The organism is Myxococcus dinghuensis (genome assembly GCF_024198235.1).
Classification (GTDB): Bacteria; Myxococcota; Myxococcia; order Myxococcales; family Myxococcaceae; genus Myxococcus; species Myxococcus dinghuensis.
In genome coordinates, this window is record NZ_JAKCFB010000016.1 from 57,672 (window position 1) to 172,586 (window position 114,915).

95 protein-coding genes and 1 tRNA gene (2 of these 96 running past the window's edge) are annotated in these 114,915 nt (G+C 71.4%); 43 read left to right on the top strand and 53 right to left on the bottom strand.

All coding sequences use genetic code 11. From position 1 onward, the window contains the following. The 20 genes from LZ198_RS21390 to plsX all read right to left on the bottom strand — a co-directional run. Positions 1 to 831 carry the 5' portion of a CheR family methyltransferase gene (locus LZ198_RS21390; RefSeq protein ID WP_253973880.1) on the bottom strand. 51 nt of this gene lie to the left of the window's left edge, so only the first 831 of its 882 coding nucleotides appear in the window; it begins with the start codon at positions 829 to 831; its stop codon lies beyond the left edge, outside the window. Between the two features lie 15 nt (positions 832 to 846). Beyond that, a complete protein-coding gene (locus LZ198_RS21395) occupies positions 847 to 2,823 on the bottom strand; it encodes a HEAT repeat domain-containing protein (RefSeq protein ID WP_253973881.1) in 1,977 nt (658 codons plus the stop codon). Next, complete coding sequence (locus tag LZ198_RS21400) at positions 2,820 to 3,197, bottom strand: hypothetical protein (protein WP_253973882.1); 378 nt, start codon at positions 3,195 to 3,197, stop codon at positions 2,820 to 2,822. Before LZ198_RS21400 ends, LZ198_RS21395 begins: the two co-directional genes overlap by 4 nt. 19 nt (positions 3,198 to 3,216) lie before the next feature. Next, on the bottom strand, positions 3,217 to 3,741 hold the full coding sequence (locus LZ198_RS21405; protein WP_253973883.1) for a chemotaxis protein CheW: 525 nt from the start codon (positions 3,739 to 3,741) through the stop codon (positions 3,217 to 3,219). After that, positions 3,738 to 4,304, bottom strand: a complete 567-nt coding sequence (locus LZ198_RS21410; RefSeq protein ID WP_253973884.1) for a chemotaxis protein CheW — start codon at positions 4,302 to 4,304, stop codon at positions 3,738 to 3,740. The genes LZ198_RS21405 and LZ198_RS21410 overlap by 4 nt, the downstream gene beginning before the upstream one ends. 43 nt (positions 4,305 to 4,347) lie before the next feature. Beyond that, the gene (locus LZ198_RS21415; RefSeq protein ID WP_253973885.1) at positions 4,348 to 6,951 is read right to left on the bottom strand and encodes a chemotaxis protein CheA; all 2,604 of its coding nucleotides are present in this window, start codon (positions 6,949 to 6,951) and stop codon (positions 4,348 to 4,350) included. Then, a complete protein-coding gene (locus LZ198_RS21420) occupies positions 6,948 to 7,322 on the bottom strand; it encodes a response regulator (RefSeq protein WP_234070895.1) in 375 nt (124 codons plus the stop codon). The genes LZ198_RS21415 and LZ198_RS21420 overlap by 4 nt, the downstream gene beginning before the upstream one ends. Before the next feature lie 58 nt (positions 7,323 to 7,380). Continuing rightward, a complete protein-coding gene (locus LZ198_RS21425; protein ID WP_253973886.1) occupies positions 7,381 to 7,872 on the bottom strand; it encodes a M17 family peptidase N-terminal domain-containing protein in 492 nt (163 codons plus the stop codon). 26 nt (positions 7,873 to 7,898) lie between these two features. Further along, positions 7,899 to 8,321, bottom strand: a complete 423-nt coding sequence (nusB, locus tag LZ198_RS21430) for a transcription antitermination factor NusB (RefSeq protein ID WP_253973887.1) — start codon at positions 8,319 to 8,321, stop codon at positions 7,899 to 7,901. A gap of 2 nt (positions 8,322 to 8,323) precedes the next feature. After that, complete coding sequence (ribH, locus tag LZ198_RS21435) at positions 8,324 to 8,827, bottom strand: 6,7-dimethyl-8-ribityllumazine synthase (RefSeq protein ID WP_253973888.1); 504 nt, start codon at positions 8,825 to 8,827, stop codon at positions 8,324 to 8,326. 39 nt (positions 8,828 to 8,866) lie between these two features. Beyond that, on the bottom strand, positions 8,867 to 9,529 hold the full coding sequence (locus LZ198_RS21440; protein ID WP_253973889.1) for a riboflavin synthase: 663 nt from the start codon (positions 9,527 to 9,529) through the stop codon (positions 8,867 to 8,869). 66 nt (positions 9,530 to 9,595) lie between these two features. Further along, entirely contained in the window at positions 9,596 to 10,759 is a 1,164-nt protein-coding gene (gene ribD, locus LZ198_RS21445; RefSeq protein ID WP_253973890.1) for a bifunctional diaminohydroxyphosphoribosylaminopyrimidine deaminase/5-amino-6-(5-phosphoribosylamino)uracil reductase RibD, read from the bottom strand. Between the two features lie 11 nt (positions 10,760 to 10,770). Beyond that, a complete protein-coding gene (gene nrdR / locus LZ198_RS21450) occupies positions 10,771 to 11,274 on the bottom strand; it encodes a transcriptional regulator NrdR (protein WP_253973891.1) in 504 nt (167 codons plus the stop codon). Between the two features lie 32 nt (positions 11,275 to 11,306). Further along, positions 11,307 to 12,563 carry a serine hydroxymethyltransferase gene (locus LZ198_RS21455; RefSeq protein WP_253973892.1) on the bottom strand — a complete coding sequence of 419 codons (1,257 nt, stop codon included), beginning with the start codon at positions 12,561 to 12,563 and terminating at the stop codon, positions 11,307 to 11,309. 37 nt (positions 12,564 to 12,600) lie between these two features. Beyond that, a complete protein-coding gene (rpiB, locus tag LZ198_RS21460; protein ID WP_253973893.1) occupies positions 12,601 to 13,044 on the bottom strand; it encodes a ribose 5-phosphate isomerase B in 444 nt (147 codons plus the stop codon). Positions 13,045 to 13,063: 19 nt separating this feature from the next. Further along, positions 13,064 to 14,317, bottom strand: coding sequence for a beta-ketoacyl-ACP synthase II (fabF, locus tag LZ198_RS21465; protein ID WP_253973894.1), 1,254 nt, complete (start codon positions 14,315 to 14,317; stop codon positions 13,064 to 13,066). An 84-nt stretch (positions 14,318 to 14,401) separates the two neighbouring features. Further along, on the bottom strand, positions 14,402 to 14,644 hold the full coding sequence (gene acpP / locus LZ198_RS21470) for an acyl carrier protein (protein ID WP_253973995.1): 243 nt from the start codon (positions 14,642 to 14,644) through the stop codon (positions 14,402 to 14,404). A gap of 105 nt (positions 14,645 to 14,749) precedes the next feature. Beyond that, a complete protein-coding gene (gene fabG, locus LZ198_RS21475) occupies positions 14,750 to 15,496 on the bottom strand; it encodes a 3-oxoacyl-[acyl-carrier-protein] reductase (protein ID WP_253973895.1) in 747 nt (248 codons plus the stop codon). Between the two features lie 4 nt (positions 15,497 to 15,500). Further along, the gene (fabD, locus tag LZ198_RS21480) at positions 15,501 to 16,433 is read right to left on the bottom strand and encodes an ACP S-malonyltransferase (RefSeq protein ID WP_253973896.1); all 933 of its coding nucleotides are present in this window, start codon (positions 16,431 to 16,433) and stop codon (positions 15,501 to 15,503) included. 257 nt (positions 16,434 to 16,690) lie between these two features. Beyond that, positions 16,691 to 17,752 (bottom strand): phosphate acyltransferase PlsX, encoded by a 1,062-nt coding sequence (gene plsX / locus LZ198_RS21485; RefSeq protein WP_253973897.1) that lies wholly within the window; start codon positions 17,750 to 17,752, stop codon positions 16,691 to 16,693. A 452-nt stretch (positions 17,753 to 18,204) separates the two neighbouring features. On the opposite strand from plsX, the gene rpmF reads away from it, so the two are divergent. Next, positions 18,205 to 18,393 carry a 50S ribosomal protein L32 gene (gene rpmF, locus LZ198_RS21490; RefSeq protein ID WP_253973898.1) on the top strand — a complete coding sequence of 63 codons (189 nt, stop codon included), beginning with the start codon at positions 18,205 to 18,207 and terminating at the stop codon, positions 18,391 to 18,393. A 130-nt stretch (positions 18,394 to 18,523) separates the two neighbouring features. Here the strand turns inward: rpmF and LZ198_RS21495 are convergent, their stop codons facing one another. Then, positions 18,524 to 19,132 carry a YceD family protein gene (locus tag LZ198_RS21495; RefSeq protein WP_253973899.1) on the bottom strand — a complete coding sequence of 203 codons (609 nt, stop codon included), beginning with the start codon at positions 19,130 to 19,132 and terminating at the stop codon, positions 18,524 to 18,526. Positions 19,133 to 19,295: 163 nt separating this feature from the next. Here LZ198_RS21495 and LZ198_RS21500 point away from each other — a divergent pair, with 163 nt between their 5' ends. The 6 genes from LZ198_RS21500 to LZ198_RS21525 all read left to right on the top strand — a co-directional run bounded on the left by LZ198_RS21500 (position 19,296) and on the right by LZ198_RS21525 (position 24,416). Beyond that, positions 19,296 to 20,222 carry a tetratricopeptide repeat protein gene (locus LZ198_RS21500; RefSeq protein WP_253973900.1) on the top strand — a complete coding sequence of 309 codons (927 nt, stop codon included), beginning with the start codon at positions 19,296 to 19,298 and terminating at the stop codon, positions 20,220 to 20,222. Next, positions 20,219 to 20,728 carry a hypothetical protein gene (locus tag LZ198_RS21505; protein ID WP_253973901.1) on the top strand — a complete coding sequence of 170 codons (510 nt, stop codon included), beginning with the start codon at positions 20,219 to 20,221 and terminating at the stop codon, positions 20,726 to 20,728. Before LZ198_RS21500 ends, LZ198_RS21505 begins: the two co-directional genes overlap by 4 nt. Positions 20,729 to 20,822: 94 nt before the next feature. Continuing rightward, complete coding sequence (locus LZ198_RS21510; RefSeq protein ID WP_253973902.1) at positions 20,823 to 21,503, top strand: response regulator; 681 nt, start codon at positions 20,823 to 20,825, stop codon at positions 21,501 to 21,503. Between the two features lie 9 nt (positions 21,504 to 21,512). Further along, a complete protein-coding gene (locus LZ198_RS21515) occupies positions 21,513 to 22,877 on the top strand; it encodes a sensor histidine kinase (RefSeq protein WP_253973903.1) in 1,365 nt (454 codons plus the stop codon). A 12-nt stretch (positions 22,878 to 22,889) separates the two neighbouring features. Then, positions 22,890 to 23,834 (top strand): metallophosphoesterase family protein, encoded by a 945-nt coding sequence (locus tag LZ198_RS21520; RefSeq protein WP_253973904.1) that lies wholly within the window; start codon positions 22,890 to 22,892, stop codon positions 23,832 to 23,834. Between the two features lie 63 nt (positions 23,835 to 23,897). Further along, on the top strand, positions 23,898 to 24,416 hold the full coding sequence (locus tag LZ198_RS21525; RefSeq protein ID WP_253973905.1) for a SixA phosphatase family protein: 519 nt from the start codon (positions 23,898 to 23,900) through the stop codon (positions 24,414 to 24,416). On the opposite strand, the gene LZ198_RS21530 is transcribed toward LZ198_RS21525, so the two are convergent. The 6 genes from LZ198_RS21530 to LZ198_RS21555 all read right to left on the bottom strand — a co-directional run bounded on the left by LZ198_RS21530 (position 24,413) and on the right by LZ198_RS21555 (position 31,333). Continuing rightward, positions 24,413 to 24,844, bottom strand: a complete 432-nt coding sequence (locus LZ198_RS21530) for a DUF1634 domain-containing protein (protein WP_253973906.1) — start codon at positions 24,842 to 24,844, stop codon at positions 24,413 to 24,415. The genes LZ198_RS21525 and LZ198_RS21530 overlap by 4 nt on opposite strands. Continuing rightward, positions 24,841 to 25,683, bottom strand: coding sequence for a sulfite exporter TauE/SafE family protein (locus LZ198_RS21535; RefSeq protein ID WP_253973907.1), 843 nt, complete (start codon positions 25,681 to 25,683; stop codon positions 24,841 to 24,843). The genes LZ198_RS21530 and LZ198_RS21535 overlap by 4 nt, the downstream gene beginning before the upstream one ends. Positions 25,684 to 25,789: 106 nt before the next feature. Beyond that, a complete protein-coding gene (locus LZ198_RS21540; RefSeq protein ID WP_253973908.1) occupies positions 25,790 to 26,551 on the bottom strand; it encodes a carbonic anhydrase in 762 nt (253 codons plus the stop codon). After that, on the bottom strand, positions 26,548 to 28,089 hold the full coding sequence (locus tag LZ198_RS21545; protein WP_253973909.1) for a SulP family inorganic anion transporter: 1,542 nt from the start codon (positions 28,087 to 28,089) through the stop codon (positions 26,548 to 26,550). Before LZ198_RS21545 ends, LZ198_RS21540 begins: the two co-directional genes overlap by 4 nt. Positions 28,090 to 28,316: 227 nt before the next feature. After that, complete coding sequence (locus LZ198_RS21550; RefSeq protein WP_253973910.1) at positions 28,317 to 29,660, bottom strand: sigma-54-dependent transcriptional regulator; 1,344 nt, start codon at positions 29,658 to 29,660, stop codon at positions 28,317 to 28,319. Continuing rightward, the gene (locus LZ198_RS21555) at positions 29,657 to 31,333 is read right to left on the bottom strand and encodes a sensor histidine kinase (RefSeq protein ID WP_253973911.1); all 1,677 of its coding nucleotides are present in this window, start codon (positions 31,331 to 31,333) and stop codon (positions 29,657 to 29,659) included. The genes LZ198_RS21550 and LZ198_RS21555 overlap by 4 nt, the downstream gene beginning before the upstream one ends. 265 nt (positions 31,334 to 31,598) lie before the next feature. Here LZ198_RS21555 and LZ198_RS21560 point away from each other — a divergent pair, with 265 nt between their 5' ends. The 12 genes from LZ198_RS21560 (at position 31,599) to LZ198_RS21615 (ending at position 45,110) form a co-directional block, all read left to right on the top strand. Then, the gene (locus tag LZ198_RS21560) at positions 31,599 to 34,418 is read left to right on the top strand and encodes an FG-GAP-like repeat-containing protein (RefSeq protein ID WP_253973912.1); all 2,820 of its coding nucleotides are present in this window, start codon (positions 31,599 to 31,601) and stop codon (positions 34,416 to 34,418) included. A gap of 198 nt (positions 34,419 to 34,616) precedes the next feature. Further along, positions 34,617 to 35,318, top strand: coding sequence for a response regulator (locus LZ198_RS21565; protein WP_253973913.1), 702 nt, complete (start codon positions 34,617 to 34,619; stop codon positions 35,316 to 35,318). Between the two features lie 76 nt (positions 35,319 to 35,394). Beyond that, a complete protein-coding gene (locus tag LZ198_RS21570; RefSeq protein ID WP_253973914.1) occupies positions 35,395 to 36,696 on the top strand; it encodes a porin in 1,302 nt (433 codons plus the stop codon). A gap of 30 nt (positions 36,697 to 36,726) precedes the next feature. Continuing rightward, positions 36,727 to 37,548 (top strand): phosphate ABC transporter substrate-binding protein, encoded by an 822-nt coding sequence (locus tag LZ198_RS21575; protein WP_253973915.1) that lies wholly within the window; start codon positions 36,727 to 36,729, stop codon positions 37,546 to 37,548. Between the two features lie 60 nt (positions 37,549 to 37,608). After that, on the top strand, positions 37,609 to 38,598 hold the full coding sequence (gene pstC / locus LZ198_RS21580; RefSeq protein ID WP_253973916.1) for a phosphate ABC transporter permease subunit PstC: 990 nt from the start codon (positions 37,609 to 37,611) through the stop codon (positions 38,596 to 38,598). Further along, complete coding sequence (gene pstA / locus LZ198_RS21585) at positions 38,595 to 39,506, top strand: phosphate ABC transporter permease PstA (RefSeq protein WP_253973917.1); 912 nt, start codon at positions 38,595 to 38,597, stop codon at positions 39,504 to 39,506. The genes pstC and pstA overlap by 4 nt, the downstream gene beginning before the upstream one ends. A gap of 47 nt (positions 39,507 to 39,553) precedes the next feature. Beyond that, positions 39,554 to 40,297 carry a phosphate ABC transporter ATP-binding protein PstB gene (gene pstB, locus LZ198_RS21590; protein WP_253973996.1) on the top strand — a complete coding sequence of 248 codons (744 nt, stop codon included), beginning with the start codon at positions 39,554 to 39,556 and terminating at the stop codon, positions 40,295 to 40,297. 26 nt (positions 40,298 to 40,323) lie between these two features. Next, a complete protein-coding gene (gene phoU / locus LZ198_RS21595; RefSeq protein WP_253973918.1) occupies positions 40,324 to 41,010 on the top strand; it encodes a phosphate signaling complex protein PhoU in 687 nt (228 codons plus the stop codon). Positions 41,011 to 41,152: 142 nt separating this feature from the next. Beyond that, positions 41,153 to 42,358: a ceramide glucosyltransferase gene (locus tag LZ198_RS21600; RefSeq protein ID WP_253973919.1), complete on the top strand. Its 1,206-nt coding sequence runs from the start codon at positions 41,153 to 41,155 to the stop codon at positions 42,356 to 42,358. A gap of 63 nt (positions 42,359 to 42,421) precedes the next feature. Further along, positions 42,422 to 43,273 (top strand): metallophosphoesterase family protein, encoded by an 852-nt coding sequence (locus tag LZ198_RS21605; RefSeq protein ID WP_253973920.1) that lies wholly within the window; start codon positions 42,422 to 42,424, stop codon positions 43,271 to 43,273. Positions 43,274 to 43,370: 97 nt separating this feature from the next. After that, a complete protein-coding gene (locus tag LZ198_RS21610; RefSeq protein ID WP_253973921.1) occupies positions 43,371 to 43,751 on the top strand; it encodes a response regulator in 381 nt (126 codons plus the stop codon). A 78-nt stretch (positions 43,752 to 43,829) separates the two neighbouring features. Then, positions 43,830 to 45,110: a hemolysin family protein gene (locus LZ198_RS21615; RefSeq protein ID WP_253973997.1), complete on the top strand. Its 1,281-nt coding sequence runs from the start codon at positions 43,830 to 43,832 to the stop codon at positions 45,108 to 45,110. Between the two features lie 13 nt (positions 45,111 to 45,123). On the opposite strand, the gene LZ198_RS21620 is transcribed toward LZ198_RS21615, so the two are convergent. The 3 genes from LZ198_RS21620 to LZ198_RS21630 all read right to left on the bottom strand — a co-directional run bounded on the left by LZ198_RS21620 (position 45,124) and on the right by LZ198_RS21630 (position 48,176). Then, positions 45,124 to 46,479 carry a hypothetical protein gene (locus LZ198_RS21620; RefSeq protein ID WP_253973922.1) on the bottom strand — a complete coding sequence of 452 codons (1,356 nt, stop codon included), beginning with the start codon at positions 46,477 to 46,479 and terminating at the stop codon, positions 45,124 to 45,126. Positions 46,480 to 46,557: 78 nt separating this feature from the next. Then, positions 46,558 to 47,682 carry a hypothetical protein gene (locus LZ198_RS21625; RefSeq protein ID WP_253973923.1) on the bottom strand — a complete coding sequence of 375 codons (1,125 nt, stop codon included), beginning with the start codon at positions 47,680 to 47,682 and terminating at the stop codon, positions 46,558 to 46,560. 59 nt (positions 47,683 to 47,741) lie between these two features. Then, entirely contained in the window at positions 47,742 to 48,176 is a 435-nt protein-coding gene (locus LZ198_RS21630) for a hypothetical protein (protein ID WP_253973924.1), read from the bottom strand. 187 nt (positions 48,177 to 48,363) lie between these two features. Between LZ198_RS21630 and gvpU the strand changes: the two genes are divergently transcribed. The 4 genes from gvpU (at position 48,364) to LZ198_RS21650 (ending at position 50,631) form a co-directional block, all read left to right on the top strand. Next, positions 48,364 to 48,888 carry a gas vesicle accessory protein GvpU gene (gene gvpU / locus LZ198_RS21635; RefSeq protein ID WP_253973925.1) on the top strand — a complete coding sequence of 175 codons (525 nt, stop codon included), beginning with the start codon at positions 48,364 to 48,366 and terminating at the stop codon, positions 48,886 to 48,888. Between the two features lie 246 nt (positions 48,889 to 49,134). Beyond that, positions 49,135 to 49,563 carry a hypothetical protein gene (locus tag LZ198_RS21640; RefSeq protein ID WP_253973926.1) on the top strand — a complete coding sequence of 143 codons (429 nt, stop codon included), beginning with the start codon at positions 49,135 to 49,137 and terminating at the stop codon, positions 49,561 to 49,563. A 29-nt stretch (positions 49,564 to 49,592) separates the two neighbouring features. Continuing rightward, positions 49,593 to 49,886, top strand: a complete 294-nt coding sequence (locus tag LZ198_RS21645) for a hypothetical protein (protein WP_253973927.1) — start codon at positions 49,593 to 49,595, stop codon at positions 49,884 to 49,886. Positions 49,887 to 49,908: 22 nt separating this feature from the next. Next, positions 49,909 to 50,631, top strand: a complete 723-nt coding sequence (locus LZ198_RS21650; RefSeq protein ID WP_253973928.1) for a hypothetical protein — start codon at positions 49,909 to 49,911, stop codon at positions 50,629 to 50,631. Positions 50,632 to 50,659: 28 nt separating this feature from the next. On the opposite strand, the gene LZ198_RS21655 is transcribed toward LZ198_RS21650, so the two are convergent. Beyond that, positions 50,660 to 51,397 carry a class I SAM-dependent methyltransferase gene (locus tag LZ198_RS21655; RefSeq protein WP_253973929.1) on the bottom strand — a complete coding sequence of 246 codons (738 nt, stop codon included), beginning with the start codon at positions 51,395 to 51,397 and terminating at the stop codon, positions 50,660 to 50,662. 230 nt (positions 51,398 to 51,627) lie between these two features. Here LZ198_RS21655 and LZ198_RS21660 point away from each other — a divergent pair, with 230 nt between their 5' ends. Further along, on the top strand, positions 51,628 to 51,978 hold the full coding sequence (locus tag LZ198_RS21660) for a hypothetical protein (RefSeq protein ID WP_253973930.1): 351 nt from the start codon (positions 51,628 to 51,630) through the stop codon (positions 51,976 to 51,978). Positions 51,979 to 52,376: 398 nt separating this feature from the next. On the opposite strand, the gene LZ198_RS21665 is transcribed toward LZ198_RS21660, so the two are convergent. Beyond that, positions 52,377 to 53,165 carry a helix-turn-helix transcriptional regulator gene (locus LZ198_RS21665; protein ID WP_253973931.1) on the bottom strand — a complete coding sequence of 263 codons (789 nt, stop codon included), beginning with the start codon at positions 53,163 to 53,165 and terminating at the stop codon, positions 52,377 to 52,379. A 167-nt stretch (positions 53,166 to 53,332) separates the two neighbouring features. On the opposite strand from LZ198_RS21665, the gene LZ198_RS21670 reads away from it, so the two are divergent. Together LZ198_RS21670 and LZ198_RS21675 are read left to right on the top strand one after the other, a co-directional pair. After that, a complete protein-coding gene (locus LZ198_RS21670) occupies positions 53,333 to 53,944 on the top strand; it encodes a hypothetical protein (RefSeq protein ID WP_253973932.1) in 612 nt (203 codons plus the stop codon). Positions 53,945 to 54,077: 133 nt separating this feature from the next. After that, entirely contained in the window at positions 54,078 to 54,638 is a 561-nt protein-coding gene (locus tag LZ198_RS21675; RefSeq protein WP_253973933.1) for a hypothetical protein, read from the top strand. Between the two features lie 106 nt (positions 54,639 to 54,744). On the opposite strand, the gene LZ198_RS21680 is transcribed toward LZ198_RS21675, so the two are convergent. Both LZ198_RS21680 and LZ198_RS21685 read right to left on the bottom strand, forming a co-directional pair. Then, the gene (locus LZ198_RS21680) at positions 54,745 to 55,284 is read right to left on the bottom strand and encodes a hypothetical protein (RefSeq protein ID WP_253973934.1); all 540 of its coding nucleotides are present in this window, start codon (positions 55,282 to 55,284) and stop codon (positions 54,745 to 54,747) included. Positions 55,285 to 56,046: 762 nt separating this feature from the next. Next, positions 56,047 to 56,373: a hypothetical protein gene (locus LZ198_RS21685; RefSeq protein ID WP_253973935.1), complete on the bottom strand. Its 327-nt coding sequence runs from the start codon at positions 56,371 to 56,373 to the stop codon at positions 56,047 to 56,049. Positions 56,374 to 56,556: 183 nt separating this feature from the next. Here LZ198_RS21685 and LZ198_RS21690 point away from each other — a divergent pair, with 183 nt between their 5' ends. The 4 genes from LZ198_RS21690 to LZ198_RS21705 all read left to right on the top strand — a co-directional run bounded on the left by LZ198_RS21690 (position 56,557) and on the right by LZ198_RS21705 (position 58,463). Further along, positions 56,557 to 56,697 carry a hypothetical protein gene (locus LZ198_RS21690; protein ID WP_253973936.1) on the top strand — a complete coding sequence of 47 codons (141 nt, stop codon included), beginning with the start codon at positions 56,557 to 56,559 and terminating at the stop codon, positions 56,695 to 56,697. 346 nt (positions 56,698 to 57,043) lie between these two features. Then, positions 57,044 to 57,117 (top strand) — tRNA-Arg (locus LZ198_RS21695). Positions 57,118 to 57,439: 322 nt separating this feature from the next. Continuing rightward, positions 57,440 to 57,808 carry an HPF/RaiA family ribosome-associated protein gene (locus LZ198_RS21700; RefSeq protein WP_253973937.1) on the top strand — a complete coding sequence of 123 codons (369 nt, stop codon included), beginning with the start codon at positions 57,440 to 57,442 and terminating at the stop codon, positions 57,806 to 57,808. Between the two features lie 112 nt (positions 57,809 to 57,920). After that, positions 57,921 to 58,463, top strand: a complete 543-nt coding sequence (locus LZ198_RS21705; protein ID WP_253973938.1) for a TlpA disulfide reductase family protein — start codon at positions 57,921 to 57,923, stop codon at positions 58,461 to 58,463. A gap of 12 nt (positions 58,464 to 58,475) precedes the next feature. Here LZ198_RS21705 and LZ198_RS21710 read toward each other — a convergent pair whose 3' ends face one another. Both LZ198_RS21710 and LZ198_RS21715 read right to left on the bottom strand, forming a co-directional pair. Next, entirely contained in the window at positions 58,476 to 61,553 is a 3,078-nt protein-coding gene (locus tag LZ198_RS21710) for a sensor histidine kinase (protein ID WP_253973939.1), read from the bottom strand. A 108-nt stretch (positions 61,554 to 61,661) separates the two neighbouring features. Then, the gene (locus LZ198_RS21715) at positions 61,662 to 63,005 is read right to left on the bottom strand and encodes a glycoside hydrolase family 16 protein (RefSeq protein WP_253973940.1); all 1,344 of its coding nucleotides are present in this window, start codon (positions 63,003 to 63,005) and stop codon (positions 61,662 to 61,664) included. A 170-nt stretch (positions 63,006 to 63,175) separates the two neighbouring features. Here LZ198_RS21715 and LZ198_RS21720 point away from each other — a divergent pair, with 170 nt between their 5' ends. Continuing rightward, complete coding sequence (locus LZ198_RS21720) at positions 63,176 to 63,919, top strand: hypothetical protein (RefSeq protein ID WP_253973941.1); 744 nt, start codon at positions 63,176 to 63,178, stop codon at positions 63,917 to 63,919. A 13-nt stretch (positions 63,920 to 63,932) separates the two neighbouring features. Here LZ198_RS21720 and LZ198_RS21725 read toward each other — a convergent pair whose 3' ends face one another. Genes LZ198_RS21725 through LZ198_RS21745 form a run of 5 tightly spaced genes read right to left on the bottom strand, consistent with a single transcriptional unit; the run spans position 63,933 to position 69,033 of the window. Further along, positions 63,933 to 65,000: a sulfate/molybdate ABC transporter ATP-binding protein gene (locus tag LZ198_RS21725; RefSeq protein WP_253973942.1), complete on the bottom strand. Its 1,068-nt coding sequence runs from the start codon at positions 64,998 to 65,000 to the stop codon at positions 63,933 to 63,935. After that, a complete protein-coding gene (gene cysW, locus LZ198_RS21730; protein ID WP_253973943.1) occupies positions 64,997 to 65,848 on the bottom strand; it encodes a sulfate ABC transporter permease subunit CysW in 852 nt (283 codons plus the stop codon). Before cysW ends, LZ198_RS21725 begins: the two co-directional genes overlap by 4 nt. Before the next feature lie 5 nt (positions 65,849 to 65,853). Continuing rightward, on the bottom strand, positions 65,854 to 66,690 hold the full coding sequence (gene cysT / locus LZ198_RS21735; protein WP_253973944.1) for a sulfate ABC transporter permease subunit CysT: 837 nt from the start codon (positions 66,688 to 66,690) through the stop codon (positions 65,854 to 65,856). A gap of 7 nt (positions 66,691 to 66,697) precedes the next feature. Continuing rightward, on the bottom strand, positions 66,698 to 67,720 hold the full coding sequence (locus LZ198_RS21740; protein WP_253973945.1) for a sulfate ABC transporter substrate-binding protein: 1,023 nt from the start codon (positions 67,718 to 67,720) through the stop codon (positions 66,698 to 66,700). Between the two features lie 11 nt (positions 67,721 to 67,731). Beyond that, the gene (locus LZ198_RS21745; RefSeq protein ID WP_253973946.1) at positions 67,732 to 69,033 is read right to left on the bottom strand and encodes an OprO/OprP family phosphate-selective porin; all 1,302 of its coding nucleotides are present in this window, start codon (positions 69,031 to 69,033) and stop codon (positions 67,732 to 67,734) included. A gap of 359 nt (positions 69,034 to 69,392) precedes the next feature. On the opposite strand from LZ198_RS21745, the gene LZ198_RS21750 reads away from it, so the two are divergent. From LZ198_RS21750 to LZ198_RS21765, 4 genes are all read left to right on the top strand, one after another. Next, positions 69,393 to 71,987 carry a LamG domain-containing protein gene (locus tag LZ198_RS21750; protein WP_253973947.1) on the top strand — a complete coding sequence of 865 codons (2,595 nt, stop codon included), beginning with the start codon at positions 69,393 to 69,395 and terminating at the stop codon, positions 71,985 to 71,987. A gap of 90 nt (positions 71,988 to 72,077) precedes the next feature. After that, entirely contained in the window at positions 72,078 to 75,482 is a 3,405-nt protein-coding gene (locus LZ198_RS21755; protein WP_253973948.1) for an AAA family ATPase, read from the top strand. Between the two features lie 4 nt (positions 75,483 to 75,486). Continuing rightward, entirely contained in the window at positions 75,487 to 78,879 is a 3,393-nt protein-coding gene (locus tag LZ198_RS21760; protein ID WP_253973949.1) for an AAA family ATPase, read from the top strand. Position 78,880: 1 nt separating this feature from the next. Beyond that, positions 78,881 to 81,217, top strand: a complete 2,337-nt coding sequence (locus LZ198_RS21765; protein WP_253973950.1) for an AAA family ATPase — start codon at positions 78,881 to 78,883, stop codon at positions 81,215 to 81,217. Between the two features lie 30 nt (positions 81,218 to 81,247). Here LZ198_RS21765 and LZ198_RS21770 read toward each other — a convergent pair whose 3' ends face one another. The 4 genes from LZ198_RS21770 to LZ198_RS21785 form a co-directional block, all read right to left on the bottom strand. Further along, positions 81,248 to 82,546: an NAD(P)/FAD-dependent oxidoreductase gene (locus LZ198_RS21770; protein ID WP_253973951.1), complete on the bottom strand. Its 1,299-nt coding sequence runs from the start codon at positions 82,544 to 82,546 to the stop codon at positions 81,248 to 81,250. 155 nt (positions 82,547 to 82,701) lie between these two features. Continuing rightward, positions 82,702 to 84,132 (bottom strand): efflux transporter outer membrane subunit, encoded by a 1,431-nt coding sequence (locus tag LZ198_RS21775; protein WP_253973952.1) that lies wholly within the window; start codon positions 84,130 to 84,132, stop codon positions 82,702 to 82,704. After that, entirely contained in the window at positions 84,125 to 87,271 is a 3,147-nt protein-coding gene (locus tag LZ198_RS21780; RefSeq protein WP_253973953.1) for an efflux RND transporter permease subunit, read from the bottom strand. Before LZ198_RS21780 ends, LZ198_RS21775 begins: the two co-directional genes overlap by 8 nt. 33 nt (positions 87,272 to 87,304) lie before the next feature. After that, positions 87,305 to 88,525, bottom strand: coding sequence for an efflux RND transporter periplasmic adaptor subunit (locus tag LZ198_RS21785; RefSeq protein WP_323382848.1), 1,221 nt, complete (start codon positions 88,523 to 88,525; stop codon positions 87,305 to 87,307). Between the two features lie 197 nt (positions 88,526 to 88,722). Between LZ198_RS21785 and LZ198_RS21790 the strand changes: the two genes are divergently transcribed. Then, on the top strand, positions 88,723 to 89,340 hold the full coding sequence (locus LZ198_RS21790) for a TetR/AcrR family transcriptional regulator (protein ID WP_253973954.1): 618 nt from the start codon (positions 88,723 to 88,725) through the stop codon (positions 89,338 to 89,340). A gap of 10 nt (positions 89,341 to 89,350) precedes the next feature. Here LZ198_RS21790 and LZ198_RS21795 read toward each other — a convergent pair whose 3' ends face one another. After that, positions 89,351 to 90,304 carry a D-2-hydroxyacid dehydrogenase family protein gene (locus LZ198_RS21795; RefSeq protein ID WP_253973955.1) on the bottom strand — a complete coding sequence of 318 codons (954 nt, stop codon included), beginning with the start codon at positions 90,302 to 90,304 and terminating at the stop codon, positions 89,351 to 89,353. A 265-nt stretch (positions 90,305 to 90,569) separates the two neighbouring features. Between LZ198_RS21795 and LZ198_RS21800 the strand changes: the two genes are divergently transcribed. Next, the gene (locus LZ198_RS21800) at positions 90,570 to 93,596 is read left to right on the top strand and encodes a tetratricopeptide repeat protein (protein WP_253973956.1); all 3,027 of its coding nucleotides are present in this window, start codon (positions 90,570 to 90,572) and stop codon (positions 93,594 to 93,596) included. Positions 93,597 to 93,632: 36 nt separating this feature from the next. Here the strand turns inward: LZ198_RS21800 and LZ198_RS21805 are convergent, their stop codons facing one another. Further along, positions 93,633 to 95,672 (bottom strand): membrane dipeptidase, encoded by a 2,040-nt coding sequence (locus tag LZ198_RS21805; protein ID WP_253973957.1) that lies wholly within the window; start codon positions 95,670 to 95,672, stop codon positions 93,633 to 93,635. A gap of 141 nt (positions 95,673 to 95,813) precedes the next feature. After that, a complete protein-coding gene (locus tag LZ198_RS21810; RefSeq protein ID WP_253973958.1) occupies positions 95,814 to 97,343 on the bottom strand; it encodes a M28 family metallopeptidase in 1,530 nt (509 codons plus the stop codon). Between the two features lie 248 nt (positions 97,344 to 97,591). On the opposite strand from LZ198_RS21810, the gene LZ198_RS21815 reads away from it, so the two are divergent. Then, positions 97,592 to 100,783 (top strand): PAS domain-containing protein, encoded by a 3,192-nt coding sequence (locus LZ198_RS21815; RefSeq protein ID WP_253973959.1) that lies wholly within the window; start codon positions 97,592 to 97,594, stop codon positions 100,781 to 100,783. A gap of 128 nt (positions 100,784 to 100,911) precedes the next feature. Next, positions 100,912 to 102,531 carry a metallophosphoesterase gene (locus LZ198_RS21820; RefSeq protein WP_253973960.1) on the top strand — a complete coding sequence of 540 codons (1,620 nt, stop codon included), beginning with the start codon at positions 100,912 to 100,914 and terminating at the stop codon, positions 102,529 to 102,531. Here LZ198_RS21820 and LZ198_RS21825 read toward each other — a convergent pair. From LZ198_RS21825 to LZ198_RS21835, 3 genes are read right to left on the bottom strand one after another with little or no spacing between them, the layout of a single operon-like run. After that, positions 102,518 to 105,634, bottom strand: coding sequence for an efflux RND transporter permease subunit (locus LZ198_RS21825; RefSeq protein ID WP_253973961.1), 3,117 nt, complete (start codon positions 105,632 to 105,634; stop codon positions 102,518 to 102,520). The two genes, LZ198_RS21820 and LZ198_RS21825, sit on opposite strands and share 14 nt — an antisense overlap. An 18-nt stretch (positions 105,635 to 105,652) precedes the next feature. Beyond that, entirely contained in the window at positions 105,653 to 106,831 is a 1,179-nt protein-coding gene (locus LZ198_RS21830; protein WP_253973962.1) for an efflux RND transporter periplasmic adaptor subunit, read from the bottom strand. After that, a complete protein-coding gene (locus LZ198_RS21835) occupies positions 106,824 to 108,116 on the bottom strand; it encodes a TolC family protein (protein WP_253973963.1) in 1,293 nt (430 codons plus the stop codon). Before LZ198_RS21835 ends, LZ198_RS21830 begins: the two co-directional genes overlap by 8 nt. 178 nt (positions 108,117 to 108,294) lie before the next feature. On the opposite strand from LZ198_RS21835, the gene LZ198_RS21840 reads away from it, so the two are divergent. Genes LZ198_RS21840 through LZ198_RS21855 form a run of 4 tightly spaced genes read left to right on the top strand, consistent with a single transcriptional unit; the run spans position 108,295 to position 112,171 of the window. After that, positions 108,295 to 108,951 (top strand): response regulator transcription factor, encoded by a 657-nt coding sequence (locus tag LZ198_RS21840; RefSeq protein WP_253973964.1) that lies wholly within the window; start codon positions 108,295 to 108,297, stop codon positions 108,949 to 108,951. After that, the gene (locus LZ198_RS21845; protein ID WP_253973965.1) at positions 108,938 to 110,290 is read left to right on the top strand and encodes a sensor histidine kinase; all 1,353 of its coding nucleotides are present in this window, start codon (positions 108,938 to 108,940) and stop codon (positions 110,288 to 110,290) included. Before LZ198_RS21840 ends, LZ198_RS21845 begins: the two co-directional genes overlap by 14 nt. Before the next feature lie 55 nt (positions 110,291 to 110,345). After that, positions 110,346 to 111,020, top strand: a complete 675-nt coding sequence (locus tag LZ198_RS43460; protein ID WP_253973966.1) for a response regulator transcription factor — start codon at positions 110,346 to 110,348, stop codon at positions 111,018 to 111,020. Then, complete coding sequence (locus tag LZ198_RS21855) at positions 111,017 to 112,171, top strand: sensor histidine kinase (RefSeq protein ID WP_253973967.1); 1,155 nt, start codon at positions 111,017 to 111,019, stop codon at positions 112,169 to 112,171. The genes LZ198_RS43460 and LZ198_RS21855 overlap by 4 nt, the downstream gene beginning before the upstream one ends. Here the strand turns inward: LZ198_RS21855 and LZ198_RS21860 are convergent. Together LZ198_RS21860 and LZ198_RS21865 are read right to left on the bottom strand one after the other, a co-directional pair. After that, the gene (locus LZ198_RS21860) at positions 112,086 to 113,636 is read right to left on the bottom strand and encodes an ArnT family glycosyltransferase (RefSeq protein ID WP_253973968.1); all 1,551 of its coding nucleotides are present in this window, start codon (positions 113,634 to 113,636) and stop codon (positions 112,086 to 112,088) included. The genes LZ198_RS21855 and LZ198_RS21860 overlap by 86 nt on opposite strands. 283 nt (positions 113,637 to 113,919) lie before the next feature. Next, positions 113,920 to 114,915: the final stretch of a TonB-dependent receptor family protein gene (locus LZ198_RS21865; RefSeq protein ID WP_253973969.1), read on the bottom strand. 1,365 nt of this gene lie beyond the right edge of the window; only the last 996 of its 2,361 coding nucleotides appear in the window; its start codon lies beyond the right edge, outside the window — the gene reads right to left on this strand; its stop codon occupies positions 113,920 to 113,922.

Genomic DNA, 114,915 nt, shown 5'->3' on the forward strand with positions numbered 1-114,915 from the left:
CAGGTCGCCGCGCAGGTGGACCAGCTCGAAGTCCGCGCCCAGGTTCAACAGGTTCTCCGAGTGCCCCAAGAGCAGGTAGCCTCCCGGCACCAGCCGGTCGCGCAGGATTCGCAGCACGCGCCGCCGCGCCGCCTGGTCGAAGTAGATCATCACGTTGCGGCAGAAGACGGCGTCCATCTTCATCACCAACTGGCTGCCCGCCTCGTCCAGCAGGTTGTGGTGGCCGAAGGACACCATGGCGCGCACGTCGTCACGCACCCGCACCTTGTTGTTCGCCGCCGGCACGAAGAAGCGCTCCAGCAGGTCCGCGGAGGTGGCGCGCAGCGCGGACGGGCCGTACTCCGCGCGCCGCGCCATGGTCAGCACGCGCCGGGAGATGTCGCTGCCGTAGACCTCCACGTCCCAGCCCTCGAAGCGCCGGTCCTCGCGCAGGAGCATGGCCAGCGTGTAGGCCTCCTCGCCGGACGAGCACCCCGCGGACCACAGGCGCAGCCGGCGCGTACGGGCGTTGCGCCGCTCCAGCACGGGCAACAGCTCCTCGCGGAACGCCTTGAGCTGCGAGGGCTCGCGGAAGAAATACGTCTCGTGCGTGGTGAGCGACTCGATGGCCGCCTCCAGCTCCGTGTGCCGGTTCGCGTCGTAGCGCAGGTAGCGGTGGTAGGCGCCGAAGTCCGGGACGCCCAGCGCCTCCAGCCGGGGCCAGAGCCGGCGCTCCATGACGAACTTCATGTCCTCGTGCACGAGGATGCCGCAGTGCGAATAGACGTGGTCCCGGAGGAGGCGGAACTCCTCGGGCGTCATGTCCGGCCGGCTGTCGTCGAAGCGCGCCACCCGCGTTCCCTCCGCTCAACGCCGCGACAGCCGTGCCACCGCGTCCGTGAGCGCCTCCCGCGCCAGGGCATCCGACTCGGCCTCCAACGCGCGCCGCGCGCCCTCCAGGCACTCGGCGCCTCCCGAGTCCCCGAGCACGCGCGCCGCCGCCGCGCGCACGTCCCAGTGGGAGTGCTCCAGCAGCGACATCGCCAACGTCACCCCCTCCTGGGTCAGCGCGCCCGCGAGCAGCGCGGCCTTCACCACCTCCGCGTCGGGATGTCCGGCCGCGTCCCGCAGCACCCGAGGCCCCGCTCGCCCCAGCCGCGACAGCGTGCGCACCGCCGCCACCGCGAGCCCGCCGTCCGGGTGCGTGACGAGCCGCTCCACCTCCGCGACGCGGTCGCTCGCGCGACTCGCCCCCACCGCCTCCACCGCCACGCGCCGCACCGTGAGGTCCTCGTCCTGGAGCGCCGAGCGCAGCAGCGCCCCCGCCTCCGTCCCTCCCAGCCGCCCCGTGGCCCTCACGCCGGCGACACGCACGGCCACCGCCTCGTCGGCCAGCGCCGCCCGGGCCACCTCGCGCCCCACCTCACCATCCACCTCGCCCGCGACCTCCACCGCGGCCGCGCGCCACGCCGGGTCCGCGTCCCGCGCGAGCCTGCGCAGCATGGGCAACGCGGGCGCGCCGCCCACCCGGCCCAGCGCCATCACCGCGGCGGGCGTGGCCCGCGCCACGATCGCCTCCTCCAACAACGCCAGCACCTCGTCACGGCGGCTCCCCGCGAGCACGGCCAGGGCCCGCGTCGCGGCACCCGCCATGGAGGGTTCGCCCAGCAGGTCCACGAGCGGCCGAGCCGCCTCGGGCGAGCGCGTGCGCCCCAACGCGCGGACCACGCCAGCGCGCAGGTCGTCCTCCGCCCACTCCAGCAACACGCACAGCGACGTCACGGAGGACGCGTCCACCAGGTCCACCAGCGCCTCGGCGGCGGCGGAGCGCGCGGGCAGGGACAGGTCCGCCATGGACGCGAGCAGCACCCGCCCGCCCTCCGTGCCCAGCCGGCCCAGCGTGGCCAGCACCTCACGCAGCAGCCGGTCCTCCCGCGCCGTCTCGGCCACCCGCACCGCCAGGGAGACCTCCCCCAGCGCCGCCACCGCCAGGAGCGCCCCCGCGCGCACCGACACGTCCTCCCCCTCCAGCGCCTCCTCCAGCCGTTGCGGCGCGTCCGGCAACTGGCGCAGCGCCGCGCGCACGACGGACTCCACCTCCCCACGGCGCAAGGACACCAGCGTGGCCTGCGTCCCGAGGGCCGCCAGCGCGGCCTCCCGCACCGAGCGCGACGGCGACGCCAACCCCCGACAGATGCGCTCCGTCGCCGCGACCTGGGGGATGAGCCCCAACAGCCGGAACGCGCTGCGCCGCAGGCGGCTGTCGTCGAGGAACGGCGCCACCACGCCCAGCGGCGGCGGCGAGCGCAGCAGCGTCAGCCCCTCCAGCGCCGCGAGCCGCAACAAGGGCTCCGGGTCCCCCAGCAGCGCCTCGAGCTCGCGCGCCGCCTCCTCCCCGCCCACGTGCCCCAGCGCCTCCGCCACGGACACGCGCACGTTGAGGTCCGGGTCCTCCAGCGCCAGGACCAGAGGGCCCTCCGCGGCGCGCAGGCCGAGCTGCCCCAGGATGTCCGCGGCGAACTTGCGCTGGTCCGGATCCACGTGTCCCAACAACGCGAGGAGCGGCGGCAACGCCGAGCCCCCCAATCCCGCCAACGCCTCCGCCGCCGCGTTGCGCGCGCCGGTCTCTCCCCGTTCTCCCAGCACCGCGACGAGCCGGGCGGCGACCTCGCTCCGGCGAGGGAGGCGCTGGAGCCCCTCCGCCGCGGCGTGCCGCACCCTCCAGCTCTCGTCGTGCAGCCCCGCGACCAGCACGTCGAGGATGCCCTCGCCGAGCAGGTCGAGGTTCTGGAGCGCGCGATAGCGCACCTCCTCTTCCGCCGGGAACTCGGGGAGGTGATTCATTCGAGGACTTCCAGCGAGCCCGGCTGCGCGTAGAACCAGATGGCGTAGATCCCCACGATGGTTCCCAGCGGGACGTTGGCCAGCCCCACCGCGCCGACGATGAGGGACAGCAGCCGCGCCCACTTCCGCCGCCGCAGCAGCCCGATGCCCGCGAGCACGCCAGGGAGCCCCATCAGCAAGACGCATCCGGAGATGCCCGCCGCGATGAGCCAGAAGAGGGCCAGGTCACCCGCGGACGTCGTCTCCGGGAACATCGACCCCCAGATGAAGAAGAAGCCGCCCACGGCCAGGGCCGCCAGCAACGACAACGCGTTGGTCAGGATGAGGCAGATCCCCAAGATGCGGCGATGGTTGTCGAGATTCCCGCGGTCCACGTACGTCCCCCACTCTGGTTCACTTCGGTTGGAGGGCCCCTTCGCGCGCCAGCTCCGCGCGCAGCAAGGCCTTGAGGTCCAGCAACAGCCGGAGCCGGTCCGGCGGGCCACACACGCCCACGACGAACGGAGACCGGCCCGCCACCATCAACGCCGGCGCGGGCTTGATGTCGCCCCGCCGCACGCGCAACACCTCCGCCACGCGGTCCACGCGCACGACGACCCGCCGGGGCCCCAGCTTGCACACCAGCATGCGCGCCTTGCGCGACTCCGCGGCCGGCACGCCCTGCAACCGCTTGCGCAGGTCCACCACGGGCAACACGACGCCGCGCAGGTGCACGACCCCCTCGACGAAGGCGGGGGCGTGGGGGATGGCGGTGACGCGCTGGGGAGGGAGGACCTCCTCCACGCGCCGGATGTCGAGCACGTACTCGTCGTCGCCCACGAAGAAGGCGCACAACTGGACCTGGGCATCCGCCTCTGTACCGGGCGTGTCCTCCACCGCGCGGGGGCGGCGCGACAGCAGGTTGACGGGGTCCTTCATGGCGCCAGCGCCTGTTCCGGGTCGAGGAGGATGTAGAGCGAGGGCCCCCGCCGGCCGATGCCGACGACGCAATCCCTGTCCCCCATGCGGAGGCTCGCCGGAGGCGGCTCCAGCATGGAGGGCTTGAGCTTCACCACCCCCGCGACGCCATCCACCCAGACGCCCGCGGGCCCCGTCTGGGTGCGCAGGACGATGATGCGCGCGTCGCGCGGGGGCGGCGGCGCCTCGGGCCCCGCGACGAGGGGCGCCTTCTCCGCCAGCCCCAGCCGCACCTTGACGTCGTAGGCCGGCAGCAGCTCGCCCCGCAGGTTCATCAGCCCCAGCAGCTGGGGCTCCGCGCGGGGAATCTCGGTCAGGGGCGGCACCTTGGAGATCTCCCGCACGGCGCGGATGGGCACCGCGTAGGACTCCCCCTCCAGGCGGAACGCGAGGTACTCCTCGGGGACCTCCTCGGGCAGCAGGGATGACGCACCGTCGCTGCCGGAGGCGAAGTCCTGAAGGCCGCCGACGTCCTCGTCCGGACGGTAGAAGAAGTCGTCGAGCAGTTCGGCGAACCGGGACACGGCGACCGAGGATAGCAGTCACCGGGGCCGGCCGCAGCGCGCCTCATGCGCGCCGGCGCTCCTGGGCCATCCCCTCTTCCAGGAGGGCCGCCACGTCCAGCACCAGCACCGTGCGCCGGTTGCCCAGGTCCGTGGCGCCGGAGATGCCCCGGACGGACTGCAGCCGGCCCCCCAGGGGCTTGGTGACGATGTCCTGCTGGCCGTGCAGCTCGTCCACCGCGATGCCCAGCCGCTCCTGCGCCAGCCCCACCACCACCACGAAGTAGCGGCTCACCGGGCGCTCCGGCAGGCCGAACAGCCGCGACAACCGCACGAAGGGCAGCGTCTGGCCCCGCACGTCCAGCACCTCGCGCCGCTCCAGCGTGCGGATGTCCCCCGGCTGGACGGAGAGGATTTCGAGCACGCTGTTGAGCGGCACCGCGTAGGTACGGGCGCTCACCCCCACCACCAGCGCGCGGATGATGGCCAGCGTGACGGGGAGCGTCAGGTGGAACGCCGTGCCCTTCCCGCGCTCGCTCCACACGTCGATGATGCCGGAGAGGTTGCCCAGGTTGTTCTTCACCACGTCCAGGCCCACGCCCCGGCCGGACAGCTCGGACACGCTGCGCGCGGTGGAGAAGCCCGGCAGGAAGATGAGGTTGAGCAGCTCCCGGCGCCCCATCTCCTCCGCCTGCGCGAAGGTGATGAGCCCCCGGCCCAGCGCCACCTCGCGCACGCGCAGCTCGTCGATGCCGGCCCCGTCGTCGCTCACCTCGATGACGACGTGGTTGCCCTTCTGCTCGGCGCGCAGGGCCACCACCGCCCGGCGCGGCTTGCCCGCCGCCAGGCGCACCTCCGGCGGCTCCACGCCGTGGTCGATGGCGTTGCGGATGAGGTGCATCAGCGGGTCGCTCAGCTCCTCGACGATGAGCTTGTCCAGCTCCACCTCGCCGCCGCCGATGACGAAGTCGATCTCCTTGCCCGCCTCGCGGGTGATGCGTCGCACCAGCCGGGCCAGCTTGTCGAACACCTGGCCCACCGGCACCATCCGCGCTTCCAGCAGGCCCTCCTGGAGCGCCTCGAGCTTGCGCTCCAGGCCCCGCGTCTCGCGCGCGAGCTCCTGGCCGAACAGCTTGGAGAGCGGCACCGCGCCATCGACACGCGCCGACTCGGCCAGCCGCTGGAGGTTGGCCTTGATGAGCAGCAGCTCGCCCACCATGTTGATGAGGCCGTCCAGCCTGCCGATGTCCACGCGCACCGTCTGCGTCAGCGAGCGCAGCGAGGACTCCGCCGGGACCGGCGCGGGCGCCGCGGGTCGGTCCGACGCGGGCGCCGTCCGTCCGGGCGCGCGGCCACCGGGGCCCTGGAGGTACGTCACGAGCGACGGGACCGGCCCCGAGGTGCCCGGTCCTCGCCCCCCCTGGGACCTCGCCTCCACGACGGAGGCGGCCCCCGGGTTTCCAACAGGCCCCCGGGCGGGCCTCGTCCCCCGGCCGGCGGCGACCTCTTCGTGCCCCTCCGTGGCCTCGACACCGGACCGGGTCTCGTCGGCCGAGAGGGCCCAGTCGCCGCTGGCGGGCCCGGGCCGCGCGCCCCAGGTCGCCGGGTCCGCCAGGGGGAGCCACGCCTGCGAGGCGGGCCCCGGACCGGGAGGTGGCCCCGCGTCGGCGCGCGCCTCCGGAGCGGCGGCCCGCCGCGACTCCACCACCGGGTGCGAGGCGTCGCCCGCGCGAGCCCCAGGGGCCGTTGCCGCGGGAGCGGGCGTCGCCCGAGCGCCCTTCTTCCGGCCCCCGCGCCGGGTGGCGGGCGTCTGGGGCAACACGTCCGTGGGCGAGGCCACCACGAGCGCGGCGTGGGACTCCGCCTGGGCCAGCGGCGCGCGCGACAGCGCCTCCGCGGACCGGGCCGACGCGGACGACGGGCGCACGGTGAGCTGCGACAGCTCCGCGGGCGTGCCCTTCAGCCCCGACTCCAGCTCCGCCTGGGCCACCTGGGCCCCGAAGATGAGGTCGAACGCGATGCCGTGCGCGCCGCCCGGCTGCGCCGACGGCAACGTGCTGATGACCTCGCCCAGCGGCTTGAGGCGCGCGTTCAGGTCCGCCAGGCCCTTGTCGAAGTCGGACAGGTCGAAGGCCGCGCGCACGCGCCACAGCGACACGCCACGCCGCACGTTCTCCCGGAGCCGGTGCTCCTCGTACTCCGTGAAGACGGCGCGCACCTGCGCGTCCAGCTCCAGCCGATCCAACGGGTCCTCGTCCCGCGCGGCCACGGGGGCGCCGAGCCGTCCGAGCCGCTCCGCCATCCCCTCCGCCCGGCGCGACAACCCCTCCGACTCCGAGCCGTGCGCCGTCTCCGCCAGGAGCGCCTGGAACGCGTCCAGCGCCTCGATGAGCGTGTCCAGCACCGCGTCGTCCAGGAGCAGCTTGCCCAGCCGCAGCCGGTCCAGCAGGTCCTCCGTGCCGTGGGCCAGCCGGGAGATGCGCTCCTGGCCGAACAGCCCCGCCAACCCCTTGAGCGAGTGCGCCGCGCGGAAGATTCCGTTGACGCGCTCGGGGTCCGCCTCCTGGCCTCGACGCTCGTCGAGCACCAACAGGTCCTTGCCGAGCGCCTCGAGAATCTCGGTCGCCTCGGCCACGAACTCGGCCAGGGCCTTGCTCGCGGGACTCACGGCAGCTTCAGGTACCGACGCAGGAGCGACTCCAGGCTCCCGGGCTGGAAGGGCTTGACCAGGTACTCCGCCGCGCCGAGCGCCATGCCCCGGTCGCGGTCCTGCTCGCGCCCCTCCGTCGTGATGATGAACAGCGGCACGTCCCGGTAGTTGGGGTTCTTCTTGACGAAGTTGATGAGCTCCAGCCCGTTGATGTCGGGCATGTTGATGTCGGTGATGATGAGGTCGAACCGGTGGCGCGGCAGCAGCTTGAGCGCCTCGAACCCGCTCGAGGTCACCACCGCATCGATGCCTTCCACGGCCTCCACCGTCGACGCGATGTATTCGCGCGACGCCTTGGAGTCCTCGACAATCAGCACCTTGACACGCATGAGCACACGCCCCGGACGGTGCCCCATGCTAACAGAAGCCCTGTCCGGTCGCAGGCCCTCAGCCCTTCCTGGCTGGTAGGAGACGAACGAGCCCCTTGTCGGCCAGGACCGCCACCCGGGCGCCCTTGAACGCGGGGAGGAAGCCCTTCTGGAAGGCCTCCGAGCGCGCCGGGTCCTCCAGCGTCCCGCTCCCGGGGACCTCCAGCGCCACGGACTCCACCCGGGCCCGGCTGAGCACCTTGCCCGCCTCCGCCAGGGCGTCGCGCAGCGCGTCCGCGTCGAGCGCCTTGCGCCGCCCGAGCCCCACCACGAAGACGCGCGGCACCTCCAGCTTCCCGTCCGAGGGCAGCAGGAGCCAGTCGTCCTTGACGCCGGAGAAGAAGCCGCCCTGGAGCACGCGCGACAACGCGCCGCACAAGCGCCAGTCGACGAAGCCCGCGGTGGCGGGCAGCGGCCGGTCGTCCTCCGCCACGAACAGGCACAGGGCGTCCACGCCGGACAGCGAGTCCAGCCCTTCCATCCCGATGTCGTGCGTCGTCGTCTGGCTCACGGCCCGCTCCTATGCGCTGCTGCGGCTCACGCCTTGTTGAGCGCCACGGCCACCCGGTCCAGCAGGCCGTTGACGAAGGCGCTGGACTCCTCCGTCCCGAAGTTCTTCCCCAGCTCCACCGCTTCGTTGATGGTGACCTTGCGCGGGATGTCCGGCCGGTACTTCAGCTCGAAGATGCCCACGCGCAGCACGTTGCGGTCGATGCGCGACATGCGGTCCAGGCGCCAGTTGTGGCTGTGCGCCTCGATGAGGCGGTCGATCTCCGCGCGGTGCGCCTGCACGCCCTCCACCAGCTCCCGGGCGAAGCGCACCGCGTCCGGATCCCGCTTGCCCTCCTCCGAAGCCGTCCAGGCCGACTCCAGGGCGTCCATCGCGGACGAGCTCGGGGTCATCTCCAACTGGTAGAGCGCCTGCAACGCACGCTCACGTCCCGTTCTCCGTGCGCCCATGGTCAGCCCTTCTTCCCGTCGAGGTGGGCCATGCGCGTGAACAGGTTGACCATCTCGATGCAGGCCAGGGTGGCCTCCGCGCCCTTGTTGCCCGCCTTCACGCCCGCCCGGTCGATGGCCTGCTCCACGGTGTCCGTGGTGAGCACGCCGAAGGTGACCGCCGTCGCGGGGTTGGCCGCCGCCGCGTTGAAGGCCACCGAGCCGATGCCCTTGGCGCACTCCCCCGCCACGTAGTCGAAGTGGGGCGTGCCGCCGCGGATGACGGCGCCCAGGGCGACGACGCCCACGTACTGGCGCGACTCGGCGACGCGGCGCACGAGGCCGGGCAGCTCGTAGGTCCCGGGGCAGCGGTACACGTCGACGTCGGCGTCCGGGACGCCGTGGCGCACCAGCGTGTCCACGGCACCCTTGGCCAGCTCCTCGGTGATGAAGCCGTTGAAGCGGGCCACGCAGATGGCGAAGCGGCCCTTGGGGGGCAGGAAGTCACCTTCGATGTAGCGAGGCATGCGGGGCTTCCTACACCACCTGTGCCCCGGCGTCGCCTGCTACGGCGTTCCGAAACCCGCCGCCCGGACAGCCGCCTCCGTCAGCCCGCTCCCTCCCGGGACGGGCCCCTGCCCCCGCTGGAGCAGGAACAGCCGGGCCACGTACTTGCCGATGGGGTCCGCCTCCAGGTTGACCCGGGCCCCCACCTGCTTGGCCCGCAGCGTGGTGCGCTCCTGCGTCTCCGGGATGAGCTGCACGGCGAAGCGGTCCGCCCCCACCGAGTTGACGGTGAGGCTGATGCCGTCGATGGCCACCGAGCCCTTCTCGATGAAGTACGGCGCCAGCGCCGCCGGTAGGCCGAACACCATCACCCACGAGCCGCCCTCCGGGTGGGTCTCCAGCACCTGGCTGACCTGGTCCACGTGGCCGGAGACCAGGTGCCCGCCCAGCCGGTCCCCCAGCGCCAGGGCGCGCTCCAGGTTGACCCGGTCGCCCGGCCGCACCGCGTCCAGCGTGGTGCGCCGCAGCGTCTCCGGCGCGGCCTGGACCCGGAAGGAGTCCCCCGCGCGCTCCACCACCGTGAGGCAGGCGCCGTCGACGGCGATGGACTCGCCCAGCGCGAACGAGGCCGCGCCCAGGGACGTGCGGATCCACAGGTCCGTCATCTCCCCGGAGATGACGCGCTCCACCTGGCCAATGTCCTGAATGAGTCCGGTGAACATATGGGTGGGGCATATAACCCACCCACCCGCCCGCCGCCCTTCCGGGGGCGCGTGGCGTCATTAGACCTACAGCAAGGCCCGGAGCAGGACGTCCTGTCCCACCTGCTCGAAGGTCAGGTCCTTCACGGACAGGGCGTGGGCCATCTCCTTCACGCCCAGGTCCCCGGCCCAGGACAGGCCCTCGCGGCCCAGCAGCTTGGGGGCCAGGAACAGGGCCAGCTCGTCCGCCAGGTGCTCGCGCAGGAAGGAGCCGTACAACTGCGCGCCGCCCTCGACGAGCACGTGGTTGAGGCCCTCCTTGTTCAGCCGGCGCAGCACGGCCTTGAGGTCCACGCGGCCCTGCTTCTCGCGCACCTGCCACACCTCCACGCCCTGGGCGAGGAAGCGCCGCGCCTTGCGGCCCTCCGGGTCCTCCAGCGTGGCGACGATGGTGCGCGCGGGGCTCTTCTGGGTGAAGACGGTGTAGCCCGGCGACAGCCGCAGGTGGCTGTCCACCACGACGCGCAAGGGGTCCTTGCCCCCGCCGCCCGGCAGCCGCGTGGTGAGCTTGGGGTCGTCGTGGCGCACGGTGTTGGCGCCCACGAGGATGACGTCCACGGAGTCGCGCAGCCGGTGGACCCAGGCGCGTGACTTCTCGCCCGTCACCCAGCGCGAGTCCCCCGTCGCCGTGGCCAGCTTGCCGTCCAGCGTCGCCGCGGCCTTCAGCGTCACCCACGGCAGGCCCGTGCGGATGGACTTGAAGAAGGGCCGGTTGAGCTGGTCCGCCTCCTCCTGGAGGACCCCCGTCACCACCTTCACCCCGGCGCGCCGCATCCGGGCCACGCCCTTGCCGCTCACCTTGGGGTTGGGGTCCGCCGAGCCGCAGATGACCCGCCGCACGCCGGCCTCGATGATGGCCATGCTGCACGGGGGCGTGCGGCCGTAGTGGTCGCACGGCTCCAGCGTCGAGTAGAGGTCCGCGCCCCGGGCGCGCGCGCCGGCGGCCTCCAGCGCCACCACCTCCGCGTGCGCCGTGCCCGCCTTCTTGTGGTAGCCGCGGGCGATGATGCGGCCGCCCTTCACCAGCACCGCGCCCACCACCGGGTTGGGGCTGGTGCGGCCCAGGCCCTTGGCCGCCTCCTCCAGCGCGATGCGCATGAAGAACTCGGCCACCGCGCGGTCGAAGTCCGCCGCGCGCTTCGCCCGGGGAGCCCGGGTGGCCTCCAACCTCGCTCGCGTCAGCAACCGCATGGTGCCATCCCTCAACCGCCCCGGCCGGGAGCCAGCGGGGGCTTCGCCTTGCGCTCCCGCTCCTGGTCCTCGAGCAGGTCCTTCAGCTCGTGCATGAACTCGGAGATGTCGCGGAAGCTGCGGTACACGGACGCGAACCGGACGTAGGCCACCTCGTCCAGTTGCTGCAGCCGGCGCATGACCTCCTCGCCGATGACGGACGAGGCCATCTCCTTCTCGCCCGTGCCCTGCAGCAGCCGCTCGATGGCCACCACCGTCTCCTCCAACTGGTCGGCGGAGACGGGGCGCTTCTCGCAGGCCTTCTTCAGGCCGCTGACGATCTTCTCCCGGTCGAAGGCCTCGCGCCGCCCGTCCTTCTTCACGATGAGCGGGTAGAGCTCCTCCACCCGCTCGTACGTGGTGAAGCGGCGCTTGCACGCCAGGCACTCGCGGCGCCGGCGGATGACGGACCCCTCGTGCGACTCGCGCGAGTCGATGACCTTGTTCTCTGCGTCCTGGCAGAACGGGCAACGCATGGAGTGCGAGGGGCTTCCGGTCCGGCGCGCGGCTACTTCAGCCGCGAGGCGTACAGCGGGAAGCCCTGGGCCAGCTCCTTCACCTGTCCCTTGATGCGGGTGAGCGCCGCGTCGTCCTGCGCGTGGTCCAGGGCCTCACCGATGAGCCGCCCCACCACCGCCATGTCCGCCTCGCGCATGCCGCGCGTGGTGAGCGCGGGCGTGCCCACCCGGACGCCGGAGGTCACCATCGGCTTCTCCGGGTCGAACGGAATCATGTTCTTGTTCACGGTGATGCCCGCCTTGCCGAGCACCTCCTCGGCCACCTTGCCCGTGAGCTGCTTGGGGCGCAGGTCCACGAGCATCAGGTGGTTGTCGGTGCCGCCGGACGTCAGCCGCAGGCCCGCCTTCTTCAAGGCCTCCGCCAGCGCCTGCGCGTTGGCGACGATCTGCCGCTGGTACACCTTGAAGTCCGGCGCCAGCGCCTCGCGGAACGCCACCGCCTTGCCGGCGATGACGTGCATCAGCGGGCCGCCCTGGATGCCGGGGAAGATCTGGCTGTTGATGGACTTGGCGTACGCCTCGCGCCCCATCACCATGCCGCCGCGCGGGCCGCGCAGCGTCTTGTGCGTGGTGGTGGTGACGATGTCCGCGAAGGGCACCGGCGAGGGGTGCACGCCCGCGGCCACCAGGCCCGCGATGTGCGCCATGTCCACCATCACCGCCGCGCCCACCGCGTCGGCGATCTCCCGGAACTTCGCGAAGTCGAGCACGCGCGGGTAGGCGCTGGCGCCCACGACGATGACCTTGGGCTTGTGCTCCTGGGCCAGCGCCTGCACCTGCGCGAAGTCGATGGTCTCCGTGTCCCGCGTCAGGCCGTAGTGGACGACCTTGTAGAGCTTGCCGGAGAAGTTGAAGGCCGCGCCGTGGGTGAGGTGGCCGCCGGAGTTGAGGTCGAGCGACAGCATCGTGTCGCCCGGCTTCATCAGCGCCATGTACGCGCCCATGTTGGCCTGGCTGCCGGAGTGAGCCTGGACGTTGACGAAGTCCGCGCCGAACAGCTCCCGGGCGCGGGAGATCGCCAGGTTCTCCACCACGTCCACCACCTCGCAGCCGCCGTAGTAGCGCTTGCCGGGGTAGCCCTCCGCGTACTTGTTGGTGAGCACGGAGCCCACCGCCTCCAGCACCGCGGGGCTGACGAAGTTCTCGGAGGCGATCAGCTCCAGGCCGTCCTCCTGCCGCTGGGTCTCCTCGCGGACGGTCCGGGCAATCTCCGGGTCCACCTCGGCCAGCGTGCGGGTGTTCTCCATGGCGGGTCTCCTCTCGACGAAAGGTACGGCGAAGGCCCTAGCCCTGGGACTCGGCCTCGCGAATCTTCTGCACGCGGCGCTCGTGCCGCCCGCCCTCGAAGGGCGTGGCGAGGAACGCCTCCAGGATGGCCCGGCCCACGCCGGCCCCCACCACGCGCTGGCCCAGGCACAGCACGTTGGCGTCGTTGTGCGCCCGCGCCATGCGGGCCTCGAACTCCGTGGTGCACAGCGCCGCGCGCACGCCCCGGTGCTTGTTGGCGACGATGCTCATGCCGATGCCCGTCCCGCACACCAGCACGCCCAGCGTCGCCTCGCCGGAGGTCACCGCCCGCGACACGCGGGCGGCGAAGTCCGGGTAGTCCACCGAGTCCCGCGTGACGGGCCCCACGTCCTCGTGGGGCACGCCGCGCTCCTTCAGCGCGGACACCAGCTCCTGGCGGAGCTCCAGGCCCGCGTGGTCGGAAGCGAGGATGACTTTCACGCGGGCATCTCCGGTCGACTCAGAACCGCTTGAAGAGCAACACCGCGTTGGTGCCGCCGAATCCGAACGAGTTGCTCATCACCGCGTCCACCCGGGCCTCGCGCGCCTGGTTGGGCACGTAGTCCAGGTCGCAGTCCGGATCCGCGCTCGTCTGGTTGATGGTGGGGGGCAGCGCGTTGCGCGACAGCACCAGCGCGCTGACCACGCCCTCGTAGCCACCCGCCGCGCCGAGCATGTGGCCCGTCATGGACTTGGTCGACGACACGGCCAGCTTGCGCGCGTGGTCACCGAACACCGCCTTGATGGCCTTGGTCTCGTTCGCGTCGTTGAACGGCGTGGAGGTGCCGTGCGCGTTGATGTAGCCGACCTCGTCCGGCCGCATGCCCGCGGACTCCAGCGCCAGGCGCATGCAGCGCGCCGCGCCTTCGCCTTCCGGCGCCGGCTGCGTCACGTGGTAGGCGTCCGAGTTGGCCCCGTAGCCCACCAGCTCCGCGAGGATGCGGGCGCCGCGCTTCTTGGCGGCCTCCATCTCCTCCAGGACCAGGATGCCCGCGCCCTCGCCCATGACGAAGCCGTCACGGTCCTTGTCGAACGGCCGGCTGGCCGCCGTCGGGTCGTCGTTGCGCGTGGACAGCGCCTTCATCACGGAGAAGCCACCCACGCCCAGCGGGGTGATGGCCGCCTCCGCGCCACCGGCGATGGCCGCGTCCGTCTCGCCCAGCTTGATGGACTTCCAGGCCTCGCCGATGGCGTGGGCGCTGGTCGCGCAAGCGGAGACGGGCGCCCAGTTGGGCCCCTTGCAGTTGTACTTCATCGAGATGAGGCCGGGGGCCATGTTGATGATCATCTGGATGATGAAGAAGGGCGACAGCCGGTCGAACCCCTTCTCCAGGCCCTTGCGGTGCTGCTCCTCGAGGGAGGCGATCCCGCCGATGCCCGACCCGACGATGACGCCCACCTTCTCCGGCGTGTACCCATGGGGCACGTCCGGACCGATGGGCAGCCCCGACTCCTTCACCGCCATCTCCGCGGCGGCCAGGGCGTACTGGGCGTAGAGGTCCATCCGGCGCACCTCGCGCCGGTCGATGAACTTCTCCGCCTCGAAATCCTTCACCTCGCCGGCGATTCGCGTGTCGAGCTTCCCGGTGTCGAAGCGGGTGATGGGTGAGATACCCGACTTACCGGCAAGCAACGTCTGCCAGTTCTTCTCGGTGCCTGTGCCCAGTGCCGAGATGACCCCGGTACCGGTGATGACGACTCGACGGTGTGACACGGTCCTCTCCGGTGGCGCCTGGGACGCCGGGCACGCCGCGTTCGACGCGGCGAAGCCCCGCCCCCCGGCACGCCGTGTTGCTGACTACTTCTTGTGATTGGTGATGTAGTTGATGGCGTCGCCGACGGTCTTGATGTTCTCGGCCTCTTCGTCGGGGATCTCGACCTCGAACTCCTCCTCCATCGCCATCACGAGCTCCACGATGTCGAGGCTGTCGGCGCCCAGATCCTCGATGAAGGAAGACTCGACCTTGATCTCATCCTCTCCCACGCCGAGCTGATCGGCGATGATGCCCTTGACCTTGGTCTCAATTGCGGACGTCGACATAAGTGCTGAACCCTCCAGGAACCAGATGTAGGCCCGGAAGGCTTCCCGAGCCCTGTCGAAAGCCGGCGCGGTATATCCCACGGCCGGCGCCAATCCAACCTTGGGTTACATGTACATGCCGCCGTTGACCCGGAGCACCTCGCCGGTGATGTAGGAGGAAGCGTCACCCGAGAGGAAGAGGACGGCCTGGGCCACCTCCTCCGGGTTGCCCAGGCGTCCCAGGGGGATGCCCTCCAACATCTTCTGGCGGAGTTCGTCGCTCAGGTGGGACGTCATGTCCGTCCCGATGAAGCCCGGGGACACGGCGTTCACCCGGATGTTGCGGCTGGACAGCTCCCGGGCCACCGACTTGGTGAGCCCGATGAGGCCTGCTTTGGAGGCCGAGTAGGCCGCCTGCCCCACGTTGCCCATCTCCCCCACGACGGAGGTGACGTTGACGATGGCGCCCGAGCGCTGCTTCATCATGGGACGGCTGGCGGCGCGGATGAGGGCGAAGGCGCCCTTCAGGTTGGTGTCCAGCTGCTTGTCCCAGTCGTCGTCCTTCACGCGCATGACCAGGCCGTCCACCGCCATGCCGGCGTTGTTGACGAGCACGTCCAGCCGCCCGTGCGTCTTGACGACCCCCTCGATGGCGTTGGCGCACGCGATGGCGTCCGACACGTCGAACTTCAACGCCTCCGCCTTCGCGCCCGCCGCCTGCAGCAGGCCCACCGTCTCCTGGGCCGCAGCCTCGTTGCCCGCATAGCTGATGACGACGGTGGAGGCGCCCGCCTTGGCGAAGCCCACCGCGATGGACCTGCCGATGCCCCGCGAACCGCCGGTGACCAGCACCACCTTGTCCTTGAAGCTCATGCGCTCACCCCAGCGCCGCGAGCACCTTCTCCAGGCTCGCGGCGTCCTCGACGTTGAAGGTTTCGATGTCCTTCGTGATGCGCTTGACCAGACCGCACAGCACCTTGCCCGGACCCAGCTCCACCACGCGCGTGACGCCCTCTGCCTTGAGCGCCTCCACGCATTCGATCCACCGCACCGGCGAACTCACCTGCTCCAGGAGGAGCGGCACCACCCGCGCCGCGTCCGCGTTGGGGCGGGCCTCCACGTTCGTCACCACCGGGACGGACGGGGCGCCCACCTTCATGCTCCCCAGCACCGCCGCCAGCCGGGGCTTCACCGGCTCCATCAGCGCGCAGTGGAAGGGCGCGGACACCGGCAGGGGCATGACGCGCTTGGCGCCCGCCTCCTTGCACTTCGCCCCGGCGCGCTCCACCGCCGCCGCGTCGCCGGCGATCACCGTCTGCTCGGGCGAGTTGTAGTTGGCCGGGGCGACGACCTGCCCCTCCGCCGCCGCGTCACAGGCCGCCTTCACCTTGCCCGGCTCCAGCCCCAGCACCGCCGCCATGGCCCCCACGCCCGCCGGCACCGCCTCCTGCATGAAGGTGCCACGCGCGCGCACCGCCCGGGCCGCGTCGCCCAGGTTCAGCGAGCCCGCCGCCACCAGCGCCGAGTACTCACCCAGCGAGTGCCCCGCGACGAACGCCGCCGCCGGCCCCCGCTTGGAGAAGACCGCGTGCGCCGCCACGGACACCGTCAGGATGGCCGGCTGCGTGTTCGCCGTCAGCTTCAGCGCGTCTTCTGGCCCCTCGAAGCAAAGGTTGGAGAGCTTCTCCCCGAGCGCATCGTCGACGGCCTCGAAGACGGCGCGGGCCTCGGGGAACTTCTCGAAGAGGTCCTTGCCCATCCCCACGGCCTGACTGCCCTGCCCGGGAAACACGAATGCGACCTTCGCCATGTGCGGTCTCTGCCTCCTGATACGACTCGATTCCTGTCCTACCTGGCGGTCCTACCGGCGCGTCACCGCGCCACCTCGTGGCAGGTCCGCCCGCACGGGGAACCCCGCGCCTCGCGTCGCTCCCGCGCCTTCACGCGCCGCGGCCCACCAACCTGGGAGGAGGCCACGTCCTGGGAGCACTTCGCGCTGCGCCACATCCTTGCCACGAGGGTTCTCCAGAAGAGATTCGTCGGAACCCAACGCCCGGGCTCCGCTCTCTAATCGGAAACAACCTCGTCTGTCGCCCTTTTTCCCCTCTGGTGGGTAGGAAGCCAGACCCCGGCCTTTTCGATGCAACGCGTCAGCTCCTCCTGGAGCCCCCCCTGCGCGGCCGCGAGCGCGGCCCCCAGCGCGTTGTGGAGGGCCCGGGGAGAAGAGCGGCCATGCGCCACGATGCCCACCCCGCGAATCCCGAGGAGGGGCGCGCCGCCGTACTCGGCGTAGTCCACCACGCGGCGCAGGCCCGCCAGGGCCTTCTGGAGCAGCAGCGCCCCCAGCTTCTCCGACAAGCCGCCGCGCTTCTCGATGGCCTGCCGCAACAGGCCGATGACGCCCATGCCCACGCCCTCGGATGTCTTGAGGACGACATTTCCGGTGAAGCCGTCCGTCACCACCACCTGGACGTCGCCGGAGAACAGGTCCTTGCCCTCCACGTAGCCGGCGAAGTCCAGGTCGGACTGGCGCAGGAGGTCGCTCGCCTCACGGGTCAGCGGCGTGCCCTTCGACGGCTCCTCGCCATTGGAGAGCACCGCCACCCGGGGCCGGGCCACGCCCTGGCGCACGCGCACGTACGCCTCGCCCATGACGGCGAACTGGGCCAGGTGCGAGGGCTTGCAGTCGACGTTCGCCCCCGCGTCCAGCAGCAGGCAGCGCCCGCCCCCCTTGAGCGCGGGGAAGAGCGTGGCGATGGCCGGCCGCTCCACCCCCGGCAGCCGCCCCAGGGTGAGCAGCCCGCCCGCCATGACGGCGCCCGAGTTGCCGGCGGAGACGAGCGCGTCGCCCTGCCCGTCTCGCACCAGCTCGAAGCCCACGCGCAGGGAGGAGTCGCGCTTGCGGCGGAAGGCGGTGGAGGCGTGGTCGTCCATCTCCACCACCTCCGAGGCGTGGTGGACGCGCACGTTGGTGGGGGGACGGGCCTTGCCCAGCAGGGGGCCGATCCGGGCCGTGTCCCCCACGAGGATGACCTCGTGGTCCGGGTGGGCCCGGGCGAAGAGCACCGCGCCCTCCACCGGCGCGTCCGGGGCGAGGTCGCCCCCCATCGCGTCCAGCACCAGCCTCATCCCCGTCGCCCCGTCGTCTGTGTGCGTGCCATACCCCGGCCCTGCCCGCCCCTCCGGGGGCCGGGCGGCGCGCAGCACACCAGGAAGCCCCCAGGGGGGCAACGACTGGCTGAAGGCCCCGCCCGGGTGCGCACAGGTGCGAACGCACGGGGTGGCCCGCGCCGCGCTGATCCCGGACCCGGGAGGATGCGGGGGCGCGGGAGGACGTTGTCGCGGTGTCCCGGCTCGGGTATCACCCGGCGGGGAGGCGGCGGCGTCCCTCCGTGGGGGAGCCCACTTCGGGAGATCTCGCGCATTGACTCGGGCCTTTCGAGCCGCTAGGTTCCGCCGCCTTTCAAGCCGGACAGGGAGTACGCGAGTTGATCGCGACCGCTTCCCTGGATCGGTGTTGGACCGACATGTTGCGCAGGGAGCCGGGGACCCCGGCACAGCGCGTGAGACAGAGGTGAGCCGTGGGTGTCCCCAAGAAGCGTACTTCCAAGATGCGTCGTGACCGCCGCCGCGCGGCGAACAACAACCTGCGCACCGCCGTGCAGGTGACCAAGTGCCCGAACTGCAAGGAGCCGGTGATGCCGCACCGCGCCTGCACCTCCTGCGGGCAGTACAAGGGCCGCGAGCTGCTGCCCCAGGCCGAGGGCTGAAGTCTCCTCGCTGACGCCCACCCGTTGGGCGTCGTGGAGGACCAGGGCCGCGCCTCTCCTCTGGAGGGGTCGCGGCCCTCGCCTTTTCGGGCCCCCGCCGTGGCAGGGGCCCCACGTTCCCACCGCGGCGTCAGTTGCTCAGCTTGATGTTCTTGAGCGGCGCCAGGCGCGGATCCACGGGCTTCGTGTCGCACTGGCACGTCGCCTCGTTGCGGTTGATGCCGCACTGCGGGCACAGCCCCTTGCAGTCGTCCTTGCAGACGGCGTTCATGGGCAGGGCCAGCAGCAGCTGCTCCCGGACGATGGGGTCCAGGTCGATGACCTTCCCGTCGAAGACCTCCTGGTCCGCGTCGTCCATCGTGAAGGAGCCGCCGGATTCGGACTGGTGGCGCTCCTTCTTCTCCATGGCCCCCTCGTCGTCCGAGTCGTCCTTGAAGTCGTCTCCACGGACGAGCGACTCCGGAACCAGGTTCAGGGTGAAGGACACGGGCACCGCCAGCTCCACGTCCTTCAGGCAGCGCTTGCAGGGGCTCGTCACGTCCGCCGTGAAGCGCCCCTCCAGCAGCACGCCGCCGCTCAGCTTGCGCAGCGACGCCTTGAGCTGGGACGGACGGGTGGGCCGAAAGCCGGTGTCCTGGCCGCCCTCCGACCCCGACAGCGCGGCATTCAACAGTTCGAGACCGACGGGCTCATCGAGCTTCAGCCCCGCCTCATGGATTTGTTCAACCTTTACGAGCATTTACGTGACTTCCAGGCAAAAATGGGCGGGGAACATAGAGGGAGGCCCCTCGACCGTCAACACGCCCGGGTTCGACGCCACCACGCAGATGTCACCGCGCCGTCACCCTGGACGATACGGCCCTCGTGGATCCTCCCGACAACGCTTTGATAGGGTCGGTTCGATGCACAGGCACGATTTGCCGTCGCGGCTGGGGGTCCTCCTCCTGGTGATGGGCCTCGCGGCGCCCCCCGGACTCGCCCACAACCTCTTCCCGCCGCCCGCCCTCTCGCAGCTCGGGCCGGCGAGCCCCGAAATCACCCGCGCCCGCGAGCAGATCGACAACGGCGAGTTCGAGGAGGCCCGGCGCACGCTGCAGGCCGGGCTCGACGCGCCGGACGTCACGGATGATCAGCTCGTGGAGCTCTACCGCCTGCTCGGCCTCACCGCCCTGTACCTGGGCGACGAGAACCAGGCCCGCGAGGCCTACGAGAAGCTGCTCCAGGCCCGGCCGGACTACGAGCTGCCGCGCACCGCGCCGCCGAAGCTGCGCGCGCTCTACGCCCGCATCAAGGAGGACATCCGCAGCCGCCGGGTGCGCCCGGTGACGCTGGACGTGTCCCCCGTCCCCAACTCCCGGGGGGGCCAGCCGCTGGAGGTGTCCGCCACCATCCAGGAGCTGGCGCTGGGCGCCCGCGCGCGCATGTTCTACCGGCGCGCCGGAGACCAGGCCTACAACTCCGTCGACTTCGTCAAGGACCGCAACGACAAGGAGCAGTTCCGCGCGGTGGTGCCCGCGTACGACGTGCCCGCGGAGTCGGAGCCCTACGAGGTCGAGTACTACTTCGAGGTCGCGGACGCCGCGCAGCGCCGGCTGGCCGGCCGCGGTGACTCGTTCCAGCCGCTGATGTTCCAGGTGCTGCCGCAGCAGCAGACGGCCGCCGCGGACGGCGAGGTCTCCTCGGGCCGCCCCTGGTACAAGAGCCCCTGGCTCTGGGTGGCCGTGGGCGCGGTGGCCATCGGCGGCACCGCGGGCGTGGTGGCCCTCTCCTCCTCCGAGGACCGGGGCCGCGTCCCCATCACCATCCGCGTGGACCCCTCCCAGCCATGAGCCCCTCCTCCCTCAAGCTGCTGCCCCTGGCCGCCCTGCTGTGCGGCTGCGGCCCCGAGTCCTCCGGCCCCACGGGCCGCTTCGGCCTGGACGTGGTCATGTCGAGCGCCGTCGCCAACGAGGTGCACGCGCTCCAGGTCACCGTGCTCACGCGCGGCTCGAGCCGCAGCTGCACCGAGCTGCAGCGCACCTGCCTCAACTCGCAGGTCAAGCGCGAGGACATGGTCGCCCTCCAGGACGCGCGCGGCAACGAAGGGCGCGCGCTGCGCTTCACCGTGGACCTGGCGGCCATGCAGAACGGCGGCAGCCAGTCGCTGGACGTGGACGTGCCGGTGGGGCGCGACTACGCGCTCGTCATCGAGGCCATGGCCGTGGGCAGCCCGTCGCGCTTCCTGGGCAGCTCCTGCAACTACCTCAAGGTGGTCAACTCCGGGGACAACGCGCCCCTGGTGGCCGCCCCCCTGGTGCTGACCGAGCAGTCCTGCGATCCGTCCATCGCTCCCTGAGCGGGTGGCCGCCCACGCCGCCGGGTAGCGCGCGCGCCCCGCGCCCGGCGGCCCGAGCCGCTACACCTCATCATCGAGTTTCGAGAGGACCTTCATGACCCGCATCCTGATCATCGAGGACGAGCAGGACCTGGCCGGGCTCGTCGAGTACAACCTGCGCGCGGCCGGCTTCGACACGGAGACGGCGAACACCGGCGCGGGGGGACTGGCGCGCGCCCGGGCCAACCCGCCGGACCTGCTGCTGCTGGACCTGATGCTGCCGGACATCGCCGGCGGCGAGGTGCTGCGCATGCTCAAGCAGGACCCGGAGCTGCGCAAGACGTCCGTCATCATCGTCAGCGCCAAGGGCCAGGAGTCCGACCGCGTCCTGGGCCTGGAGCTGGGCGCGGACGACTACGTGGTGAAGCCCTTCTCCGTCCGGGAGCTGCTCCTGCGCGTCAAGGCGGTGCTGCGGCGCGCGGACGCCGAGGAGGGCCCCGCCCAGGTGCTCGGCGCGGGCGACATCGCCCTGGACACCTCGCGCCACCAGGTGCGCGTGAAGGACGTGGAGGTGGTGCTCACCGCCCTGGAGTTCCGCCTGCTGCGCACGCTGCTGGAGCGCAGCGACCGGGTGCAGACGCGCGAGGTGCTCCTGTCCGACGTCTGGGGCATCCAGGCGGAGATCCACACCCGCACGGTGGACACGCACATCAAGCGGCTGCGCGAGAAGCTCGGCCCCGCCGGCGACATCATCGAGACGGTGCGCGGCGTCGGCTACAAGCTCAGCCCTCCCTGACCCACCGCCATGCCCCTGCGCTATACGCTGCTGCCCCTGCTGCTCCCCGCGACGCTGGTGGGTGTGCTCGTGGCCGTGCTCGGCACGCCGGGCAACGCGGTGGCCGTGGCGCTCGTCACGCTCGCCGGCTCCCTCATGGCGCTGGGCCTCAGCCGCGGCGCGCTCCACCGCCAGCTCGACAGCCTGACGCGCAGCACCCGGGGGCTCGCCGAGGGCGCCGGGGGCGTGGCCCGTCCCGACCCGGACCAGCTCGAGGAGGTGGCCAGCCTCGAGGGCGCCATCGACTCGCTGCACGCGCGCATGTCCGCCCGCAGCGCGGAGCTGACGCAGGAGTCGCAGACCCTGGCCGCGGTGCTGGACAGCATGGCCGAGGGCATCTGGGTGACGGACGCCGAGGGCACCGTGGTGCGCCACAACGACGCGCTCCGGCAGATGCTGCGCCCCGGCGGCGGCGGGCCCATCATCGGCCAGCGCCCCCTGGCCCTCATCCGCGACGACCAGCTGCACGACGCCGTCATGCGCGCCTGCCACGAGGGCGCCTCCAGCCGCCTGGAGCTGGCGCTCGAGGGGCTGTTCCCCCGGACGCTCGCCATCCGGGTGACGCCCGTGGGCCAGGACCTGCCGGGCAGCGCCGCCGTCTTCCACGACGTCACGGAGCTGCGCCGCCTGGAGAAGGTGCGCAAGGACTTCGTGGCCAACGTCTCCCACGAGCTGCGCACCCCCATCACCGCCATCCGCGGCTACGCGGAGACGCTCCAGGGTGGCGCGCTGAAGGACGCCCAGGTCGCTCCACGCATGGTGGAGATCATCCACCGCCAGTCCGAGCGCCTGTCCGAGCTGGTGGAGGACCTGCTGGAGCTGTCCCGGCTGGAGTCCCGCGAGGTGAGCCTGAAGCTCACGGAGGTCTCCCTGGCGGAGGCCGCCGCCCGCGCCGCCGACACCGTGCGCCCCAAGGCCGAGGGCAAGGGCCAGACGGTTTCACTCCATGTCCCTGCGGACCTCGTGGCCGTGGGGGACTCTCGGGCGGTGGAGCAGGTGCTGCTGAACCTGCTCGACAACGCGGTGAAGTACACGCCCGCGGGCGGGCGGGTGGACGTGGACGGAGCGTGCGAGGACGGGCGGTGCGTGGTGCGCGTGCGGGACACGGGGCTGGGCATCGAGCCGCGCCACCTGTCGCGCATCTTCGAGCGCTTCTACCGGGTGGACAAGGGCCGCAGCCGGGACATGGGGGGCACGGGGCTGGGGCTGTCCATCGTCAAGCACCTGCTCCAGGCCATGGACGGCGAGGTCAAGGTCGAGAGCCAGCCGAACGAGGGGAGCACCTTCACGATTTTTCTGCCCCAGGCGGTCCCCGCGCGCTCGGCGACGGGGTAGGATGGGACGACCATGCGGGTCGCCATCCTCGCGGACATCCACGGCAACCTCCCCGCCTGCGAGGCCGTCCTCGAGGACATCGCCCGCTCCGTGGCTCCCGACTACATCGTCGCCGCCGGAGACCTGGCCCTGCGGGGGGCCCACCCTCGCGAGACGGTGGACCTGCTGTTCGACCGCTGCGACTCCGTCCTGATGGGCAACACGGACTGCTACCTCGCCGGCAACTACCTGGGGGGTGCGTACCGCGAGCGGGACCACTGGAAGACGGAGCTGTTGCGCTGGACGCGGGACCAGTTGGGTGAGGCGCACCTGCGCCAGTTGGGCAGCCTCCCCTTCTCCGTGCGCTACACGCCGCGCAAGGGGCAGGACCTGTTCGTCTGCCACGCCAACCCGCGCAACCTCGAGGAGTCGCTGGACCCCACGCTGGACGACGTCGCGGTGCGCCGCTTCTTCGCGCACCTGGACGCGGCCGCGTGCGCCTTCGGGCACCTGCACTTCCCCTATCGCCGCCGCGTGGGCCGCATGCTCATCGCGGACGTGGCCAGCGCGGGCATCCCCCGGGACGGGGACCTGCGGCCGGCCTACGGCGTCTTCACCTTCACGCCCAAGGGCTGGCGCGTGCAGATCCGCCGCGTGCGCTACCCGGTGCGCAAGGCCACCCAGGCGCTCACCGCGCGCCGCGTGCCGGGCGGTCCGCTGCTCATCCACAAGCTGGTGGAGGCGCGCTACCGCCACCACCACGCGCTGATGGAGGCCGCGCGGCGCCACTCCGGCCTGCCGCCGCCGGGGCCCGTGCTGCGTCCGCCTCCGGGCGCGGTGGCCCGCACCGCCGCGGTGCCGCTCGACCACCGTCCGCCCACGGAGGTGGACCCCACCAGCCTCCCCACGGACCTGGACGGGACGGTGACGGACGCCACGCCGCTGCCGCTCGACCTCCTGAACGATTTGGACGGCTGAGCGCGGTTGTCGCCAGGGCGTTGCTTGCGCCCGCGCGGGGCGGGTGGTTGAGGGCAGGCCACCATGACTCCTCGCGAACTGCCGCTCCTGCTGGTCCGCCACGCCGTGGCCGAAGACGCCCACGCGCTGGGCGACGGGGCCCGCGCCCTCACCCCCGAGGGCCGCGCCCTCTTCCGTCAGCACGCGCGCAAGCTGGCGCGCCTGACGCCGCTGGTGGGCATCTTCACCAGCCCCCTGGTCCGCGCCGTCCAGACGGCGGAGCTGCTCGCCGAGTGCTTCGGCCTGTCCCAGGTGGAGGTCCATCCCGCGCTGCTGCCCCGCAAGGGCGCGCACACGCGCATCCTCAAGCTGGCCCGGAGCGTGGGCCCGGGCTACGCCCTGGTGGGCCACAACCCGTCCCTCGAGCGGGCCCTGGCGCTCGCGCTGGAGGCCGGAGGCGACGAGGCGCCGGACAAGCTGCGCAAGGGCACGGTGGCCGCGCTCCAGCCCTCCGGGAAGAAGGGCTACCGGCTGGACTGGTGGGCCGCGCCGGGCCGGACGGTGAAGCACTTCGGACCGGAGGCGCTGACCCGGGCGCGCTAGCCCTCCGCGGCCCCCAGGAGGAACGACACCAGCAGGAGGGCCAGCACCACGGTGGTGATGACGACGTAGAGCCGGTCGCGCTGCTGGCGGAAGATGAGCAGCGACAGCGCCACGCGCGTCACCGGCACCGCCATCATCACCAGGAGGCCCGCCATGACGAAGGACTGGCCGCGCGCGGCCAGCGCCCCGGCCACCACGTCCGCCAGCCCGTGCGGCACCGGGTGCGGCGCGGTGAGCCGCTCCAGCGCCTCCGACGACACCAGGTAGTCCGGGTGGCGGAAGAACGTCACCAGCGTGCCCAGCGTCACCAGCGACAGGCTCGCCAGCACGCCGTAGCGCAAGAGGTCGCTGATGAGCAGCTCCGGGACGAGCGGCGCGGCCTCGCCCGGCGTCGCGGTGGTGGCCCCCGGCTTCGGCGCGTCGTTCACGACATCCACCCCTTGCGCAGCATCTCGAAGGCCACCCACAGCAGCACGCCGACGAAGAGCGCGCGCAGCCACAGCGCGTTCACCCGGCCCATCAGGTAGCGCGACCCCAGCCACGCGCCCAGCGTGACGCCCACGCACACCGGCCCCGCGATGAACGGGTCGATGTGGCCCCGCGCGAAGTACACGCCCGCGCTGGCCGCCGCCGTCACGCCAATCATGAAGTTGCTGGTGGCCGTGGACACCTTGAGCGGCAGCCGCATGGCCAGGTCCATGGCCGGCACCTTCAGCGCGCCGGAGCCGATGCCCAGCATCCCGCTCACCGTGCCCGCCACGTACATCAACCCCAGCCCCGCCAGCGGCCGGGTGACGCGGTACTCCACCTCGCGGCCCGCGGCCTCGTCCCAGTAGCTGCCGTGCAGCCCCAGCCGGTCCGCCAGCGCGTCGTCGGGTACCGGCGCGGCCTCCGCCGACCGCATGCGGCGCAGCATCACCAGCGCGGAGTACGCCATGACGGCGCCGAAGACGAGGTACACGCCCCGCCCGCCCACGCGGCCCGACAGGAACGCCCCGGTGAGCGCGCCCGCGGTGGTGGCCACCTCCAGGAACATGGCCACGCGCAGGTTGGCCATGCGCTCACGCACATAGGCCGCGGCCGCGCCGCTCGAGGTGGCGATGACGGAGACGATGGACGCCCCCACCGCGTAGTGGATGTCCACCTTGAGCAACAGCGTCAGCACGGGGATGAGGATGAGCCCACCCCCGATGCCCAGGAGCGAGCCCAGGAGGCCCGCTCCAACGGAGATGCCGAGGACGACGAGCGTGAAGAGAAGGGGAGTCATGCGGCGTGGGGCCGCATCCTTCCCCTCCCCCACCGGAAATCAACCAGGACTCGCGTCCCGGTCAGGGCCGCCCGCTCGCCTGCCTGCTTCGGCGCGCCCCCGGCAATCAGGTCCCGGCGACGGACAGGTGCCGGCCGTCGCCGTTGGCCAGGCCGTTCTCGTTGCTGGCGGCCGTCAGGCCGTCACCGGGGCTGAGCACGTCGCCGCTGAGCTCGCGCAGGAGCGCCTCGCCCACCAGCTCCGTCATGGGGATGAACCGCCCGTGCGTGGAGCGCCACACGTGCACCTGGGCGCTGCCGATGTCGAACCACCACCCGTGCAGCCGCAGCTTGCCGGCGGCGACGCGCTCCTTCACCAGCGGGTAGCTGCCCAGGTTCTGAAGCTGCTGGAGGACGTTGAGCTGGGACAGCCGGTCGTACTCGGACAGGCCCTCGCCCACGCCGCTGCCCGCCTTCAGGGTGCGCAGCGACGCCTCGCCGTGCTCCAGCCAGCGCGACAGGTTGGGCGCGCCCGGCACCTTGCCGCCCGCCAGGACCGCCTTCATCGCGCCGCAGCTCGAGTGGCCGCAGATGACCACGTCCTCCACCTCCAGGTTGCTCAGCGCGAACTCCAGCGCGGCCGCCTCGGACTGGTCGCCCGTGGAGACACCGGACGCGTCCGACGGGGGCACCATGTTCCCCACGTTGCGCACGACGAACAGGTCGCCGGGGTCCGTCGACACGAGCAGGTTGGGCACCAGCCGGCTGTCGGAGCAGGAGATGAAGAGACAATCCGGGGACTGACCGTCGGCCAGACGCGCGAACATCTCCCGATAGGCGGGCCGGCCCTTGAGCTGGAAGTCCAGCAGACCACGAATGAGCTTCTTCATTGGGCACCTTCGGAGGCGAGAGTGTTGGACGAAACCTGCGAACCGATGACTTGCTGCGAGGGCCGCGTCGTGCCGCTGCGGACCCAGACTTCCTCGAGCGACTCCATGGCGACCGAGCCACCCGTCTTGCGATACGTGTCGCTCCAGCTCTCGAGCGCCTCGAAGCCGGAGTGGTCCAGCGTGTCCACCGCGAGGTCGATCCTCACGCTCGCGCCCGGCGGCACCTGCGCCAGCGCCATGGACAACCGGGGCACGCCCACGAAGGTGAGCGAACCCGTCACCCGGACCTCGTATGCCCCCTGGACCTGGGCGACGTCGACCTGGACGCTGCCCAGACGCCACAACAACCGCAGCACCGCCACCAGCAATCCCAGCCCGATCCCCGCGAGCAGGTTGATGCCGACGACGCCCGCCACCGTCACCGCGTAGACGAGCACCTCACCGCGCCGCGACAGCTCGCGGATGTGGTGCATGTTCACCAGCTTCGCGCCGACGACCACCAGCAGCCCCGCCAACACCGTCAGTGGCACCAGCCCCGCCACATGCCCCAGCATGGTAACGAAGAGCAGCAGCCACACGCCATGAAGGAGTGCGGAGGCACGCGACTTCGCGCCCGCCGCGATGTTCGCCGCGCTGCGGACGATGACGCCGGTGATCGGCAGGCCACCCACGAGCCCGGACACCGTGTTCGCCACGCCCTGCGCGAACAGCTCCTTGTCCAGGTTCGCCCGGGGCCCCGTGTGCATCTTGTCCGTGGCCACCGCGGACAACAGCGACTCCGCGCTCGCCACCAGTGCCAGCGACAGCACCGCCGTCACGAACACGCCCCAGTTGCCCGTGGGCAGCGCCGGCAACTGGATACTGCTGAACACATTGGCCGGCAGCTCCACGCGCGCCACGTCCGCGCCCCAGAACACCGACACCGCCGAGGCCCCCACGACCGCCACCAGCGGCGCGGGCACCAGCTTCAGCTTGCCCTTCGCCAGGAAGGGCCACACCACCATCAGCGCGATGGTCAACAGCCCCAGCGCCGCCGCGGGGCCGTGCAGGGAGAGGATCTGCTCCGGCAGCTCCTTCACGTTCTGGAACGCGCTCGACTGGGGGCTGCCCCCCAGCACGATGTGGACCTGCCCCAGCACGATGAGGATGCCGATGCCCGCCAGCATGCCGTGAATCACCGCGGGCGAGATGGCCAGCGCCGCCCGCGCGACCTTCAAGCCACCGAACAACATCTGCAACAGGCCCGCGGCGGCCACCGCCGCGCACGTCATGGCCAGGCCCATCTGCTGGATGAAGCCGAACACCATCACCGCCAGGCCGGCCGCCGGGCCGCTCACCTGCAGCGGCGCGCCGCCCAACATGCCCACCACCAGTCCACCCACCACTCCCGCGATGAGACCGGACACGATGGGCGCACCCGACGCGAGCGCAATGCCCATGCACAGGGGCAGCGCGACCAGGAACACCACCAGGGAGGCAGGCAGGTCCGCGGCCAATGACTTCCAGGCCGGGCCAGCTCCCCCATGACTCGTCGACATCGCCATACACCTCCACGAGAAGACGCCACCCGACGGTGGCGCACGCCAAGTCTCGTGGGGCTGATGGCAACATGCGTGCCATGCCCGGGTGCGGGCTCCCCAGAGGGAAGCCGCTCATCCGGGGGCAGGCGGGCGATGCAAACAATTTGAAGTGGGCGCGGCGGACTTCAAGAAACTTGAGGAAAGGAACTTGAAGTCGCCCGGGGCCGGGGCGCGGGGCGCCCGCCTCAGGACTCCTCCAGCTTGCGGAGGAACGTGGGGTAGGACAGGCCCAGCACCTTGGCCGCCTCCATGCGCCGGCCCTCCAGCCGGCCGAGGACGTGCTTGACGTACAGCCGCTCGACCTCGTCGACCGGGCGGGGCGGCCCCGACACGACGAAGGCATCCGGGTCCACGGTGGCCGGCCCGTGGTGGCCCCGGGGCTCCAGGGCCTGCAGTTCCAGCGCGGGCCCCGGCTCCAGCACCAGCGCCCGCTCCAGCACGTTGCGCAGCTCGCGCACGTTGCCTGGGAAGGGGTAGCGCTCCAGGCGCGCGCGGGCCGCGGCGGAGAAGTCCACGGGGCGGCGCCCCAGCTCCGCGCACAGCTCCACGAGCAGCGACTCCGCCAGCGGCAGCACGTCCTCACGCCGCTCGCGCAGGGGTGGAATCTCCACGCGGAAGACGCTCAGGCGGAAGTAGAGGTCCTCGCGGAAGCGCCCCTCGGCCACCTCGCGGGTGAGGTCGCGGTTGGTGGCCGTCACCACGCGCGCGTTGCTGGTCAATTCCGCCGTGCCACCCAGGCGGCGGAACGCCCCCTGGTCCAGGAAGGTGAGCAGCTTGGCCTGGAGGCTCAGCGGCAGCTCGCCGATCTCGTCGAGGAAGAGCACGCCCCCGTCGGCCACCTCCACCAGGCCACGGCGGGCCGCGCGCGCGTCCGTGAAGGCGCCGCGCTCGTGGCCGAACAGCTCGCTCTCCACCAGCGCGGACGGCAGCGCCGCGCAGTTGACGTGGACGAAGGGCCCCGGCCCGCCCTGCACCGAGTACAGGTGCCGCGCGAGCACCTCCTTGCCCGCCCCCGTCTCGCCGGTGATGAGCACCGGGCTGCGCGGCGCCTTGGCGATGCGCTCGACCATCTGCAGCGCGGCGAGCATCGCGGGCGCGCGGGGACGCAGGAGCCGGCGCCGCCCGCCCAGCTCGCTCTCCGCGCGCTGCAACCGCTCGTGCAGTTGCAGGTCCGCCGCCGCCCGCTTGGCGCGCAGCACCAGGTCGTCCAGCTCCACCGGCTTGGACAGGTAGTCCCGCGCGCCCAGCTTGATGGCGTCCACCGCGCTGGCGATGTCGCCGTGCGCCGTCACCATCATCACCGCCGTGTCCGGGAACTGCGCGCGCAGCTCGGGCAGGAAGTGGATGCCGTCCCCGTCCGGCAGGCGCCGGTCCAGCACCACCACCTCCGGCGCCTGGCGCGCGAGCGAGGTGCGGGCGTCGTGGAGCGAGTGCGCCACCGTGACGCGGAACCCCTCCTGCTTGAGCATGGTCGCCGCCAGCGAGGCGAAGGTCCGGTCGTCGTCCACCAGCAACAGATGGGTGCTCATGACGTGCGCTCCAGGGGCAGCCGCAGCGTGAACAGGCTGCCCTGAGGACGACGGGTATAGGTCAGACTGCCACCATGCGCCTCCACGGACGTGCGCGCCATGGGCAGCCCCAGGCCCACGCCCTTGGCCCGCCCCGTGGCGAAGGGCTCCCACAGCCGGGGCTCGAGCCGCGGGTCGACGCCCCCGCCGTTGTCCTCCACCAGCAGCACCGCCTCCCCTGCGTCCCTCGACAGGTTCACCGACACCCAGGGGGCGGAGCGCAGGCCCGTGTCCCTCGCCACCGCGCCGGCCTCCACCGCGTTGCGCACCAGGTTGTCGATGGCGGACACCAGCAGCGCGGCGTCCCCCTGCACGGTGAGCCCCTCCTCCAACGACGTGCGCAGCTCCACCGCCTCCGACTCCGGCAGCATCCGCACCGCCTGGAGCGCGTCCTCCACCAGCAGGTGCAGCTCGCAGCTGCGGCGCAGCGCCGCGCGCGGGGCGCCGAACGACAGCAGCGAGCGCGCCAGGTGCCCCAGCCGCTCCACCTGCGAGCGCAGGCCCCGCACCGGCAGCTCGCTGCCCGCGGGCGTCGCGCGCAGCACGGACAGCGCGGCCTGGATGCCGTTGAGCGCGTTCTTCACCTCGTGCGCGATGAGCGACGCCGCCGTGCCCAGCGCCGCCATCGTCTCCTGTCGGCGCAGCCGCTCCTCGGCCGCCAGGAGCGAACGGTACGAATGACGCAACAGCACCAGGAACAGCGCGAGCGTGCAGATGAGCAGCGCGATGTGGAAGGCCAGTTGACGCAGGAAGCGCGAGCGCAGGCTCGCCGTGGCGGCCTCCTCCTCCTCCAGCACCACCAGGAGCAGCTCGCTGCGCCCCACCCACGCCGCCGCGCCCATCATCCGCGCGCCGTCCAGCGTCACCGGGCCCGGCGCCTTCGCCAGCGCGCGGAGCTGCGAGGAGAAGTCCTCCGGGTAGGGCAGCGGCGGCGCCGGCAGGAGCAGCCGCCCCTGTGAGTCCATGAGGAACAGCGCCGTCTCCTCGGTGGCCCGCGTGGGCAGCGCCTCCGTGCGCACCTCCCCCAGCAGCACGCCCTTGAGCTCTCCGCCCTTGATCATCGGCACCGCGACGACGAGCGGCCCGCCCTCCCCCTCCATCAGGTCGATGGCCGGCGCGCGCCGGGCCACCATCTGCTGGAACCAGGGCCGGCGGGTGATGGGGGACGCGCCCAGCGACATCCCCGGCGGGTCGCTCCACACGCGCTCGCCCCGGGGCCCCAGCAGCGCCACGCCCTCCGAGAACAGCGACGAGTGGTAGAACGCGCTGTCGAGCAGCGCCCGCTCCGCGGGGGAGGCCCCGTCCTCGGGGAAGAGCGTCGGGTGCCCCGCCACGCGCGCCAGCTCCGCCTCCAACAACCCCAGGTGGACCCCCAGCGCGTCCGCCTGGACCCGCGCCTGGTTCGACAGGTGGTCCAGCAGCTCCTCGCGCGCGTTGCCCACGTCCTCCAGGTAGCCGAGCACCGGGCTCGTCAGCGCCACCACCCCCACCAGCCCCAACCCCAGGAGCGCGGACCGCCCCCCGCGGCGCTGCGCGTGCGCCAGCTCACCGGGCGTCGGCGTCAACGAGGGGACCGGCAACGTCACCGGCGGCGGCGGCTCGGGAGGCGACTGGGGAGGTTCGGGCGAGGTCATGGAGGGCTCGACCCCCGCGTTGTGACACAGCCCCCCGCCCCAGGGAACCACGCAGGACCGCGCTCATCTCCATTCTCGATTTTCGTGAATCACCCTCCACGTTGGCCTGACACCGACAATGATTGACAATCATGCCACCGCGAAGCGCGCAGTACCTTTTGACTCACTTGAAAGACTTTGACGCCGCTCACTATACGGGCGCATCACCATCCAAAACCAGACAAAGGTGACGCGCATGGAATCCAGAAGAAGGCGGCAGGGCAGCATGTGGCAGGGACTCCAGTTGTCGGCGGTGGGACTGCTGGCGTTGACGGCCTGTGGCGAGACGCAGGCCCCGGAGGCCTCGGCGTTGGACACGCGGGAGGCGGCGGCGAACGGCGAATGTCAGGTCATCCCGCCCTTCGACCCCAACTTCGAGCCGGAGCTGGAGTGGGCCTGGACGGGCAGCCCGGTCATGCCCTCGCACAACCAGGTCATGATGACGCCCATCGTCGTGGACGTGAACGCGGACGGCGTCCCCGACGTCGTCTTCAGCAGCTTCACGGGCAGCAACTACACGACCAACGGCGTGCTGCGCGCCATCAACGGCGCGAACGGCAGCGACATCTGGACGGTGACGGACGCCAGCCTGCGCGTCCGCGGCGCGGCGAGCGTGGCCGCCGCGGACATCGACGGGGACGGGCTGGTGGAGATCTGCGCGATTCCGGAGAGCGGCACCGGCATCCTCTGCTTCGAGAACACCGGGGCGTTCAAGTTCCGCACCGCGGTGTCCTCGAACAACTGGGGTGGCGTGTCCTTCTCCGACCTGGACGGCGACGGCACGGTGGAGATCATCAACGGCAACCACGTGTTCAGCAACACGGGCGCGCTGAAGTGGTCGGCCCCTTCGGGTGTGGCCGGCCCGGTGGGTGGCATCAGCTACGCGGTGGACCTCGACGGGGACGGGCGCCAGGAGGTCATCATCGGCGCGAGCATCTACCGGTATGACGGCACGCTGAAGTGCCAGAACACCAGCGTCGGCGCCGCGCTCACCGGCGTGGCCAACTTCGACGCGGACCCCGCCGGCGAGGTCGTCCTCGTGCACGGCGGACGCGTCTCGCTGATGGATGACAACTGCGCCCTGCTCTGGACGCAGACGATTCCGGGCGGCGGCACGGGCGGCGCGCCCAACATCGCGGACTTCGACGCGGACGGGCAGCCGGAGATCGGCGTGGCCGGCGCCTCGCGCTACGCCGTCTTCGAGACCAACGGCACCGTGAAGTGGTCCAGCCCCACCCAGGACAACAGCTCCAACGTGACGGGCTCGTCCACGTTCGACTTCGAGGGCGACGGCAAGGCGGAGGTCATCTACGGCGACGAGGTCCGGCTGCGCATCTACGACGGCGCCACCGGCGCGGTGCGCTTCAACGTGCAGCACGCCTCCGGGACCACGTACGAGAACCCGCTCGTCGTCGACGTGGATGGCGACGACAACGCCGAAATCGTGGTGGCCGCCAACAACTACGCGTTCTCCGGCCCCACCGGCATCCGCGTGTTCCGCGACCGCAAGGACGGCTGGGTGAACACCCGCCGCATCTGGAACCAGCACGCCTACTCCGTCACCCACATCAACGACGACGGCACCGTGCCCGCCAGCTACACCCCCAACTGGCTCACGCCGGGCCTCAACACCTTCCGCGCCAACACCCAGGGCAGCGGCAGCACCAGCCCCTTCGCCGCGGCCGACCTCGTCGTGAGCGAGGTGACGTCCGCGTGTGAGCGCGCCACCGGCACCCTCCGGCTGAACGCGCGCGTGGTGAACCAGGGCGACGCCGCCACCTCCGCCGGCATGCACGTGGCCTTCTATCTGGGCAACCCCGCCGCCGGGGGGACGCTGCTCGGCGTCGCCACGCTGACCTCCGTGCTCCCCGCCGGGAGTGCCGCGCTCGTCACGCTCGCGCTCGCCACGCCGCCGGGTGGCACGGGCGACGTCTGGGCCGTGGCGGACGACGACGGCGCCGGCGTGGGCCGCGAGACGGAGTGCAACGAGACCAACAACACCCGCAACGCGCCGCTCGACCTGGCGTGCACCACCAACACGCCCCCCGTCGCCGTGTGCCGCGACGTCACCGTCGACGCCGGCGCCACCACGTGCAGCGCCTCCGCGAACGTGGACGACGGCAGCCATGACCCGGACCAGCACCCCGGCCCGTTCACGGTCTCCCAGGCGCCCGCCGGTCCCTTCGCCACGGGCACCCACACCGTGACGCTCACCGTCTCCGACGGCCAGGACACCGACACCTGCACCGCCACCGTCACCGTGGTGGACGTCACCCCGCCCACCATCGCCTGCCCGCCCGAGCGCATCGTCGACGCGACCGGCCCTGACGGCGCCTTCGTCACCCCCGCGCCCGCCACCGCCGCCGACGCGTGCGGCGCCACCGTCAGCGGGCCCGCGGCCGGCGTCTACCCGCTCGGCACCACCGCGGTGACGTACACCGCCACGGACGCCGCCGGGCACAGCGCCTCCTGCACCACCGCCATCCACGTGGTGAAGCGCGACGCCACGCCCCCCAGCCTCGTCATGTGCGACGTGCCCCGCTACACGTCCGCCGCCCAGGTCAAGGCGTGCGGCTGGGCCACCGCCAGCCCCGGCGGCGCCCCCATCAGCGTCGTGCTGCTCACCATCGACGGCGGCGCGCCCATCCGCCTCACGCCGGACGCCGGTGGCGGCCACGCCGTCCTCTGGCTGGACCTGGCCGAGGGCCACCACACCCTCACGCTCACCGTCATCGACACCAACGGGGGCATCGCCACCCAGAGCCGCGAGGTGACGGTGGACCGCACCGCCCCTGTCCTCGGCATCGTGTCCCCCGCCCCGGGTGACACGGTGCCCTGGACGGTGGACATCGTCTCCCAGGTGACGGACCTGACGCCCGTGCGCGTCACCGCCAACTGGATCACCAGCACGGACGTCCCCGCGGGCACGAGCGTCGCCACCGTCCCCGTGACGTTCTCGCGCGCGGGCGCCAACGTCGTCCTGATCCGCGCCACGGACGCGGCGGGCAACACCTCCGAGCAGGTGCTCGAGGTCGACGTCCAGTAGCCCGGGCCAGCGCCTCCCGCATCGAGCCGTCCCGTCGTTCGCCGCGGGAGGAGGACACGACGGGGCCCGGGCGCATGCGCGCGCCCGGGTCCGCGTCACCCGCCTGCCTGCCTGCCCACCTCCGCGAGACGCCGCTTACACAATCGTTGCAAACGCGTCACGCGTACGGAAAGCAAGGGGCGCAGACTCCGCGGCGTCATGGCCCACGTCCTCATCGTCGACGACGAACCCGATCTCGCACAGCTCATCGACTTCAACCTGCGTGATGCGGGGTTCTCCACCCAGCTCGCCGGGACCGGAGAAGCCGCGCTCGCCTCGGCGCGGGAGCGACCTCCCGACCTGGTCCTGCTGGACCTGATGCTCCCGGACATGTCCGGCATCGACGTATGCCGGCAGCTTCGGGCCGGGAGCCAGTCCCGCGGCCTGCTCATCGTCATGCTCACCGCCAAGGGCGAGGAGGCCGACCGCATCCGAGGCTTCGAGGTCGGCGCGGACGACTACGTCGTCAAGCCCTTCAGCGTCCGGGAGCTGGTCCTGCGCCTCAAGGCCATCCTCCGGCGCGGGGGCCCCGCCCAGGCCGCCGCCGGCGCGACGGCCGCCCCGCTGGCGCTCGGCAGCCTCAAGCTCGACCTGTCCGCGCACCGCTTCTACGTCGACGAGAAGGAGGTCCCCCTCACCGCGCTGGAGTTCCGGCTGCTGGGGCACCTCATGACCCGCACCGGCCGCGTCCAGACGCGCGAGCAACTGCTCGAGGAGGTCTGGGGCCTGTCCTCGTCCCTGGAGACGCGCACCATCGACACCCACGTCATGCGCCTGCGCGACAAGCTCGGCCCCGCGCGCGGCCTGCTGGAGACGGTGCGCGGCGTGGGCTACCGCATCGTCAGCCCCGAGGCCGGTTGATTGCGGATTGTTTCGTGACGCGGATGTTTCACGGCGTCCCTCAAACAGCCACGGACGTTACCTAGAAGCCAGTTTCGTGACCCTCCCGAAACCCTTCCCGACGCGTCGTGTTGTCGCCACCCTCCTCACGCTGTCCCTGAGCCCCGCATGGGCCCAGGAGACCACGCCGGTCCAGGAGTCCGCCACGCAAGCCACCGAGCCCGCCCCGGAGAACGCCACCCAGGAGGCGGGTCTGACGCCCGACACGGACGTCACCCCGGCGGAGCAGATCTCCGCCCTCGATGAACGGATGACCACCGCCGAGGGCAAGGTCGCCGCCCTCGAGGAGCAGAACGTCGAGACCAAGAACGACCTGTCCGCCCTCAAGAAGCTCAAGATCTCCGGCTACGTCCAGGCCCGCTACCAGGACCAGGAGAGCCTGGACGCCACCGGCGCCGGCGGCTTCAGCCGCTTCAGCGTCCGCCGCGGCCGCATCAAGACGACCTACACCACGGACTGGGCGCAGTTGATGCTGCAGATCGACGCGGTGCCCACCACCGGCGTCACGGTGCGGGACGCCGAGGCCACCCTCTACATCCCCGGCACCCACCAGCAGATGTCGCTCACCCTCGGACAGATGAAGTGGCCCTTCGGCTACGAGGCCGTCCAGTCCTCCAGCGACCGCGAGATGCCCGAGCGCACCCGCGTCGTGCGCGCCTTCCTCCCCGACGAGCGCGACCGCGGCATCAAGTTCGCCGGCACCTTCCTCGAGGGGAAGTTCAACTTCAGCGCCGGCCTCTTCGACGGCAACGGAATCTTCAATCAGGGATTCATCGGCACGGACAACGACAAGGAGAAGGACTTCATCGGCCGGGCGGGCTTCGACCTCGGCTGGCTGTCGGGCGGCGTGTCCGGCTGGTACGGCCACTCCATTGCCAAGGGTCCCAACGATGCGTATCGCAAGGCCTACGAGAGGGACCGCGTGGCACTGGATGCGCAGATGTACCTGGACGTGCTCCCGCTGGGCGGCACCGCCCTCAAGGGTGAGTACATCACCGGCAAGACGTACGCGAAGAGCTCCGGGGACACGAAGGTCGAACAGTTGGGGGTGCCCGCGAGCGGCTGGTACGCGCTGCTCGTCCAGAACGTGGGCCTCTCCGACGCGGTGGCCGTGCGCTACGACTTCTTCGACCCGGAGAACGGCCGGAAGAACAGCGCCAACGACGGCAAGCCGCACGGCAACAACTCCGTGGGCACGCTGGGCGTCGCCCTCCTCCACTACTTCGGCGAGAACATGAAGGTCACCGCCGCCTACGAGATGCCGATGACGGGCGCGCCCGACGGCGCCAAGGACCCGCACGACAACCTCTTCACCCTCCAGATGCAGGCCAAGTACTAGGCCCGCCCGTTTCCAGGAGCTGACACCGCCATGAAGGCCTTCCTCCAGTCTCTCGTCGTCGCCGTCCTCCTCGCCCTGCCGCTCGCGGCGCACGCGGGCAACCTCACCGTGAAGGGCTCGGACACCATGGTCATCCTCGGCCAGCGCTGGGCCGAGGAGTTCATGAAGAAGAACGCGGCCACCAAGGTGCAGGTCACCGGCGGTGGCTCCGGCGTGGGGCTCGCCGCCCTCCAGAACGGCACCACCGAGATCGCCATGTCCAGCCGCGAGATGAAGGACGCGGAGAAGCAGAAGCTGCGCTCGCGCTACAACACCACCGGCACGGAGGTCCCCGTCGCCAAGGACGGCGTCACCTTCTACGTCCACGAGGGCAGCCCGGTGAACTCGCTCACCGTGGAGCAGTTGCGCGGCATCTACGTGGGTGACGTCACCAACTGGAAGCAGGTGGGCGGCCCGGACGCGCCCATCATCGTCTACTCCCGCGAGAACTCCTCCGGCACCTACTCCTTCGTCAAGGACCACGTCCTGGACGGCGAGGACTACGCGGCCTCCGCCCAGACGCTGCCCGGCACCGCCGCGGTGGTCAACGCCGTCTCCAAGGAGAAGAACAGCATCGGCTACGGCGGCGCCGCCTACGCCAAGGGCATCAAGGAGCTGAAGATCAAGGTCGGCAACGAGGAGATCGCCCCCTCCGCGGAGAACATCAAGACGGGCAAGTACCCCCTGTCTCGCGACCTGTACTTCTACCTGCGCAACAAGCCGGCCGGCGACGCGAAGGCCTTCATCGACTTCGCCCTGTCCCCGGAAGGCCAGGCGCTGGTCACCAAGGTGGGCTACTTCCCGGTGAAGTGACGCACGCCGTCACACGAATGTCACGCGAGGCCCGGAGTCACTATGGATAGACAGGCGACCATGGAGCAGGGTCTCACGCAAACCGCCTTCGCGCCCGCGCTGTCCCCGGCGGCGCGGCGGCGGCAACTCCGGGAGAAGGCCATCGCGGGCATCATCACGCTGATGGCCTTCACCGGCATCGCCGCACTCATCCTCATCATCGTCTTCGTGGCCAAGGAGGCGCTGGCGCTGTTCACCGACCCGGCCGCCCGCCACGAGGCCAGCCTCTCCAAGATGTTCCTCGCCCAGGACGTCCCGGCCGGCCGGCCGGCGTTCCGCTGGCAGCCCGTCTCCAAGATCCCCAAGGTCAGCATGATCCCGCTGTTCGTGGGGACCTTGAAGACCACGGTGGTCTCCATGATGGTGGCGGTGCCGCTGGGCGTGTTCGGCGCGCTGTTCGCCGCGGAGTTCGCGCCCCGGCGCCTGCGCGAGCTGCTCAAGCCGGTCATCGAGCTGCTCGCGGGCATCCCCTCCGTGGTGCTGGGCTTCTTCGCCCTGATGGTGATGTCCACGGTGGTCAAGGACGTGTTCCACTTCGACCGGCCGCTCAACGCGATGGTCGCGGGCCTGGGCCTGGCGCTGGCCATCGTCCCCGTCATCTTCACGGTGTCCGAGGACGCGCTCACCGCGGTGCCCCGCAGCTACCGCGAGGCGTCCCTGGCGCTGGGCGCCACGCCCTGGGAGACGGCGTGGAAGGTGGTGCTGCCCGCGGCGGCCCCCGGCATCCTCGCCGCGTGCGTGCTGGGCTTCGGCCGCGCCATCGGCGAGACGATGATCGTCCTCATGGCCAGCGGCAACGCGGACGTCATCTCCTGGAGCCTGGGAGACTCCGCCCGCTCCCTGTCGGCGACCATCGCCGCGGAGATGGGCGAGGTCGTCGTGGGCAGCCCCCACTACTCGCTGCTGTTCTTCATCGGCGTGCAGCTGTTCATCTTCACCTTCGTCCTCAACCTGCTGGCGTCCACCTGGACCAAGCGCGTGATGCGCCGGCTCACCGGAGGTGCCGCGTGAAGCACGCCACACGCCGCACCGTGGGCCTGGCCCTCACCGCGTTCACCGGGCTGTGCGCCTTCGTCATCGTCGCCGTGCTGGCGCTCATCCTCGCCGACATCCTCGAGGGCGGCGCGGCGGGCGTCACCTGGACCTTCCTCACCCAGCCGCCCAGCGACGGGATGATGGGCGGCGGCATCTTCCCCGCCATCTTCGGCACCGCCGCGCTCACCCTGCTGATGACGGTGGCGGTGATGCCGGTGGGGGTGCTGACGGCCGTCTACCTCCACGAGTACGCCCCGCCCGACTCGCTCTTCGCGCGCTGGGTGCGCGTGGCGGTGGTGAACCTGGCGGGCGTGCCCTCCATCGTCTTCGGCCTGTTCGGCCTGGGCTTCTTCATCCTCTTCGTGGGCCGGGGCATGGACCGCGTCTTCGGCCACGAGGAGATGTACTGGGCCCAGCCCGGCATCCTCTGGGCGTCCCTGACGCTCGCGGTGCTGACCCTGCCGGTGGTCATCGTCTCCACGGAGGAGGCGCTGCGCGCGGTGCCCCTGGACCACCGCACCGCCAGCCTCGCGCTGGGCGCCACCCAGTCCCAGACGCTGGCCCGCGTCGTCCTGCCGGGCGCGCTGCCGGGCATCCTCACCGGCGCGGTGCTCGCCATCTCCCGCGGCGCGGGCGAGGTCGCCCCCATCCTCTTCACCGGGGCGGCCTACTTCCTCCCGGAGCTGCCCACCCACCTCAACTCCCAGTTCATGCACCTGGGCTACCACACGTACGTGATGGCCACCCAGTCGCCGGACGTGGAGGCCACCCGCCCCCTGCTGTACGCGACGGTGCTGGTGCTGCTGCTGCTCACGTTCGCCCTCAACCTCGTCGCGGTCATCATCCGGACGCGCACGCGCCGCAAGGCCGCCGGCGCTCACTGACGGTACGCCCACGCATGTCCCTCTCTCCCAATCCACCGCGCCCGAAGATGGAGGCCCGCGAGCTGACGCTGCGCTACGGCACCAAGGCGGCCATCCAGAAGGTCTCCCTGGCCATCCTCGACCGGCGCGTCACCGCCCTCATCGGCCCGTCCGGCTGCGGCAAGTCCACCTTCCTGCGCTCGCTCAACCGGATGAACGACCTCATCCCGGGCACCAACCACACCGGCACCATCCTCCTGGACGACACGGACATCCACGACCGCAGCGTGGACGTGGTGGACCTGCGGCGCCGCGTGGGCATGGTCTTCCAGAAGTCCAACCCCTTCCCGAAGAGCATCTTCGAGAACGTCGCCTACGGGCTGCGCGTGGGCGGGATGAAGGACAAGGCCGCGCTCGCCCAGCGCGTGGAGAAGTCCCTGCGCGGCGCCGCCCTGTGGGACGAGGTCAAGGACCGGCTCCACGACAGCGCCCTGGGCCTGTCCGGCGGCCAGCAGCAGCGCCTGTGCATCGCGCGCGCGCTCGCCGTGGAGCCCCAGGTGCTGCTCATGGACGAGCCCGCAAGCGCCCTGGACCCCATCGCCACGGCGAAGATCGAGGAGCTCATCCACGAGCTGAAGTCGACGTACACCATCGCCATCGTCACCCACAACATGCAGCAGGCCGCCCGGGTGAGTGACCGCACCGCTTTCTTCTACATGGGCGAGCTGGTGGAATGCGGGCCCACCGAGCAGATCTTCACCAACCCGCGCGAGAAGCGCACCGAGGACTACGTCACCGGCAAGTTCGGGTGAGCGGAAGGTAGAAGGGATTCGCGCAGATGCCGTTGACCCACACAGACAAGGCCTTCGAGCAGGACCTGAGGGACTTGCGCGAGAAGCTCCTGGCCATGGGCGCCAAGGTGGAGGGCCTCATCTCCCAGAGCATGCGCGCCCTGACGGACCGGGACAGCCCGCTGGCGGAGAAGGTCGTCGCCGCGGACAAGGACGTCAACCGCCTGGAGGTGGAGGTGGACGAGCTGTGCCGGCGCATCCTCGCGCTGCGCCAGCCGGCCGCCAGCGACCTGCGGCTCATCACCACGGCGTTGAAGATCGTCACGGACCTGGAGCGCATCGGCGACCTGGCCGTCAACATCGCCGAGCGCTCCATCGACCTCAACCAGGTCCCCCCGCTGGCGCCCTACATCGACACGCCCCGGCTGGCGGAGCTGGCGCAGCAGCAGGTCAAGCGCGCGCTGGACGCGTTCGTGTCCAGCGACGCGGCGAAGGCGGAGGAGGTGCTCCAGGGCGACGACCTGCTCGACGCGCTCTTCCTCAAGATCTTCAACGAGCTGCTGGCCTACATGATGGAGGACTCGCGCAACATCCGCCGCGCCACGGCGTTGATGTTCATCGCCAAGCACCTGGAGCGCATCGGCGACCACGCGATGAACGTCGCGGAGATGGTCGTCTACATGGTGCGGGGCAAGGACATCCGCCACCCCCGCAGCCGCAACCTCGGGGAGTAGCCACGCGCGGCCGGGCTTCACCCGGGCGTGACGCGGATTTGGCCTGGGCGCCGCGCACGCTCCGCGGCGCTGACGCGGGGGCTCTCTAGCGTGTCGGTCGGGTCGCGCGATGAGCGCGCGTCCCTTCGAGGACCGTCCGCGAATGCCCCTTGCTTCCGCCCTCCTCCTCTTCGCCGCCTGCTTCGGCCTCACCGCCATCCTCATCCAGTACGCGCTCGTGCTGCGCCACCGCCGCGACCGCGCGCTCACCCTCCCCCCGGACGCGCCCCGCCCGGGCATCTCCATCCTCAAGCCGCTGTGCGGCGTGGATGACGACCTGGAAGCCAACCTGGAGCACTTCGCGCACCTGGACTACGCGGGCGCGTACGAGGTGGTGCTGGGCGTCAAGGACCACCGCGACCCGGCCTTCGCCGTGGCCCGCGCGACCGTGGCGCGCTGGCCCCACGTCTTCCGCCTGGCCCTCCAGGAGGGCACCCCCGGCCTCAATCCGAAAGTGAACCAGCTCATCACCCTGGCGGACCACGCGCGCCACGACCTGTTCGTCATCAGCGACAGCAACACCCGCGTGGGCGCCGGGTACCTGGAGGAGATCGCCGCGGGCTTCGCCGACCCCACGGTGGGCTGCGTCACGCACCCGGTGGCGGGCATCGGCGAGCGCACCTTCGGCTCGCTCCTGGACAACCTCTACCTGGCCTCCAGCGCGGCGGCGGGGATGATCGGCGCCAAGCGCTTCGCCAACCAGGACATCGTGGTGGGCAAGTCCATGGCGCTGCGCCGCGCGGACGTGGAGTCCCTGGGCGGCTTCTTCTCCGTCCGGGACGTGCTCGCGGAGGACTACGTCATCGGACAGTGGGTGACGCGCAAGCTGGGCCGCCGCGTGGTGGTGGCGCGCACGCCGGTGTTCAACGTCTCACTGGGCAAGAGCGTGGGCGCCTTCTTCCAGCGCTACCTGCGCTGGAGCGTCATCCACCGGACGGCCGTGACGCCCGCCACCTACCTGGCGCAGTCGCTGCTCAACCCGGCGCCCCTGGCGGTTTTCGGTGCCATGCTCAACCCCTCCCCGCGGTCGGTGCTGCTTGCCCTGGGGGTCGTGGTGGGCAAGGTGCTCGTCGACCTCGCCGCGTTCCGCGCGCTGCGCCCCCAGCCGGTGTCCGCGTGGGCCCTTCCCGCGGTGCTGGTGAAGGACGTGCTCCTCTATGTCGCGTGGTGGCATGGCCTGTTCTTCCGCACCGTGGAGTGGCGCGGGACGCGGCTGCGCGTGGGCCCCGGCACCCGGCTCGTGGGCCGCGTCCGCACGTCCGCGGACGACACCGCCCTCACCCCCCAGGACGAGTGGGCCGCCAGCTGACGCACAGACGTTTCCTCTCGCTCGCGTGGGTTTCACGCGGCAGCCGTGAAGACGACGCGAGCGATGCCTACGTTGCCTGGCATGCCCACCCGGACGCTGGCGCATCTTTCGGATCTCCACCTCGACCTCACCCCCACGAGTGACGCCGCCGCGCGCGCCCTCGTCGACGCGCTCCAGGCCGGCCACGTGGACCACGCGGTGGTGACCGGGGACCTGACGCACCAGGGCTCGAACGCGGAGTACGCGCGGTTCCACGAGCTGTTCGCCCCGCTGCTGGACACGGGCCGCGTCACCATCATCCCCGGCAACCACGACCGCCCGGGAGAGGACGTGGGCGGTACCTGGATGGAGGGCCAGAAGGTACGCACGGTGGAGCGGCCGGGGCTGTTCCTGGTGTGCGTGGACTCCACCGGCGAGCACAACCGCAACTACTTCGCGAGCCACGGTGAGCTGACGCGCGACACGCTGGAGCAGGTGGACGCCGCGCTCGACACCGCGCCCGTCGACGCGCTCGTGGCGGTGCTCCTGCATCACCACGTGCTGCCCCTGCCCGAGGAGAGCTTCCCGGAGCGGCTCGCCACGCGCATGGGCTGGCCCCACGCCTCCGAGCTCCCCCTGGGCGCGGAGCTGGTGACGCGCGCGCAGGGCCGCTGCGACCTGGTGCTGCACGGCCACCGCCACCGGCCCAACGACTGCGTGCTGGACACCGCCGAGGGCCGCCCCTTGCGCGTCTTCAACGCGGGCAGCTCCACGGACCTGGGGCGCTTCCGGGTGTTCGGCCACTCGGACGGACGGCTGGTGGGCGAGCCCGCCTGGTGCCGCACGGCCCGCACGGAGACGCCCCGGACGGCGAGTCACAACGTCCGCCCCGCCCTCCAGTACCTGGTGACGCAGTTGGGCATGGCCCTCTTCTGAGCGCCTGCCCCGCCGCCCTCCAGCCAGCTCCGTGGATTCCACCGGCCGCGAATGCGCCGGGTCCGCAGGGGGGTTCTTCCCGTGTCGGGGAGGATGCTTGGCGCGACTGGACACGGACGAATTCTCCAGGAAGGTCCTGGTCGTCGACGACGACGCGGACTGGCGGGAGTTCCTGCGGCTCAGCCTGGAGGAGCTCGGCTACGAGGCCACCGAGGCGGCCGATGGCCGCGAGGCCCTGGAGAGCCTGCAACGCGGGGAACGCTACGAGGTGATGCTGCTGGACCTCCACATGCCCGGCATGAGCGGGCGGGAGGTCGTCGAGCGGCTGCCCCGGGGTCAGCTGCCGCGAATCGTATTCCTGACGTCCGCCGCCGCACAGGACGTGGGCGCCGCACTGTTGTCCGGTCCCCACTACTACCTGCCCAAGGGCGCGAGCCAGGACCAATTGTCACTCCTCTTGCAGTCACTTGGTGAGTGAGCAACCGGGCCCCAACGGATACGGTAGAGGGCCCTGGAGAGGAGGGCCATCATCGTCACGGAGCTGCTCATCATCTTGTTGCTCGTCCTGGCCAACGGCGTGTTCGCCGGGGCGGAGCTGGCGATCATTTCCGTGCGACGCACCCGGCTCAAGGAGCTGATGGACGCGGGGAGCAGCTCGGCGAAGTCCGTGGAGGCCCTGCGGGCCAACCCGGAGCGGTTCCTGGCCACGGTGCAGATCGGCATCACCGTCATCGGCGCGACGGCGGCCGCCTTCGGTGGCGCGAGCATCGCCACCCGGCTCGCCGGGGTGCTCGTCGACGTGGGCATCCCCGAGCAGACGGCGGATGAGGTCGCCCTGGCGGGCGTGGTCGCGGCGGTCTCCTACCTCTCCCTCGTGCTGGGGGAGCTGGTGCCCAAGTCCCTCGCGCTCCGGGCCAGCGAGCGCTACGCGCTGATCATCGGCAAGCCGCTGCGCGGCCTGTCGTGGTTGATGCGCCCCGTGGTGTGGTTCCTCACGGCCAGCTCGAACGTGGTGCTGCGCCTGTTCGGGGACCGGACGAACTTCAGCGAGAGCCGGCTGTCCGCCGAGGAGCTCCAGGCGCTGGTGGAGGAGGCGGCGAAGCAGGGCTCGCTGGACCCGCGCGCCGGGGAGATCGCCGCGCGCGCGTTCGAGATGGGCGAGCTGACGGTGGGCGAGCTGATGATTCCGCGCGAGCAGATCATCGCGCTGCGCCGCCACGCGAGCGCGGAGGAGATCCGGCGGCTGCTGCTGGAGAGCGGGCACTCGCGCATGCCGGTGTTCGAGGGGACGCTCGACAACATCGTCGGCTACGTCATCGCCAAGGACCTGCTCGCGGTGGCCTGGGAGGGCAACCTCATCGTCCTCGAGGACGTGCTGCGTCCGCCGCTGTTCCTCGTGGAGACCATGCGCGCCATGGACGCCCTCAAGGAGCTGCAGCGCCGGCGCATGCAGCTGGCGCTCATCGTGGACGAGCGCGGCGGCGTGGTGGGGCTGGTGACGGTGGAGGACCTGGTCGAGGAGCTGGTGGGCGACATCCTCAGCGAGTCGGAGACCCCCGAGGAGCTGGTGCGCCGCGAGGGCCCCGCGGTGGCCGTGGTCCAGGGCTCGGCCGCCATCCGGGACGTCAACCGCGAGCTGGGCCTGGAGCTGGACGAGGACGAGGACTACTCGACGGTTGCGGGCTTGAGCATCGCGCTGGCGGGCGGCGCCATCCCGGAGCCGGGCGCGAAGCTGCGCACCAAGGACGGCCTCGAGCTGGAGGTGCTGGAGGCCACGCCCCGGCGCGTGCGCACCGTGCGCATCCACCTGCCCGACCCCAAGCCCGAGGCCTCCTGACGGCCCGTCCGCTTCAGGGCACCGGAGCGAGCACCTCCTCGAGGATGAAGTCCCCCTCCCGCTCACCGGGCCCCAACTGCCAGCCCGGCGCCAGCTCCAACACCCAGCCCACGCCCTCCAGGCGCGAGCCCTCGGCGTCCGAGATGGGGCCCGCCACCACCGCGAACGCGCCGTCCGCCGAGACGAGCACCTCCGCGGTCGCCTCGAGCGAACCCCAGTCCTCCACGAGGCGCGCGCCGGGGAAGACGGTGCCGTGCTCGGCGAGCGCGACATGGGGCCCCGGGTTGACCAGGAAGTCCCCGCCACTCAGCACCAGCCGCAGCACGGGCCCCTCCACCAGCAGCGCGCGCATCCGCTCCGCGCGCGCCCGCGTCACCCGCTCCCGGTCCACCTCCGCCTCGCGCAGGGCATCGCCGTTGTAGCGCTTCGCGCGCGCCGCCACCGCCGACGCGACGACGACGGGCGCCTCCGGCAGACGCAACGCGCGCGCGAGCAGCAGCCCCAGGTCCCCGTCCGCGAGGACGGCGGCGCGCCACGTGTTCGCGGCGGAGGAGTCGTCGAGCAGCGCCCCGTACGCGGGGCCGGAGGCTTCCGCGAAGGCGCGCACGAACGAGCGCCGCAGCGCCCCCGTCGACAGGTTCTCGAGCACCAGCCGCCTGCGGGCCTCCGCGTCCCTCGCGCTGACGGCCAGGCCGGTGTCCTCGGCGAGCCCCTCCTCCCGCTCGAGCGCCCGCTCCTCGACGGCGCCGGTGGGGAAGCGTGCCTGACGCGCGGCCCGGAACACGAGCGCGTCCTCGATGGCCTCGCGCCGCTCGGCGGGCCGCTGCGCCTGGAGGGCGCTCGCGAGCGCGCGCCACTCGAGCTGCAGCAGCGTCCGCCCCTCGGCGCTGTCGAGGTGCGCGTTGGCCCCCTCCCCCAGCTCCTCGTGTCCCCGCGAGACCCGCGTCCGGTGGAAGGCCTCGTGGATCAGCAACGCGTCGAGCCGCTCCGGCGACTCGGGCAACGGCGCGCGCAATTGCACCCACGTCGCGCCCGCCCAGGTCAGCGCGGTGTCCGCGAGGTCCACGCCCTCCGGAATCACCCCCAACCACGGCCCCGTGCCCACCGCGGCGCGGCCGGACGTGCCCGGACGCTGACTGGCGACGAAGACGCGCGTGTCGGGTTCGACGACCAACAAGGGCCCGCACAAGGACTGGCCCCACAAGCGCTGGCCGTCCACGGCGCAGCGGCGTTGGAAGTCGGAGAACCGCTGGGAGAGGGCTCCCACGTCCACCACTTGCGGCGTGGCGACCTCGGCCTCCGAACGTCCCGCGGCCGCCAACCCGAGACAGAGGACTCCCGCCTGAACGGCCCATGCCGTCAGTCCCATGCTTCACTCCTTTTCATCACCGCGCCGGTCCCCCTTCCGCACGTCCCACCGGCGCTTGCGCCCGCCGGGCGCGGCGGCTCACGGACCGTTCGTATCCCGGTCGCGAATCACCGCGTATGCGGGGCGCAGGCGGCCGGCGGTGTCGTAGGACAAGGGACTTCCATCGAGCGGCTCCGGCGCGATGATGCCCCGGTCCTGCATCGCGCACGTGGCGGCCGTCGAGCAGCGATTGGCGTAGTTGTAATAGTAGACACGGGTGATACGCGCGCTGAGGTTGGGCAGTCGGAGGATGAACTTCGCCGTGTCCCGCTGCGACGCATCACCGAACACCTGACCATCCGCGTTCCGGTAGAAGGCGCCCACCTCGGTCAGCCAGATGTGTCCCACGTCCCAGCTCGAATCCAGCCCGCCGAGCCAGTTGACGAACGTGCGCGTCGTGCAGCTCATGTCCCCCGGGACACAGTGGTGCCCACCGGACTGATAGCGATTGGCGTCGTGGTGGGTGTGTACGCTCCACAGCTTCGGCCGGTGGCTCCGGAGGAACACGCGGTAGCGGTCCCAGTAGGGGTCGTTCGGCGTGGCGTCGAACTCACCGGCGACCACGGTGCACTCCGGGCAGAGGCTCACCACGAGCCGGTAGTAGAACGCCGCGCGCAGCGGACCGCAGCGCTCCAGGTCCTCGCTGTCGCACGCCGCCTGGTCCAGCGGGACGCCGCTCTGGAGGACGGTGTTGGGGAAGTTCGGCTCGTTCCAGGCCCCGACGAGCGTGACGGCGGGATACGCGGCGTGGAAGGCCTCGAACGCCGCGCGGTACTCGACGTCCGTGGGCGCCAGATACTTGCCGCTGGCAACTTTATAGCGATCACTCGGCCCCAGCGTCACATAGGGTTCCACGCCCTGGGCCGCCGTCGCCTGGAGCCACGCCTCGAACGTCTGTCGGCGCGAGTCCGTCGTGGGGCGCTGCGCGACGTCATATGGGACGACGGCCCGTGCCCGCCGCACGTTGAGTCCACTCCACGCCGGGTGGGTGAACGTGTCCGGGTCCGAGTCGGAGATGCCGACGGCGAAGTCGACCGCGGCCCCTCGGGATTCCCCCTCCCCGTCCTCCCCCCGGGACTGCTGGGGTGGGGCGTCACAGCCACCGAGGGACACTCCGACGAGCACCACGCACAGACAGCTCCACGGCTTCGAGGATGAGCGCATGGGCGCATCGTCCCTCAATGCCTCTCATCCCTCCAAACCCAGCCCGACCACGCGCCGCGTCAGCCTTTGACCTCGCGCAAGGCCGTGTAGAGCGGGCCGGAGACCAGTTGTACCGGCGTCGCGACCCCATGGGCGTTGTCGATGGAGACGACAACCAGTCGGCGGGGGTCTTCACGGGCGAGGCGGGCCGAGCAGCGGCTGCCCGCGATGAACAGATGCAGCAGCGATTCGGGGAGGCTCACGGACGTCACGACGCGCACCGGGCCCTCGGGCCTGTCGAAGACGAAGACCACCTCCGTGCCGTAGTACGCGACGTGATTGACACGTCCTCCCCGGACCAGCGCGCTCATGGATTCGATCCTCCCGGGCGTGACGGGAAGTCCACTGGCGAGGAACTTCTCGAGATGCCATTGGAAGTCGGAGGAGTGGCCGAGGATCCAGAACGGCAAGATCAGACAGAGCACGACGATGGTGACGCCGAAGAGGAACCACATCCCTTCACCATCCCGGGTCCTCGCGGAGTGAGTCAATCCCGGGCGACCCCGCAGGCGACCCGCGCCGTTCCGCCGAATCCCCTCGAAAGGCGCGCGCCACCTGCACTAGCCTCGGGTGCCCCAAGAGGCGCAGCCTGCCCCGGCCGTGCATGGGGCGTGTCCACCCGTCGTCCGAGCGAGCATCGTGATGTCCGAGAAGTCCTCCGCCGCGTCGATCCTCCCCCCCGACTACTCCCCGAAGATCAACCTCGAGGCCTTCCAGCAGAGCCAGCGCAGTGACTGGTTCCTGGAGCAGTTCGTCGCGTTCATGAACGCGCTCGACCACTCGGTGGGCCTGACGCTCTCCGTCGGGGGCACGCTGGTGACCGGCAAGCTCATCTCCCCCAAGGAGTACTTCCAGACCATCGGCCAGCAGATGGAGGCCGCGTTCGCCAAGGGCGGACTGCCCTCCGACGTCAGCAAGCAGGTGGGCGCCTTCATCCAGTCGCGGAGCGAGACGGCGGCGCCCAGCGAGGAGCTGCTCCGGGCCGCGGAGAAGGCCGCCATCGCCGCCGACATCCTGCCCCTGTCGGGCAACCAGCGCGCCTACATCCACCTGAAGGACGCGGGCATCCTCGTCCCGGGCACCGGCACCCGCACGAGCCTGGGCGGCATGCTCTGGCGCGGCCGCATCTCGGAGGTCGAGGGCTTCATCATCGGCGAGGCCACCTAGCCTTCGCCGCCGCATCCCCCAAGTCGTCCCGTGCCGCCGGGTCTACCCCGGCGCACGGAGGCGCCCCTCGGGTGGCGAGGGTGGCCGGTTCGGCCTCCGCCCCGACTTCCGCTAGACTCAGGCCTTCCGCCCCACCCACGTCGACACCTCACGGGAGGTTCGTCCGATGAGCAGTGGTGAGCAGCCGAGTCACGCGCGGCCCACGCCCGGGTGGTGCCCCGATGTCCTCCTGTCACGGAGGCGGTGATGCTCCGGCACACCCTGTCCTCCGCGTTGGTGCAACTGCGCATCCGGGTGGCCTCGGGGGACCCGAGCTTCCAGGCCGCGCTCCGGTTCGTCCACCGGTCGGAGCGCTTGGGCCCCAAGGCCCGGGACGAGCTGGACAAGCTGCTCGCCGCGGTCCGCGCAGAGACGACGGCCCCGGACCTGACGGAGCCCTTCTCTCATACCCAGCAGGTCTCCCAGGTCGAGGTCCGCGCCTGGAAGGAGGCCTGCGAGACGGCCCGCAGGAACATGGCGTCACCCCGAGTCGGTGGGTTGGGTCTCACCGCCTGGGAGGACCCCGGCGGGCTCTCCCGGCTGGAGTCCCTGGGGCTCTTGTCGCTGGCGCTGCACCGGTTGGCGATGACGCCGGAGTTCGGCGCCGGGCCCCTGTTGCCGGGCCTGCGACGTTGAATCGCGCGACCTTGTGTAGCATCGGGCGCATGACCGACGCCGAGCGCACACATCACGCGATTGAGTTCCTGGAGCGACTCCAGACCCTCACCGAGTCGGAGGCCGAGGCGCTCGTCGAGGAGCACGCCGGCACCGAGCTCCCCGGGGTGCTCGAGACGTACACGGAGGGACTCCTGAACGAGCTGGCGCCGCTGATTCCGGAGGCGGCCCGCAACCAGGTCCTGGAGGAGATCTCCTCGCTCATGCTGTTGGGTTATCTGGTGCGCGCCAACGAGGAGACCGCGCGCGTCTCCCGACACGAGCCGCCCATGGGCAGCGCGTAGGCCCGGCCGCGAGGAGCCGTCGATGCAGGACGTCCGCAGCATCAACTTCGCCGGACCCTATCGGTATACGAGCCGAGGCACCGGGGTGTTCCACTTCCCGCTCGCCCGCCCGTGGACCTGGGCGCTCACGCATCACGGGATGTGGAACGTCTTCGTGCACGACCACGAGCCCGCGCGCCTGGGGATGCCCGCGCGCCGCCATCCCCTGCACCCGCCGCCGGAGCTGATGGGGTGCTGGCTGGCCATCTATGCCACGCGCGAGTACGACGCGGAGGCGGTGGAGTGGCTCCGCAAGGGCCACGGCCTGGAGGCCCCCGCCGCCAGCGCCCTGCCCTCCCGCGCCTACGTGGCGATGGCGCGCCTGGCCGAGGTGTCCACGCTCGGCAATGACTATCGCTCGTTCGGGGTCGACCCGTGGTGGAAGCCCGCGGGCGCGTCCAGCCGGGGCACGGTGGCGTGGTGGCTGGAAGAGATTCAAGTCTTCGAGCCCCTGGAGGCCGCCGAGGCCCAGCGACTGGTGCCGCTGGACCCGGAGCTGCTGCCCGACCTGCGTGAGCGGGTCCGCATGGCCCGCGACGGCTTCTGGCGTCCGGAGCGATACGAGGTCCCGCCTCCCGTGCCGGCGGCGCCGCCCCCCAGCGCCGAACCACCGCGGCCCACGCGCCGCGAGCTTCCCGCGGACGACAGCCCCGTGCCGCCCATGGGCCCCGTGGAGCAACTGGGCCTGTTCGGCGGAGGGAGCTGAAGGCCGAGGGGCCCCCACGGACGCGCCACTACGTCCGGGGCGTCCCCTCCGGTTCGAAGTGGGCCAGGAAGACCTTGAACTGGAGCGAGACGAAGAGCACGCGGGGCGATGCGAAGCCGGCGCGGGCGAGCATCTCGACGAGCGCGGCGTCGGACTCGATGGGCTGATGGGATTGCAGGTGTTGCCGTCGACGCGCCAGCTCCTCGGAAGGGACACCGAACGCGCGCAGCCGCTGCACCTCCACGTCCATCAGCACCGGGTCCTTGCCGACGCGGCAGCCCACGACAAGCGGGGCTCCGGGGACCAGACGCCGGGCCACCTCCCTGAGCAGCTCCAGCCGGGCCGCCTCCCCGGCCACGTGGTGCAGGACGCCCATCAACTGGGCGCCGTCGAACGGCGCGCGCTCGGGGAGGGTCCGCAGCTCCCCCAGGTGGAGCGTCGTGCGGGAGAGCAGCCCCTCGGACTCCAGGCGGGTGCGCGCGACGGCGAGCATCGGGTCCGAGGGCTCCACGCCGGTGAAGCGCCAGCCAGGCACACCGAACCGCGGATAGGGCACCAGCTCCGCCCCCGTCCCCACCCCCACGAAGAGCAGTGACGCGGCATCCTTCCCCGCGAGTCGGGCCGTGAGCGCGCTGGCGCCCAGCTCGTACACCGCGGAGAAGCCAGCGAGGCTGATGGCGGCCTGGGCGTCGTAGTGCGCGGCGCGCTCGGCGCCGAAGTTCGGCGGAACGGGGTGATAGGCGGGGTGCGAGTGGTCGTGAGCCATGGCGGAGGTCCTCTGCGCGCTGCGTGAACGCGGTGGAGGATGCGGCTGGGGCGCCCTCGAGGGGAGGGCGCGGATTCAGGCCCCATCGGCGGACTCTCCGGTTCCCACCCGCCACCCGCTCGCCCGCAGGGAGCCCCGGCCCCAACCAAGAACAAACTTCAATTCCAGAATTGATTGCCTGAGGCAACCTATGTCATCCTGACCGCACACTGCTCGCTGGAGGCATTGCCATGCGATTCGTCGCGGCGTTTGCGTTCACGTCATTGCTGTTCGTGGGTTGTGGCGAAGGCGTCGAGGAAGCCTCACCCGCCGTTCCCCAGGACCCCGCGCAGGCCGGAGACAGGCCCGTGACGGCCATGGCCTGTCAGTACCGGGTCGTCTGGAGCGCGGCCGGTGTCTGGGAGAAGCCGACCCAGGGGTCGACGCTCCTCAAGCACAAGTACGCGGGAGAGGTCGTCGGCGGGTACTGCGATTGGACCTACTACAACGACAGCGAAGGCGTCGAGTTCTTCGCGGTCTCCACCTCCTCCGCGGAGGACGGCATCGGGTGGATGAAGCGAGCCGGGGTCGTCAAACTCTAGTCATGTGGACGGGCACGGAGAACGCCATGCGAACCACCAGTCTTCGACGTCTTGCGTTGTCGATGGGTTTCCTGTTGGCGGCATGTGGAGGGAGTGAGCAGGACCCTTCGCCCCCTCTCCCCCACGATGACGACGCGGTCGAGCTCTCGGAAAACGAAGCGCGACTCTGCGTCGTCCAGCCTCCGGATGCGTGTGTTCCTGGATACAGGACCTGTGGGGTCCGCTGCTGTGATGAGAGTCTCATGCAGTCCGAGCAGGCTTGCGGAAGCTGTCGACCCTGGGCCGATGCCGTGTGCGCGACCCATGGAGGCGTCAAGCGCATCCGTTGGTCTCCATAGGCCTCGTCTCCTCGGATACACCGCGGCGACGGCGTGGAGTCCGTCGCGGCCCCCGACGACTCATGCCCCCGCGGCCTTGTCTCCGAGCAGCCGCGCGATGAGCGCGGCTCGGGACTGCACGCCGAAGCGGCGGTAGAGCGTCTTCGTGTATTGGTTCACCGTGAAGCGGCTGATGCCGAGCCGCTCGGCGATCTGCTTGTCCGCGAGTCCGTCGAGCAACAGGTCGAGCGTCTGACGCTCACGCGGAGCCAGCCTGCCGTCCGGAGCCTCGCGTATCGAGGGCGCCGGAGGATCGAACATGGCGCCGCACTCGGCATGGAACAGGTGAAGCAGCTCGCGGTCGGCCACGTCGAAGGGGCGTCCACTCCGCTCGCGATAGAGCCCGATGCCCCGCGCAACCCCCGGGAGCCCCGACCACCGGCTCGAATACAACGAGTCATCGAGTCCCGTGGGGCGCAGGTAGTGCTCGATGTAGGGAGCGCCATACCAGCTCGGGTCATCCACCAGCTCGCGACGTGTCGCCGTGACGAGGGTGCCAGGCGTCGAGCAGCGCGCCCGCAGGGAACGGATGGCGGGATTGCATTCGCTCCCCAGCGTCCGGAGCGCCTGGAGCGCGGGCACGGCGCTCCCGCTCCAGCCCTCCAGGACGATCTCCGTGAACCCCGCCTGGCCCCCGGGCCGGAAGTCCCGCTCCATCACGCACGCCCCCGCCTCCGCTCCCAGGATTCGACAGAGCCCGGCGAGCAGATGCCGGGACCGAGCCTCCACGACCATGGGCTGCTCGTGTGTCTCGTTGATCAGGCGAACGAGCGCATGGACCTGCGGGCTTCGAAGCATGCCGTCGCGCATGGGACCTCCGTTCTCTCGCCCGGCTCAGCATCTCCCTAATTTTAGCGAATTCCAACTTAACTCGGCCTGCCCGAGGATTTCCGTCCAGCAGGACACGAAGGCCGCAGCGCGCCTTGGAAGCCGACTCACGACCGCGGGCACATGAGGTGCCCAGAGAGAGATGCGAGATGAACGCGTCGCCGTTGTTTCGATTGGGATGTGCCGTCATCTTGTTGGCGGGCTGTGGGATGCCTCCGCCGGATGATTCCGCTCCTACCGCTCCCTCGGGTGGTGACGAAGCGCTGCTCGAGGACATCATCGTCAACGTGACCGCGACCGGGGAGGTGGAGCAGTACACGCTGCTCGTCACGCGCGCTGAACGGGAGGCGCAGGAGGCCACCCGGATGCGGCAGCAGGCGGGGCTGGATGGACAGGTGCAGCCACACATCCTGCCGATCGTCCTGGACTGCAACAACCCCAGTGCCCTCTGGCTCTACTCGTCCCAGAATTACGGGGGGTCTCGACTCTGCCTGAACCGGAACCCCGCGGATGGCATCGGCGTGCTCGACCTCTCGAAGGTCGTCTATCTCACCGTCATCAGCCTGCCGGTCATCATCTACTGGAATGGCCAGGTGCGGAGCCTCTGGGCGGGAGCCGAGGGTGGAAACCTGGCCCAGTGCGATCTGGTGAAGCAGCTCTGCTACACCGGCGCCGCGCCCTACGTGGGCTTTGTCTCCGGGCAGAGGATTCCGGCCATCACCGCGGATACCCGGCTCAACACCGCGTGGCTCAGCATCTAGGACGGACAGGCTCCTCCGCGCGGTGACACGCCACGGTGGGAGCCGTCCATCTGGGATGATTTGCGTTTGCTGCCCCATCGCTCCGAAAGCCGGCGGTGCGCATGGGCCTCACTCCTCCGGCTCCGGACTCTCCATGACATCCTTCCGTGCCCTGGCTCGTCTCCTGTTCGCGCTGACTCTCTTCCTCGGAACCGAAGCCGCGGCCCAGAGCTGCGCGAGCCTGGTTCAACAGCAATTCGACTTCATGAAGCTGGGCGGCAACCGCTTCGTGATGATTACGGGTATCTCCCTGCGCCCTGCCACGCCATCGCAGCAACCGCTGATCTCGCACTTCAGCGGATATGTGAACGGCTACGTGCCAGAATACTACGTGCAGATCCCCAACGGCATCCGGCTTCGGATGCCGGCGAGGTTGACCAGTCCGGCCAACAATGGCGTGCAGTTCTTCGACGACCGGACCTACGTCACCACGCAGTCCGGAACGACCGACACCCAGCACTTCTCCGTGTTCGCCCCAGACAAGCTCCAGTTCGAGCTGGATGACACCGGCGCATTGACCGTCACGCTCAACACCTGGAGCAACATCAAACACACCGTCTCGTCGCCGACCTGCAACGGCAACGTGATGACCGGCTACGTCAGCACCCTGCTGTACGCCTTCACGTTCAGGCAACTGAACCTGACGCTCCCCTGAACGAGTACTGGCACGCCTGGCGCCGCTCCCTGGAGCAGACCGCACAGGCGTGCATCTCCGTCGCAGGGGAGGTACGCACGCCAGCCTCGTCCTCCCTGTGGCCCGACTACTCGAGGCGGGAAGCCCCAGCGTCGGAGGCGCCAGCGTCCGAACTCCCGGCGTCGGCGGTTCCGGCGTCCGTGCCACCATCCGGGTCGTATTCCATGGTCTTCGTGCAGGTCGAGTTGCAGCCCACGCTGCAGTAGAGCTGCGTGCAACCCGTCGCCGTAGGGTCACAGCCCCGGGGCGGATCGCAGATGGCCCCTGAACATGAGCCGCTGCATTGGACCTTGCCGCGTCCACTACCCTGGGCGGCCGTCCCCCCCGCCGAAGCTCGCGGGAAATCCACCCTGACGTCGAGGGACGAGACCCTCTTGCCGTTCACCTCGCGGACGGTCGGCGCGCCCATGGCGGTGAGCGTCGCGCCCTCGAGGCGCCGTGCGACCACGGGGTCCGTCGCGTCGGTCATCGCGCAGGCAACGGTGTCCTCGTTCGTGACGGATTGCCTCCTGTGAGAGGCCTCTCCATCCTCACCACATCCGAACAACGCCGCGACCGACAGTCCCACCGCCAGGCCAACGACTCGCAACTGACTGGAAGCCTTCATGCGCCCACATCCTTTCTGGTTCGAGGGGGCTCCATGACTTTTCGGCAACGCCTGCTTCGGGTTGCGTCCGGGCCGTCGAATCTCATCCAGTCATGTTGGGCAGCGCCGTGGCGCGGGTACCGCCGAGGACCTGATATATCATTGGAGGGTCCCCGTATCGTGCGGCCAGGGAAGAGTGGACATCGCTGGCCGCTGATCCGCCACGTGAGAGCGCCACGTCCCGAGACGGCAGCTCACCAACAAGAGGGCATGCCACCGGGCGTCAGGACACACCTCCACTCAGTCCATTGCGTGACGTACTGACAGATTCCTGGATACCGACAGGAGAGCTGGGCGCAATAGCGCACCTGCCTGATTTCGGTATCACTACAGCACCCGGAATCGCCCCATACCGTACAGCTGATCTGGGTCTCGAAAGCCTCGACGTCCGCGGGCTGTTCGGAGGACTCCGGAGGCAACGCTTCCTCCCCCTCTCCGCCCTCGGGAGCAACTCCACACGAAGTCATGATTCCGAGAACGAGGACACCCAGGGCGACGTGGAGCTTCATGCTTGGACCCTCCAGCGAGAATATGCGACGCATTACAATCTCAACTGGATGACAAGAGGAAGATGAGTGGAATCGACCCCACCATGCCCTCCCGCCAGCTCCAGGCTCTTCACCGGGGCACGGCGTCTTCTCCGTCCCCCGACGACCCCAGTGGCCTCGAGGCCCCGGGAATCCACCCGCCCCTCGTGTCATCTCGGGCGGGCGCTGGCCCGACTCAATCCTCCCACTCGGTGAAGAAGGAGAAGTGGAGGGACTCCTCACCACAAGAGTCCGTGCACTCCCATTGGGACACCCAGGTACCGAACACCCGGAAGGGCATGAGGCGGGTACAGTCCCAGGACACGTTGGGGTCGGGCTCCGGGTCGCTCTTGGAGAACGCCATGGGTCCGAGGTGGAGCCGCACGGTGTTGCCCTTCTCCGAGGGGATGAAGCGCTTCTGCGCCCAGGACCAGAGCGGTACCCCACGAGCTACGGCGAGCAGACGATAGGCCTCGCGGTCCGCGACCTTCAGGGCGAACTCGCCGTGCTCATTCGTCACCAAGGGACATGAATTCCGGGAGCACCCACAATCCACGTCGCAAGTTCTTGAACGCCAACTGGAACCGCCAGGTCGAACCCGACACAACCCCATCAAGCGACGGGTTTGTCTCATACATCTCGAACACATCCCGAAGACAATCTCGAACGACCTGACTCCAGAGATGACTCGCGTAGGGATGTGCCCATGCATGACGACGAACGCATCATCCGCGAATGCCTTCGCGCCGCGGTGGAGGAGACCTCGAGCTGGTCGCGGTACATTTCGGTGAGTCCCGGGGACGTCGAAGCCCTCTTCGAGCGCTGGCGAGCAACCCACGGCGCCTGACCGGGCGCCCACGGTCCCAACCGTGGAGACCAATGCAGGCCCCCCCCGTCCTCCCCGCCAACGCTCGCCTTCGCCGCCCCAACCCACGGTCGGGATGGGTCAACGACGCGGGCCGAGCGGACCTGGACCTCCTCGATCCGTCCCTGTCTCCCGCGACTTCGACGCCGTAGGGCGGGAGGGGAACCGAGGGCCGAGGCGCGGGAGCCCCGGCCGTCCCCCTGGCCCTCGGGCGCCCTGGGGAGCCCCCCGGCCCCTCTCGGAAGGTGTCATTCCGGAGGCGCTGGTGGGATTGTGTGCTTGCGTCCGTCGATGACTTCGACTACTTGTGCCCCCGTCACAGGCGTTTGCGCGATTAGCTCAGCTGGATAGAGCGTTGGCCTCCGGAGCCAAAGGCCACAGGTTCGAATCCTGTATCGCGCGCAGACGGAAGTGCCCGGGACTGTTGAGGTTTCCCCTCACCGGTCCCGGGCACCACTCCTCCGCCAAGACCTTTCGCCCCCAAATCGCCCGAACGCACCTGTCGACGGCGGACATCCCGACCGCGCGGACACACCTGTCCCAGTTCGGCGAAGGACGCCGTCGACGCGGACCGCACACGGGCGCAACCCTCGCTCCCCCACCGTCATTCCGCGTCGAATCCCCTCATTTTTTCGAAGGTCCGTGGGGGCTTTTCCTATTGGCGCGGAAATGACCGGCGCAGCAGATACATCCCAGGCCCATGGTGGGCCGCAAGGAGCCGAGGATGCGAATCGAAATCCGAGCCCGTCACTTCTCCCTCACGGACACCCTGCGCGACTACTGCGAGCGCCGCGCGCGCTTCGCGATGGGGCGACTGTCGGACCGGGTCCGGGACGTGACGGTGCGCTTGGAGGACATCAACGGCCCACGCGGAGGCGTGGACAAGGTCGCCAAGGTGACAGTGCGGCTGGAGCACGGCGGGCAACTGGCGGTGGAGGCGTCCGAAGCCACCCTGGCCGCCGCCGTGGACCGCGCGCTGGAGCGGGCGGGACACGCGCTGAGCAAGGCCCTGGGACGCTCCCAGCGCATCGCCAGCGACAGCGTGAGGACGGCGTCGTGGCAACCCGAGGAGCTGCTCCCCTCCCCGTCCTGACGTGACTCGAACCGGTGAGCCCTCCCGCATCGACGCGGGAGGGCCCATCCGGTGGCAGGATGCGCGGCAGGGCGCGCCACACCGCGCGGCCGCCAACGTGGAGGTCGAAGTGATGTCTGGCACATGGGCGCGGGCGAGAGGCACCTGGGAACAGGCCCGCCGCCGCTGGTGGGTCCGCTGGGGCGTGGACCTGCTCCTCATCGGCCTCGTCTTCGTGGCCGTGAGCACCTGGCAGACGCGACGCCACGCCCGCGCGGGCACCCCCGCCCCGGACTTCACGCTGCGCACGCTGAGCGGAGACACGGTGAGCCTGGAGTCCCTGCGCGGCCGCCCCGTGGTGCTCGCCTTCTGGGCCCCCTGGTGTGGTGTCTGCGGCGCGGAGTCCTCCAACCTCTCCCAGCTCCGGAAGCTCGCGGGGGACTCGGCCCACGTGGTGTCCGTCGCCGTGGCGTACGAGGACACGGCGGACGTCCAGCGCTTCGTCGACGCCCACGGCGTGGACTATCCCGTCCTCCTGGGGGACGACGCGCTCCAGCGCACCTGGCGCGTGGACGTCTTCCCCACGGTGTACTTCCTCTCGCCCGAAGGACACATCCAGCGCTCCGTGGTCGGCTACACCACGCTCGCGGGGCTGTCCTGGCGGTGGTGGCTGTAGTCCACCTCGCGCTCAACGCCCACCGGCGACGAGCCGCCGCAACCAGTCCGCCCAGTTGCGTCGGGGCGCGACCGGGTACGCCACGCTGGCGGGGACACGCAGCTCCACCTCCGTGCCCGCGCCCGCCCGGCACCAGATTTCGAGCTGCGCGCCAATCCGCAGCGCGCGCTCGCGCATTCCGGACAGCCCCCAGTGCCCGGGCTTGCCACCGTCCCGGAGGAAGGCCTCCTCCACGCCCCGTCCGTCGTCGCGGATGCGCAGCCGCAGCATGCCGAAGTCATACGTCAGCTCGGCCTCGATGCGCCCGGCCTCCGCGTGCTGGAAGGCGTTCATCAGCGCCTCGCGCCCGATGTGGAAGACCTCGTCGCGCACCACCGCGTCCAACGGCACCGCCGCCCCCTCCTCCAACATGCGGAACGCGACGTCGTACTCCTCCGTGAGCGCGGCGCCCACCCGGGCGAGCGAAGCGGCCAGCTCCTCGGTCATCTCCGTCGCCGCGCGCAGGTCCATCACCCGATCCCGCCCCTCCACGATGACCTCGTCCGCGCGGTCCAACGCCTTCTCCAGGGACACGCGCGCCGGGTGGTCCGGAGGAATCATCTCCGCGGCGGACTGGAAGCGCAGCACCAGCCCGTGGACGCCCTGCAACAGCGTGTCATGCAGCTCCCGCGCGATTCGCACCCGCTCGCTGTGACGCTCCTCGAGCAACCGGCGCACGTTGGCCTGCACCTGCCGCACCCGCAACAGGTACAGCCCCCACACCACGGCCAGCCCGCTCACGCCGCACAGCAAGCGGAACCACCCCGTCTGGAAGAAGGCCGGGGGCAGGAAGAAGTCGAGCGTCGCGCCCGTCTCGTTCCAGACGCCGTCGTTGTTCGCGGCGATGACGCGGAAGCGGTAGTGCCCCGGCTCCAGGCGCGAGTAGTACGCCGTGCGCCGCGTCCCGACGTCCTGCCAGTCCTCGTCCACGCCCTCCAGGCGATAGCGGAAGCGCACCCGCTCGGGGATGGAGAGGCTCAGCGCGGTGTAGTCGATCTCGAGGTTCCCCGCCCGCCGAGGCAGCGACAGCCCCTCCCCGAGCGGGAGGTCCACACCGTCCACGCGCAGGTGGCGGATGGCGACCGGCGGCGGCAGCGGGTTGCGGGGGATGCGCGCCGGGTCCACCCACACCACGCCGTTGCTCGTCGCGAACCACAGCCGTCCATCCGGCCCCTGCACCATCGTCGGCAGCGGGCGCACCAGGGCGGGCCGCCCCGGCAGGCCATCCAGGAAGTCGAAGTGCTCGGCGCGGGCCCGGTGGTCCGGTTGTGCGAAGGCGCGGGACAGCTCCGCCGCCGACACGTGGAGGATGCCCGGGACGGCGTGGAGCCAGAGACTCCCATCCGGCATCTCCTGCACACCCGAGACGCCCCGAAGGGTCTCCCCCGCCAGCTCCACCTGGAGGCTCCGGAAGCGCTCGCCGTCCAGGTACGCGAGCCCCTGGACGCCACCCATCCACACCCGGGTCCCCACGAACAACGACGTCGCGACACCGACGTCCAGCCCCTCCGCCTGGCCCCAGCGACGCACCTGCGTGCCATCGATCCGGACGGCCTCCGCGTCGTGCCCCAACCAGACGCGGCCTCGGGCATCCGTCGCGAGGACGATGACGCGGGGCTGGCTGGTCAACCGGAGCGCGTCGCCAATCGGCGTCCACGTCCCGCCCTTCCACCGCCAGAGCCCTTCCCGCACGAAGGCGACCCACACCGCGCCCTCCGCGTCGCGGACCATCGCCTGCACCTGCACCGTGTTCCCTGGGAACGGGTAGGCCGTGGCGAGCACGGGGCGCCCGCGCTCCAGGCGCCACAGGCCGTTCTCCGCGCCGAACCACACCGTACCCTCCGCGTCCCGGTACGCCTTTCGAACGGCCGCGCCCAGTTCGAGCGTCTCCACGGAGTGGCTCGACAGGCGCATCAGCGGCCGGTTCGTGGTGCCAGCCCACACGGCGCCGTCGCCATCCACGGCCAGGGCGAAGTCGTGCGCGCCGCTCGGAAACTCCGCGGGCACCAGCACGCTGCGGCGGAGCCTGTCCAACCCGGCGCTCGTCCCCACCCAGAGCGTCCCCTCCCGGTCCTCGAGGATGGGCCACGCGTAGTCCGCGCTGAGCCCGTCGCGCTCCCTGAACACCTCCACGCCCGCGGCGTCACGCCCGGGCGACGCGTCCCCCAGGCGCTCGTGCCACGCAATCCGTCGCAGGCCATCCCCCAGCGACGTCACCCACAGGCTGCCCTCGCGATCGAACAGCAGGCCCGCGGACTCGACCTCCAACCGGGCCTGCCGGGGATGAGGCACGCCTCCGGACAGGGCGACACGCCGCACGTGGCCCTGGAGCTCCGCCGCCCAGATGGCCCCGTCGGGGCCCTGGACCAGCCGCCCTCCCCACTTCGGCAGTGAGACGCCCACGGGGCGGAACCGCGTGCCGCCCTTCTCCAGGTACATGAGCGCGTCGCCCACGACGGCCCACACCGCGTCGTCCCGGTCCACCAGCAGCGCGTAGACGCGGTTGCCCACCACGCCCCACGCCTCGCCCAGTCGCGTCCACCGCCCGCCCTCGAACAGGTTGAGGCCCCCCAACGGCCCCGCCGCCCACACCCGCCCCTCGTCATCCAGGGCCAGCGACATGAGGGAGGACTTCTGGAGGCCCTCGCCCGCTCCGTAGCGCGTCATCTTCCCGTCGCGCAGGAAGGCCAGTCCCCCATGGGTGAACGACATCCACAGGCCACCGTCCGGCGTGGGCAGCAACGCGCTGACGGGTCCCACCATGCGGCCATCCGGCGCCACGAAGCGCTCGAAGCGGACCCCGTCGAACGTGTAGAGCGTCGCCCCCGTGGCCAGCCACAGGAACCCGTCGCGGGTCTGCGCGATGACGGAGACCTGACCGGGAGCCCCGTCCTTCACCGTCCAGCGCGAGTGATAGAACTGCGCGATGCTCCGCTCTCGCGGCTGCGCGCGCGGGGAGCCCCACGGCACCAGGAGCAGGAGCGCGAGCCAGGGCCACGCGCTCCCACCACCACCGGTACGTCGCCGACGATGAAGCACCGCCTCGCTCATCCGTCTCCGCACTCCGGGCGCGGCCCGCGAGTCGCCGGATTATCTCCCGGAGGAATCACCGGACATCCCCCGGAAGGGGGACGGCGACCTCGCGCCCCCGCGGAGGGGTTACAAGCGCACGAGCTCCACGTCATCCATGTGGATGAAGTTGGCGCCGTTCCCCGTGGTGGCGCGGGTGTGGAAGCCCAGCTCGAGGTAGCCCCCCGTCACGGAGATGGCGGGTGACTCCACGAGCGTCCAGGCGCCGTACGTCCCCAGCTCCGTGAACGCCGGAGCGCACTCCGGACACGTCTTGGCCTGGATGCGCGCCAGGTCGAAGGTGCCGCCCTTGCGCACCCACGCGCGGACCTTGTAGCTGCCGGACGCCAGCCCCGACACCGCCTGGAACGTCCACACCTCGAAGGGCGCGGCGTTGTTCCAGTGGGACAGGTGGTAGCTGCCGGAGTGCCCCCCGTTGTACGTCTCGCTGAAGTCCGCGGCCTCCGTCCCGTTGGGGCTCCAGGTGGACCAGCCGCTCATGCCGCCCTCGAAGCCCGGGTTGGCCAGCGCGACGCCCGAGCCCCCGCCCGGCTGGTACCAACGCACCCACTCCACCTCCATCGTCTTGCGCTGCCCCGTCGGCAGGTCGATGGCGGCGGCCCCGGGGTTTCCGTACCAGTTCCCGCCCAGCGCCAGGTTCAGCAGGATGTAGTGAGGTTGCTGGAAGCCCGGCTCGTTGTGCGCGTAGTCCGCCGTCGCGCGGACCTCGTTGTCGAGCCGGAACACCATGCGGCTCGCGGACCACTCCACCTCGTAGGTGTGGAACGCATCCGCCAGCGAATACCCGCGGTCCGCGCCCGCGCCCCAGTCACCACCGGCCCAGTGCGTGGCGACCTTCATCCACGAAGGCGAACCCGAGTGCCACTCGAGGATGTCGATCTCCCCCGCGCGCGGCCAGCCCACGCTGGAGATGTTCGCGCCCAGCGTCCAGAACGCCGGCCACATGCCGTAACCCGAAGGGACCTTGATGCTCGCGACGAGCTTGCCGTATTGCCGCTCCACCTTGCTCTTGGTGTGGATGCGGCCCGAATAGAACGAACGCGCGCCATAGCCGGCGCACCGCGAATCGTAGGGCCCGTCCGACGTGCGCTCCGCGGTGAGGATGAGCTTTCCACCGCTCACCGTGACGTTCTGCGCGCGCGGGAACTCCAGCTCCCCGGTGCCGAAGTTGCAGTTGTTCGTGACGGGGTCGTAGTTGCTCGTCAGCACGTTCCAGTTCGCCGTGTTGAGGCTCGTGCCCGTGAAGTCGTCCTGCCACGCCAGCGTCCACCCCGCGCCGGGGTCGTAGGCCCGCTCCTCCTGGACCTGCTCCACCAGCGGCGAGGGCGCGAGCACCTCCGCCTCCCGACCACAGCCCGCCAGCACCAGGGCCCCACACAGCCACCCCCACCGCGATTCGCGTCGTCCCACCATGTCGTCCACCTCAGAGATGTGCCGAATCTGCGATTGCTCGCTTATCCGATATTTCAAGAATCGACACCCCTCCTCTCGTGGCATCCGGGGCTCCTCCGCCTGGATGCGCATGGATTGTCCGGAGGCGGACGGTGCGTAGCTTCTGACGCATCGGCTCGGAAGGAGGCGCCATGGCCATCACCTCGGTATTCGGCGACGTGGACCTGCCCTGGAAGCGGCGGGACTGGCGGTCGCGGCTGAAGCGGACCGCGCGCCGTTACGAGCGGCGCCCCGTCCTGCGAACGCCCACGGGCGCCACGGACGCGGAGACGGCGACGCGGCGCGTGCTCCTGTACTTCATGCTCCCGGCGTGGCTGGTGCCGGGCGTGGTGGACTGGGTGTGGCACAAGCGCACGGACATCGAGCACACCAGCGGCGCGGGCGAGTCACTCATCCATTGTCTGATGATGACGGAGGTGGGTGTCCCGGTGCTGATGGGACTGTTGATGGAGATCAACCCGCTGACGCTCTCCCTCATGCTGGGGCACTCGCTCGTCCACGAGGCCACCGCCTTCGCGGACGTGGCCTACGCGGTGAACCACCAGCGCGACGTTCAGCCCCGCGAGCAACACACGCACAGCTTCCTGGAGGTGCTGCCCTTCATGGCGGTGTCCTCCATCGTCTGCCTGCACTGGGACCAGTTCCTGGCCATCTGGGGGCTGGGCGGGAGGAAGGGCCGGTGGCGCTTCGCCTTGAAGAAGCGGCGACTGCCACCTGGCTATCTGCGGGTCATCCTCACGGCGATCGGCGCCACCATCGCCCTGCCGTACGCCAACGAGCTGTGGCGCTGCGTGCGCGCCCAGCGCCGGGGCGAGGCGCTGCCGCCTTGGAAGGTGGGCCCCCACGAGTCCGTGGCGTTCGAGGAGCCCCACTGACGCGCCCCACGCGTCAGATGGCGTAGTCCCCCACGAAGACGGAGGCGGAGAGCACGTCGGCGCGCACCGCGTCCCCCTCGGTGAGGCCCAACGCGTCGAACTCCGAGCGCGACACCTGCACGGTGATTTCGTCGCCGGAGGGGAGCGCGAGCAGCACCTTGACGAAGCCCCCCACCGCCTTGAGCCGGGCGACACGACCGGTGACGGGCTGGGGGCCAGGGGTGCTGACCTCGTGTCGGGCGAGCTTGATGTCGTGCGGGCGCACGAAGGCATGCACCGCCTCGCCCTCGCGTGCGGCGGCGGGGACGTCCAACGCGAGCGAGCCCACCTCGGCCTTCCCTGCCTGGACGCGCCCCCGCAGGACGCTGGCGCCGCCGATGAAGGACGCGACGAAGGGCGAGGCCGGGTGGTTGTAGATGTCCTCGGGCGCGCCGGCCTGCGCCACCCGCCCCTCGCTCATCACCACCACGTGCTGAGAGATTTCGAGCGCCTCCTCCTGGTCGTGCGTCACCAGCAGCGTGGTGAGTCCGGTCCGCGAGTGCAGCGCGTGCAGCCACTCGCGCAGCTCCTCCCGCACCCGCGTGTCGAGCGCGCCGAAGGGCTCGTCCAGGAGCAGCACCCGCGGGCGGATGGCCAGGGCCCGCGCGAAGGCCACACGCTGCCGCTGGCCACCGGACAACTGCCCCGGGTAGCGATGCCCCAGCGCCTCCAACTGGACCAGGCGCAGCATCTCGTCCACCCGGGCCTCCGTCTCCGCCCGGGGCAGGCGCCGCACCTCCAGGCCGAAGGCGATGTTCTCTCGCACCGTCATGTGCCGGAAGAGCGCGTAGCTCTGGAAGACGACCCCCACGCCCCGCTGCTGCACGGGCTGCCGGGTACAGTCCACGCCGTCGATGTGGACCCGACCTGCGTCGGGGGCTTCCAGCCCCGCGATGAGGCGCAGGAGCGTGGACTTGCCCGCGCCGGAGGGGCCCAGCAGGGAGGTGATGGCGCCCGTGGGGGCGTGGAACGAGACGTCCGAGACGGCCGGACTGCCGCCGGGGGAGAACCTCCGGGTGACCTGCTCGACGACGACGCTCATGAGGCCTCGCTCCTCCACTCCACGTATTTCTTCAGCACCAGCGTCACGAGCGCGAGCAGCGTGAGCAGCGACGCCACCGCGAACGCGCCCGTGAAGTCGTATTCGTTGTAGAGAATCTCCGCGTGCAGCGGCAGCGTGGTGGTGACGCCGCGCACGTGGCCGGACACCACGGACACCGCGCCGAACTCCCCCATCGCCCGCGCGTTGCAGAGGATGACGCCGTAGAGCACGCCCCACTTCACCTTCGGCAGCGTGACGCGGAGGAACGTGCGCCAGCCCCCGGCGCCCAGCGTCAGCGCCGCCTCCTCCTCGTCGCTGCCCTGCGCCTGCATCACCGGCAGCACCTCGCGCACGACGAACGGCAGGGTGATGAACACCGTGGCCAGGACGATGCCCGGCACCGCGAAGATGACGTGCAGGTCCCACTCCGCCAGCCAGGGCCCCAGCCACCCCTGGCGCCCGAAGAGCAGCACGAAGATGAGCCCCGCGATGACGGGGGACACGCTGAACGGCAGGTCGATGAGGGTGAGCAGGAGCGCGCGCCCCGGGAAGCGGAAGCGCGACAGGAGCCACGCCGCGGCCAGGCCGAACACCAGGTTGAGCGGCACCGCGATTCCGGCGGCCGTCAACGTCAGGAGGATGGCCGAGCGCGCCTCCGGATGGGAGACGGCGGCGAGATAACCCGCGGAGCCCTTCTGGAACGCGAAGGTGAAGACGGCGACCAGCGGCACGAACAGGAAGACGCCCAGGAACACGAGCGCCACCGCGATGAGCGCCCAGCGCAGCAAGGGCGAGCCGCCCAGCGTGCGCGCCTGCCGCCGCGCCATGGGTGTGGAGGGAGCGAACATGTCCGTCAGGTCCCCGGCCGGGTCTCCAGCCGGCGGTGGCTCCAGCGCTGGAGCAGGTTGACGACGAGCAGCAGCAGGAACGACGCCACGAGCATCACCACGGCGATGGCCGTCGCCCCCGCGTAGTCGTACTGCTCCAGCTTCGTGACGATGAGCAGCGGCACGATTTCGGTGCGCATGGGCATGTTGCCGGAGATGAAGACGACGGAGCCGTACTCCCCCAGCGCCCGGGCGAAGGCCAGGGTGAAGCCGCTGAGCAGCGCGGGCAGCACCGCGGGGAACAGCACGCGGGAGAAGGTCTGCCACGGCGTGGCGCCCAGCGTCGCGGCGGCCTCCTCCACGTCCGCGTCGATGTCCTCCAGCACCGGTTGCACCGTGCGCACCACGAAGGGCAACCCGATGAAGGTCAGCGCCACCGCCACGCCCAGCGAGCTGTAGGCGACCTTGAGCCCGAGCGCCTCCAGGTGCTGGCCATACCAACCCTTCGCCGAGAACAGCGTCGTCAGCGTCAGCCCCGCCACCGCCGTGGGCAGCGCGAAGGGCAGGTCCACCAGCGACTCCACCAGCGACCGCCCGGGGAAGCGGTAGCGCACCAACACCCATGCGACGAGGAGTCCGAACACGACGTTGATGAGCGCCGCCGCGAAGGACGCCAGGAAGCTGAGCCGGTACGCGGCGAGCGCGCGCGGCGCCGTCACGGTGTCCCAGAACTGCGGCCAGCTCAGGGACACCGTCTTCAGCACGAGGCTCGACAGGGGGATGAGGACGAGCAACCCCACGTAGGCCCAGGTGAACCCGAGCGACAGGCGGAAGCCGGGCAGGACGCGATGCGGAGAGGACATGCGCGCCTCAGCGGGCCTGTGGGACGTAGATGCGGTCGAAGACGGCGCCGTCGTCGAAGTGGGCCGCCTGGGCCTTGCGCCAGCCGCCGAAGGCCTCGTCGATGGTGAACAGCTTCACGTCGGCGAACCGGGCGGCATGCCGCTGCGCGACGGCGGCCGAGCGGGGCCGGTAGTGGTGCCGGGCCGCCAGCTCCTGGCCCTCCTCCGAGTACAGGTAGCGCAGGTACGCCTCCGCCACCGCGCGCGTGCCGCGCTTGTCCACGTTGTGGTCCACCACCGCGACGGGGGGCTCGGCGAGGATGCTCTCCGACGGGACGACGATTTCGAAGCGCTCGCGCCCCACCTCGTCCGTCAGCAGGAAGGCCTCGTTCTCCCATGCGATGAGCACGTCCCCCAGGCCACGCTCCGCGAACGTGGTGGTGGCGCCGCGCGCCCCGGAGTCCAGCACCGGCACGTTGCGGAACAGCTTCTCCACGTAGGCCTGGGCCGTGGCCTCCGTGCCACCCGGCTTGCGCAGCGCGTGGCCCCAGGCCGCCAGGTAGTTCCACCGCGCCCCACCCGACGTCTTCGGGTTGGGGGTGATGACGGAGATGCCCTCGCGCACCAGGTCATCCCAGTCGCGGATGCCCTTCGGGTTGCCCTTGCGCACCACGAATACGATGGTGGAGGTGTAGGGCGCGCTGTTCTGCTCCAGCCGCTTCTGCCAGTCCTCCGGAATCAGCTTCGCCTTGTCGTGGAGCATGTCCACGTCGTAGGCGAGCGCCAACGTCACGACGTCCGCCTCCAGGCCATCGATGACGGCCCGCGCCTGCTTGCCGGAGCCGCCGTGGGACTGCCGGATGGAGACCTTCTTCCCCGTGGTCGCCTCCCAGTGCTTCGCGAAGGCGGTGTTGAAGTCCTCGTACAGCTCCCGCGTGGGGTCGTACGAGACGTTGAGCAACGTGACGGGCGCGGAGGCGTCACCCGAGGACTTCGAACAGCCCGACAGCACCAGCACGACGAGCAGGGGGAACGAGACGCGGAAGGACATGGCGGGGCCTCTCACCAGCTCACCTGGAACCGGGACATGAAGACGGACTCGGGGATGCGGTCGCCCTCGACGGCGCCCCCGGCGAACGAGGTGTGGTCGTACGTGGTGGCCACGCGGATGTTGCCGTTGAGGTACCAGTTGGCGACGGCGCCCCACCCGCGCGCCTTGTGCGCCGAACGCGTCGGGTCCGCGTAGATGGGGAACGCGTCCGGGTCGACGTCGAGCCCGGCGTAGCGCGCCCCCACCTCGACGGCGCCCCACCCGCTGCCCGCGCCCCCGAAGGGGTCGGTCGGCTTCACCCCGTCGTACGACGCGCTGCCCCCGAAGAGGACGTAGGACGCGCTGGCCTGCCACGACTCGAACCGCAGCCGCGCGTGCTGCGCGCCCAGGCTGACCTCCTGCGAGGACGACACGTACTCGGCCATGGCCCCCAGGGGCCCCAGGTAGAGATAGCCCTGGGGCGACAAGCGGGTGTGCTCGCCGTGGGCGACCACCGTCTCCGCCACGCTCGCGCCGGTGCGGAAGATGAAGAACGTCTGCTGCCCCATGGTGCGCAGCGGCGCCTCGCCCGTGGTGGACGCGGACCCGAACTGCTGCCCGTGCGACGCCGCGACGCCCAGCCCCAGCCCCGACAGCGACTTGAGCCCCGTGGCCCGGAACGGATGGGTGAACAGGCGCGCGGCCAGGTCGAAGCTGTCATCCAGGTTCGTGTCCGCGCTGGCCCCGTCCGCCGTGCCGTTGAAGGCCCCCACCGCGTAGGTGAGCACGCCCCCGCCCAGCTCGCCGTGGACCATCAGCCCGACGTCGCGATTGGGCACCAGGTCCGTGGGCAGCGCGCGCTCGATGAAGAGCGTGTTGATGCCGGACTGGTTGCGCTCCAGCCCCACCGGCGGACGGAACTTCCCGGCCCGGACCCGCAGCTCCTTGCGCGGGCGGTACTCCACGTACGCGTCCCACAGCGGTGGCGCGTTGGCCGCGAAGTCCAGCAGCAGGCGGAAGTCGAAGACGCTGTAGAGCGTGCCCTCCAGCAGCGGCCGCGCGCGGCGGATGAGGAAGGTGGTGGAGCCGGGGCGGTCCGCCTTGCTCTCGAAGAAGCGGCCATCCACCTGGACATAGCCCCGCAGCTTGAGCAGGAACGCCTTGTCCGCCGACGAGAGGATGAAGCCCTCGGGGGACGCCTTGACGTCCACACCGGAGGAAGACGACGGCGCCACGGGAGGAGGCGAGGTCGACTGGGCGCGCGCGAGCGGACCGGTCAGCAGCGCCGCGGCGAGCACGAGGGGAGTGAGACTGCGGCCAGCAACGACTTCCATGCGGAACCTCGGCGTCGGGAGGGTCGCGATGGAAGGGGCACGGGGGAGCCAGAAAGCCGAGAGCCCACTTCCTCGCGGGCAGTGGGCTCTTCAGACCGGCTCGACCAGGGACTCTCAGGCCACTGGCGGACAGGTGCCCACCGCACGTGCGCAACAGCAGCAACAGGCGATGGAGGTCCGGAGCGTCATGAAGTCCTCACACGGTGCCCCACCGTCCGCGCGTTGTCAACGCGCCCCCAGGAAAGCCCGACCGCCTCGCAACTTTCTGGCGACACCACCGCGTCTCGACACATCTCCAGACATCGTCACGTCATTCAAGAAAAACGAGAATAGCAAGCTCCATCTCCCCTGGAGCTTCCATGCCCATCCCTCGTCGCAACCCGTGGGTCCTCCGCGCGGCCCTCCCGCTTCTCGCCCTGCTGGGGTCCACCCCTGGCGCGTTCGCCGCGGAGCGGCCGTCCCTGGTGAACACCCGCATCTCCACGCCCTTCGGCGCGAACGGACACTCGTCCACGCTCGACGGGCGCGTCTTCGTCGGCAACATCCGGGAGGACCAGGCCACGACGACGACGACCTGGCAGGCCCGGGTCTTCCGTCCGGAGGCGGTGACCTATGACGCCCAGGGCAAGCCGGGCTTCGCGGCGGCCTTCTCGCCGGGACGCACCACGCAGGTGACCAACGGCGAGAACGCGCTGGCGTTCTGTTTCGGCAACGCCGCGCAGCCCTACTTCCTCTCCGGTGGGCTCGCCATCTACCAGCCGTACCTCTTCGACTCGCAGATGTTCAACGGGCCCAACCGCTTCCGCCGGCGCACCGTGGACCTGCGCGTGTCCCAGCCCTTCACCGCGCAGGCGGACATCTCGTCCTTCACCACCGGCCCCGTGGAGTACCTCACCACCGTCACCGGCGCGAGCCTCCGGGGCATCGAGCCGACGATGACCTCCGACGGCCGCCTGCTCATCTTCCAGGGCGGGCCGAACAACGACGGCGCCATCGACCACCTGGTGTACGCGTACAACGCCACGCCGTGCGCGGCCACGGGGTGGAGCACGCCGCGTCCGCTCTCCATGATGTTCAGCGACACCAACCCGGGCGTGAAGCGCTACCCCCTTTCCTGGCAGAAGCTGAAGGCGGCGACGGGTGAGCTGTTCGGCGAGACCACCTCCGGCGCGCTGGTCCGGGGCGCCTATGCCTGGGTGGACCACGAGGGCCGCAACGTCACGTACACGGGCGTCATCTACACGGACGGCGCGCGGCGCGAGGCGGTGAGCCTCATCGGGGCCGACACGAACTGGACCGCGTACCACATCGACGGCGCCATCAACACGGACCGCAGCGACATCGCGCACCTCTTCTACTCGGGCCCCATGTGGAACTTCGAGCAGGAGCGCGCCCCGGAGCAGAACTTCCCGGCGGGCTCGAACAACGACGCGCACTACCTGCCCGTCACCAAGACGCATGACGTGCTCGCGCTCTTCGGCAGCAACACCGCGGACTACAACGAGGTGGACATCGGCGAGCTGGTGGACCCCTTCCACGTCCTCTCCCTGCCCATGAACGAGCTGGTCACCCGCGCGGGCGCCTACGACCTGACGCGCACGCCGGACCTGTCCGGCCGCTTCTTCACCGGCACCCTCGTCGGCACCGCGTCCATCTCCGCGAGCAACGCGGTGACGCAGGCGTCCTCCGGGTCGCTGTGGGAGCCCCACGGCAAGGGCAAGGCCCTGGTGCTGCCCGGCGGCGGCGCGCTCGGCGTCACGCTCGCGGATGCCACGGGCACCCTCCCCGGCGTGGGCGCGTTCGTGCGCGGCTTCACCGTGCAGCTCGCCGTGAAGCCGGACGCCACCATCCACCAGGGCTGCACCACCGGGAACCCCTACCGCTACCTCGTCCAGAAGTCGGGCGCCCTCGACCTCATCTACGAGGTCGACGACACGGTGCAGATGTCCTTCGTCATCAACGGCCAGCGCGTGCGGCTGGGCCGCAGTCCGGCGCTGCCGGTGGGGGCATGGTCCCACCTGGCCTATACGTGGGACGGCGTCACCGGAGCGTTCGGGGAGTACGTCAACGGCGTGCCCACCGGGCGCGTGCTGCCCGTGGCCCCCGGCACCTTCCGGCTGGGCACGGGCGCGCTGGCCATCGGCGCGGGCACCCTCCTCAACACGGAGCCGTGCCCCGCCAACGGCGAGGGCTCGTTCCGGGGCGCCATCGACGAAGTGCGCTTCTTCAGCCATGCCCGCTCGGCGCGCAGCGTCTGCATGACGTCCCCTGGCGCGGACTGCCGCGGCCAGGCCATCCAGGAGACGCCGAGCGCGGGCCAGTTCGGCATGAGCCAGCAACAACCCGCGTGCAACACCTACGCGGCCCTGGGTTCGCTGGCGTGCGCTTCCGCCATGCACCGTGTCTGCGCGCAACGGGGCGCGAGCGACGCGCTCGCCACCAGCACCAACACGTGGCAGACCATCCAACAGCTCATCGGTAACCGGCCGCCCATCTCGCTGCTCGGTGCGCTCGCCGCGGCCACCTCCACCGACGTCAGCGTCGCCTGCGGCCCCATCCAGCACGAGAGCCTGGGCGTCACCTTCGAGGAGCTGACCCGCTTCCACGCCGGCTGTGTCGACGAGCGTGTCTCGCAGGGCTTCGACTGCCAGGCCGCCGTCCACCGCTTCTGCAACAGCCTGGGCTGGACGACGGGGCAGTTGTTCGAGATGACGTCTCGGCCCTGGGCCGGTTGTTTCAACGCGGGGCTCATCCAGGACGTGCCCAAGGACCAGCTCGGTCCCGCGTCGAACTCGGGCGCGTTCGGCGCCACGGACTCCAAGCTCGAGGTCAGCCGGTGGTGCCAGGCGCGAGGCTACGGCGCGGGCGTCGTGCAGGAGCTGGGCGCGGGCACCCTCGCCAACGTCCACTGCTTCCAGCCCGCCGTCACCGTGCCCTGGAAGCTCAATCCTTGAAGCGATGAGGAACCGAGGAGGCTCGGGCGTCGTCAGCCCTCGTGAGCACGCCCGTCCCTGGGGCGCGCCATGCTAGCCTGAGCCCCTCCCATGAACTTTCGTTTCCAATGCTGGGTGCAGCGTCATGCCAGCGGACGCGTGACGCTGGCGCCGCTGTCGCATCCGCTGCTCGCGGTTCACGCGGACACCCTCGAGAAGGCCATCGAGGAGCTGACGCTCGCGCTCGACGACCAGCTCACCCGCGTCCACCCGCGTAGGATTCCGTCGTTCATCGCTCCCACCGGAGGCGTGCTCCACACGCTGGAGGTCCCGGCGCTCCCCGTCTGGGGCGCGAAGGAGAACACGCAGGCGCCGCTGACGTTCACCACCGTCGTCGCGCCCGCGCACCAGTCGTATCTCGGACTGCACGCGCCCCGGCTCCACACGCACCTGTGGTTCGAAGCCAAGACGGTGCCGGACGACGCGGCGCAGCGGCTGGGAGAGCAGTTGGAGGGACTGCCCGACGCCCGGTTGCTCGCCCTCCGCTCGGATGGCCCGGAGGAGCTGGTCGAGGTGGAGGTGAAGGCCCGCCCATCGCTCCTGTCGACCCTGACGCCCCGGCAGCTCCACCTGGACATCCGCCCGCCACCGCGCCCCCCCGACGCCCCGGACGAGGAGAAGCCGAAGGGCCCCTCCCGTGGCGACGAGGACGACGAGGACGCGCTCGACGAGGACACCTGGGAGCCTCGCCGCCGCCGCGCCCGCCGCGAGCCCGGAGCCAGGCCCGACAAGCCGCCCCCCACGCCGACCCTGAACACCCTCGGCGTGCCCTGGCACACGCTGGCGCAAGAGGGGCAGTTGGACCCGGCCTACGAGCAGGACCGGCTGGTGGCGCTCCTCCGCGCCCGCGTCGCCGCGAAGGACGCGGAGGCCATCGTCCTGGTGGGCCCGTCGGGCGTGGGAAAGACGGCGCTCCTCCACGCGCTGGCGGAGGTGCTGCGCGGACCGTCCGCGACGCCGGACGAGAAGCTGCGCCCCTTCTTCTTCGTCGACGGCAGCCGCCTCATCGCCGGAGAGGGAGGCTGGGGAGACTGGCAGCAGCAGGTGCTCCGGAGCTTCCGCGAGGCGACGGAGGCCCACGCCATCCTGTCCCTGGGCCACGCGGTGGAGCTGCTCGACGCGGGCAAGAGCGCGCACAGCGACCAGAACGTCGCGCAGCTCCTGCTGCCCATCCTCGTCACCCGCGAGGTGTCCGTGGTGGCGGAGGCCACCGCCGAGGAGTGGGCCCAGGTGGAGCGGCGCAACGCCAGCTTCGCCCGCCTGTTCTCCGTGGTGCGCGTGGAGGAGCCGCCGGTGGAGACGCTCGCGCGCATCCTCACGCGTGTCGCGGCGGACCTCACGGTGTCACCGCCCCTCGAGCTCCTCCCGGGCGCGCTGGACGAGGTGCGCTTCCTGTGCCGGCGCTTCCTCCCGTACGGGGCCCAGGTGGGCAACGCGGTGGCCTTCCTGCGGCGGCTCCTGGCCGCCTGCGCCCACGCCTCGCAGTCGCGCGTCTCCAAGCTGGATGCGCTGCGGCAGTTCGCCTCCGAGTCGGGCATCCCGGAGGCGCTCCTGCGCGAGGACATGCCGCTGGACGCCGGGAGCGTGCGGGACTTCCTCTCCACGCGCGTGCTGGGCCAGCAGGCCGCCGTGGAGCGCGTCACCTCCGTCGTCTCCATCCTCAAGGCGGGCCTGGCGGACACGAAGCGCCCGCTGGGCGTGCTGTTGTTCGTCGGCCCCACCGGCGTGGGCAAGACGGAGCTGTCCAAGGCGCTGGCGGAGCTCCTGTTCGGCTCGCGCGAGCGCATGGTCCGCCTGGACATGGGCGAGTACGCCGGGCCGGACGCGCTCCTGCGCCTCCTGGGCGACGGAGAGAAGCCCGGACACCTGTCCGCCGCGGTCCGCCGCCAGCCCTTCTGCGTGGTGCTGCTGGACGAGGTGGAGAAGGCCCACCCGGTGGTGCACGACGCGCTGCTGGGCGTGCTCGGGGAAGGCCGGCTCACCGACGCGTCGGGGCGCTTCACGGACTTCCGCAACGCGGTGCTGGTGCTCACCAGCAACCTGGGCGCGGACACGTGGCGCGCGCGCGTGGGCTTCGACGCGCGGGACGGCGTCGCCGACGCGGGGGCCCTGCGCTCGCACTACCTGGCGGAGGTGCAGCGCTTCTTCCGGCCGGAGCTGTTCAACCGGCTCGACGACACCATCGTCTTCTCGTCGCTCTCGTCGGAGCTCCTGCGCAAGCTGGTGGTGCGGGAGGTGGACGCGGTGTGCCGCCGTCCGGGGCTGGCGCGCTACGACGCGCGGCTCGAGGTGACGGAGTCCGCCCTGGACTGGCTCGCGGCCCGGGGGTTCGATCCGCGCTACGGAGCGCGGCCCCTCAAGCGCGCCCTGGAGCGCGAGCTGGTCGTCCCCGTGGCGGAGTGGCTCGCGGCGCATCCCCGCAGCGGCCCCATGATGCTGAGCGCCGAGGCCGGGCCGGCCGGGCTCGCCCTGCGCGCGGAGGCGGTGGGCGGCGCGGCCGAGGGCGTGGGACGACAGGCCATCGAGAAGGTGCTGGAGGACGCCGCGACCCTGCGCGCGGAGGTGCAGCGCTGGAGCCGCAGCACGCCCATGATGGAGCTGCGCCGCGCGCTGTCCGTGTTCGACAAGATGTCCCGCCACCCGGCGTACTGGGAGGAGCGCGCGCTCGCCGAGGAGTCCGCCCGCAAGTCCAGCGACGCGCGCGAGCTGGACAAGGTCTTCCGCGAGTGCGCCCAGCAGACGGAGGCCATCGAGGACCTGTTGTTCGAGGCGCACATGTCCCGCTCGGTGGAGCAGGCGGAGTCGCTGGAGCGCGACGTGGAGCGGCTCCGGCAGACGTTCCTCCCCTTGAGGGAGCGGCTCTACGCGAACCTCTTCCCGCACTCACGCGGCGCCACGCTCGTCCTCGTCCCGGGACGCGGCGCCTGGGCGCGGCTGTGCATCCTGGCCACCAGCTACGAGCGCTGGTGCGGCGCCCACGGCCTCTCCTTCCAGCGCGCCGTGCTCCAGTCGCCCGCGCCCCCGGAGGGCGAGAAGCCCCCGCGCGTCCCGCCTCCCGCCCAGTGGTCCCTCAACAAGAAGGACAACCTCCTGGACCTCCACCCCACCCCGGTCGGCTACGCGCTGCAGATCACCGGCGAGACGAAGCCCCTGCTGCTCGCGGGTGAGCACGGCGTCCATCGCTTCATGGAGGGCAGCCAGATCGCCCTCGTCCGCGCGCGCTTCGAGCCCCACGCGCGCGGCATCCACCACCTGCCGGAGCCCGACAAGCTCGACGGGCTGATGCCGAAGCAGGAGGTGCGGCGGATGCGCACGACCTCGAGCGAGACGAACGACATCGTGGAGGACCTGCGCACGGGCGCGCGCCAGCGCTTCACCTCCGCGAGCATGGACCTGGAACCGCTGCTCGAGGCCTGGATGCAGTGGCGCATCTTCGGCCCGCAGGAAGAGAGCTGACGCCATGGAACTCAAGCTCCCCCTCATCGTGGCCCCCCTGGGCGGACGACTCCTGGAGGCGTGGATCCCCTCCTTCTGGCCCCAGCTCCGCATGGTCGGCTCGAGCATGTCCGCGATGCGCGACGACCTGGCGCTCGCCGTCATGGAGCGCTTCGAACGGGAACATCCCTCGCGGGTGGCCACGTACCAGATGCCGCCCCACCTGACGCTGCGTCACGTCAAGGTAGCGACGGAGGCGCGCGACCTGAAGAAGGGCCTTCGCATCGTCCTGGAAGGCACCATGACGGTGATGTTGGAGAAGTGGCCCCGGGACGACTTCTGGGTGGTGACGCCCACCCGGCTCCCGGAGGCCCGCTTCGCCATCCCCAAGCCCGACGCCCTCAACGACGCGCTCCCGCGCAGGCTGGCGGCGTGGGTCCTGGAGCACGAGCTGAAGAACCTGGACGGGCGCTGGACCCAGGGCCGAGAACGGCTGGAGCTGCTCGAGGTCGACGCCTACGCCCCGACCATCCTCCCGCGCACGCCGCCCCGCCCGCCCAAGCCGCGCCGCCGGCGGAAGGACGCGGACGGCAAGAAGGGTGGACCGCCGCCGGAGACGCCGGAGCAGCGCGAGGCGCGCCGCAACCGCCGCCGCCTCACGCTCACCGAGCTGCGCGCCGTGGCCCGCAACCTGAGCCACGCCGCGCGGGACGACGGGCTGGAGCGCTGTTTCGGCCGGGAGGCCCTGGTGCGCGAGGTGGTGGACGCGATGGAGGGGCGCGAGGGGGGCGCGGTGGTGCTGGTGGGTCCCCCCGGCGCCGGGAAGACGGCGCTCGTGCACGAGGTGGTGCGCCGCCTCACCGCGCGCCAGGACGCCGCGGGACAGCGGCGGGACGTGTGGCGCGTGGACGGCAACCAGTTCATCGCCGGCATGATGTACGTGGGCCAGTGGGAGGCCCGCGCGCGCGGCGTGGTCCAGGAGCTGGTGGAGGTGGGCGACCTCATGTACGTGGACGACCTGGCGTCGCTCGTCTACGCGGGACGCACCTCCAACGACCGCACCAACGTCGCGCAGTTCCTGGAGCCCCACCTCGCGCGCGGAGAGCTGACGGTGCTCGCCGAGTCCACGCCGGAGCGCTTCGAGCGCGTGCGCGAGGAGACGCCGACCTTCGCCTCGCTCTTCCGCGTGGTGCACGTGCCCGCGATGGAGCCTCGCGCGACGCTGCCCGCGCTCCTGGGCACGCTGCGGGAGCTGGAGGCCGCCACGGACACCGGGCCCGCGGTGAGGATGTCGCCGCTGGCGTTGGAGACGCTGCTCGACCTCCAGCAGCGCTTCGTCGCGCACGAGGCCTTCCCGGGCAAGGCGGTGCGGCTGCTGCGCCGGGTCTTGGCGCGGCCGGGCACCCTCGAGGGCGACATCCGCCGCTTCACCGAGAAGGACGTCTCCGCCGCCATGCGCGCGCAGACGGGCCTGCCCGACTTCGTGCTGGGCAGCGCGCCCCCCAAGGCGCGTGAGGTGCTGGAGCTGGAGCTGGGCGAGCAGGTCGCCGGCCAGCCGGAGGCCGTCTCCGCCGTGGTGGACGCCATCCTCACCCTCCAGCGCTCGTTGCAGCCCCCCGACAAGCCGCTGGCCACCTACCTCTTCGTGGGCCCCACCGGCGTGGGCAAGACGGAGACGGCCAAGGCCCTGGCGCGCACGCTCTTCGGCAGCGAGGAGCGCCTGGTCCGCTTCGACATGTCGGAGTTCGTGTCCTCGGCCAGCATCACCCGCCTGCTCGGCCAGCCCGGGGCGCCGGACGGGGAGCTGACCACCGCGCTGCGCACCCAGCCCTTCTGCGTGGTGCTGTTCGACGAAGTGGAGAAGGCCCACCCGCGCATCTTCGACGCCCTGCTCCAGTTCCTGGGCGAGGGGCGCCTCACGGACGGCGCGGGGCGCACCGTGGACGCGCGGCAGGCCGTGGTGGTGCTCACCTCCAACCTGGGCGTGCGCGAGGCCGCCGCGCGCACGGGCTTCCACCGCACCGCCGAGAGCGCGGAGGCGCACTACCTGTCCGCGGTGCGCGGCTTCTTCCGCCCGGAGTTCTTCAACCGCCTGGACCGCGTGGTGCCCTTCCGGCCGCTCACGCCCGCCGCGCTGCGCATCGTGGTGGAGCACGCGCTGGAGTCGCTGCTGTCGCGCCGGGGCATCCGCAAGGGCAACGTGCTGGTGGAGGTGGAGCCCGCCCTGCTCGACCTGCTGGTGGAGCAGGCCTACGACCCGCGCTACGGCGCGCGTCCGCTGAAGCGCGCCCTGGAGCGGCGCCTCACCGTGCCCCTCGCGCACCACCTCGTGAGGCGTGGAGGCGACGACCTGGCCCGCGTGGAGCTGTTCCGCCGCGACGAGGACATGGGGCTGGCCGTGGAGGTGCTGGTGCGGGCCGCGCAGTGGACGCCGGAGCCCACCGCCACCTCGTGGAACCTGCCGACCGCGACCCGGCTGCTCGACGAGGTGAGCGCGCGGCTGGCGGCGCTGGCGGAGCAGCTGGCCCCCCTCATGGCCGCGGAGACGCAGCCCGCCGACGAGGCTCGCGAAGGCTGGCTGGAGAGCCTGCGTCCCCTGCTGGCGGATGCCCAGGACCTCCAGGACAACATCCTCGTGGGACGCGACTACCTGGAGATGGAGCGCCCCGTGACGAAGGGCGCGGGGCGCAGCGGCTTCCCCGACAACTGGAACTACCAGGGGCGCGGCGGCCTCCGGCCCCGGCCCGTGTACGACGAGCAGCCGATGCCGGTCTCCCCCGAGGAGCAGCTACGGCGCGGTCGCCCCCGGCTGGTGGAGCTGCGCGACGAGGTGGAGCTGCTGTCGCATCGGCTCGCCACGCGCGCGCGCGGCCAGGACGTCCGGGTGCTGTTGCTGGAGGCGATGTCGGACGCGGACGTGGGCGTGCTGGGCGACGTCCGCCGCGCGCTCCCCCTGGACCTGGCCTTCACGGAGGCCTACGTCGAGTGGGAGTCGTCCGAGGGCCACCTCACCTGGGGCACCGACTCGGACCTCCCCAGGGATACACGCGCGCGTCGGTTGGCGATCCGCATGTCGGGCATCGGCCTCGCGGAGCTGCTCGCCCCGCTGGAGGGGTATGCCCTCGTCCAACACTCCCGGGGGGGATTGGCGCGCTCCGCCCTGGTGCGCCTGGAGGTCCTGGGAGGCGCCGATGCCGGCCTCACGGACGTGATTCGCGTCATCGCGGCGCGGGACGCGCTCCGGAAGGAGGAGCGCGGAGCCCGTCGGGCGGGGGCCTCCACGGGGCCGTCGTCCGGGCGGGTGGTGCTGGAGGGGAGCGCGACCTCGCTCCTCCACGTCGGCAGTGGAGTGGAACCCAAGCAGAGCCGGACCTGGGCGGCGCGGGTGCTGCGCGCGGTGGCGCGAGGAGAGGGCTGACATGGACAAGAACTTCCACCTGTTCATCCGTCACTATCCCGGCCTGGGCGTGGCGGGGCACGTGCTCACCCACCCCCACCTCGCCTCGTTCGCGGAGGACATCGCCACCGTCCGCAACGACATCGCGGAGGTGGTGGGGCGGCTGCTCAAGCGCGGGGAGCTGTGGGACAACGAGACGCACTGGCCCGACCTGCGCGCGCGGAAGATGTCGCTCACCGTCCGCGCCGTGCAGCACGGGCGCCTGCTCCCCGTGCCGCTGAAGTTCACGGTGGTGACACGACAGGGCGATGGCCGCGTGGAGCGCAGCTCCCGCAAGGGCTCCACCGCGAAGGGGCCCCTGCACGTCTGGGTGCCTCGCGTGGACGTGGAGGGCTCCATCCAGGAGGCCGCGGACCTGGAGGCCTACGTCGAGGAGCTGGTGCGGCACGAGCTGTACCTCGCGCCGCTGGAGCGGCTGCACGCGCTCGCCTACGTCGGCGAGGAGTCCGTGGAGACCATGTCCGTCGCGGTGCGCCCGAGGGAAGCCCCTCGCGGGCGCGCCGCCGACGAGCCGCGCCACTCGGTGCGCAGGCCCTCTCCGCCTCCGCCCGGGCTCGCGGAGGCGAGCCGCTGCCTCAACGAGGAGGTGCGCGCGGGCCTGCTGGAGCGCGCCTGGGAGCGCGAGGCGGAGCTCGGGCTGCTCACGGAGGCCGTCACGTCCCGCTCGCGCGCCAGCGTGTTGCTGGTGGGGCAGCCCTCCGTAGGCAAGACGTCGCTGCTCCACGAGCTGGTGCACCGGGCCGAGGCGTCCCCCGCGGGCAGCGCGCTGCACAAGCTGGAGTTCTACAGCACGTCCGGCAGCCGCATCATGGCGGGCATGCGCTACCTGGGGCAGTGGCAGCAGCGCGTGCAGCGCATGGTGGAGGAGCTGCGCGTGCGCCGCGCGGTGCTGCACCTGGACAGCCTCGCGGAGCTGCTCACGCTGGGCGGCGGCGACTCGGGCCTCGACGTGGCCCGGCACCTGCTCCCCTCCCTGGAGAGCGGCGAGGTGACGCTGGTGCTGGAGGCCACGCCCGAGGACGTGGCGCGGGCGGAGCGGACGCACGGGGCCTTCCTCCAGGCGCTGCGACACCTCACCATCCAGCCGCTGTCGCCCGTCGCGGCGCGAGGCGCGGTGCAGCAGGCCTCCCAGCGGGTGGCGCGGGCGCGCAAGGTGCGCTTCACGCCGGAGGCCCTGGAGCGCGCGGCGGAGCTGACCGAGCGCTTCGGGGACGGTCCGCCTCCGGGCGGCGCGGTGTCCCTGCTGCGCGCGGCGACGACCCAGCTCGCCGTGGATCCGCTGGCGCCCAGGGAGCACGAGGTGGACCCGGGCGCGGTGACGCAGGCCTTCTGCACGCGCACGGGCTACCCGCGAGAGCTGGTCGATCCGGCCATGCGGTTGGACCCGGACGCGCTCCTGCGGCGCTTCCGCGAGCGCATCGTCGGGCAGGACGAGGCGACGGTGCTGCTGCGCAACCTCGTCGTCACGCTCAAGACGGGGCTGGCGGACCCGTCGCGCCCGCTGGGGGCGTTCCTGCTCCTGGGCCCCACGGGCGTCGGCAAGACGGAGTCGGCGCTGGCGCTCTCGGAGTACCTCTTCGGCGACGTGTCGCGGCTGGCGCGCTTCGACATGGCGGAGTACGCGGCGCCCGGCAGCGCGGCGCGGCTGGTGGGCGAGGTCGGCGGACAGCAGGGAGGCCTCGCCCGGCGCGTGCGCGAGCAGCCCTTCGGCGTGGTGCTCCTGGATGAAGTGGAGAAGGCGGACTCCGGCGTCCACGACCTGCTGCTCCAGGTGCTCGGCGAGGGGCGCCTCACGGACGGCACGGGGCACACCGTCAGCTTCCGGAACACGGTGGTGCTGCTCACCAGCAACCTGGGCGCGGACACGGCGGCGCGCTCGCTCGGCTTCGGCGGCGAGGGCGCGCGGAACATGGAGGCGCACTACCTGGGCGCCGCGACGGCCTTCTTCCGGCCGGAGCTGCTCAACCGCCTGGACCAGGTGGTGCCCTACCGGGCCCTCACCCCCGAGGTCATCCGCGCGCTGACCCGTCGCACGCTGGAGGCGGCCCTCACGCGGGAAGGCCTGTCGCGACGAGGCGTGAGCGTGTCCTTCGGCGAGGACGTGGTGGACTTCCTGGCGCGCACGGGCTTCGACGCGCGCTACGGCGCCCGCCCCCTCAAGCGCGCGGTGGAGCAACACGCGGTGACACCGCTGGCCCAGTGGCTCGCCGCGCACGCCACCGCCCCGCATCCCCGCGTCCACCTGCGGGTGGGGACGGAGGACCGCGTGGAGCTGGTGGAGGCGCCCCCGGCAACCTGACGGGCGGCTCGGGGTGGGACGGCTCCGCGCTCAGGCGCGGAGCTTCCAGTCGCGCTGGGTGATGAGCCGCGCGCCCCGCTTCGCGAAGAGGTAGCTCCACGTCCACTCCAGGAACACCGTCACGCGGTTCTTGAAGCCGATGAGATACAGGACGTGGACGAAGAGCCAGGCCACCCACGCGATGAAGCCCGTCAGGCGCAGCGAGCCCGTCTGCGCGATGGCGCGGTGCTTGCCGATGGTGGCCATGATGCCCTTGTCCCGGTAGCGGAAGGGCGTGCGGGGCCGCTGCTCGATGGAGGCGATGATGTTGCGCGCCGCCCATTCTCCGGTCTGGATGGCCGCCGGGGCCAGGCCCGGGATGACCTGCCCCCCGACCTCGAGGTGCGCCGCGTCGCCCACCACGAAGGCCTCGGGGAAGCCCGGGATGGAGAGGTCCTGGGACACCTTCACCCGGCCCGCCCGGTCCAGCTCGGTCCCGAGCGCCCGGGTCAGCTTGTCCGCCTCCACGCCCGCGCCCCAGAAGACGTTGCCGGCCTGGATGCGCTCATCGCCAATCTGGATGCCCTCCGCGTCGACCGCGGTGACACGCGACGAGAGCCGCAGCTCCACGCCCAGCTCCGTCAGGTCCCGCGCGGCGCGGTGGGAGAGGTCCTCCGCGAAGGCGGGCAGGAGCCGGGCCCCCGCCTCCACCAGCAGGACACGCGCGCTGGAGGGGTTGATGCGCCGGAAGTCCTTCACCAGCACCGTGCGGGCGATGTCCGCGATGGCCCCCGCCAGCTCCACCCCCGTGGGCCCGCCGCCCACCACCACGAAGTTGAGCAGGGCCCGCTGCCGCTCCGGGTCGAACTCGTTCTCCGCCAGCTCGAAGGCGGAGAGGATGCGCCGCCGTATCTCCGTGGCCTGCTCGAGCGTCTTCAGGCCTGGCGCGTGCGGCTCCCACTCGCTCCGCCCGAAGTAGCTGTGCTGCGCCCCACACGCGAGCACCACGTAGTCATAGCTGGCGCGGACCGCGCGGCCGCTGTCGTCCTCGACCTCGACCCACTTCTCCTGGAGCCCCACCTGCCGCACCCGCCCCAGGTGCACCCCCACGTTGCGCATCCCCGTGAACTGCGCGCGGATGGGGACGGCGATGTCCGAGGGCCGCAGCCCCGCGGTGGCCACCTGGTAGAGCAGCGGTTGGAAGAGGTGGTGGTTGCGCTGGTCGATGAGCGTCACCTGCACCTGGGGGTGGCGCGCCAGCGCCTTCGCGGCGTTGAGGCCCGCGAAGCCCCCTCCAATCACGATGACGTGCTTCTGACCGGGCGGAAGCTGCGGGGTGATGTGCAGCATGGCGGCAGGACCCTCGTGCATGGCCGGGAGGCCGATGGTGTCTTCTTATCCGCGGCGCGGAGGTTCCGCATCCCGGATGACGGCACCGGCTGAAGTCCGCCAGCAGGGTGACTGATGCGCCGCCTCGCCACGGACGTGGGAGACGGCGCCCGTGCCTAGCCCTCCGTCGGCTCGCCCGCGGGCCGCGTGTCCTCCCGCCAACCTCCGCCCAGGGCCTTGTAGAGGCTGACCAGGTTGGTGAGGCGGGCCAGCCGCGCGTCGATGAGCGTCTGCTGGGCGCCGTAGAGGTCGCGCTGCGCGGACAGCAGCGTGACGTAGCTGTCCATGCCGGCCCGGTAGCGCTGCTCGGAGAGCTGGTAGCGCCGCGTCTCCGTCTCCACCCGCTGCGTCTGGGTCTGGAGCTGTGCCTCGAACGAGGCCCGGGCGACGAGCGCGTCCGCCACCTCGCGGAACGCGACCTGGATGGTCTGCTCGTAGCGCGCCACCTCGATGGACTTGGAGACCTCCGCCATGTCGAGGTTGGCCTCGAGCCGGCCTCCCGCGAACAGCGGCAGGTTGAGCTGCGGCAGGAAGCTCCACACGCCCGTCCCGCTCCCGAAGAGGCCGGACAGCTCCGTGCTCGTGGTGCCGCCGGTGGCCGTCAGGGTGATGGACGGGAAGAAGGCCGCGCGCGCGGCGCCGATGTTGGCGTTGGCGGCCTTGAGCTGGTGCTCGGCGGCGAGGATGTCCGGGCGGCGCTCCAGCAGGTCCGACGGCAGCCCCGCGGGCAGCTCCGCGAGCAGGGGCTGCTGGGACAAGGACATGGGCTCCGGGAGTCCCTCCGGCAGGGACTGGCCGACGAGCAGCACCAGCGCGTTGTCGGCCTGGGCCTTCTGGCGCAGGTACAGCTCCAGGGCGAAGCGGCCGGCGAGCACCTGCGTCTCCGCGGTGCGCAGGTCCAGCTCCGACGCGCGCCCCAGCTCGTGGCTGCGCCGGGTGATGTCGAACGACGCCTCCACCGTCTCGAGCGTCTGGCGGGCGAGCGCAAGCTGCTCCTCCAGCGCGCGCTGGGTGAGGTAGGCCTGGGCCACCTCGGCCACCAGCGACAGGTGGGCGCTGCGCTGCGCCTCGCCCAGCGCGAGGTACTGCTCCAGCGCCTGGTCCTTGAGGCTGCGCACCCGCCCGAAGAAGTCCAGCTCGTACGCGGTGATGCCCAGCCCCACGCTGTAGGCCTCGATGTCGAGCGGCTGCCCGGTGGGACTCTGGAAGCCGGGGAGCCGCTGGAACGACGCGCCCGCCGTCGCGTTGAGCGAGGGGAACAGGTCGGCGCGGGAGATGCGGTACTGCGCCCGGGCGCGCTCCACGTTCAGCGCGGCGATGCGCAGGCTGCGGTTGTTCTCCAGCGCCAGCGACACGAGCTGGCGCAGGCGCTCGTCCCCGAAGACGTCCCGCCAGCCCAGGTCCGCCACGGACGGCTGCTTCGTCGAGTCCCCTGCCCCGGGATACCCGGGAGCGACGGGCGCGTCGGGCCGTTGGTACTTCGGCGCGAGCGTGCAGCCCGCCAGCAGGGCCGCGCTCGCCCAGGCCACCAGTGAACGCCTAACCATGGACCGTCCCTCCGGTCGTGGCGGCGTGCGTGGGCGCCACGGTGTCCGACTTCTTGGAGAACCTGCGCAGGATGACGACGAAGAAGACGGGCACGAGGAAGACGGCCAGCACGGTGCCGGAGAGCATGCCGCCGATGACGCCGATGCCGATGGCGTTCTGGCTCCCCGAGCCCGCGCCGCTGGCGATGGCCAGCGGCAGCACGCCGAGGATGAACGCCAGCGACGTCATGATGATGGGCCGCAGGCGCATGCGCACCGCCTCCAGGGCCGCCTCGCGCAGGCTCTTGCCCTGCTCGTGCAGGTCCTTGGCGAACTCGATGATGAGGATGGCGTTCTTCGCGGACAGGCCGATCGTCGTCAGCAGGCCGACCTGGAAGTACACGTCGTTGTTGAGCCGCCCCAGGTACGCCGCCACCAGCGCGCCGATGACGCCCAGCGGCACCACCAGCATCACCGACACCGGGATGGACCAGCTCTCGTAGAGCGCCGCGAGGCAGAGGAAGACGACGAGCAGCGACAGCGCGTAGAGCAGGGGCGCCTGGGAGCCGGACAACCGCTCCTCGTAGGACATGCCCGTCCACTCGTAGCCGATGCCGCGCGGCAGCTTCTGGATGAGCTCCTCCATGGCCGCCATGGCCTCACCGGAGCTGCGGCCGGGCGCGGCCTCGCCGAGGAGCTGCGCGGAGGGCAGCCCGTTGTAGCGGTCGAGCTGCGGCGAGCCCAGCGTCCACTCCCCCTTCGCGAAGGCGGAGAAGGGCACCATCTCCCCGCTCGCGTTGCGCACGTACCACCGGCGGATGTCCTCCGGCTGCATCCGGAACGGAGCGTCCGCCTGGAGGTAGACCTTCTTCACGCGACCCCGGTCGATGAAGTCGTTCACGTAGGCCCCGCCCCAGGCCGAGGAGAGCGTGCTGTTGATGTCCGTCAGGGACAGGCCCAGCGCAGCGGCCTTCTCCTGGTCGACGTCGACGCGGTACTGGGGCGCGTCGTCCAGGCCGTTGGGGCGCACGTTCGCCAGCGCCGGATGCTGGGACGCCATGCCCAGCAACTGGTCGCGCGCGGCGATGAGGGCCTCGTGTCCCAACCCGCCCCGGTCCTGCAACTGCAGGTCGAAGCCCGTGGCGTTCCCGAGCTCCGACACCGCCGGCGGCACGAAGGTGTAGACCATGCCCTCCTTGACCTCGACCAACATGCCCAGGGCGCGGCCCGCCACGGCGTTCGCCTTGAGCCCCGGGGCCTTGCGCTCGCTCCAGTCCTTGAGCTTGACGAACGCCATGCCCGCGTTCTGCCCACGCCCGCCGAAGCTGAAGCCGGAGATGGCCATGATGGACTCGACGGAGGCGGCCTCGTCCACCAGGTAGTGTTTCGTGACCTTGTCCATCACCGCCGTCGTCTGCTCCAGCGTCGCGTTGGGCGGCAACTGGACCATGGAGAGGACCAGCCCCTGGTCCTCGTCCGGGAGGAACGCGGAGGGCAGCCGCACGAGCAACAGGCTCATCACCGCGACGATGGCCACGTAGACCACCATCGACCGCCCCGTGCGGCCCAGGAGCACCGCCACCCACCGCTGGTAACGGCCGCTCGTCCGCTCATAGGCCCGGTTGAACAGGCCGAAGAAGCCCCGCTGGCCATGGCCATGGGTGGGCTTGAGCAACGTGGCGCACAGCGCGGGCGTCAGCGTCATGGCCACGATGACGGAGAGCACCATGGACGAGACGATGGTGATGGAGAACTGGCGGTAGATGACGCCCACGGAGCCGCCGAAGAACGCCATGGGCACGAACACGGCCGACAGCACGGACGTCACGCCGACCAGGGCGCCGGTGATCTGCCCCATCGACTTGCGCGTCGCCGCCTTCGGGGACAGGCCGTCCTCGGCCATGACGCGCTCGACGTTCTCCACGACGACGATGGCGTCGTCCACGAGCAGGCCGATGGCCAGCACCATGCCGAACATCGTCAGCGTGTTGATGCTGTACCCGGCCGCGGAGAGGACGCCGAACGTCCCCAGCAGCACCACGGGCGCGGCGATGGTGGGAATCAACGTCGCGCGGAAGTTCTGCAGGAACAGGTACATCACCAGGAACACCAGGACGATGGCCTCCAGCAGCGTCTTGATGACCTCCTCGATGGACAGCCGCACGAAGGGCGTGGTGTCCATGGGGTACGTCACCTCCAGGCCGGCCGGGAAGTACCGCGACAGCTCGTCCATGCGCGCGCGCACCGCCGCCGCCACGTCCAGCGCGTTGGCGCCGGTGGCCAGCTTGATGGCGAGCGCCGTCGCGGGCTTGCCGTTGTAGAAGCTGGCGGCCTCGAACGACTCACCCGTCAGCTCCACCCGCGCCACGTCGCGCAGGCGCACCTGGGAGCCGTCCGGGTTGACGCGCAGGAGGATCTCCCGGAACTGCTCCGGCGTCTGCAGGCGGCTCTGCGCCGTCACCGTGGCGTTGAGCTGCTGGCCCACCACGGACGGGGCTCCGCCCAACTGGCCCGCGGAGATCTGCGCGTTCTGCGCCTGGATGGCCCGCGACACGTCGTCGGGCGTGAGCTTGAAGCTGGTGAGCTTGCCCGGGTCCAACCAGATGCGCATCGCGTACTGGCCGCCGAACAACTGCACCTCGCCCACGCCGGGGACGCGGCTGAGCGCCTCCTGGATGCTCGAGGCGACGTAGTCCCCCAGGTCGTGCTCGGTCATCCCGCCGTCGGAGGAGACGAAGCCGACGATCATCAGGAAGTTGCTGACCGCCTTGTTGACGCGCAGGCCCTGCTTCTGGACCTCCATGGGCAGCAGCGCGGTGGCCGTCTGCAGCTTGTTCTGCACCTGCACCTGGGCGATGTCCGGGTCCGTCCCCGGCTCGAAGGTCAGGTTGATGCTGACGTTGCCGGCCGAGTCGCTCGACGCGGACATGTAGCGCAGGTGGTCGAGCCCGTTCATCTTCTGCTCGATGACCTGCGTGACGGTGTCCTCGAGCGTCCGCGCGGACGCGCCCGGGTAGAAGGCGCCGATGCTCACGACGGGCGGAGCGATGGCGGGGTACTGGGCCACGGGCAGGCCGCGAATCGCGAGCACGCCCCCCAGCATGATGATGATGGCGATGACCCACGCGAAGATGGGACGGTCGATGAAGAAGCGAGCCACGGTGGTTCTCTCGGTGGTGACGGGAGGCGGAACTCAGCGCGTCTGCCGCGTGACGGCGGACCCGGCGGGGACCGCGCGCACCTCGCTGCCCGGACGCACCTTCTGCAACCCCTCGACGATGACCTGGTCTCCCGCGGCCAGCCCCTCGGTGACGAGCCACTGGTCGCCCACGCTCCGGTTCGCCACGAGCACGCGGGGCTCGACCTTGTTCTGCGCCCCCACGACGAGCGCCGTCGCCCGGCCCCGGGCGTCGCGCGTGACGGCCGACTGCGGCACCAGCAGCGCGTCCGGGTCCACGCCCTCCTCCAGCCGCGCGCGCACGAACATGCCCGGCAACAGCCGCTGCCCCGGGTTGGGCACCAGCACCCGCAGCGTGAGCGAGCCGGTGGACGGCTCCACCGTCACGTCGGAGAACTGGAGCGTGCCCGGCTCCGGGCACTCGGTGCCGTCCTCGAGGAGGAGCTTCACCGTCGCGTGCGTGGCGTCCGAGCGTCGCAGCCGCCCCGCCTCCAGCTCCCGCCGCAGCCGCAGCACCTCCACGCTGGACTCGGACACGTCCACGTAGAGCGGATCCAACTGCTGCACCCGGGCCATCAACGTGGCCTGCCCCTGCTGCACGTAGGCGCCCTCGGTCACCTCCGCCCGGCCGATGCGCCCCGACACGGGCGCGGTGACCCGGGTGTAGCCCAGGTTGATCTGCGCCGACTGCACCGCCGCCTTCGCCGAAGCGACGTCCGCGACCGACACCTTCTGCGCCGCGCTGGCGTTCTCGAACTCCTGCTTGCTGATGGCCCGCGCCGCGAGCAGCTCCGTGGCGCGCTCCGCCTGCAGGCGGCTGAGCTCCAGGCTGGCCTCGGCCCGCGCGAGCGCCGCCTTCGCGCTGTCCAGCGCCGCCTGATAGGGCTGCGGGTCTATCTGGAAGAGCACCTGCCCCTCCTTCACGTCGCTGCCCTCGTCGAAGAACCGCTTGAGCACGATGCCGTTGACGCGGGCACGCACCTCCGCCACCCGGAACGCGGACGTGCGCCCCGGCAGCTCCTTGGTCAGCGACACCGGAGAGGCCGCCAACGCCACCACGCCCACCTCCACCGGCCCCGCCCCCCACGCGCCGCCCGCCGCGGCCTCCGGCTTCGCGCCACACGCCCCCAGCAACAAGGCCACGGCCCCCAGGCCGGCCACACGGGGGGTGCGCAGCAGCCAGCGGGCAGCGCTCCGCCCGGCAGCGGTCCTCACGACGAAATCGCTCTTCACCATGGCTCCTCGGCCCACGCCGGCGCGGGCCACGCCCCGGTCAGGATTCCCTCCGACACAGGCGGCGCTGAACTAAACTGTTCAGTTCAATTGGGTGGCACAAATAGGAGCGAGGTGATTTTGCGTCAAGACCAAACGGTTCAGTTCACTGGGAGCGCTGGAGGTGACATGGGGGAGCAGGCAGGAGAGAAGTCGGCGACATGAAGAAGACATCCACGGAGCTCTCGCCAGCCAAGCGAGCCCAGATTCTCGGTGGCGCCTCCCAGGTCTTCAGTGAGCTGGGGTACGAGCGGGCCAGCGTGGATCAGATCGCCGCCCGGGCCGGGGTGTCCAAGGCGACGGTCTACAACCACTTCGAGGACAAGAAGGCCCTCTTCCTCGCGTGCTTCTCCGAAGGCATCACCGCGATGGAGGACCAGTTGAACGCGCTGCTGGACACGCCCACGGGGAACCTGGAGCGGGACCTGCAACAGATTGGCGAGGCGCTACTGCGGCTCATCCTCTCGCCCGTGCTCGTCAAGCGCTACCTCGTCTTCGCGGCGCAGGCGGACCAGTTCCCCGAGCTGGGCGAGGAGCTGTTCGAACAGGGCGTGTGGTCCGGGTACCAGCGGATGGCCCGCTACCTGGAGCGGGCGAGCGCGGCGGGGGACCTGCGGTTCGATGATTCGTTGGAGGCGGCGATCGACTTCTGCTCGCTGTGCACGGGGGACTTCAGCATCCGGGTGGAGCTGGCGATGCGCGAGGGGCTGGAGGAGGCGCGGCTCCAGGCGCGCGTCTCCCGCGCGGTGCGCGTGTTCCTGAAGTGCTATCGCGCGTGAGGCACGTAACTCACCGCGCCCCCAGCGCGCGCACGGGCTGACCGCCGCTCCAGGCGAGGATGTCCTCCAGCGCCTCGCGGTAGTACACGGCGAAGTTCTCGCGGGTGGCGTAGCCCAGGTGCGGCGTGAGCACCGTGTTCGGCAGCGTCGTCAGCGGATGGCCGACGGGCAGCGGCTCCGAGGAGAAGACATCCAGTCCCGCGCCCGCGATGCGCTCCTCGCGCAGCGCCGACAGCAGGGCCTCCTCGTCCACCAGCCCCGCGCGCGAGGTGTTGACGAGGTACGCCGAGCGCTTCATCGCCCCCAGCTCCGCCGCGCCGACGACGCCCCGCGTGCCTTCGCCCAGCACCAGGTGCAGGGTGACGACGTCCGCGGAGGAGAACAGCGTGGGCTTGTCCACGAGCCGCGCGCCGCCCGCCTCGGCGCGCTCGGCCGTCAGCCGTGGGCTCCACGCCACCACGTCCATCCCGAAGGCCCGCCCCACGCGCGCCACCTGCGTGCCGAGCTTGCCCAGGCCGACGACACCCAGCCGCAGGCCCTCCACCGTCCGCGTCAGCCCCGTCTGCCAGCGCCCCTCGCGCAGCGCCCGGTCCTCCTCGGGCACCCGCTTGAGGAGCGCGAGGATGAGCGCCCACGTCAGCTCCGCCGCCGGCGCCCCCACCGCGCCCGTCCCACACACGGTGACGCCCTGGCGGCGACAGGCGTCGAGGTCGATGGCCGCGTTGCGCATCCCCGTCGTCACCAGGAGCCGCAGGTCCGGCAACCGCGCAAGGAGCGTCGCCGGGAACGCCGTGCGCTCCCGCATCGCCACGACGACGTCGAAGCCGGCCAGGGCCGCCGCCTGCGCGTCCTCCCCCGTCAGCGGCTCCCGGAAGACGTGGAGCGTGGCCCCCGGGGGCAGTCGCGACCAGTCCGCGCAGTCCCGCGCCACGCCGAGGTAGTCATCGAGTACGGCGACCTTCATGGGCGTTCCTCCCACGAGCACCTTTCCACAACCGCCCGGACGAGGCACCTCCCGACGTCCGCCGCGGGGCGTCCCATCTCCGGACGTGGCCCCGGCGTCACCGAGGCGCGGCGGCGACGCCCCCGTGGCTTCGAGGGGGGCGCCATCCCGCAGGCGCCGCGCACGCGGTGCGGGGCCGAGGCCCGTGGAGTGATATCACTCGGTGATATCGTCTCGAGGCCTCCGGCTCCGCCACCCGGGCCCGCGCCCATCGAGACGCCGCTCCATGCGTTGCATCGACGAGACCGTCTTCATGAAGCTGCTCCTGGGCGAGCTGTCCCCCCTGGAGACCACGGAGGTGGATGCCCACCTCGACACCTGCGCGTCGTGCCGCACGCTGGTGGCCGAGGGGCTGCGCGCCCAGCTGCCCCCCTCCCCGCCCGCGCCGCTCACCGGCTCGACGCCCACCGAGCCTCACGCCCCGAGCGAGGGGCGTCGCGACGACGTGGCCCTGGAGAAGGGCACGGCCGTGGGCCGCTACCTGGTGCTGGAGATGCTCGGCGCCGGTGCCATGGGCGTGGTGTACGGGGCCTACGACCCGGAGTTGGATCGACGCGTGGCGCTCAAGCTCCTGCGCACCAACGCCCTGGGCCTGGGCGTGGAGAAGGAGCGCGCCCACCTGCTGCGCGAGGCCCAGGCCATGGCCCGCGTCTCCCACCCCAACGTCATCGCCGTCTACGACGTGGGCACCTTCGGCCAGCACGTGTTCCTCGCCATGGAGCGCGTGGAGGCCCAGACGTTGGGGGATTGGATGAAGGCCGCCCCCCGCCCGTGGCGCACCGTGCTCGACCGCTTCCTCGAGGCGGGCCAGGGCCTGGCGGCGGCGCACGCCGCGGGGGTCGTCCACGGCGACTTCAAGCCGGAGAACGTCCTGCTGGACAAGGACGACCAGGTCCACGTCACGGACTTCGGCCTCGCGCGGCTGGGCGCGACCTCCGAGGACGCGAGCGCCACGGCCACCGCGGCGGGACAGGCGCAGACCCGCGGACTGGACCGCTCGGTGCGCGGCGGCACGCCGGCCTACATGGCGCCGGAGCAGTTGCTCGGCACGACGCGGGCGGGCCCCGCGGGGGACCAGTACTCCTTCTGCGTCGCGCTCCACGAAGCGCTCTACGGGCTCCGCCCGTTCGACGGAGGCACCCTCGCCGCGCTGACCGCGCAGGTGGCCGTGGGGGACGTGCCGCCGGCGCCCACCGGGACCCGCGTGCCGCCCTGGGTGCGGAGGGTGCTCCTGCGGGGGCTCGCGCGCCGCCCCGAGGACCGCTTCCCGTCGCTGGAGGCCCTGCTCGACGCGCTCCAGAAGGACCCGATGGCGCGCTGGCGCCGCGCGCTCCAGCTCTCCATCGCGGTGACGGTGCTCATCGCCGCCGTGGGCCTGACGCACGCGGTGCACACCAGCGGCGCCCGGGCCTGCGCGGGGGCGCACGAGGAGGTGGCCAACATCTGGGGTCCCTCGCAGCAGTCCGTCATCCACGCCGCCTTCATGGCCACGCGCCGGCCCTACGCCTCCGCGGCCTGGGAGCAGGTCCGCCGGGAGCTGGACGCCTACACCGCCGCGTGGGCCACCACGCGGGTCGCCACCTGCGAGGCGACGCGCGTGCGCGGAGAGCAGTCCGAGGACGTCCTCGCCTGGCGCATGCGCTGCCTGGACAACCGGCTCGCGGACGTGGCCGCGCTGGCGAGCGTGCTGGCCCAGGCCGACGCGCGCATGGTGGACGAGGCCCACCGCACCGCCCGCACCCTCCCCTCGCTGGCCTCGTGCTCCGAGGAGCTGGCGCCGGGCGTCAGCCCCCCACCGCTCGACGCCGACGGACAGCGCCGGCACACGGAGCTGCGCGACAAGCTGTCGCGGGGCCGCGCGCTCCTGGCCACCGGCCGCTACGCGGAAGGGGTGACGCTGCTGGAGCCCGTCGTCAACGACACCAGCAAGTCCGGCAACCGCTACGACACCGCGGAGGGCGCGCTGCTCCTGGGGGAGCTGCGCGAGGGCGCGGGCGACTGGCGCGGGGCGGAGAGCGCCCTCTTCGAGGCCGTCAACGCGGCGGAGGCCACGCGGCAGGACTCCGTCGCCGCGCGGGCGTGGACGCTGCTGGTGCGCGTGACGGCCGTGGGGCTGGACGAATACGCGCTGGCCGCGCGCTGGAAGGACCGGGCCACCGCCGCCATCGAGCGCCTGGGGGCGGGCAACGAGCTCATCCGCATCCAGCTCCTCACCCACGCGGGCACGGTGCTGCGCAAACAGCGCCACTACGAAGAGGCCGTGGCGCAGCAGGCGCAGGCGCTCGTCCTGGCGGAGAGCACCTTCGGACCGGACAGCCTGGAGGCCGCCAGCGTGCACGAGGCGCTGGGCGCCACCCACTGGAGCCGGAACGCGCTGCCGGAGGCGCGGGCCCACCTGGAGCGCGCCATCACCGTCACCCGCGAGGCCCTGGGCGCCGAGCACCCGGAGGCCGCGCGGGTGCGGCAGGCCCTGGGGCCGGTGCTCCGGGAGATGCACGAGTGGAAGGCCGCGGAGCAGCTCGCGCGCGAGGTGCTCGCCGTGTTCGAGCGCACGCTCGGCCCCGAGCACCCGCGCGTCTACGACGTCCTCAACGACCTGGCCACGGCGCTCATGGAGGGAGGCCGCATGGACGACGCCTACCCGCTGTTCGAGCGGGCGCTCGCCATCGCGGCGAAGACGGACGGCGCGCAGAGCGTGGGCGCGGCCATCCTCCACAGCAACCTGGCCAGCCTCAACTTCATGAAGAAGCAGTTCGGCCTGGCCCTGGAGCAGTACCAGCGGAGCCTCGCCATCCGGGAGAAGCTGCACGGCCCCAAGTCCCCGGAGCTGGTCCCCCTGCTGCGGATGATCGGCCGCGTCCACCAGCGCGAGGAGGAGTACCCGGAGGCGCTCCCCTACATGCAGCGGGCGGTCGACATCCTGATGCAGGAGTCCGAGGACTCCACCGGCCACTGGACCTACGCCCTGTCGGACCTGGGCGGGCTCTACCTGCGGCTGGACCGCCCGCGGGACGCGCTGGGGGTGCTGGAGCGCGCCGACGCGGGCTGGGACAAGGCGGAGCCCGTCTCCGCCAACACCACGACCCTCATCCGCTTCAACCTGGCGCGCGCGCTGTGGGACGCCAACACGGACCGCACCCGGGCCGTCCGGCTGGCCCTGGAGGCCCGGGCGATGGCGGCCCGGGAGGCGTCCGACACCAGCGGGAACCTCGCCCGCATCGACGCCTGGCTCCAGGAGCGTCACGTCCGCTGACGCGACGCCCCCGGAGGGACGACGGGACGGCGGACCTCAGCCGCAGGTCAGCCAGCGGCAGGTGTTCGACAGGCACTCACGCGCGCTGGCGCACAATTCGCCCTTGGGCTTCTTCGGCTGGCACTTGCCGGCGTTCAGGCCCCAGCCGCAGTACTGGCTGGTGGAGCAGTCCGTGTCCACCGAGCACTGGCAGGTGCCGGTGGCGTTGCCGCAGGAGTCCGTCGCCGAGCAGGTGCCCTTCGCGCACTCCTGGGCGAAGCGGCAGGTGTCGCCCACCAGCTTCGAGGCCGGCGCGTAGGACTTGCCGCAGATCTTCGGATAGGCCGCCTCGCGGGTCGCCTTCTCCACGTACGCCGCCACGCCCGAGGTGTCGATGTCCGCCGCCGCGTCCGCCATGCCCGCGCGGGTGGAGTTGGCGCGCTCCCACATGCGGATGAAGTTCTCCGAGGAGCCCTCCAGCCCCGTGGTGTTGACGCCGAGCTGCTTGAGGTCGCGCACCACGTCCGGCAACAGGCCCACGTGGGCCAGGCCGAACTCGTCGAAGTCGGTGCCCAGGCGCGGCGGGCCGGAGACGCGCTGCTGGTTCATCTGCGCGTCCGCCTCCGCCTTGAAGCCCGCCGAGCACGCGCCGTTGTTGCCGAAGCGCGGGCGCGTCTGCTGGATGAAGCCGTTGAGGTCCGCGCCGAAGCCCATGTTGACCTTGAGGCCCTGGCGGCCGAACTCGTAGGCCTGCGCCAGCGAGCGCGTGGAGCCCTGGCAGTTGTTGGCCACCGGGGTGCGCGTGTAGGTGAGCGTCTCGTCGTGCGCGGTGCGCAGGCCGAACATGCCGCCCGTCTGGCGCAGGTAGCGGACGATCCACGCCGGCGTCGTCTTCTCGTTGGCGGCCAGCGCCGGGTTCATCACCTCGCGGAAGTGGCCGTGGGAGACGTAGAGCGGGTAGTACGTGCGCGCCTGGGAGATGGCGAAGGTGTCCTGCACGCTGCGCTCGGACATGTGCGCCACGTCGATGAGCATGCCCTTGTTCATCAGCTCACCCACCAGCGCCTTGCCCTCCGCCGTCAGGCCCTTCACGTTCTTGCAGTTGGCGTCCACGTCGAAGCCCAGGGTGAAGCCGTCCCCGGTGAGGCCGCAGTCGGTGTCCACGTGGCAGTTCTCCAGGAACTGCGCCGCGTGGAAGATGAAGTTGTGCGGCGCCGCGCCGCCGAAGCGGTTGTCCAGCTGGTGCACCGGCTGGATGGAGCGCACCCCCAGGCCGTGGTAGCGGTTGAGCTCCGCCTGCCAGTCCTTGCTGCCGAACAGCTTGCTCGCCTCGATGGAGAGCACCATCGCCAGCTTGCCGGAGGCGATGATCTGCCGCGCGTGCGCGGGCGACAGGGCGATCTCCGCCCAGCTCGTGCGCGCGTCGAAGTCCCGCGCCATCTGGAGCTGCACGTCCACGTCCGCCATCTCGTCACAGGCGCGCTTGAGGTTCTGGTACGGCAGGACCTTGCAGAGGAACTCGTTGCTCACCAGGGAGATGGTGACGAGCGACATGCCACCCTGGTGCGCCTTCTGCAGCCAGCCCTCCCACGACTGCTGGTGGGCAATCGTGTCCCAGCGCGGCCACTGGGTGGGCACCGCCATGCGCCCCAGGTGAATGCCGGTGTCGCCCTCGGTGCCTTCGATCTTCCCGATGAACTCCGAGCCCACCGCCCCGCCCAGGCCGAACAGCTGCGCGAGCACCGGGACGCTGGAGAGGTTCACCCCGCCCGTGCTGGGACACAAGTTGAGCATCCCGCTCAGGTCCATGCGGACCCGCGCGTGGTCGCTCTCCGGGAGTCCGCCGTCACAGCTCACCAGCGTGCCGGTGTGGCTGCCGTGGAACCAGCCACCACCGAAGGCCTCCTCCGCGAACATGTGGTGGTGCATCTCCGCGAAGCCCGTCGCGAGCGGCTGCGCCGCCTCCGCGGTGGGGGCGGCCTCCGGCGCCACCTCCGTTTCGTCCACCGGCTGACAACCCTGGCTCAGCGCCAGCGCGGACACGAGGGAAATGCCCAGCAAACGTCGTGAGCCCAAGCCGATACGTCGCTTCTGCATGCGATGCACCTCTCCACAACCAAAGGGGGGCACCGGGACTACCAGCAACTGCGTTACAAACTCAAATCCTCCGCGCCCGTCATTCGAGACGCAGCGCGCCATGTTTCGATGGATGTCTCAGGGGCCGTCTCGTCTTGGACGTCACCGCGGGGCGGGTGAAACCTGACGCCCCTGGGGGCGCCCGCGCGCGCCGGACTCCCACTCCTCCCAGAGGTTGAAGGACTTCATCTGCTGGAGCAGGTCGGTGGCGCGCATGAGGGCGTCCACCTCCGCCCGGCCCTGGCGGGGCAGCCGCGTGTCCATGGTGGCGAAGCCCCACGCCAGCGCGACGACGACGGCGGCGTTGCCGCGCAGGGTCCGGGCGTCGCACTGCTCGAACTCGTCCGAGCGCGCGTGATAGTTGGGGCCGTAGGTGGCCGGCTCCTGGTTGGCGATGAGGTTGGCGACCCCCTGCAGCATGAAGTCGAGGTTGTCGGTCCCCACCACGGGGACGTCCACCTGGGTGAACGGCCCCAGGCCCGCGGCCGGCGCGAGCGCCTGGTCCACCAGCGGCACCAGCGGGGGACGGCCGTTGGTGAAGAAGCCGGTGATGCGCCCGCAGCCGATGTCCACCGACAGCGCCATGACGTGCCCGTCCAGCTCCGCGGCGTGCGAGGCGACGTAGCCCGCGGAGCCGTACAGGCCCTGCTCCTCGCCGTTCCACAGGGCGAAGCGCAGGGTGCGCGCGGGGACCAGCCCCAGCCGTTTCATCTGCCGGGCCAGGTCGATGAGCATCGCCACGTTGGCGCCGTTGTCGAGCGCGCCGCCGCCCAGGTCCCAGCTGTCCAGGTGCGCGCCCAGCACCACCACCTCGTCCGGCTTCGTGGCGCCGCGAATCTCTCCGATGACGTTGTGCGCCTCGTAGGGGCCGCCCGTCTTCAACTCCAGCGTGGCGTCGAGCGTGAGCGCCTTGCCGGCGCGCAGCAACCGCTGGGCGCGCCGCGCGCCGTCGCGCTCCATCACCAGCATGGGCCGGGTGTTCTTGGGGCCCGTGGACACGTTGTGCCGGTAGAGCTGGTTGCCGGGGCGGCTGCCCATGTAGACGACGCCCGCGGCTCCGGCGGCCACCGCGCGCGCCTCGATTCCCACCGACTCGTTGTACTCGCGGAACAGGCCGTCCACGTCCCGCAGCTCGTCCGTCTCCACCAGCACGAACGCGCCCCGCGCCTTCGCCCCCACCCGCGAGAAGTCCACCTCCGCGCCGCGCCCCACGTCGACGAGCGGCGCGGACTGGCCGCCCTTGGGCGTCGCGACGGAGAAGGGCATGGCCGCGACGCGAGGCGAGAAGCGCACGCCCTGCCCCTGCACCGTCGCGCGCGCCGCCTCCTCCAACCAGAGCGCGGGCATCCGGAAGGGCTCCGCCCGGGCAGGGATGCCCGCGGCGCGGAAGCGCTCGAGCGCCCACTCCACCGCGCGGCGATTGGCGTCCGAGCCCGTCGCCCGCCCGCCCACCTCGTCCACCAGTGAGCGCAGGTCCTCCAGCATGGGCGTGCCCCCCAGCACGCTCCCCATCAACAGCGCGGCCTCGCGCGCTCGCGTCTCGGCGGAGGGCTCCTTCGCCCGCGCGGGGGCGGGAAGGGCCAGGGACAGCGACAGCACGGCGGCGCTCCAGGACAGACGGGAAGAGGGCATGGGGCCGAGCATTCCCAACCCCCCTCCCCTCCTTCAAGTCGCGCGGCGCCATGTCCGTGGCCCCGGGCGGGCCCCGGAGCGGCGCACCCCACGCCGCCCCCTCGACAGGCTGGCTCCCCGCCCGCCACGGCGATGCGCACCCTCAACAGCGGGTGTCCTGCGCCCGGAGCACGAGGCAGGCACCGCCCCCCGGGAACCCCTCCTGGGCGGGAGTGGTCGGGAGCCCCATGCACACGACAGGCGCCAGCATGACGCAGGAAGACGCCATCGAGGGGTTCTCGTCCGCGCAGGTCCAGGCCGTCCTCGAGACGCTGGTCGGTTCGGCGCCCATCGGCCTGGCCTTCCTGGACCGCGAGCTGCGCTACATCCACATCAACGAGTTCCTGGCGGAGATGAACGGCATCCCCCGCCTGGCGCACCTGGGCCGGAAGGTCTCCGAAATCGTCCCCGACCTGTGGCCCGTCGTGGCGCCGTGCTACCGCCAGGTGCTGGAGGACGGCGTGGCCGTGCGCAACCTGGAGATCTCCGGCACCACGGCGAAGGCCGCGGGGGAGACCCGCTACTTCCTCACCAACTACTTCCCCATCCGCAACGCCGCCGGCGAGGTCCAGGGCGTCGGCCTGACGGTGACGGAGACGACGGAGCAGAAGCGGGCCCAACGGGCGCTGCGCGTCAACGAGCAGCGCTACCGCTCCCTCATCGAGGCCGCCTCCCAGACGGTGTGGACGACGGACCCCCGGGGACAGTTGCTGGAGCCCGCGTCCCGGTGGATGGCCTTCACCGGCCAGTCCCGGGGAGCCCACCTCGGCCTGGGCTGGCTCGACGCCATCCACCCCGCGGACCGCGCGCGCTTCGTCACCGAGTGGCGCGCCACGCTGGAGACGCGCACCCCCTACCGGGGCGAGCTTCGCCTGCAACACCGGGACGGGGCCTGGCGGGACGTCGTCGTCCGGGGCGTCCCGGTGCTCGACGACGACGGCATCGTCCGCGAGTGGGTGGCCACCGCCGAGGACGTCTCCGTGCACCGGGCCGCCGAGCGCGAGCTGCGGCAGACGACCCAGGCCCTGGCGGCGAGCCAGGAGCGCTACCGAACCTTCGTCGCGCAGAGCACGGAGGGCATCTGGCGCATGGAGGTGGACCCGCCACTCGACACGCATCTGCCGGAGACCGAGCAGGTGGACGCGCTCATCGCGCGGGGCCGCATCGCGGAGACCAACGAGGTCATGGCCGCCATGACGGGCTTCGACTCCGCGCGGGACATGGTGGGCAGCACGCTGCGCCAGTTGCTCGACCGGACCACGGACATCCAGGGGATGAGCGTGCGCGCGTTCATCCGCGACGGCTACCGCGCCGTGGACGTCGAGACGCGACAGCCGGACCGCGACGGCATCATGCGCGTGCGCCTGGCCAACTTCGTCGGAATCATCGAGAACGGGCAACTGCTGCGCATCTGGGGGACGCAGCGGGACATCACCGAGCAGACCCAGGCCAAGGAGGCCCTGGAGATCAGCCGGGCCCAGGCCCGCCAGCGGGAGCAGCAGCTGCGCATCATCACCGACGCGCTCCCCGCCCTGGTCGCCTACGTCGACAGGGACGAGCGCATCGTCTTCTGCAACCGCGCCTCCGAGACCTGGTTCGGCGTCCCGCCCCAGGACCTGGTCGGCAGGACGGTGCGCGAGGCCGGGGGCGAGGCCTTCCAGTCGCTCTTCCGCGACTGGCTGCGCCGGGCCCTGGCCGGAGAGCACGCCACCCACGAGACGGCGCTCACCCTGAAGGACCAGCGACAGCTCCACGTCCAGTCCACGTTCGTGCCCTACCGGGAGGGACACGGCCAGGTGCAGGGCTGCGTGGTGCTCGTCAACGACATCACGGACCGCAAGCGCACGGAGGCCGAGGTCGAGGCCCAGCGGGCGCGCCTCTACGACGTGCTGATGAACGCCCCGGCCTCCATCGCCATCCTCACCGGCCCCGAGCAGACGTTCTCCCTGGTCAACCCCGTCTACCGGCGGATGTCCGGCGGCGTGGACCTCCGGGGCATGTCCCTGCTCGCCCTCGCGCGCCAGAGCGCCCGGGCGCGGGACTACTCCGAGGAGCTGGCGCACGTCTACGCCACGGGCCACGGGAAGACCGCCACGGAGCAGCCCCTCCTCGTGGACCACGAGGGCGGCGCGGTCGACCAGCGCTACTTCAACATCGTCTACCAGCCCCTGCGCGACGCCCGGGGCGAGGTGGACTCCGTGCTCTCCTTCGCGCTGGACGTGACGGAGCAGGTCCGCGCGCGGCAGAAGGCGGAGGAGCTGGCGGCGCACCTGCGCAGCCAGCAGAGCTGGCTGGAGGCGGTGCTGGATTTGACGCCCATCCCGCTCGTCCTCGTGGAGCCGGGCAGCGGCCGGGCCCTGTTCGCCAACCAGGCCTCCCACCAGCTTGCCGGTGGACACTTCCCGCTCGACGTCCCGGTGCAGCGGTACGACACCGCCTACAGCGTGGTGGACGAGGGCGGGCAGCCCATGCGCAACGAGCGGACGCCCGGTGCCCGCGCGGCCCAGGGCGAGGCCTTGCGCCGGGTGCCGGGGACGTGGATGACGCTGCTGGGACGCCGCGAGGTGCTCGTCGACTCCGAACAGCTCCCGGCGATGCACGGCCACCCCTCCACCGTCGTGCTCGCCATCCAGGACGTCACGCAGTTGAAGGAGATCGAGGTCCAGCTCCAGGAGGCCGTGCGGCTGCGCGACGAGTTCCTCACCGTCGCCTCGCACGAGCTGAAGACGCCGCTGACGCCGCTCCAGATCAAGCTGCAGGGCCTGGCGCGAGCGGCGATGGGGTCGACCTCCGAGGGACAGCTACGACAGCGGGTGCTGCACACCGCGCAGAACACGTCGCTCCAGGTGCGCAAGCTCACCGCCCTCATCAACGACCTGCTGGACGTCACGCAGCTCACCGGCGCCCCCCTGCCGCTCGAGCTGGGAGACGTGGACCTGTCCGAGGTCGTGCGCGAGGTGGCGCGGCAGTTCCGCACGCCGGCCTCGCAGGCCGGCAGCGAGCTGGTCATCCAATCGCCGGGCCCGGTGGTGGGGCGCTGGGATGGACGCAGGCTGGAGCAGGTGGTGCGGGGCCTGGTGTCCAACGCCATCAAGTACGGCGCCGGGGAGCCCGTGGTGCTGAGGGTGGAGAAGGAGTCCGGAATGGGGCGACTCACCGTGCGGGACCGGGGAATCGGCATCGCGAAGCAGGACCTGGGCCGCATCTTCGACAAGTTCGGGCGCGCCGTCTCGGCCCGCAACTATGGCGGCCTGGGCCTGGGCCTGTTCCTCAGCCGCCGCATCGTCGAGGCCCACCAGGGCACCATCCGCGTGGAGAGCCGTCAGGGGCAAGGCGCGTCGTTCATCGTCGAGCTGCCGCTCTCCGGCCCCGAGCTCCAGCCGCCCCAAGCCGTGCATTGAGCGGCGGGGGCCCGCCCACGAGGGCTGCGGGCATGAGACGTCGTGGAGAATGACGTCGCTCACCCTCCAGGACACTCACGGCTGCCTGCCCCCACAGCATCTTCGCGGCTGTGCGTGGCGAGCCGTTCGTGCGGTGGCTGGGAGTGTGGGTGCTGTTGCTCGGCGGCGAGGCAACGGCGGGCCCCTTCACGCGTGAGCCCTACCTGCAGAACGTCACGCGGGACCGGGCGCTCATCGTCTTCAACGTGAGGCGGCCCTGCGCCGCGACGCTGCGCCTGGGGCGGACCGGAGAGGCCCTGGAGAGCGTGCCCACCAGCGAAGGCCCGCGGACACAGCACGTGCTCGCGGTGAAGGACCTGCAGGCGAACACCGCCTATGACTACGTCGTCGAGGCCTGCGGGGCCTCGCTCGGCCCGTTCACGTTCCGGACGGCGCCGGGGCCCGGGGACGCGGTGCACTTCATCGCCGTGGGTGACTCCGGGACGGGAGGCGCCATGCAGATGCGCGTGGCCGAGGCCATGACGGACGCGGCCCCCCAGTTGTTCCTCGCCTTGGGCGACAACGCCTATTCGTCCGGCACCCACGCGGAGTTCCAGAGCCGGTTCTTCGCGCCGCTGGCGGAGCTGCTGCGCGGCGCCCCCGCCTTCGCCACCCCGGGCAATCACGAATACCTGACGGACCGCGGGCAGCCCTACTTCGACAACTTCCATCTCCCCACGAACAACGACCAGGACACGGAGCGCTACTACTCGTTCGACTGGGGGGATGCCCACATCGTCTCGCTCGACACGAACTGCGCCATGGGACTCGCGGGCGGCGCATGTTCTCCCAAGGAACAGCGGGAGTGGCTCGTCGAGGACCTCCGCGCGAGCCAGGCCCGTTGGAAGCTGGTCATGATGCACCACCCGCCCTGGTCCAGCGGGGGCCACGGCATCGACACCCAGTTCCGGGAGACCTTCGCGCCACTCTTCGAACAAGGGGACGTGGACCTGGTGCTGACCGGGCACGACCACGACTACGAGCGGACGTTCCCCCTGGTGGGCGAGAGCGTCGCCCCCAAGGGGAAGCGGGGCGTCACGTATGTCGTGGTGGGAACGGGAGGCGCCGTGCTGCGCAAGTTCCCGAACCCGCTGCCCCGGTGGACCGCGGTGCGCAGCGACAAGGACTATGGCTTCCTCGACGTCCGCATCCACCAGGACGTCCTCACGGCGAGGCTGGTGACACCGGATGGGGGCGTCGCCGACGAGTTCGTCCTCTCGAAGCGGGTCGCCTTGACGCTCGCCGTGGCGACCAGCCCCTTGAAGGGGTTCGCCCCGCTGACCGTGTCGTTCACCGCGGCCCCCAGCCACGAGGGCGCGAGCATCGAGTGGCGCCTGGGCAAGGAGGACGTCGTCGGCACCGGGATGGACCACACGCAGGTGTTCCCGTCCCCCGGCGTCTTCGAGGTCCACGCCCGCGCGGTCCTGGGCTACTCCCAAGCGGAGAAGCGACTCCTCGTCGAGGTCGAGGCCCCCCCCACCCCACCGGCTCCTCCGCCCTCCAACCCCACCCAGCCCGCTCCACCGCGGCCCCCGGTCGCCGAGCAGGTGCCGCTGGAGCACCTCCAGGAGACGACGGGCCCGCTCTCTTCCGGTGGTTGCAGTGGGCTCGCCGCCGCCCCGCTCCTGCTGACGCTCCTGGGGCTCCACTTCGCGAAGAGGCGTGGAGAACGGGAGCGTCGCGCGCGTCCGCCCGCTATGAAGCCTTGAGGGAGTCCTGCGAGGCGGGCGGAGACACTTCGCCAGGGCCCGTCTCCCGCGACGCCGCGCCGCGCCCGAAGCGCAGGTACAGCGCGGGGACGAGCAAGACGTTGAGGACCGCGGACGAGAAGAGTCCGCCCAGGATGACCACGGCCATGGGGTGTTCGATCTCCTGCCCGGGCTTCAGGCCACCGACGACGAGCGGCACCAGCGCCAGGGCCGTCGTCAGGGTCGTCATCGCCATGGGCTGGAGCCGCTCCAGCGTCCCCTGGAGCACCAGCTCGCGTCCGAAGGGCACGCCTTCCACCTCCTCCAGGTGCCGGTAGTGGCTGACCAGCAGGATGCCGTTCCGCGCCGCCACGCCGAGCACCGTGACGAAGCCCACCAGGGAACCCAGTGACACCACGCCGCCCGTGAGCAGGACCCCCACCAGCCCTCCCACCAACGCGAAGGGCAGCGTCCCCAGCGTGAAGACCACCAGCCGGTAGGACTGGAAGTCGAGGTAGAGCACCAGGGCGATGCCCAGCACGGCCAGCAGCGACAAGGCGATCAACCGCGTGCGGGCCTCCTGCCGCTCCGCGTACTCCCCCAGGACCCGCGCGTAGTGGCCGGCGGGCCACTCCACGCTCGACACCACCGCCTGGATGTCGCTCACGACCGCCCCCAGGGCCCGGCCCCTCGCGTCGCACGTGACGTCCAGGCGGCGTGACGCCCCCTCGTGCTGAACGATGTTGGGCACGGAGGCCATCTCCACGCGCGAGACATCGCCGAGCCGGACCGGTGCCCCCGAGGGCGTCATCAGGCGCAGCTCCTTGACCGCCGCCACGTCGTGGCGCAGGGAGTCGCTGCCCCAGACGACGACGTCGATGGTGCGCTCCTCGACATAGACCTCGCCGACCTTGGTGCCCTGGAGCAGGGTGCTCGCCGCTCGCCGCACGTCCCCCGGCGTCAGCCCCAGTCGCCGCCCCGCCTCGGGGTCCAGCCGCACCTGGAGCTGGGGCACCAGCACCTGCGGCTCCACCTTGAGGTTCACCACACCGGGGATGGCCCGGAGCCTGGACTCCAGCTCCCCCGCCTTGGCGCGCAGCGCGTCCAGGTCCGGCCCGTAGGCGCGCACGACGATGGAGCCGCTGGCGCCGCTCAGGACCTCCTTGATGCGCTCCTGGAGGTACGTCTGGACGTCGCGGTAGAGGCCCGGGTAGCCCTCCACCACTTCGTTGATGCGCCGCACCGTCGCGGCGTAGTCGTCCGCGCCGTCCAGGCTGATCCACAGCTCCGCGAAGTTGGGGCCCACCACCTCGTCTGCCACCTCCGCCCGGCCGATGTGCGCGCCGAAGTGCTTCACGCCCGGGATGGCGCGCAGCTCCGCGCTGGCGCGCAGGGCCGTGCGCAGGACCGCGTCGCCGGACGTGCCGGGCTTGGCCACCCAGTGCATGAGGAAGTCCGTCTCCTGGAAGTGGGGCAGGAAGCCCTCGCCCAGGAGGGCCGCCAGGGCCATGCCCGCCACGAGCACCCCCACGACGCTCCGGACCGCCACCCGCGGCCGGTCCAGCACCCACCCCACCAGCGGGCCCATCCGTCCGCGCAGCCACGTCCCCAGCCGCGGCGCCTTCTCCTCCCGGTGCGTCAGGAACAGCAGGCACAGCACGGGCGTCACCGTGAGCGCGACCACCATCGACGCGAACACCGCGAGCACGTACGCCACGGCGAGCGGGCGGAAGAACGCGCCGCTCACGCCCTCCAGGAAGAACACGGGGAGGAACACGAGGATGACGATGACCGTGGCGTAGACGACGGCGCTGCGCACCTCGAGCGAGGCATCCAGGACCACCTGGAACGCGGAGCGCGCCCCCCCGAGCCGGCGATTCTCCTCCAGGCGCCGCTGGACGTTCTCCACGTCGATGATGGCGTCGTCCACCACCTCGCCCAGCGCGAGCACCAGGCCGGCCAGCACCATGGTGTCGATGGTCGCCCCCACCATGCGCAGGGCGACGATGGCGCCCACCAGCGACAACGGGATGGCCACGATGCTGATGGCCGCCGTCCGCCAGTTCTGGAGGAAGGCGAACAGCACGACGACGACCATCACACAGCCCAGCAGCACCGCGTGCCGGAGGTTGCCCAGCGCGGTCTCGATGAAGGTGGCGGGACGGAAGATGCCCGGCACGATGGTGACCCCTTGGAGCGCGGGGCGGAGCTGCTCGAGGACCGCCTCGACCTGCTCGGTCACCTCCAGCGTGTTCCCCCAGGGCTGCTTCTCCACGATGAGCAGGATGCCGGCCTCGTCATCGACGATGCCCTCGCCAATCGGCGGCGGGTGCCCCTCCTCCACCGTGGCCACGTCCGCGAGCCGGATCGACGCCCCGTTGCGGAAGGCGACGGGGACCTCCTTCAGCGTCTCCAGTGACGCGGCGCTCGTGAGGCTGACGGCCAGCCGCTGGTTCGGCGTGTCGACGAAGCCACCGGACGCCGGCGCGCTCGCGTCGCCCGCCGCGCGTAGCACGTCCTCCAGGCGGATGTTGGCGGCCCGCAGCCGCTCGGGGTCGACCTTCACCTGGAACTGGCGGTCACGCTGGCCCCAGATGGCGACGTTGGCCACCCCTGCGATTCCCATCAACCGGGGTCGGATGGTCCACCGCGCCACGTCCGAGAGCGCCATGCGGTCGAGCGAGTCCGAGCGCAGGCCCACCTTGAGCACGCGGCTCGTCGCGGACACGGGCGACAACATCACCGGCGGTCTCGCGGCGGCGGGGAGCGTGGGGGCCACCCGGGCCAGCCGCTCCTGCACCAGTTGCCGCGCGCGGAACAGGTCCGCCCCCCGCTCGAAGATGAGCACCACGGAGGAGAGGCCCATCACGGACTTGGACCGGAGCGTCGCGAGCGCGGGCACGCCCGCGAGCCCGTTCTCCAGGGGCGTGGTGACCAGGCTCTCCACCTCCAGGCTGGAGAGGCCGGGCACCTCCGTCTGGATCTCCACCAGCGGCGGCGCGAACTCCGGGAAGACGTCCACCGGCATGCCGCGCAGGCTCGTGTAGCCGAGCACGAGGAGCAGCACCGAGGCCGCGATGGGGACGAGTCGGAAATGAAGACAGGCTGAGATGAGCTTGCGCATGTCGAGGAGAGGGCTCCGTCAGTGGCCAGCGCCGAATTCCGTTCCGAACAGCTCCGCGGCCCCCGTCACCACGACGGGGGTCCCCACGGAAGGGCCTCGGGCCAGCAGCAACTCCGTCCCCTCCAGCCGCAACACGTCGACACGGCTGCGGGCATAGACGTGCTCCTGCTGACGCACGTAGACCCAGGCACCGCCCAGCGCGTCGTAGACGACGGACGACGACGGGACGGCGAGGACCTCCTGCGCGTCACCGGAGGTCAGCGAGACGCCGACCCGCTGGCCCGGAGCGAAGCGCGCGGACGCGGGCAGTTCGTAGAAGACGTCCACCGTGGCGGACGTCGGGTCGGCGGCGGGAGGCCCCGACACCGGCAGCGCCTCCACCCCCGTGTCCTTGCCCGACAAGAGCCCGTGGATGCGGACCGGCGCGTCCGACTTCAAGCGGGCCGCCTCGTCGACGAAGAGCGGGACGCGCACCCAGTTCGCGCTGACGCCCACCACCTCGAAGAGCGTCGCACCGGCCGCGAGGGATTGACCGGGCGCGACCGCGACCTGCCGGAGCACCCCGTCACGGGGAACGCGCACCTGCAGGCTGACGTCCGCCTCGAGGGGCGAGCGGCCCACCATCTCCAGTCGAGAGCGCGCGGCCTGGAGCTCCGCCTGGGCCACGGCATGGTCCGCCCGCGCCTCCTCGACGGCGCGCTCGGTGCCGGCCCCGTCCTTCAACACGCGCTCGGCGCGGGCGAGCCGGGCCGCCGCCGCCTCTTCCCGCGCCAGGGCGGAGTCCACCGCGCGCTGCGCCTGGGCGCGCAGGTCCCGGTCCACCGCCGCGAGCGGCACCAACCGCAACAGGACCTCTCCCCGCTTCACCGCGGCGCCGGCGCGCAGGGACTCGGGCGGCCCCACCAGGGTGACGACACCCGCGACGGGGGCGGTCACCACCAGCGCGTTGCCGGAGGGCACGACGACCTCGCCGCCGAGCACGTGCTTGCGCTCCGCGCGCTGCGCCCGGACCGGCTGGACTTGCAGGTCCAGCCGCGCCTCCGCCTCCGGGCGGAGCGTCACGGTCGCCAGCGAGGACTCGGGCACGTGCGCGCTCACCGTCGCCGGAGGAGGAGGCGCCGCGGGCTTCCCGCCCTCACAGGCGAGGAGCGCGGCGACGAGACAAGAGCTGAACAGGCGACGAAGAGGACTACTCATGGGCCACTCCTTGTTTGCCCAGGCTGCGGTCCAGCTGAGCGAGTGCGCGGCGGAGGTCCGCCTCGATGTCGAGCGCCCGCAGTCGCGCGCCCGCGAGGCGGCGAAGGGCGTCCAGCACCGGGAGGTAGGACAGGTCACCCGCGTCGAAGGCCTTCTGCGCGCCTTCGCTCGCCGCGGTGAACGCGGGAAGGATGTTGGACTGGAACGCGGCGAAGGAATCCGAAGCCTGGAGCGCCTGCTCCCGGGCCAGGAAGACCTCGGTCGACACCTGCTGGCGCAGCAGGACGTAGCGAGAGGAGGCGCGCAGCAGCTCCGCCTCCGCCCGCCCGATGCCGCCCGGGTTCCAGTTGAAGATCGGAAGCTCGACCTGCGCGCCCGGCACCCAGAGCGCCTGGGGCTTCCCGCTGGAGGACGTCGAGGGCTTGGTGTCCAGCCGCGCGAACAACTGGAGGATGCGCGACTTCTCCCAGCCCAGCCGGCCCCCCGCCGCCTCGATGCCCAGCTCGGCAGCGCGCACGTCCGGCCTCGCGGCCAGGGCCAGCTCCACCAGGGCCTGGACCGGCCGCAACGGCCGCGCGTCCCACGGCTCCGCGACGGGGTGGGCCTGCGCGAACAACGGGCTCTGGACCACGCCCATCAGCAGCCGCAGTCGCTCCCGGGCCAACGCCACGTCCGTCCGGGCGCGACGGGCGCTGTCCTCCGCGGTCCACGCCTCCGCGCGCAACGCCTCGACCTCGACCCGGCTCGCGTCGCCCGCCGCGAAGCGGGCATCGACCAGTTCGACGGTCCGGGTCCACAACGCCTGGAGTTCATCGAGGGCCTGGAGACGGCGCTCCGCGAGCACCCAGTCCGCGTGGGCCACGCGGACGTCCCGCGCGAGGTCCAGTCCGTTCTGGACCAGCCCGCGCGCGACCTGCTCGACCTGGAGCTTCGCGGCGGCGACCCTCGAGGGGCGCTGCCAGAGGGAGACGAGCGGCAGCAGCAGCGAGCTCTCGATCGTCCGGGGCCCCACGGGCAGCAGCAGGGAGAAGGTGGGGTTGGGCAGCGCCCCCGCCTCCGCCAGGTCCGCGCGAGAGACGCCGAGCTGCGCCATGTCCGCCTGGAGCGCGGCGCTGTTCCACAGGGCCACCGCGACCGCGGTCCGGGCGTCCAGCGCCCCGGTGTCCGCGCCCCCCGGAGGGAGCGAGGCGGAGCCCGCCCCCTCGGGCCCCATGGGCGCGGCGAGCCCGGACAGCTCCCGCGACACCCAGGCCCGGTCATAGGGAGAGCTCGCACAGCCCACCACGACCCACAAGCTTGCAAGCAGGGCCAGGGGGGGCCCCGCGCTTCGCACTCCGCTCCAGGAGGACATGCGCGGACCCTGCCAGCCCCAGGTAAACGGCGGCTGAACGCCCCGCTCCCCGGCTCGGTCCAGAGGCGCATCACGGATGGTATAGCTGGTGGCCCCGACCGGTTATCCCCCCATGCATGTCCTCGTCGTCGACGACCACCAGGAACTCCGCGCGCTCGTCGCCCAGGCACTCGAGCGGGATGGCCACCTCGTCCGCCAGGCCGAGGACATCGAGCAGGCGCGCCAGGCGCTCCTCTCCGAACCCGACGTCATCGTGCTCGACCTCGGGTTGCCGGACGGCTCCGGCCTGTCGCTCTGCCGCGAGCTGCGCAGGGACGGCATCCAGACGCCCATCCTCATCCTCACGGCCCACAACCGCGTGAACGAGCGCGTGGAGGGGTTGGACGCGGGCGCGGACGACTTCCTGGGCAAGCCCTTCGCCATCGCGGAGCTTCGCGCCCGGGTCCGCGCGGTGGGGCGACGACGGGAACGGGCGAGCGCCGTCTGCGTGCGGATCGGCGACGTCGAGCTCGACTTCGGGAGGCGCGAGGCCCTCCGCGCGGGGCAGGCGGTGGCCGTCACCTCGCGCGAGTGGGCCATCCTGGAGGCGCTCGCGTCGAGGGCGGACCGGGTCGTGAGCAAGGACGTGATGCTGGAGTCCATCTGGGGAGAAGCCACCGCGGGCGCCGAGAGCAGCCTGGAGGTGCTGGTCGCGAGGATCCGCAGAAAGCTGGGCGACGAGGTCGTCATCACGCTGCGCGGCGAGGGCTATCGACTTGGAAGCGGCTGACCGTCCCCAGGCCCGCGACACGCTGGTGCGCCGCCTCTCCCGCGCGATGCTGGGGCTGGCGCTCACGAGCACCGCGCTCACCGCGGGCGCCACGGGGCTGCTCGCCTACCAGATGTTGCGCGCGGCGGAGGACCGCCGGCTGAACGACGTCGCGACGGACATGGCGGAGGAGGTGGTGGGCCTCTCGGACACCCAGGCCCGTCGCGAGGCCGACGCCGAGCAGCAGGAGCTCCAGTCGTTCGGAATCCAGATCGCCCTGTTCGCGGGAGCCACGCGGCTGGGGGGCGCGCCACACATCCTCCCCGTCACCGGCTGCACCTGGGTCCACGCGCCGGGGATGGAGGACGTGAGGCGCTGCGGCGTGGAGGCCCAGGGCCGGCTGGCCGTGGCGCAGGAGACGCTCGACAGCATGCCGCGCATCCGCCTGGGGCTGCTGCTGGCCGTGCTGCTCACCGCTGCGGGCGCCGCGGTCATGAGCCTCGCGCTGAGCCGCCGCGTGGCCCGCTGGGCCGCGCGCCCCCTCACCGAACTCGGCGAGTCCCTGGCCCACCTCGAGCCGGGCGCCGACCTCCCCCCGAACCTCCACGCCGAGGCCCGCTACGAGGAGGTGAACGCGGTCCGCACCGCGCTGGTGGGGCTCCTCGGTCGCCTCCACACGGCCCTCGAGCAGTCTCGCCGCTTCGCGGCCAACGCCGCGCACGAGCTGCGCACGCCCCTGTCCACGCTCCAGGCGGAGCTGGAGCTCCAGTCCGAGACGCCCCAACCGCCGGAGACGGCCGCCGCGCTCACGCGGATGCACCGCACGGTGACCTCCCTGGGGAGGCTCGTGGAGCGGCTGCTGGTGCTCGCGGAGGGCGCGGAGGGGCCCCTCGAGCTGGTCGAGACCGTGAGCCTCTCCGACGTCGTGGAGGACGCCGTGCGCGCCCTGCCCGACGACCAGCGCCGCCGTGTCCACGCCGACCTCCAGACGCCGGGACTCATCCCAGGGGACAGCCAGCTGTTGCGGCAGCTCGTCGACAACGTGGTGGAGAACGCGCTCAAGTTCTCCGGGGAGGGCCGCGTCTGGCTCCTCCTCCAGTCCACGCCCGAGGCGCTGCTCCTGGACGTCCGGGACGAGGGACCGGGCATCGCCCCCGAGGAGTCGGAGCGCGTCTTCGAGCCCTTCTACCGCTCCCCCCGCGCACGCGCGGGAAAGCCAGGACACGGGGTCGGCCTGTCCCTGGTCCTCCTGGTCGCCCGGGCACACGGAGCCCAGGCGCGGTTCCTGCCCACCCCGAAGGGCGCCCACTTGAGGTTGAGCTTCCCACCTCCGAAGCGCGCGCCCCCTGAGTCCCCATGACGAGGAACGACGACGTGTGCCACTCCAGTCCAGCAACCGCTAGGGAAACCCGGTCGTGTCCATACTCATCGTAGAAGACGAGCTGCGCGTCAGGGCGTTCATCGCGCGCGGGCTGGAGGAAGAGGGCTTCCGGGTCCGCGAGTGCGTCGACGGCCTCCAGACCCAGGAGCTGCTGCGCCTCGAGCGCTTCGACCTGGTCATCCTGGACTGGATGCTGCCGGGGCTCGCGGGCGTCGACCTCCTGCGGGCCATGCGCGCGCAGGGAGACAACACCCCGGTCATCATGCTGACCGCGAAGGACGCGGTCGCCGACCGCATCCTCGCGCTCAACGCCGGGGCGGACGACTACCTCGTCAAGCCCTTCTCCTTCGAGGAGCTGCTCGCGAGAATCCGGGCCATCCTCCGCCGCGTCGTCCAGCGGGGCGGCCCGCTGTTGAGTCACGCGGACCTGACCCTGGACCCGACCACGCGAAGGGTGACCCGCTCGAACGTGGACCTGTTCCTGACGGCCCGCGAGTTCGCCCTGTTGCAGTTCCTCCTCCAGCACGCGGGGGAGGTCGTCTCCCGCACCCGCATCGTCCAGGCGGTGTGGGACCACGACTTCGAGACGTTCTCCAACGTCGTGGAGGTCTACATCCGCTACCTCCGGGCCAAGGTGGACGCCCCCTTCAAGCGCAAGCTCATCCACACCGTGAGGGGTGTCGGTTACGTGCTGCGGAGCCGACCATGAGACGACCTCGGACCCTGCGCGCCCACCTGACGCTCTTCTTCGCCACGTCCGTCCTGGGAACGCTCCTGCTGTATGGCGCCGCGGTGATGGCGACGCTCGTCTGGGGAGAGTGGCGTGAGATGCAGGAGAAGATCTCCGACCCGCACGAAGCCCGGCGGAAGGACGAGGAGGAAGGCCTCTTCGACGAGGCCCTCCAGGCGCTGGGCGGCATGGCCCTCACCGCCCCCCTGGCCGCGCTGGGGTCGCTGGCGCTGGGCAGCGCGCTCGCCCGCCGCGCGATGGAGCCCCTGCGCGAGGCCAGCGACCGCGCCCGCGCGGCCCGCGCCTCGAAGCTGGACCTGAGCCTCCCGGTCCGCGGCAACGGGGACGAATGGGACGAGCTGGCCACGACCCTGAACGGCCTGCTCGCGGACGCGCGCACGTCCTTCGAGCGCATCCGGGCCTTCACCTCCGACGCGGCGCACGAGCTGCGCACCCCGCTGACCGTCATCCTCGGTGAGACGGAGGTCTGCCTGCGGCGCGAACGCACGCCGGAAGAGTACCGGCGCTCGCTGGAGATCGTCCTCGACGAGACCCAACGGCTCTCCCGGCTCGTGGACGAGCTGCTCCAACTGGCGCGCGCGGACGCGGATGCACGGGTGGTGGACGCCGAACCCGTCGAGCTGTACGCGCTGGCCCAGCGCTCCCTGGAGCGCGCGCGGAAACACCTCGTGGCGCGGCCCCAGGGCCTGACCCTGGAGCTCATGGGGCCTCCCACCCTCGTCCAGGGCAGCCCCATCCTGTTGGCCCGGCTGCTCGACAACCTGCTCGACAACGCGCGTCGCCACGCGCGTCACCGCATCCGGGTGGAGCTGGCGGTGACGGACGTCGAGGTCCAGGTCACCGTGGGAGACGATGGCCCTGGCGTGGATGCCGCCTTCCAGCCCCGGCTCTTCGAGCGCTTCGCCCGCGCCGACACGTCGCGAAGCACGGAGGGCACGGGGCTGGGGCTCGCGTTGTCGCGAGGCATTGCCCAGGCACATGGAGGCACCCTCGACTACGCGCGCGTGGACGCGGAGAGCCGCTTCATTTGCCGCCTCCCCTTGCGACGGGAAGCGTCCGGCTCGCCACCGCTGGCTTCGCCTGCCAGCGATGACAGGACCACAGCTTGAAGGTCGTCACCTCCCGCGAGCCCCGGTGCACCGTCACGGGGGGCAGCTCCCTCACCGACTCGCAATGCGCGTCGAGCCGTGTCGCGGCATCCTTCAGCGGCTGCCGCATGTCCGCGACGATGATGGCGTCCTGCCCGGGGCTCGCCTGGTCCATCCAGAAGGAATACGCCAGCCCGTCGCCGCCCAGCGCGGAGTCCGACTGTGTCTGGGGTTGGTCCTCCAGGTAGAAGGCCAGCTCGCTGGCGGTCTTGTAGCCCCACCCCACCACCAGGGGCGCGGGATGCCCGGCCGAGTCCCGGTGTCGTTGCACGGCCTCGGCCAGCTCACGCCAGCCGCTCACCAGGTTGTCCCGCTCGCGGAAGGGAATCCACGGGCAGAGCGGCATCAAGTACATGGCCACCATCAACGCCGCGCCCACGCCCATGCTCAGCCCCGCGTACGCCCGCACGACGCGGCGGTGACGCAGCGCCCACGCCCCACCGGCCGCGGCCACCAGCAGGCCGATGTACGCGGGGGCCACCCAGTTCATCTTCACCCAGTGGAAGGGGCTCACCAGGGTGAACACGAGCAGCCCCGGCACGCTCGCGAGGCCCAGGAGGCGCGCCCGCGCATCCCCTCGCCACGCCTGGCGCACGAGGACCCCGGCCGTCAGCAGCAACGCCAGGTAGAGCAGCGGCCCGACGGCCACGGACTGGAGTCCCACGTACCGGCCGACGAGGTAGCCGTGGAAGCCAGTCACGGTCTGGGTGCGCCCCGTCGTCTGGAAGGCGAACGAGGCCCAGTCATGCGCCTGGTTCCAGAAGAACACGGGCGAGAACACCAGGGCCGCGAGCACACACGCGACGTAGGGATGGGCGGTGCGCAGGGCCTCGCGGCCTCGCGGCATCACCAGGGCCGTCACCAGCACCTGGAGCGGCAGCAGCGCCGCGGTGTACTTGGACAGCATCCCCAGGCCACACAGCAGGCCCAGCAGATACCAGCGCCAGCCGAAGCGGCCCGGCCCGCGCCCATCCGGCAACACCAGCTCACAGAGCACCCGCAGCGCCGCCGCCCAGGCCAGCACCAGGGGAACGTCCGGCGTCATCACCACCGCGCCCAGTCCGAAGAGGACCGTGGCATTCGCGGCGAGCGCGGTCAGCAGTCCGACCGCCGGGGAGTACAACCGGGTCCCCAGCGAGTACATGACACAACTGAGCGCGGCCGAGCACAGGATGGCGGGCACGCGGAGCGCGACCTCGGAGTCCCCCAGGAAGAACTTCGACAGCGCCATCAGCCATGCGCACAACGGCGGGTGGTCCAGGTATGACCAATCGAGGTGCCGGGCGTATTGCCAGTAATAGGCCTCCTGGGGCGCCAGCTCCACCTGTCCCGCGTAGACGAGTCGAAGCAGGACCAGCCCCAGCGACGACCACAGGACCCAGCGCCATCCCGCCCCCCGGGAGACCTCCACGGACGTACGCGACATCCGACACCTCGCGCCGGTCGCGGCTGGGCTCCAATGCTCCGTGGCGCGAAAGGCATTGCGGATGTCATGCCCGATGCCAGGAATCGTGTCCGTGAACTCGGGGCGTGATGAGAGACATCTCATCTGGCTTTCATCCACGCCTCCATTTCTCATCCACTCATCGAGGGCTCGCCCGTCTCGCCGGCGAGCGGCCCTGCCCGCCGCGTGCACACGAGGGTTGGCTCATGGGCAGGCGGCTGGGCAGCGCGGAGGCTGACGCGAGGTCGCTCGACCGTGCAGCGGGCTAGAGCTGGACCTTGACCCCACCGATGACGGTGCGAGGCGCGTTGGGACGGGCACCGTAGGGGCGGCGCCCGACGATGACCGCCTCGTCCAGGAGGTTGCGCCCGCTCACGTACAATTGCCCCCAGCGGGTGATGTTCCAGTTGGCGTTGACGTCGAACGTCAGCAGGGCGCCCGTCTTCAGCCCCGGGGGAATCTCCCCCTGCCCCGCCTGCTCGCGCATGCTGGCGACGTAGGTCGTGCTGATGAACGCGCCCCACCGCGAGCCCTCCACGCCGACGGAGGCGAAGAGCTGGTGCCGAGGGACATAGGGCAGCTCGTCCCCCGCCACCACGTTGCCGAACTGCGGGTCCGCCGAACGGAAGTCGTTGAGCAGCTTGGTGCGTGTGAACGTGTACGCCACCGTCAACGGGAAGGTGATGCCCCCGCCGGGGCGGAAGGTCTTCTCCGCGTAGGCCTCCAGGCCGTAGATGTTCGCCTCGCCCGCGTCCACCTGACGGTCCAGGTTGTCGTTGAGGCAACCGTTGGAGAACGTGCAGACATCGGTGAGGTTGGCGTAGTCGTTGAAGAAGCCCACCACCTCGAAGCGCTCACCGCGCCGCGTCCAGCGGGCGCCCGCCTCGTAGTTGATGCTCTTCTCCGCGTGGACGGCCTGCGGCTGGCCCGGCGCGGGCGGAGAGAAACCCCGGTAGGCGCCGGCGAACACGCCGAGCGCGGGATTGAGGGCGCCATACACGCCCACGCCCGGCATCAACGCCTCCAGCGAGCCGCGGTCGACCGTGTCCGCCATCTTGTCGTGGGACTTGGAGCGGATGATCTCCAGGCGCACCCCGGGCGTCACCGTCAACGGGCCCCAGGCGATGGCATCCGTCGCGTGCAGCGCGAGCGCGTGCGTCGAGTCCTTGTTGTCGGCGGTCACCTCGGTCGTGCCACCTTCGGCCACCAGCTCCCCGGCCACCATCCGGAAGCCGTCCTGCGTGTGGCGACGGTCGATGCT

Coding starts and splice junctions, on each gene's coding strand:
- LZ198_RS21690 (WP_253973936.1), top strand. CDS start 56,557: ATGCATGACGACGAACGCATCATCCGCGAATGCCTTCGCGCCGCGGTG.
- LZ198_RS21620 (WP_253973922.1), bottom strand. CDS start 46,479: ATGGGACTGACGGCATGGGCCGTTCAGGCGGGAGTCCTCTGTCTCGGG.
- LZ198_RS21640 (WP_253973926.1), top strand. CDS start 49,135: ATGCTCCGGCACACCCTGTCCTCCGCGTTGGTGCAACTGCGCATCCGG.
- LZ198_RS21720 (WP_253973941.1), top strand. CDS start 63,176: ATGGCCATCACCTCGGTATTCGGCGACGTGGACCTGCCCTGGAAGCGG.
- LZ198_RS21705 (WP_253973938.1), top strand. CDS start 57,921: ATGTCTGGCACATGGGCGCGGGCGAGAGGCACCTGGGAACAGGCCCGC.
- LZ198_RS21600 (WP_253973919.1), top strand. CDS start 41,153: ATGCCCCTTGCTTCCGCCCTCCTCCTCTTCGCCGCCTGCTTCGGCCTC.
- nrdR (WP_253973891.1), bottom strand. CDS start 11,274: ATGCGTTGCCCGTTCTGCCAGGACGCAGAGAACAAGGTCATCGACTCG.
- LZ198_RS21535 (WP_253973907.1), bottom strand. CDS start 25,683: ATGACTCCCCTTCTCTTCACGCTCGTCGTCCTCGGCATCTCCGTTGGA.
- LZ198_RS21440 (WP_253973889.1), bottom strand. CDS start 9,529: ATGTTCACCGGACTCATTCAGGACATTGGCCAGGTGGAGCGCGTCATC.
- LZ198_RS21510 (WP_253973902.1), top strand. CDS start 20,823: ATGACCCGCATCCTGATCATCGAGGACGAGCAGGACCTGGCCGGGCTC.
- LZ198_RS21565 (WP_253973913.1), top strand. CDS start 34,617: ATGGCCCACGTCCTCATCGTCGACGACGAACCCGATCTCGCACAGCTC.
- LZ198_RS21660 (WP_253973930.1), top strand. CDS start 51,628: ATGCGATTCGTCGCGGCGTTTGCGTTCACGTCATTGCTGTTCGTGGGT.
- LZ198_RS21500 (WP_253973900.1), top strand. CDS start 19,296: ATGCACAGGCACGATTTGCCGTCGCGGCTGGGGGTCCTCCTCCTGGTG.
- LZ198_RS21805 (WP_253973957.1), bottom strand. CDS start 95,672: ATGCAGAAGCGACGTATCGGCTTGGGCTCACGACGTTTGCTGGGCATT.
- LZ198_RS21760 (WP_253973949.1), top strand. CDS start 75,487: ATGGAACTCAAGCTCCCCCTCATCGTGGCCCCCCTGGGCGGACGACTC.
- LZ198_RS21755 (WP_253973948.1), top strand. CDS start 72,078: ATGAACTTTCGTTTCCAATGCTGGGTGCAGCGTCATGCCAGCGGACGC.
- LZ198_RS21395 (WP_253973881.1), bottom strand. CDS start 2,823: ATGAATCACCTCCCCGAGTTCCCGGCGGAAGAGGAGGTGCGCTATCGC.
- LZ198_RS21420 (WP_234070895.1), bottom strand. CDS start 7,322: ATGCGTGTCAAGGTGCTGATTGTCGAGGACTCCAAGGCGTCGCGCGAA.
- LZ198_RS21540 (WP_253973908.1), bottom strand. CDS start 26,551: ATGAAGAAGCTCATTCGTGGTCTGCTGGACTTCCAGCTCAAGGGCCGG.
- LZ198_RS21560 (WP_253973912.1), top strand. CDS start 31,599: ATGTGGCAGGGACTCCAGTTGTCGGCGGTGGGACTGCTGGCGTTGACG.
- LZ198_RS21680 (WP_253973934.1), bottom strand. CDS start 55,284: ATGAAGGCTTCCAGTCAGTTGCGAGTCGTTGGCCTGGCGGTGGGACTG.
- plsX (WP_253973897.1), bottom strand. CDS start 17,752: ATGAGGCTGGTGCTGGACGCGATGGGGGGCGACCTCGCCCCGGACGCG.
- LZ198_RS21625 (WP_253973923.1), bottom strand. CDS start 47,682: ATGCGCTCATCCTCGAAGCCGTGGAGCTGTCTGTGCGTGGTGCTCGTC.
- LZ198_RS21630 (WP_253973924.1), bottom strand. CDS start 48,176: ATGTGGTTCCTCTTCGGCGTCACCATCGTCGTGCTCTGTCTGATCTTG.
- LZ198_RS21655 (WP_253973929.1), bottom strand. CDS start 51,397: ATGGCTCACGACCACTCGCACCCCGCCTATCACCCCGTTCCGCCGAAC.
- LZ198_RS21545 (WP_253973909.1), bottom strand. CDS start 28,089: ATGTCGACGAGTCATGGGGGAGCTGGCCCGGCCTGGAAGTCATTGGCC.
- acpP (WP_253973995.1), bottom strand. CDS start 14,644: ATGTCGACGTCCGCAATTGAGACCAAGGTCAAGGGCATCATCGCCGAT.
- LZ198_RS21670 (WP_253973932.1), top strand. CDS start 53,333: ATGAACGCGTCGCCGTTGTTTCGATTGGGATGTGCCGTCATCTTGTTG.
- LZ198_RS21520 (WP_253973904.1), top strand. CDS start 22,890: ATGCGGGTCGCCATCCTCGCGGACATCCACGGCAACCTCCCCGCCTGC.
- fabG (WP_253973895.1), bottom strand. CDS start 15,496: ATGAGCTTCAAGGACAAGGTGGTGCTGGTCACCGGCGGTTCGCGGGGC.
- LZ198_RS21575 (WP_253973915.1), top strand. CDS start 36,727: ATGAAGGCCTTCCTCCAGTCTCTCGTCGTCGCCGTCCTCCTCGCCCTG.
- LZ198_RS21790 (WP_253973954.1), top strand. CDS start 88,723: ATGAAGAAGACATCCACGGAGCTCTCGCCAGCCAAGCGAGCCCAGATT.
- LZ198_RS21785 (WP_323382848.1), bottom strand. CDS start 88,525: ATGGTGAAGAGCGATTTCGTCGTGAGGACCGCTGCCGGGCGGAGCGCT.
- gvpU (WP_253973925.1), top strand. CDS start 48,364: ATGTCCGAGAAGTCCTCCGCCGCGTCGATCCTCCCCCCCGACTACTCC.
- ribD (WP_253973890.1), bottom strand. CDS start 10,759: ATGCGGTTGCTGACGCGAGCGAGGTTGGAGGCCACCCGGGCTCCCCGG.
- pstB (WP_253973996.1), top strand. CDS start 39,554: ATGGAGGCCCGCGAGCTGACGCTGCGCTACGGCACCAAGGCGGCCATC.
- LZ198_RS21645 (WP_253973927.1), top strand. CDS start 49,593: ATGACCGACGCCGAGCGCACACATCACGCGATTGAGTTCCTGGAGCGA.
- LZ198_RS21650 (WP_253973928.1), top strand. CDS start 49,909: ATGCAGGACGTCCGCAGCATCAACTTCGCCGGACCCTATCGGTATACG.
- LZ198_RS21550 (WP_253973910.1), bottom strand. CDS start 29,660: ATGAGCACCCATCTGTTGCTGGTGGACGACGACCGGACCTTCGCCTCG.
- LZ198_RS21405 (WP_253973883.1), bottom strand. CDS start 3,741: ATGAAGGACCCCGTCAACCTGCTGTCGCGCCGCCCCCGCGCGGTGGAG.
- LZ198_RS21700 (WP_253973937.1), top strand. CDS start 57,440: ATGCGAATCGAAATCCGAGCCCGTCACTTCTCCCTCACGGACACCCTG.
- ribH (WP_253973888.1), bottom strand. CDS start 8,827: ATGCCTCGCTACATCGAAGGTGACTTCCTGCCCCCCAAGGGCCGCTTC.
- LZ198_RS21830 (WP_253973962.1), bottom strand. CDS start 106,831: ATGAGTAGTCCTCTTCGTCGCCTGTTCAGCTCTTGTCTCGTCGCCGCG.
- LZ198_RS21840 (WP_253973964.1), top strand. CDS start 108,295: ATGCATGTCCTCGTCGTCGACGACCACCAGGAACTCCGCGCGCTCGTC.
- LZ198_RS21505 (WP_253973901.1), top strand. CDS start 20,219: ATGAGCCCCTCCTCCCTCAAGCTGCTGCCCCTGGCCGCCCTGCTGTGC.
- LZ198_RS21665 (WP_253973931.1), bottom strand. CDS start 53,165: ATGCGCGACGGCATGCTTCGAAGCCCGCAGGTCCATGCGCTCGTTCGC.
- LZ198_RS21815 (WP_253973959.1), top strand. CDS start 97,592: ATGACGCAGGAAGACGCCATCGAGGGGTTCTCGTCCGCGCAGGTCCAG.
- LZ198_RS21810 (WP_253973958.1), bottom strand. CDS start 97,343: ATGCCCTCTTCCCGTCTGTCCTGGAGCGCCGCCGTGCTGTCGCTGTCC.
- LZ198_RS21750 (WP_253973947.1), top strand. CDS start 69,393: ATGCCCATCCCTCGTCGCAACCCGTGGGTCCTCCGCGCGGCCCTCCCG.
- LZ198_RS21765 (WP_253973950.1), top strand. CDS start 78,881: ATGGACAAGAACTTCCACCTGTTCATCCGTCACTATCCCGGCCTGGGC.
- nusB (WP_253973887.1), bottom strand. CDS start 8,321: ATGGGCGCACGGAGAACGGGACGTGAGCGTGCGTTGCAGGCGCTCTAC.
- LZ198_RS21710 (WP_253973939.1), bottom strand. CDS start 61,553: ATGAGCGAGGCGGTGCTTCATCGTCGGCGACGTACCGGTGGTGGTGGG.
- LZ198_RS21455 (WP_253973892.1), bottom strand. CDS start 12,563: ATGGAGAACACCCGCACGCTGGCCGAGGTGGACCCGGAGATTGCCCGG.
- pstC (WP_253973916.1), top strand. CDS start 37,609: ATGGAGCAGGGTCTCACGCAAACCGCCTTCGCGCCCGCGCTGTCCCCG.
- LZ198_RS21855 (WP_253973967.1), top strand. CDS start 111,017: ATGAGACGACCTCGGACCCTGCGCGCCCACCTGACGCTCTTCTTCGCC.
- LZ198_RS21770 (WP_253973951.1), bottom strand. CDS start 82,546: ATGCTGCACATCACCCCGCAGCTTCCGCCCGGTCAGAAGCACGTCATC.
- LZ198_RS21525 (WP_253973905.1), top strand. CDS start 23,898: ATGACTCCTCGCGAACTGCCGCTCCTGCTGGTCCGCCACGCCGTGGCC.
- LZ198_RS21795 (WP_253973955.1), bottom strand. CDS start 90,304: ATGAAGGTCGCCGTACTCGATGACTACCTCGGCGTGGCGCGGGACTGC.
- LZ198_RS21495 (WP_253973899.1), bottom strand. CDS start 19,132: ATGCTCGTAAAGGTTGAACAAATCCATGAGGCGGGGCTGAAGCTCGAT.
- cysW (WP_253973943.1), bottom strand. CDS start 65,848: ATGTTCGCTCCCTCCACACCCATGGCGCGGCGGCAGGCGCGCACGCTG.
- LZ198_RS21725 (WP_253973942.1), bottom strand. CDS start 65,000: ATGAGCGTCGTCGTCGAGCAGGTCACCCGGAGGTTCTCCCCCGGCGGC.
- fabD (WP_253973896.1), bottom strand. CDS start 16,433: ATGGCGAAGGTCGCATTCGTGTTTCCCGGGCAGGGCAGTCAGGCCGTG.
- LZ198_RS21515 (WP_253973903.1), top strand. CDS start 21,513: ATGCCCCTGCGCTATACGCTGCTGCCCCTGCTGCTCCCCGCGACGCTG.
- LZ198_RS21715 (WP_253973940.1), bottom strand. CDS start 63,005: ATGGTGGGACGACGCGAATCGCGGTGGGGGTGGCTGTGTGGGGCCCTG.
- phoU (WP_253973918.1), top strand. CDS start 40,324: ATGCCGTTGACCCACACAGACAAGGCCTTCGAGCAGGACCTGAGGGAC.
- LZ198_RS21860 (WP_253973968.1), bottom strand. CDS start 113,636: ATGTCGCGTACGTCCGTGGAGGTCTCCCGGGGGGCGGGATGGCGCTGG.
- LZ198_RS21555 (WP_253973911.1), bottom strand. CDS start 31,333: ATGACCTCGCCCGAACCTCCCCAGTCGCCTCCCGAGCCGCCGCCGCCG.
- LZ198_RS21740 (WP_253973945.1), bottom strand. CDS start 67,720: ATGTCCTTCCGCGTCTCGTTCCCCCTGCTCGTCGTGCTGGTGCTGTCG.
- LZ198_RS21745 (WP_253973946.1), bottom strand. CDS start 69,033: ATGGAAGTCGTTGCTGGCCGCAGTCTCACTCCCCTCGTGCTCGCCGCG.
- LZ198_RS21775 (WP_253973952.1), bottom strand. CDS start 84,132: ATGGTTAGGCGTTCACTGGTGGCCTGGGCGAGCGCGGCCCTGCTGGCG.
- cysT (WP_253973944.1), bottom strand. CDS start 66,690: ATGTCCTCTCCGCATCGCGTCCTGCCCGGCTTCCGCCTGTCGCTCGGG.
- LZ198_RS21825 (WP_253973961.1), bottom strand. CDS start 105,634: ATGCGCAAGCTCATCTCAGCCTGTCTTCATTTCCGACTCGTCCCCATC.
- LZ198_RS21675 (WP_253973933.1), top strand. CDS start 54,078: ATGACATCCTTCCGTGCCCTGGCTCGTCTCCTGTTCGCGCTGACTCTC.
- LZ198_RS21605 (WP_253973920.1), top strand. CDS start 42,422: ATGCCTACGTTGCCTGGCATGCCCACCCGGACGCTGGCGCATCTTTCG.
- LZ198_RS21800 (WP_253973956.1), top strand. CDS start 90,570: ATGCGTTGCATCGACGAGACCGTCTTCATGAAGCTGCTCCTGGGCGAG.